Origin of the sequence: Streptomyces sp. NPDC058864 (assembly GCF_042742985.1) — a bacterium.
GTDB lineage: Bacteria > Actinomycetota > Actinomycetes > Streptomycetales > Streptomycetaceae > Actinacidiphila.
On sequence record NZ_JBHYMQ010000007.1, the window covers coordinates 1 to 114,766 of the forward strand.

Sequence of the window (114,766 nt, forward strand, 5' to 3'; positions counted from 1 at the left end):
GGCCGCGGCAGGACGCCGCGGCCCACGACGACGAGGAGCCCCCGCGCATGGCTGCGGACACGCTGTTCCGGAGGATCACCGACTACGCCAGCCGGCCCGATCCGTACCCGCTCTACGCCGAACTCCGCGAGAGCAAGGTGGCGCCGCAGGAGGACGGCAGCTACCTCGTCGGCACGTACCACGAGATCACGGCCCTGCTCCACGACCCGCGGATCAGCTCCGACCGGCGCCACCGCAGCGACCCGGAGGAGGTCCGGCTGGCCGGGGAACTGGCGCCGTCCTTCATCGGCCTGGACGACCCCGAGCACGACCGGCTCCGCCGCACCACGATGCGGCCCTTCGGCCCGCCGCACACCCCCGGACGGGTCGACGCCATGCACGGTGAGATCGTCCGCATCGCCGACGGCCTCGTCGCCGGGCTCCGGGACAAGCAGCGCATCGACGTCGTCGACGACTTCGCCTACCCGCTCCCCGTCACCGTGATCTGCCGGCTGCTGGGCGTGCCCCGGGAGGACGAGCCGAAGTTCCGCGGCTGGTCGGACGCGATCGTCGGCGGACTGGACCTCAACCCCGACGAGGACCCCGCCGAGCGCACCCGGGCCGCCACCGAGGCCCGCCGGGCGATGGGGGTCTACCTGGGCGGGCTCGCCGAGGGGCGGCGCGGCAAGCCCTCCGACGACCTGCTGTCGGCGTTCGTCAACGATCCGGACCCGGCCGGCGGGCTGAACCGGATCGAGCTGATGGTCACCTCGGTGCTGCTGCTCGTCGCCGGCCACGAGACCACCGTCAACCTGATCACCAACGGCATGCTCACCCTGCTGCGCCGGCCCGACCAGCTGGAGCTGCTGCGCAGCGAACCGGGCCTGATGCCGCGGGCGGTGGAGGAACTGCTGCGGTTCGAGCCGCCCGTGCAGATGCTGCCCCAGCGCACCCCGCTGGTGGACGTCGAGGTCGCGGGGGTCACCGTGCCCAAGGGGGCGCCGCTGATCCTGGTGCTCGCCTCCGGCAGCCGCGATCCGCAGCGGTTCCGCGACCCCGACCGGTTCGACCCGCGGCGCACGGACAACCAGCACCTGGGCTTCGGTAGCGGCGTCCACAGCTGCTTCGGGGCGCCGCTCGCCCGGCTGGAGGCGCAGATCGCCCTCACGGCCCTGATGCGCGACCTGGACGGCCTCCGCCTGGTGGACGACCCGCCCCCGTACCGCCGCAGCCCGGTGCTGCGCGGTCCCCGCCATCTGCTCGTGGAGCACGACGGGGTGCGTGCCTGACCCCGGGCCGGGGAGCGGTCACTCCACGAACAGGCCCTGCGCCGCGGCCTTGGTGTCGAACTCCTCCAGCCGCGCCTGCGCGTCCGGCAGCCCGTCGCACATGGCCTCCAGCAGCACCCGCCCGAGCAGCATCGGCGCGCACGCGGTGTCGAAGGCGAGGCCCGTGCCGACGGCCGCCGGGAGGAGGACGTCGGAGTGCGCGGCGACCGGCGCGAAGGCGCTGTCGGCGACGGTGACGACGGTGAGCCCGGCGGAGCGGGCGTACTCCAGCGCCTCGACCACCTCGCGCGGGTGCCGGGGCAGCGCGAAGCACAGCAGGGCGCTCGCCCCGGCCCGCACGGCCGCGTCGACGCGGTCGGCGAGCATGCTGCCGCCCTCGTCGAGGAGGCGGACGTCGGGGTGCACCTTGGCCGCGAAGTAGCCGAAGCCCCGGGCCTGGGCGGCCGCGGCGCGCAGCCCCAGCACGGGCAGCGGCCGGGACGCGGCGAGCAGGGCGCCCGCCCGGGCGACGGGGGCCGGGTCGGCGAGCAGCGCGGCGAGGTGCCGCAGGTTCTCGATCTCGGCCTGCACCGCTTCCTGGTACTCGTTGTACGTGTCCCCGGCCGGCTGCCGCCCGGGGGCCGCGGCGGGGGCGACCTCGCGCAGGTGGCGGCGGAGCGCGGGGTAGCCGTCGAAGCCGAGCGCGACGGCGAAGCGGGTCACGGAGGGCTGGCTGACCCCGGCCAGTTCGGCGACCTCGACGCTGGACAGGAAGGGCGCGTCGGCGGCCCGGCGGACGAGGCAGTGGGCGATGCGGCGCTGGGTGGGGGTGAGCCGGTGCGCTTCGAACAGCTTCACCAGGCGCGCCGACGCGGTGTCGGTCCCGTCGGCTCCGGTGCCGTTCTCGGTGGCCATGGCACCCTCTCCGCTCGGCCATTCATGTGCCGAAGACTCTGCATGATTCTATGCAGGAGGGCAAGGCGCCCCGGCTCACGCGGGCGGCAGCAGCTTCTTCTGCGGTTTGCCCATCGCGTTGCGCGGCAGTTCGGTCAGGAAGCGGACCTTACGGGGGCGCTTGTGCACCGAGAGGTGCCCGGCCACGAAGTCGATCAGCTCGCGTTCGCCGACCCCGTCCGCCACCACGTAGGCCACGATCTCCTGGCCGAGGTCGGCGTGCGGGGCGCCCACCACCGCCGCCTCGCGCACCGCGGGGTGGTCCAGCAGGGCGTTCTCCACCTCGCCCGCGCCGATCCGGTAGCCGCCGGACTTGATCAGGTCGGTGGACGCCCGGCCGACGATCCGGTGCATGCCGTCCGGTTCGATCGCCGCGATGTCACCGGTGCGGAACCAGCCGTCCTCGGTGTACGAGGCCGCGGTCGCCTCCGGCCTTCCGAGGTAGCCGTCGAAGAGGGTGGGCCCGGTGAGCTGGAGCTCGCCGATCTCCGCGCCCGGCTCGGCGGCGATCCGGGTGCGGATCCCCGGCAGCGGCAGCCCCACGGAGCCGGGGCGCCGCTCACCGGCCGCCCTGGTGCTCAGCGTGATCAGGGTCTCCGTCATGCCGTAGCGCTCGACCGGCCGCTGCCCGGTCAGTGCCTCCAGGTCGCGGAAGACCGGCGCCGGCAGCGGCGCGCTGCCGGAGACCAGCAGCCGGGCGCCGCTCAGCGCCCTGGCGGCCTCCGGGTCCGCCGCGACCCGGCCCCAGACGGTCGGCACCCCGAAGTACAGGCTGCCGCCGGCCGCCGCGTACGCCTGCGGCGTCGGGCGGCCGGTGTGGACCAGGCGGCTCCCGGTGCGCAGCGCGCCGAGCACGCCGAGCACCAGACCGTGCACGTGGAACAGCGGCAGCCCGTGGACGAGGGTGTCCTCCGGCGTCCACTCCCAGGCCCCGGCGAGGGCGTCCAGGTCGGCGGCGACCGCGCGGCGCGGGACGAGCACGCCCTTGGGCGCCCCGGTGGTGCCCGAGGTGTACAGGACGAGGGCCGTGGTGTCCGGGTCCGGCTCGGGGCCGTCCCAGGACCGGCGCTCGGTGAGGACGGCCGGGGGCTCCCGCACGGCCCCGGAGTCGCGCAGGATGTGGTCGCGCTCGGCCGGGCCCGCGTCGGGCGGCACCGGGACGACCGGGACGCCCGCCAGCAGGCCGCCGACGACCGCCGCGACCGTCTCCAGGGACGGCGTCGCGTGCACCGCGACCGCCGGGGCACCCGCGACGCGTGCCGCGAAGGCGCCCGCCGCGCCGAGCAGTTCCTCGCGTGAGCAGGTGCGTCCGTCGACGGTGACCGCGTCGGGGCGGTCGGACGGGGCGTGGTGGAGGGCGGTCAGCAGGCGCGGCGCGTGTCCGGTCACGGGACGACCCTACTGGGGCGACCTCCGGGAAGGTTCGGGGGTTTCCCCCAGTGCCACGGGACCGGCCGGTCCGTACGGTGGCGTCATGGACGCCCGTGACCCAGAGCTCAAGAAGGAATTCGCCGCCACCATCCAGGCGCGCAAGGACCTGGGGGAGGAGTACGAGTCGGCCCTCATCGACTCCTTCCTGGAGAAGATGGACCGGCGCATCGACTCCCAGGTCGAACGGCAGGTGCGTCGCGAACTGGCCGAGAGCCAGACGGCGTTCGCCCGCGCCGGGCGCCGGGTCGGCCCGGAGACGCGCGGCCATGGCGGCGGCCGTTTCGGCGCCCGCTACGGCTTCGGGGCGTTCTCCCTGATCATGGCCATCCCGCTGTCGGCCATCGCGGCCGACAAGGCCGACCTGCCCGGGCTGCTCGTGGCCTGGGTCGGCATCGTCGCCGTCAACGCGGCCCATTCGCTGGGGTGGCTCCTCCACGAGCGAAGCGGTGCGCCGCGCCGCGCCAAGGACCAGGACGCCTGGGAGGACTGACGGCCCGACGGCGGGCGGTCCCCGCCGGGGCCGGGACACCCCCGCGGGTGCCCGCCCGCGCGCCCGGTCCCCGCGCCACCCGGGAATCGTGGGAGGACCTTCGCGGAGCGCGGTGGGGGCAGCCGTGGCCGCGCTCGTGGTCGCCGCGGACGCCGCGGCGGCCACGGTGGCGGACGGATGCCTGCGACGGCGAGGAGTTGCGGTGGTCGATCTCATGCCGAAGACGGTAGGCGGAACGCCGCCCACAAGATGATCTTGCTCGGATCCTGTGGACCGCCCGCAGGTTGTGGATAACCCCGTCACCCGAAAGACGTCGCAGCGGGGAGACGACCGCCCCCGGCGGCCCTGGCCCCGTGGCGCTCGGCGGGGCGCACGCGCGCGCTGCGGCGCGGGCCCCGGGTCCGGCGCCGCTACGCGGTGAGCAGGCCCACGACGCGGCGGGCCGTGCCCTCGTCGCGCGCCGCGGCGAAGGGCAGCGGCCCTGCGGCCATCCGGAACGGCAGCCCGTCCGCGCCCAGCACCGTGCCGCCCGCCTCGGCGACCAGCAGAATGCCCGCGGAGTGGTCCCAGGGGTTGTCGTAGGCGTAGGTGGCCGCGTCGAGCCGTCCAAGCGCGACGTCGAGGTAGTCGCAGCCGGCGGAACCGCTCGCCCAGGGTTTGATGCCGTGCGCCGCCCCCAGCTCGTACAGCCGCCGGTGCTGGTCGGCGGTGAGGTGCGCGGGCCGGGCGCCGGCCACCAGGAGCACCTCGTCCGGGTCCTGCGCGCGGCCGGCGGCCAGTCGCAGCGGCAGGCCCCCGGCGTAGGCGCCCTCGCCGCGCCGGGCAGTGGCGAGGACCCCGTCGACGGGCCGGTACGTCCAGGAGGCGAGCAGCTCACCGCGGGCGGCGAGGGCGACCTGGGTGACGAACGAGGAGTCGCCGCGGACGAAGTTGGAGGTGCCGTCGACCGGGTCGACGATCCAGACCGGATCGTCGCCCAGCAGCGCCCCGAGGAGCGCGGGGTCGGCGTGCACGGCCTCCTCGCCGATGACGGCGGAGCCCGGCAGCAGGCGGGTGAGCGTACGGGTGAGGCGTTCCTCGATACGGCGGTCGGCGACCGTGACGAGGTCCAGCGGGCCCTTCTTCTCGTCGACGTCGCCCTCGGCGAGACGGCCGAAGCGGGCGAGCGCCTCCTCGTCGGCCGCGGTGCGTATGGACTCCTCGACGGCTGCGAACGTCTGTGCGCTGATCACGGCGGCCACTCAACCAGAAGAGCGGCCCGCGCGGGGGCGCGGACCGCTCTTCCACAGATTGCGCGGGAACCGCCGCACCCCCGGTCACCCGGGGGGCGGGACGACGGCGGTCCCCGCGAGGGACGCGGGCCGGATCAGGGCCGGGCCACACGTCCTGGGGTCACCATGGAGGTCCGGGAGCCGCTCCGGAGGTCCTTGGCGCCACATCCGTGGTGTCGGCCGGGCGACCGGTGTGCCGTCCGCCGACATCCACCAATGTGCCGTAGCCGTGTTAAGCGCGTGCTGCGGCCACGTGACGCGGGTGTACCACTTCCGCGAACCCTGGCGGCCCGCCCCTACTTGGACTCTTCCGCGAGGAAGGCGAGCAGGTCCTGGCGGCTGACCACGCCCGTCGGCTTGCCCTCGACCAGCACGATCGCCGCGTCGGCCGAGCCCAGCACGGCCATCAGGTCGCCGACCGGCTCGCCGGAGCCCACCTGCGGCAGCGGCGCGCTCATGTGCCGCTCCAGCGGGTCGTCCAGGGTGGCGCGCTTGGTGAACAGCGCGTCGAGCAGCTCCCGCTCCACGACGGAGCCGATGACCTCGGCGGCCATGACGTCGGGGTGGCCGGCGCCCGGCTTCACGATCGGCATCTGCGAGACGCCGTACTCGCGCAGCACCTCGATGGCCTGGCCGACGGTCTCCTCGGGGTGCATGTGCACCAGATGCGGGATGCCGCCGTCCTTGCGGTCCAGCACGTCGGAGACGCGGGCCTGGCCGGTGCCCTCCTCCAGGAAGCCGTAGTCGGCCATCCACTCGTCGTTGAAGATCTTAGAGAGGTAGCCGCGGCCGGAGTCCGGCAGCAGCACGACCACCACGTCGTCCGGGCCGAGCCGCTCGGCCACGCGGAGCGCCGCGACGACCGCCATGCCGCAGGAGCCGCCGACGAGCAGGCCCTCCTCCTTGGCGAGGCGGCGGGTCATCTGGAAGGAGTCCTTGTCGGAGACCGGGACGATCTCGTCCGCGACGGTGCGGTCGTAGGCGGTGGGCCAGAAGTCCTCACCGACGCCCTCGACCAGGTACGGGCGGCCGGAGCCGCCGCTGTAGACGGAGCCCTCGGGGTCGGCGCCGATGACCTTCACCCGGCCGTCAGAGGCGTCCTTCAGGTAGCGGCCGGTGCCGGAGATCGTGCCGCCGGTGCCGACGCCCGCCACGAAGTGCGTGATCTTCCCCTCGGTCTGCTCCCACAGCTCCGGGCCGGTGGAGTGGTAGTGCGAGGCGGGGTTGTTGGGGTTGCTGTACTGGTCCGGCTTCCAGGCGTTCGGGGTCTCGCGCACCAGCCGGTCGGAGACGTTGTAGTACGAGTCCGGGTGCTCGGGGTCCACGGCGGTGGGGCAGACCACGACCTCGGCGCCGTAGGCCCGCATGACGTTGATCTTGTCCGCGGAGACCTTGTCAGGGCAGACGAAGATGCAGTGGTAGCCCTTCTGCTGGGCCACGATCGCCAGGCCCACGCCCGTGTTGCCCGAGGTGGGCTCCACGATCGTGCCGCCGGGCTTGAGCTCGCCGCTCTTCTCCGCGGCCTCGATCATCCGCAGCGCGATGCGGTCCTTGACCGAACCGCCGGGGTTGAAGTACTCGACCTTGGCCAGGACGGTCGCCTGGATTCCTGCCGTCACGCTGTTGAGCCTCACCAGCGGGGTGTTGCCGACGAGGCTGATCATCGAGTCGTGGAACTGCACCATTGTCTCCGGGTTCTCCGTGATTGTGAGGCCAGGGTAAGCGGTTTTCCGGCAGGGGGCGGCCCGCGCGGGGACCGTCCGTCGCACGCTTCACATTGGTGTTACGTACGCCCCGGAAGGTCCGGTTGTAGAGTCACACCGTGGCGCGATCACGACACGTCGCAGTTACGACACCGGGCTTGTACAACCGGGGGGTGAGCAATGCCTGACGAGAAGCACCCGGGCACCGCCGACGCGGGCACGGGCAACGCCGACTACCTGGCCGCCCTCAGCGGTCTGGCGGCCGTGGAGTCCGGCCTCGCCTCCGTGCGGGAACGGCTCACGGCCCTCGCCGCCGTACGCCCGGCGCGACCGGCCGAGCCGGTGATGCCGGGCGGGATCGCCGAGGTGATCCACGGCGAGGCGGAGCAGCAGCACATGATCGAACAGCTGCAGCGCGAGGCCCGTAAGGAGGTACTGACCTTCGTGCGGCCGCCGTACGTCGCCGCGGCGGGCAACGTCGTCCAGAAGGACCGGCTGACCGCCGGGGTGGAGTACCGCTCGCTGTACGAGACGACGGCCCTGGTCTACCCCGGGGCGGCGGACATGCCGGGCTTCGTCGAGCCGGGCGAACTGGCCCGGGCGGCGCCGAGCGTGCCGATGAAGCTGATGATCGTCGACGCCGAGCGGGCGCTGCTGCCGCTGTCCGGGGGCCGCGACCGGTCCGTGGTCTCCTCCGCCGGGCTGCTGCTGCTCCACCCCTCCGTGCTGGTGGACGCGCTGCTGGAGCTCTTCGAGGACCGCTGGCTGCGCGGCACGCCGCTGCGCATGCCCTCGCCCGGCGAGACCGAGGAGGACCCGGAGTTCCCCGGCTCCCCCGAACTGGACGAGCAACTGCTCTCGCTGCTGATGTCCGGGCTGCCCGACAAGGCGATCGCCTCCCAGCTCGGGATATCCCTGCGCACGCTGCAGCGCAGGATCCGGTCCCTGATGGAGTCCACCGGAACCGCCAACCGCACCCAGCTCGCCTGGTTCGTCGCGCAGCAGCGGCTGACCTGAGTCCGGGCCGCCGCGCGGTTGCGGCGGGCATCGGACGGGGCAACAAATCGTTGTACGGGTCGGGCCACGGGGGTCCGCACACCCGGCGCGGGAGGTGGACGTTGTCCAGGGCAAGGGTGGCGCGGCGGATCGCTACGGCCGCCGCGTACGGAGGAGGCGGCATCGGGCTGCTGGGCGGCGCCGCGGTCGGCCTGCTGCTCACCGAGGGCGCGCTCGCCCGCAGGGCCGTGGGCGGCTCCGACGCCGTCCCGCCCCGTGCGGACGGCGTCTACGGCGCCGCCTTCGCGCTGAGCACCGACGAGCGGCCGATCGTGCTGGCCCTCGTGGGCGACTCCACGGCGGCGGGCCAGGGGGTGCACCGGGCGAGCCAGACCCCCGGCGCGCTGCTGGCCTCCGGGGTGGCGGCGGTGGCGGAACGGCCGGTGCGGATGGTCAACGTGGCCAATCCCGGCGCGCAGTCCGACGACCTGGCCCGCCAGGTCGATCTTCTGCTGGGGCCCGGTCCCGGTACCGCGCCCGATCTGTGCGTGATCATGATCGGGGCGAACGACGTGACCCGGCGGATGCCGCTGACCGTGTCGGTGCGGCTGCTGTCCGACGCGGTGCGGCGGCTGCGCGAGGCCGGCTGCGAGGTGATCGTCGGGACCTGCCCCGACCTGGGCACGATCGAGCCGGTCTACCAGCCGCTGCGCTGGATCGCCCGCCGGCTGAGCCGCCAGCTCGCGGCGGCGCAGACCATCGCGGTGGTCGGCCTCGGCGGCCGCACCGTGTCCCTGGGCGATCTGCTCGGGCCCGAGTTCGAGTCCCGCCCCCGCGAGATGTTCGGCCCGGACAACTACCACCCGTCGGCCGAGGGGTACGCGACCGCGGCCATGGCGATGCTGCCGACCCTCTGCTCCGCCGTCGGGTTGTGGCCCGAGGAGGACGAGCGCCCCGACGCCCGGCGCGGCGAGGGCTTCCTCCCGGTGGCCCAGGCCGCCGCGGAAGCCGCGGGCGAGGCCGGCACCGAGGTCACCGCGGCCGCAGGCACGGTCTCCGGCCCCCGCGGCCGCTGGGCCCTGCTCAAGCGCCGCCGCCGGCGCCGCCTCCCCGACGCGACCGAACCGGCCGCCACGGCGGCGGCCGAGGCCGCCCAGAACTAGCGCCTCCCGGCGGGAGCGGGTCCCCGGGCGGCGGCGGTGCCCGTCGCCGTCCGCGGGTCGGCCGCGCCTGCGGCAGGCCGTCTCCCACCCACCCGCAGGGGTACCCATCGCGGAGGCGGTGCGGCGTCGGACGAGCGGCCCGCAGTACCGAGGGCGGGGGCGGGTCCCCGGGCGGCGGCGGTGCCCGTCGCCGTCCGCGGGTCCGCCGCGCCTGCGGCAGGCCGTCTCCCACCCACCCGCCCGGACCCCGGACCAGCGGCCACCGCAGGGGCGGTCCGCCGTCGGACGCGCAGCCCACGCACCGGGGGCGCCGTCGGGGCGGCCGAGACCGCCCAGACCCAGCGCCTCCCGGCGGGAGCGGGTCCCCCGGCCGGCGGCGGTGTCCGTCGCCGTCCGCGGGTCCGCCGCGTCTGCGGCGGGCCGTCTCCCACCCACCCGGCCGGACCCCGGACCAGCGGCCACCGCAGGGGCAGGGCCCGAGCCACCTGCGTGAGCAGGGAGCGGACCGCGCCGCAGGACCGCCCGGAACGCGACCATCGGCGCCACGCCCGGGCCGCGCGTCACCCCGCCTCACGACCGTCGCAGGACGACCGCCGGGGAACCGGCCCCGGACGACCCGCTCCTCCCGGAGGCCGCCGGCGTCAGCCGGCCTTGCGCTGGTTGAAGCGGAGCAGGTTGCCGGAGGGGTCGCGGAAGGCGCAGTCACGGACGCCGTAGGGCTGGTCCATGGGCTCCTGCAGCACCTCGCCACCCGCGTCGCGGATGCGTTCGAAGGTGGCGTCGACGTCGCTGGTGGAGAAGATGACCCCGCGCAGCATGCCCTTGGCCAGGAGCTCGCTCATGGCCCGCTTGTCCGCCTCGGAGGCGCTGGGGTCCGCCAGCGGGGGTTCGAGGACGATCTCCACGCCGGGCTGGTCGGGCGAGCCGACCGTCACCCAGCGCATGCCCTCGAACCCCACGTCGTTGCGGACCTCGAGGCCGAGGACGTCGCGGTAGAAGGGCAGCGCCTTGTCGTGGTCGTCGACGGCGATGAAGCACTGTGACAGCGTGATGTCCATGCGGACCACGCTAGGCCCGCGCGGCGGGCTTCGCTTCCTTGTTCCTGACGGGCCTGGTGTACCGCTTCGCGATGCACGCGGGGATCGGCGCGCCCGGCTCGTGGTCGCGGGCGCGGTAGGCGCTCGGGGTCTCCCCGACGAGCTCGGTGAAGCGCGAGCTGAAGGACCCGAGCGAGGTGCAGCCCACCGCGAAGCAGACCTCGGTGACCGTCAGGTCGCCGCGCCGGAGCAGGGCCTTGGCGCGTTCGATCCGGCGCGTCATGAGGTAGCTGTACGGGGTCTCGCCGAACGCGGCCCGGAAACTGCGCGAGAAGTGGCCGGGGGACATCAGCGCCACGTGGGCCAGCGCCGTGACGTCGAGGGGGTCCGCGTAGTCGCGGTCCATCGCGTCGCGGGCGCGCCGCAGCCGTACCAGGTCGTCCGGATTCACCGGCCCAGCATCGCACGGGGGGCGCGTTCGCCACGAGGATGCGCCATCATGGACTAAGCAAGCGCTCAGAAAGAGGTCCGCGTCACAGCCCCCGAGCCGTGACTCCCTCCGCTACGTACAGGTAACTTCCCAGAGAGTCCCAGCCGTACCCCGCCGCCTCGTCGAGGAGTCGCGATGCCCGAAGCCGTGATCGTCTCTGCCGCCCGTTCGCCCATCGGCCGGGCCGTCAAGGGGTCCCTGAAGGACCTGCGCCCGGACGACCTGACTGCCACGATCATCCAGGCGGCCCTCGCCAAGGTGCCGCAGCTCGACCCGCGCGAGATCGACGACCTGATGCTGGGCTGCGGTCTGCCCGGCGGCGAGCAGGGCCACAACCTGGGCCGCATCGTGGCCGTGCAGATGGGCATGGACCACCTCCCGGGCTGCACGGTCACGCGCTACTGCTCCTCCTCGCTGCAGACGACCCGGATGGCGCTGCACGCCATCAAGGCGGGCGAGGGCGACGTCTTCATCTCGGCCGGCGTCGAGACCGTGTCCCGGTTCGTCAACGGCAGCTCCGACGGCATGCCCGGCACCCACAACCCGGTCTTCGCCGAGGCCGAGGCCCGCACCGCGGCCCGCGCCGCGCAGGGCGGGGGCGAATGGCACGACCCGCGCGCGGACGGGCTGGTCCCGGACGCGTACATCGCGATGGGCCAGACCGCGGAGAACCTGGCGGCCGTCAAGGGGATCACCCGCGCCGACCAGGACGAGTTCGGCGTCCGCTCGCAGAACCTGGCCGAGGAGGCCATCAGGAAGGGCTTCTGGGAGCGCGAGATCACCCCGGTGACGCTGCCCGACGGCACGGTCGTCGCCAAGGACGACGGCCCGCGCGCCGGGGTCACCCTGGAGGCCGTGCAGGGCCTGAAGCCGGTCTTCCGCCCCGACGGCACCGTCACCGCCGGCAACTGCTGCCCGCTGAACGACGGCGCCGCAGCGCTGGTGATCATGAGCGACACCAAGGCGCGCGAGCTCGGCATCACCCCGCTCGCCCGGGTGGTCTCCACCGGCGTCTCGGGGCTGTCCCCCGAGATCATGGGCTACGGCCCGGTCGAGGCGTCCCGCCAGGCCCTGAAGCGGGCCGGGCTGACCATCGACGACATCGACCTGGTCGAGATCAACGAGGCCTTCGCGGCGCAGGTCATCCCGTCCTACCGGGACCTGGGCGTCGACATCGACAAGCTCAACGTCAACGGCGGCGCCATCGCGGTCGGCCACCCCTTCGGCATGACGGGCGCCCGCATCACCACCACGCTGATCAACTCGCTCCAGTGGCACGACAAGCAGTTCGGCCTGGAGACCATGTGCGTCGGCGGCGGCCAGGGCATGGCCATGGTCATCGAGCGCCTGTCGTAACGGGCCCCTAGGGCCGGGCCCCTCCAGCCCCGGCAGCCCCTCGGACACCCGTTCGAGACACAAGTCGCAATCGAACCGCCCCCGGGATGTGACCTAATCCCGGGGGCGCTCGTTTATGCAGGTCAGGGGTGTATCACCCATACGGTCCAAGACTTTGGACCCTCCCATTTCGTGACGTTCCGCACTGCAGAGGCCATGGATTCCGGTGCAGAGTGGTGGTGTACAGGGGGCCAGGCTCGGGAAAGCACAGTCGGGAGTACGCCAGTGAGCGCCATGTTCCTCGTCCTGCTGACGGGTGCGGCTACCGCCGTGGCCGCCGGCTCCGCCGCGCTGCTCGCCACACGCGGCGTACGTCGTGACGTCGCGGCTCTGCGCGCGGACCTGGCCGAGGCCCGCGCCGACCGGGCGGCCGCTGTGCCCGCCGCCCGCACCAACCCGGACGCCGAGGCCATCCGCACCGCCGTCGCCGACGCGCTCGCCGACGAGCGGGAGCGCGAACTGGCCGAGGCCCGAGCCTTCTGGGCCGCGCAGGAGGCCCCGCTCGGCTACGGGACGGGCGAGGCCGGCGAGGCCCTGGCCGACCCGCAGCTCGACGCCCAGCTCTTCGGCGGCCAGGGGGCCGGCCCCGTTCCCGGCGGCGCCGGCACCGACTACGAGGTGCTGCCGTACGGCCCGTTCCTTCCCCGCCAGGCCGACCTCGCGGGTCTGGAGCCCGGCGGCCCGGCGCCCTTCCGGCACCCCTCCGACCCCGACTTCGGCGTCCCCGCGCCGGTCGTGGCCAACCAGGAGCAGACCGCCGATCGCCTGTCCGAACTCGCGGACCTGCGGATGCCGCTGGCCGACGTCCGTCCCGGCCCGCTCGGCACGCTCGACGTGTACGTCTTCGCCGACGGCACCACGCTCTGCATGACCCCGGGCGACCGGGACACCGCCGACCGCCTCTGCGAGGCCCTGGACCGCGGCGAGTCCCCCGTCCTGCTGGGCGGCTCCGCCGTCGCCGGCGGCTACGCGCTGACCTTCACCTACGGCGAGGAGTCGGTGTACGTGCTCGCCGACCGGGTGGTCGCCTCGCTGTAGCCGGCCCGCCCTACAGACCGCAGCGCGCGGCCGTGTCCCCGATCCGGGACACGGCCGCGTCGCGTACGTGCGCCAGTTCCGGGTGCGGTTCGAGGGCGGCGGCCAGGTCGTGGGCGGCCACCGAGATCTGGTCGCCGATCACGAAGACCCCCTCGTCCGGCACCGGCAGCGGTTCCCGGCCGGGGAACTCGATCAGCTGCGCGCGGACGGCCAGTTCACGGGCGAGTTCCAGGCCCTCGCGGGCCACCTCGCCACGGAGCCGGCTCTGCGGCAGGGAGCGGTAGCGCGCCGCCAGGAGTCCTGCGGCGTCACGGAGCGTCGTACAGTCCAGCACCCCGCGAGCCTACCGGTGCGTACACAGAACCGAGTGCGTTGCACTGTTGCCAACGGTCGACGGCTCAGGCACGGTGGGGTGACCGGAACGCATACCGGAGGCGCCGATGTCACAGACCTTCTCGGAAGAGACCCACCGGAACCTGCTCTCCCACATCCCGCACTGCACCGGCCGCGAGATCGGCGAATGGCTTCGCACGGTCGACGACGGGCCCGCATTCCTCCGCTTCGAAGAGAAAGTCAGCTGGCTCCGCAGCGAGCACGACCTGTCCTACGGACACGCCAAGGCCATCGTCCACGAGTACGACCTGAGGCGGGCCGCGCGGAGGTTCGGCTGACGCCCCCCTCCCGCGCACGCGAACGGGCCCCGAAAGGCACTGCCTCCGGGGCCCGTTGAATGTCCGCCGCGGCTCAGCGCACCGGACGGTACGGCTAGTCGTCGCCGCGCAGGATCGCGATCAGCCGCAGCATCTCCAGGTAGATCCAGACCAGGGAGAGCGTCAGGCCGAAGGCCGCCAGCCAGGACTCCTGGCGCGGAGCGCCGTACTGGATGCCGTCCTCGATCTGCTTGAAGTCCAGCGACAGGAAGAACGCGCCCAGCGCGATACCGATGACGCCGACCACGATGCCCAGCGCACCGCTGCGCAGGCCGAGCCCGTCACCGCCGCCGATCATCGCGGCGATCAGGTTGACGAACATCAGGATGACGAACCCGATGGCGATCGCCATGCCGATCCGGGTGTAGCGCGCAGTGACGCGGATGAGGCGCGTGCGGTACGCCACCAGCATGCCGACGAAGACCGCCATGGTCCCCAGCACCGCCTGCAGCGGGATGCCGGGCCACATGAAGTTGAGGATCTTGCTCCAGACGCCGAGGAAGACGCCCTCGAAGACCGCGTAGCCGAGGATCAGCGCGGGCGAGGCCTCACGCTTGAACGACTGGATCAGGCCCAGGACCAGAGCGACGAGCGAGGCGCCGATCGCCAGGCCGTAGCTCTTCTCCGAGACCGGCAGCACGAACCACGCCACGAGCGCGCCGAGCACCACGGTGCCCAGGGTCATGGCGGTCCGCATGACGACGTCGTCCATCGTCATCCGGCCGGTCTGCACGGGGGCGGACGGCGGGGCCTGGTACGTGGTGTCGTAGGCGTTCCCGCCCGCGTACGGGTTGGTGCCCGCGTAGGGGTTCCCGCCCGCCTGGGGCATTCCCTGGGTCTGCGGCTGACCGCCGCCGAAGCCCGCGTAGCCCTCCCCGCGGGAGAACCCACGCCGCGAGAAGACCGGGTTGCTGCTCCTCATCTGTCACTCCTCCATGGCCGCGCGATACGGCTTCGCACCAAGAGTAATGGTATGGCAAAGCAGGTCGCCTACGCCTCAAGGAGGATCTTTTGAGGGCCACCCGCCATGCCTGCCACCACGCCTTTCCCCGTCTTTCCCCGTCCCCGCGGCGCCACACCGCCCGGGACGGACGGCGGGTGCCGGGGAGGGGCCGGGCCCCTCCCCGGCACCCGCCGGAAGTGGATCCTCGATCAGCGACGGGTCGCCAGGATCTCGCTCAGCACGTCGTGCACGTAGGTGTTGGCGTGCTTGCCGGTGAAGCGGTTCGCCAGCGGGCCGGCGGCGGTGACGGGAACGTCCACGGCGGTGTGACCGGAGGTGGTCCAGTCGATGTAGAACGACTTGTCGCTGCCGCGGATGCTGAACGGACCGTCCTCGGCGGAGATGCCGTCGCCGGACTCGTCGGCGGCGTCGGCCTCCTCGACGGCCAGGCCGCCGGTCTCGTGGTCACCGGTGACGACCAGGAGGGTGTCGGGGTGCGTGGCCACGTAGGCGCGGGCCACCGCGACGGCCTTCTCCAGCTCCTGCATGGACTGCAGGACGCGGGCGCCGTTGTTGGAGTGCGCGAACTCGTCGGTGCCCTCCTCCTCGACCATGAGGAAGAAGCCCTTCTTGTTCTTGTCCAGCGTGCTGAGGGCCTTGCTGGTCATGGTGGACAGGCCGACCACCGGGTTGTACACGTCGCCCTGGCCCTCGGGACGCTGCTGGAACATCTCCTCGTTGGCGAAGAGACCGAGGAGCTTGCCGCCCTTGGCGCGGTTCAGCTGGTCTGCGCTGGAGACGTAGGAGTAGCCGGCCTTCTGGGCCTTCTTGATCAGGTCGCCCTTGGTGCCCTTGCTCGCCTCGGAGGTGTCCTCGGCGGGCTTGTCCTGGAAGGCGCCGGGGCTGCCCGCGGGCAGCCACCAGTCCTCGCCACCGCCCAGGATGACGTCGGGCTTGCTGACCTCGATGTACTGACGCGCGATCTCGTCCTGCGCCGACCGGTTGGCGGTGCTGGAGAAGAAGGCGGCCGGGGACGCGTCGGTGACCTGCGCGGTCGTGACCAGGCCGGTGGCCTTGCCCGCGGCCTTGGCCTGCTGGCCCAGGGTGGCCAGCGGGTTGCCGTCCACGTCGACGCTGATCGCGCCGTTGTAGGTCTTCTCACCGGTCGCCCACGCGGTCGCGGCCGCGGCGGAGTCGGTGACGACGGCCTTCGGGTCGTCGGGCTCGGTGGTCAGCTGGCCCGAGTAGGGGAGCTTGTCCATCGCGAGCTGACCGTTCAGGCCGGACAGGTGCAGGCGCGCGGCCTGCCGGGCGGCGGCACCCATGCCGTCGCCGTTGATGAAGATGACGTTCTTCGCAGCCGGGGCCTTGCCCTTGCTTGCGGCCTGCGGGGCGGTGGCCGACGCACCCAGCGTCGGGTTGATCACCATGGTCACCACCGCGGCAGCGGCGGCAGCCGCCACGGGCGCGGCGAACCGCCGGGCCCTGCGAACACCCTCGGACACAACGACCTCCGTTGCTCACTGCTTGCCAATGCTTGGCCGTGAACTTAGGAGCCTTAGGGGGAAGGTTGACTAAGCGCAGATGTCCAGAACGCGACAGAACCTTCAGGTGACGGTAAAAGCCTAGGCCGGGACTTGTCCGTACAGGTAGCCGCGGCACCACCGCGCGCGGACCTCCGCGCACCGCCGCATCCGGCCCGTTCTCGCGGATCACCCCCGTCTCGGGGGCTCACGATGCGCGCAGCGCGCGGGGTCCGGGACGGGCCCCGGCCGCTCACGCCGCGTCCGTGTCCGCGTCCGCGTCCGCGTCCGTCAGAGCGATGGTGAAGTCGTCCTCGACCGGCGGGTCCAGTTCGTGCGCGAGCAGACCCGTGGCGGCGAAGCAGCGCACCCGCACCGCGGACGGGCTGACGTCCAGCCGCAGGAAGTTCTTGAAGAACGGCGGGGTGTACGTCGCCGAGCCCGGCGAGAGCAGACGGGTGAGCACCCGGCGGACGGGCAGGCGCAGCCGCCGCCTGCGGTCCGGTCGGGCCGGGGCGCCGAGGACGCTCGCGACGAAGCGGGTCCGCAGCGTCACCCGGGCGCCGGTGGCCCGGGTGGCCGGGACGCCGAGGCGCCGGGCGAGGACCGCGGAGGCCTCATCGGGTGTGAGGTCGAACAGACGGCGCAGGTGGAGGCGGCGGCCGTAGAGCCGGCTGTAGAAGGCGAGCGAGTCGCCGCGCATCGGGTAGCAGCGGAACCGGTCCTCGGTGACGCCGCCGACGTCCACCCGGGGGATCGTGTGGGTGGCGTGCATGAAGGCGCCGCCGCCGCCGGAGACGACGTACTCGATCCTGCGGCCGTCCACGTCGACCGGGTAACGCTGGTAGTTGTGGATGTCGCCGCCGATCACGGCGACGAAGTGGTGCTCGGGGTCGCGGACGACCTCGTCGACCGTGCCGCCGCCCTCGATGGCGCAGGGGTGGTGCTCGCCGTCCACGTAGACCGGGGAACCGGTGACGAGGATCTTGGGGCGGGGTCCGCGGGAGACCCGGCGCAGCCACTCGCCCTGCTCCCTGTCGATGTCGCCGAGCAGCCCGGTGTCGATGCCTATGATCCGTATCGGCCCCGAGTCGATCGCCCAGTACGGGCCGGGCTGGGACGCCGCCTGGGAGGGCGCGGAACGCATCAGGCGGGCCTCGTCGAGCCGGGCGTCGTCCGGCACGTCGGGCTTCGCCCACAGCAGGGTGCGCCACCAGGCCCGGGACAGCGGACGGGGGCCCGGGGCGGGCGGCAGGGCGGGGGCCCGGCAGAAGACCCGCATGAAGCCGGTGAGCCCGTCGTACCAGTCGTGGTTGCCGGGGATGGCGTAGACGGGGGCGTCGTAGTCCCGGTAGGGCCGGAAGAACTTGGTGTCGTACTCGTTCGCGCTGCCGACCGGGTAGAGGACGTCACTGCAGATCACGGCGTAACGCGTGCCGGCGCCCCCCTTGAGCATCCCGGGGACGACGGCGTACTGGGGGTCGTCGCCCTCGCCGGTGTCGCCGAGCAGGAGGAAGGAGAACGTGTCGGGGTCGTCCCGCTCGATCACCAGGTCCGCGCCGGCCTCCCCCCGCTCCCGCTGGCCCTCCACCCAGCGCCGCCGGTCCCGGCCGGTCGGGTCGCCGAACAGCGAGGCGAGCGGGCCGTTGCGGGCCTTCCACAGGGTCACCGGGTCCAGCCACGAGAGGTTGACCACCCGGGCCGGCATCAACTCCCGGTAGGCGCCGGGCTGCTGGCTCTCCCAGCCGGCACCGGCCAGGGATTCACGCGAGGAGTCGGACACGGGCGCACTGTAGCAACCGGTCCGGGCGCCGCCTCCGGCGCCCGCAACCCCCTCAGCCCTCGGCGTCCTGCGGGTACCAGCGCAGTTCCACCGTGTTGCCGTCCGGGTCCTGGACGTAGGTCGACCGCGCGTCGCCGCGCGCGCCGTACCGCCGCACGTCGGCCTCCAGGACCGTGAACACCCCCGAGGCGACGACCTCTTCCCAGTCGAGCGGTTCCACGGCGAGACAGATGTGGTCCACGTTGGACTCGCCGCGGGGCCCGGCGACCAGGTCGATGATGGTCTCGGGGGTGATCCGCACCGACGGGAACGGGGCCTTGCCGGCGCGCCATTCGTCGACGCGCACCGGTTCCAGACCGAGCGGCCCGGTGTAGAAGGCCAGGGATCGTTCGACATCGGCGACGTTGAGGACCAGGTGGTCGAAGGCCTTCACACGCAGCACGGTCATGTCTCCTCCAGGGTGGTGTGCCGGACGTCCCTCACGGTCCGCCCGGACGTGCCCGCTCGCGGGCCAGGGGCAGGGCGGTTAGAAGGGCGCGAAGCTGACCGCGGCAAGGGTGCCGTGTTCCACGGTGTCGCGCGGCAGGGCGAGGCCGAAGCGGCGTTCGCCCATCGCGAGGATCTCGTCCTCCCCGCCGGCATCGGGTGCGGAGGTCCCGTCGGCGAGGAGCAGGCCCACCTGCTGCATGGCCGGCACCAGCCGGCCCGGGTCCTCACCGCCGAGCTGGGCGGCCTCGACACCGGGCTCGAAGTCGCCCACGATCCGGCCGTCCTCGGCGTACAGGAACCAGCGGGGCGGGACACCCGCATTGAGGTACACGACCGCCTCGGTACCCCGGGAGACCGCGCGGAGGGTCCCGCGGTCCATGCCCTCGACGCTCCAGTGCTCCAGGGCGAAGGCCCATCCGCCGCAGGTGCCGAGCCGCGCCACCTGCCCCTTCTCGTCCGACCACTGCATCGCGTCGTCGGCGGAGAGCCCTTCGCGGATCCCACCGGGGTCGCCGCCCATCCGGCGGACCAGCTCGGCGACCTCCAGCCCGCGGGCGAAGGTCAGGCAGTAGGTGTCGAAGGCCCCGGCGATCCACCGGATCCCGTCGTCCGTCACGAGAACTCCCCCGCACGATGTGTGGCTTCGCGGTACGCCGGGAGGATGACGAGCTCCTCGCCGCGACCGGTCAGCGGACACACTACGCACCGGGACGGCCCGGCGGGCGCCGGCAGGAGAAGTGGTGCCCGGAACCGGATTTGAACCGGTACGCCCGCAAGGGGCAGCGAGGTTTAAGCTCGCCGTGTCTGCATTCCACCATCCGGGCAGAGCGGCGCGAGAGCGCAGTACGAGCCTATCCGGCGGGGCGGGTGGAACAGGGCCCCGCGATCGTCATGTTGTCTGATTTTAAGGCTGCCTGACAGGCCGTCAGATTCGGTTGGCCCGAAGGAAAGCACAGGCCCGGGGCGGTCCCGGCGGCGGACCGCGCCCGCTGCATATGACGCGAAATCGCTTCCACCGGAGGGCGGGATCTCGGGGTTCCCGTCATACCCAAGTAGTACGCGGGGGTCCGCGCGTACCTCTCGGGACTGCCTGCAGAACGGGAATGTGGACGGATCCCGGCTACGCCCCGCGTCGGGACGATGGAGGGGTCCGATCGACTCCCCCCGTCCCGACAGGAGCAGCGTGCCGTGACCACCACCACCGCACATCCCACCGCCACGGCCACGGCCGCCCGTGCCGTCGATCTCGGCAAGGTCTACGGAGAGGGCGAGACCCGGGTCGTCGCGCTCGACGCGGTGTCGGTCGAGTTCCGCGCCGGAGAGTTCACCGCGATCATGGGGCCCTCGGGCTCGGGCAAGTCCACGCTGATGCACTGCATGGCGGGCCTGGACACGGTCTCCTCCGGATCGGCGCGGATCGGTGACACCGAGCTGTCCGCGCTGAAGGACAAGCAGCTCACCAAGCTCCGCCGGGACAAGATCGGCTTCGTCTTCCAGGCGTTCAACCTGCTGCCGACGCTCACCGCCGCGGAGAACATCACGCTCCCGATGGACATCGCCGGCCGCAAGGCCGACAAGCAGTGGCTGGACCGCGTCGTCGAGACCGTCGGGCTGTCCGAGCGGCTGTCGCACCGGCCGTCCCAGCTGTCCGGCGGTCAGCAGCAGCGCGTCGCCGTCGCCCGGGCGCTGGCGAGCCGGCCCGAGATCATCTTCGCCGACGAGCCGACCGGCAACCTCGACTCCCGCTCCGGCGCGGAGATCCTCGGCTTCCTCCGCAACTCCGTGAAGGAGCTGGGCCGGACGGTCGTCATGGTCACCCACGACCCGGTCGCCGCCGCGTACGCGGACCGCGTGGTCTTCCTCGCCGACGGCCGGATCGTCGACGAGCTGCACGGCCCCACCGCGGACACGGTGCTGGAGCGCATGAAGCGCTTCGACGCCAAGGGCCGCACCAGCTGATCCCCGCCGCCGACCACGAGCCACGACCGAGAGACAAGCCCTGACATGTTCCGTACCGCCCTGCGCAACGTCCTCGCGCACAAGGCCAGACTGCTGATGACCGTGCTCGCCGTGATGCTCGGCGTCTCCTTCGTCTCCGGCACCCTGGTGTTCACCGACACCATCGGCAATGCCCTCCGCAAGGCCTCCGCCCGGAGCTACTCCGACGTCTCGGTCGCCGTCACCTACGGCGACGTCGACCATCCGCTCCCCCAGCGGCTGGTGGACGAGATCGGCCGGCTGCCCGGCGCCGAGTCCACCACCGCGACCGTGACGGGCTTCACCGCCATCGCCGACAAGAAGGGCCGGCTGGTCGGCGACGGCTGGTCCACCCGCGGCGGCAACTACGCCGGTGCGGTCCGCTACCCGATGAGCGAGGGACGCGCCCCACGGACCTCCTCCGAGATCGTGCTGGACTCCAGGACCGCCGAGCGGACGGGCTACGGCGTCGGCGACACCGTCCGGATGTCCATCGACGGCCCGGTGATGCGGCAGAAGGTGACCGGCGTCTTCCGCACGGACGACGGCAACGTCGCCGCGGGCGGCAGCCTGGTGCTCTTCGACACGGCCACCGCCCAGAAGCTCTTCGGCAAGCCGGGCGCGTACGAGGAGATCGACGTCAAGGCCGCCCCGGGCACCGCGCAGGCCACGCTGAAGGCGGGCATCGAGAAGCTGCTGCCGCGCTACGCCAAGGACGCCACCGCGACCACCGGGCAGCAACTGGCGGACGAGGAGGCACGGCGGATCGCCTCCGACCTCGGCGACTTCAACACCACCCTGCTCAGCTTCGCGGGCATCGCGCTCTTCGTGGGCATCTTCATCATCGCCAACACCTTCACGATGCTGGTCGCCCAGCGCACCAAGGAGCTGGCGCTGCTGCGGGCGGTCGGCGCCAGCCGCCGGCAGGTGACGCGTTCGGTGCTGGGCGAGGCCTTCGTCGTGGGCACGGTGGCCGGTGTGACCGGCTTCCTGCTGGGCATCGGCATCGCGGCCGTCATGCGGGCGGTGCTCGGCTCGGCGGGCGCGGAACTGCCCGACGGCGCCCTGGCGGTGCAGCCCGGCACGGCGGGGGTGGCGCTCGCGGTCGGTGTGGGCGTCACCGTGCTCGCCGCGTGGCTGCCGGCCCGCCGGGCCGCGAAGATCCCGCCGGTGGCGGCGATGAGCAGTGTGCACGCCCCGGCCACCGTCAAGGGCCTGCTCCTGCGCAACACGCTCGGCGCGCTGCTGTCGGCGGCCGGTGTCGTCCTGGTGGTGGCCGGCTCGGGGATGAAGGACGGCGGCAACATGGTCCTCGGCGGCGGCGCCGGGCTGCTGCTGATCGGCGTCTTCGTCCTGACCCCGCTGCTGTCCCGGCCGGTGGTCGCCGCGGCCGCGCCGCTGCTGCGGCCCTTCGGGGTGACGGGCAAGCTCGCCCGGCAGAACTCGGTGCGCAATCCGCGGCGCACCGCCGCCACCGCCTCCGCCCTGATGATCGGCCTCACCCTGATCACCGCCCTCACGGTGGTGGCCATCTCGGTGAAGACGACGGTGGACGAGCTGGCGGCCGCCCATCTGAAGGCCGACTACCAGATCACCATGGCCACCGGCCAGAACCTCTCGCCCGAGGTGGCCGAGCGGGTCGCCGGCACCGACGGCGTCAGTGACTCCAGCGCCGTGCGCGACGCGCACACCGAGCTGGACGGCGAGGACGAGTGGGTCACCGGCGTCGACGCGCCGCAGATCGAACGGCTGCTGGCCCTGGACTTCACCCACGGCTCCCTGGCCGCGGCGCGCGGCGACTCCGTGGTCGTGGACTCCGACACCGCGAAGCGGCGCGGCTGGCACCCCGGGCAGAGCCTGCCGGTGCGCTACGACGACGGCACCAAGGCGCGGTTGACGATCGGCGGCGTCTTCGAGGGCGGCGACCTCATCAACGGCGTGATCATGGACAACGCCACGGTGACCCCGCACACCCCCAAGGCCGGGGACATGCGCATCCTGGTGAAGACGGCCGGTGGCGCGTCCGAGGCCCACCAGGACGCGCTGGTGAAGGCGCTCGGCGAGAACCCGGTCATCAAGGTGCAGGACAAGGCCGACATCTCCCGCGAGCTCAGCTCCACGATCGACCTGATGCTGAACATCCTCTACGGGCTGCTCGCGATGGCCGTGCTGGTGGCGGTGCTGGGCGTGGTCAACACGCTGGCGATGTCGGTCTTCGAGCGGCAGCACGAGATCGGCATGCTGCGGGCGATCGGCCTGGACCGTGCCTCGGTCAAGCGGATGATCCGGCTGGAGTCCCTGGTGATCTCGCTCTTCGGCGCGCTGCTCGGCCTGGGCCTCGGGGTCTTCCTCGCCTGGGCGGTCGGCGGGCTGATCAGGCCCGAACTGCCGAGCTACGCGATGGTGCTGCCCTGGGACCGGATCGCGGTCTTCGTGGCGATCGCCGCCCTGGTGGGCGTCCTGGCCGCGCTGTGGCCGGCCCGGCGGGCCGCCCGGCTGAACATGCTGGAGGCCATCAAGGCCGAGTAACGCGACGGCGGGGAACGCCCGCGGGGCGGGGGCCGTGTGCGGCCCCCGCCCCGCGGCGCGTTCAGACCCTGCGGCCCGCGCCCAGCCAGTCGGCCCGGGTACGGGGCATCCCCGAACCGCCGTCCTTGGCCGGGCGGACGGCGAGGACCTGGTTGACGCCGATGCGGTTCTGCTCGAAGGAGAGCGCGGAAGCCGCCATGTAGAGCCGCCAGACGCGGGCGCGACCGGCCCCGGCGAGGCGGACGGCCTCGGGCCAGTGCGCCTCCAGGTTGGCGACCCACTGCCGCAGGGTCAGCGCGTAGTGCTCGCGGATCGCCTCCACGTCCCGTACCTCCAGCCCGGCCTCCTCCAGCCGGGAGACGGTGGAGCCGACCGGGGCCAGCTCTCCGTCGGGGAAGACGTACCGGTCGATGAACTCGTCGACGTGGTAGGCATCCTCGTCCGCCCAGGGGCGGCGGCCGATCTGGTGGTTGAGCAGCCGCCCGCCGGGCCTCAGCAGCCCGTACAGCGCTCCGGCGTACTGCCGGTAGCGCTCGCGGCCCACGTGCTCGGCCATGCCGATCGAGGAGATGGCGTCGTACGGCCCGTCGTCGACCGCCCGGTAGTCCTGCACGCGGATCTCGATCCGGTCGGCAAGGCCGGCGTCGGCGACCCGCTTGCGCGCGAAGGAGGCCTGCTCCGTGGAGAGCGTGACGCCGGTGGCGCGGACACCGTAGTGCTCGGCGGCGTGCATCACCATCGAGCCCCAGCCGCAGCCCACGTCCAGCAGCCGCTGCCCGGGCTGCAGTTCCAGCTTGCGGCAGATGAGGTCCAGCTTCGCCCGCTGGGCGTCCTCCAGGGTCGCGTCGGCGGCCTCCCAGTAGGCGCACGAGTAGACCATGGACGGGCCCAGCACCAGCTCGTAGAAGTCGTTGCCGACGTTGTAGTGGTGACTGATCGCCTGCCGGTCGCGGACCGGACTGTGCAGCACTCCGGAGCGCCGGCGGACCTCCTCCGGCGGCGGGGGCGGCGGCAGCCCGGGACCGGCGAGGGCGAGGGCCTCGCGGGCCAGCCGGTAGGTCCCGGGGTCGCTCGCGATGCCGAGCAGACGGCGCGGCGACGCCCCGCCGCCCTCGGTGGGACGCTCCCAGACGAGCCCGGAGAGCCGGTCCAGCGCCTCGTACAGGTCGCCGTCGACGTCGAGTTCACCGGCCACCCAGGCACGTGCCAGGCCGAGTTCGCCGGGCTTGAACAGCAGCCGGCGCAGCGCCCGGCGGTGCCGTACGACCAGGACCGGGGCGTCGGGGGGTCCGGTCTCGCTGCCGTCCCACGCGCGGATGCGCAGCGGGATGGGGACGCCGAGCGCCTGCTCGGCGAGGGCGGTCAGTCGTCCGGCCGCATCGGCCATGGCGCGTACCTCCGTGCCTCCATGAAGACGGGTCCACTGGGCTGGGAAACGGATGCGGGATACACCGACATTCCCGCACTACCGCTTCTTTACCTCTACCCATCTCATGTCCTGTGCCCCGGGGCCAGGGACACGGGCACGACGAAGGGCGCCCGCCCCACGGATGGCGGACGCCCTTCGGCCGTACTGCTACCTGCTCAGGCCTTGGCCTTGGCCTTTCCGGCGTCGGCGGTGACCGCCGCGGCCGGGAGCGGCTTGGCGGCCTCGTAGAACTCCTCGCGCGGGTTCTCGATGGCGCCGAGCGAGACGACCTCGCGCTTGAGGAACATCGCCAGCGTCCAGTCGGCGAGGACCCGGATCTTGCGGTTGAAGGTCGGCACCGCCATACCGTGGTAGCCACGGTGCATGTACCAGGCCAGGCGGCCCTTGAACTTCAGCTTGAGCTTGCCGAAGCGGACCAGGGCGACACCCTTGTGCAGGCCGAGGCCCGCCACGGCGCCCTTGTTGGCGTGCTTGTACTCCTGCTGCGGGAAGCCCCGCATGCCGGACACCACGTTGTCGCCGAGCACCTTGGCCTGGCGCAGCGCGTGCTGGGCGTTCGGCGGGCACCAGGCGCCGGGACCGGAGGCCAGGTCGGGGACCTGGGCGTTGTCGCCGGCGGACCAGATGTAGTCGGTGCCCTGGACCTGGAGCGTCGCGGCGGTGTCCACGTGACCGCGCGGGCCGAGCGGGAGGCCGTACTTGGCGAGCGCCGGGTTGGGCTTGACGCCCGCGGTCCACACGATGGTGGAGGCGTCGACCTCCAGGCCGTTGGCGAGCACCACGTGCTTGTCGACGCAGGAGCTCATGGAGGTGCTGAGGTAGACCTCGATGCCGCGCTCGCGCAGGTGCTCCAGACCCCAGGTGCCCAGCTCGGGGCCGACCTCGGGGAGGATCTTGTCGGCGGCGTCGACCAGGATGAAGCGCATGTCCTCGCGCTTCACGTTGGTGTAGTACTTGGCCGCGTCGCGGGCCATGTCCTCGACCTCGCCGATCGTCTCGGCGCCGGCGAAGCCGCCGCCGACGAAGACGAAGGTGAGCGCCTTGCGGCGGACGTCCTCGTCGGTGGTGGAGTCGGCCTTGTCGAGCTGCTCCAGCACGTGGTTGCGCAGGCCGATGGCCTCCTCGACGCCCTTCATGCCGATGCCGTGCTCGGCGAGGCCGGGGATCGGGAAGGTGCGGGAGACGGCGCCGAGCGCGACCACCAGGTAGTCGAAGGGCAGCTCGTAGGTCTCGCCCACGAGCGGCTCGACGACCGCGACCTTGCGGTCCTGGTCGATGGTGGTGACCCGGCCGGTGAGGACCTCCGCCTTGGGGAGCACGCGGCGCAGCGGCACCACGACGTGGCGGGGGGAGATGCTGCCGGCGGCGGCCTCCGGCAGGAAGGGCTGGTACGTCATGTACGAGCGCGGGTCGACGACGGTGACCGTCGCTTCCGCGTAACGCATCTTCTTGAGGATGCGCCGCGCCGCGTACAGGCCGACGTACCCTCCGCCTACTACGAGGATCCTGGGACGCTCCGTGGTGCTCATGCTTCGAGTATTCACCACGCCCCGGGGGGTACCTCGTGAGCCCCTTCACAAGGTTTCCGGTGCCCTCTGCTACACTGCGCCGCTTCGTGACCAGGGCCACAGCGCCCGGGGGGAACCCGGCGGGCCTCGCGGGCGTTGAGCGCCCGCTCCGACCAGCGGCGATCGGCATCCGGGGGCACCTCGGCACCTTCCCGCAACACAGCCGAAACACTTGTGCACCAAGGGTTTTGGGGGCACCGGGGGTACCTGGCCTTGGAAAGTTGGGCCGTCCGGCGGGAACTTTCATGTGAAGAAATTCACGAACTTTGCGGGGCGGGCGTGTCACACCCTCCCCCGCGACCCGCTCAGATGGAAAAGGCCCTGCTCAGGCGATGCTCCAGGCGATCCCGTCGAGGATGTCGTGTTCCGAGACCACGACCTCCCGGGCGCCCGTCCGCTCCATGATCCGCAGCAGCACCAGGGCCCCGGCGCCGATCACGTCGACCCGTCCCGGGTGCATCACCGGGATCGCGGCGCGCTCGGCGTGCGTGGCCGCCAGCAGACGGGCGCTGATCTCGCGCACCGTCCCGACCGGAATGCGCGAGTGGTGGATGGCGGCCCAGTCGTACTCGGGCAGCTCCAGCGCGATCGCGGCGATCGTGGTGACGGAGCCCGCCAGCCCGACCAGGGTGCGGGCCTCGCGCAGCGGGACGGTCCGCTCGGCGAGGTCGAGGGCGGCGTCGATGTCGCGCGTCATGGCGGCGATCTGCCCGACGGTGGGCGGGTCGGTGACCACGCCGTCGCGGACCAGGTGGCGCTCCGTCATCCGCACGCAGCCGACGTCGACCGACCGCGCGGCCGTGACCCGGTCGTCGCCGACCACGAACTCGGTGGAACCGCCGCCGATGTCCACGACCAGGAAGGGGCGTTCGAGGTCCGTCCGGCCGGTGAGCTCCTTGGTGGCACCGGTGAAGGAGAACTCCGCCTCCTGGTCGCCGGTGATCACCTCGGGTTCGACGCCGAGGATGTCCACCACCCCGCGCACGAAGTCGTCCCGGTTGGCGGCGTCACGTGAGGCGGAGGTGGCCACGAAACAGACCTTCCGCGCCCCCAGTTCCCCGATCACGCCCGCGTACTCGCGGCAGGCCGCGAAGGTGCGCTCCAGCGCCTCGGGGGCGAGTCTGCCGGTACGGTCCACGTCCTGGCCGAGCCGGACGATGGTCATCCGGCGGTCCAGGTCCTTGATCTCGCCGGTCGCGGGATCCGCGTCCGCGACGAGCAGGCGGATGGAGTTGGTGCCGCAGTCGACGGCGGCGACCCGGGTCACCGGTCCTCGCCCTCCTCCTGCGCCGCGCCGCCGCAGGGGCTGACGCACGGGCCCTTGCGCCACCACTCGGGCAGCATCGCGATCGTCTCGTCGCCCAGCGGGTTCACCCCGGGGCCGGCCGCGAGGGAGTGGCCGACCAGGACGTGCAGGCACTTGACCCGGTCCGGCATGCCGCCGGCGCTGGGGAAGCCCTGCAGGACCTCGATGGCGTCCCGGCGGGCGATGTAGTCCTCGTGCGCGGCGCGGTAGGCGGCGGCCAGCTCCTCGTCCTCGGCGAGGCGGGCCGTCATCTCCTTCATGACGCCCTCGGCCTCCAGGGTGCCGATCGCCGAGGCGGCGCGCGGGCAGGTCAGGTAGTACAGCGTCGGGAACGGCGTGCCGTCCTCCAGGCGCGGTGCCGTCTCCACCACGTCGGGGTTGCCGCAGGGGCAGCGGTGCGCGATGGCCCGCAGGCCGCGCGGCGGGCGGCCGAGCTGCTCCTTGAAGGCGGCGATGTCCGCCTCCGTGGGCGGGGCGTGCTCGGTCTGCGGCGGGGGCTTTTCCATGCCTGGGCGTGTCTCTTTCGGGGCGTGCGTCAACGGTGTGCTGCGGTGGCGGCGGCGTCCGCGTGGTCGACGCCGTCCCACAGGTTGGCGTACCAGGGGCGGCGGGCCGCGCTGTCGCTGTGGCGGGCGTCGGAGTCCTCGGGGGCCGCGGCCCCGCTGGACTTCACCACCGTATACGCCGTCTCGCCCGGCAGTACGTAGTGCAGCCGGGCCCGGGCCTGCGCCTTGACGTACTCCGCGTCCTGCCAGCGGGCCTTCTCCTCGCGCAGCTCGTCCACCCGCTTGCGCGCCTGCTCGGCCTGCTTGCGCTGGTCGGCGATCTGCGAGCGCTGCGCGACGTACTGGCGCATGGGGTAGGCCAGGGCGACGACCAGGGCGCAGACCACCAGCGCCAGCAGCGCGGCCCGGCCGGTCAGCCGGCTGCGGCCGCGGGGCAGCGAGGGCCGCGGGCGCCCGGCCGCGCGGTAGACGCGGGCCTGTGCCTGTGCCCCGAGGGCACGGATGCGCGTCGCGGTGGAGAAGCGATCCGGCACGTGCACCTCCGGTGGGGTTCGGGTGGCCCTTGCTGCGCACGGTGCCGCCCGCCGCGGGCGCGGCGGGCGGCACCGGTCGACGTCAGCCCTTGAAGCGGGGGAACGCGGAGCGGCCGGCGTACACCGCGGCGTCGTCGAGGATCTCCTCGATGCGCAGCAGCTGGTTGTACTTGGCGACGCGCTCGCTGCGCGCGGGGGCGCCGGTCTTGATCTGGCCGCAGTTGGTGGCGACGGCGAGGTCGGCGATCGTGACGTCCTCGGTCTCGCCGGAGCGGTGCGACATCATGCACTTGTAGCCGCTGCGCTGGGCCAGCTCGACCGCGTCGAGGGTCTCGGTCAGGGAGCCGATCTGGTTGACCTTGACCAGGAGCGCGTTGGCGGTGCCGCTGTCGATGCCGCGCTGCAGCCGCTCCGGGTTGGTGACGAACAGGTCGTCGCCGACCAGCTGGACCTTGTCACCGAGCTGCTCGGTGATCGTCTTCCAGCCGTCCCAGTCCTCCTCGTTCAGCGGGTCCTCGATGGAGACCAGCGGGTACGCCTCGACCAGCTCGGCGTAGTACGCGGTCATCTCCGCCGCCGACAGGGACTTGCCCTCGAAGGAGTAGCCGCCGTCCTTGTAGAACTCGGAGGCCGCCACGTCGAGCGCGAGCGCGATGTCCTGGCCGGGCTGGTAGCCGGCCTTCTTGATGGCCTCGACGATCAGGTCGAGGGCGTCGCGGTTGCTCGGCAGGTTCGGGGCGAAGCCGCCCTCGTCGCCGAGGCCGGTGGACAGGCCGCGCTCCTTCAGGACCGCCTTGAGGGTGTGGTAGACCTCGGCGCCCCAGCGCAGGGCCTCGGAGAAGGACTCCGCGCCTACGGGCGCGATCATGAACTCCTGGATGTCCACGTTGGAGTCGGCGTGCGAGCCGCCGTTCAGGATGTTCATCATCGGGACCGGCAGCACGTGGGCGTTCGGGCCGCCCAGGTAGCGGAAGAGCGGCAGGTCGGAGGCCTCGGAGGCGGCGTGGGCCACCGCCAGCGAGACACCGAGGATGGCGTTGGCGCCGAGCGAGGACTTGTCCGGGGTGGCGTCCAGGTCGAACATCGCCTGGTCGATCAGGCGCTGCTCGGTCGCGTCGTAGCCGACCAGCTCGGGGCCGATCTGCTCGATGACGGCCAGCACGGCCTTCTCCACGCCCTTGCCCAGGTAACGGCTCTTGTCGCCGTCGCGGAGCTCGAGGGCCTCGAACGCACCGGTGGAAGCACCGGAGGGGACGGCTGCACGGCCCGTGCTGCCGTCGTCGAGGCCGACCTCGACCTCGACGGTGGGGTTGCCTCGCGAGTCGAGGATTTCCCGGGCTACGACGACGTCGATGGACGGCACGTGAGTCTCCTTCTGGATGTCTCTTCGTTTCGGCATGAGCCTAACCGACCCGAAAAGCCCCGGCCGGGCACGCTCGGGGGATGGACATGCCCGTGCTCGGAACGGAGGAGAAAGTTCAGCCCGATGTCAGCCGGCGTCCGCCGGGCGGGGGTGGACACCCGGCCCGGCGGCGCGCGGGCGGCTCAGCGGCCGAGGTCCAGGAACGAGCCGGGGCTGATCGTGTTCGGGTCGTCGCCGATGACGTCGCGGTTCGCGTCGTACAGACCGCGCCAGCCGCCCGGCACGTGCTGCTCCATCGCGATCTCGCAGAGCGAGTCGCCCTCCTGCACCAGGTAGCGGCCGCCGGTCGTGCTCTTGGCGCTCGCGTCGCTGTCCCGGCCGGTGTCGGCCTTCTTGGTCTCCGCCCGCGTGTCGGTGGTGAGCGGGATGACGCCCCAGGCGGCCTCCCCCTCGACGAAGTGGGCCGGCAGGCCGGTGGGGCCGTGCTGCCGGGACCCGGCGGAACCCGTGGTGTTCCCGGTGGCGGTGCCGTCGGTGGCGGTGCCCGCGTCCGGCTTGCGGTGCTTGCCGCCGTTGCCCTTGCCCTTGTCGCCGGCGGAAGGGGTCGCGGAGGCGTCGGGGCTCTCGGTCGGGTCGTCGTCCGGGGTGGCGGTGGTGTCGTCGCCGGTGCCCGGGGTGGTGGTACCCGTGGTGTCGTCGCCGGTGCCCGGCGTGGTGGTACCCGTGGTGTCGTCACCAGTGCCCGGGGTGGTGGTGCCCGATCCCTGGCCGTCCTGGCCCTGACCGCCGTTCAGCAGGCTGTCGAGGGCGTCGGTGAGCCCAGAGGAATCGGCGCAGCCGGACCAGGCGTCCGGGCCGAGCTCCGCGAGGATCTTCTCGGCCACGGATATCTGCTCATTGCGGCTGGCGAGGTCCGGGCGCTCGGCGAACTGGTCGCCGCCGTACTGCTGCCAGGTCTCCTCGGTGATCTGCAGCCCGCCGAAGAACCCGTTGCCGGTGTTGGAGCTCCACAGACCGCCGCTCTCGCACATGGCCACTGCGTTCCAGGTGCTGTTGGCGTCGGCGGCGCTGGCACCGCTCGCTGCGAAGAGGGGGAGCGTGAGGCCCGCCCCGGTCGCCGCGACCGCGACCACTGCGGTCGGGGCCTGACGCGGCTTGCGGTGTCGGCCGTTCCCGGACTTCAGCATGCGCCATCGCCTTTCACATTCGAATACTGCGATGGCGCCAGACCGTAGCCGCCTTGGCCCATGCATCACAAGTCGATGTCTCACGGATCACGCCAAGATCACGTTCTGACGCCACGTCAGTCACGTTCCGGCGTGAACGAGACCGGCAAGGTGCGCAGACCACGCATGATCAAGCCGCCCCGCCACCTCAAATCAGCCGGATCCGCGGCCAGTCGGAGGTCCGGCAACCGGGTCAGCAGGGTCGCCAGAGCGGCCTGCGCCTCGAGCCGGGCGAGCGGCGCGCCGAGGCAGTAGTGGATGCCGTGACCGTACCCGAGATGCTGGTTGTCACGGCGCGACAGGTCCAGGGCGTCCGGGTCGTCGAAGCGGGCCGGGTCGCGGTCGGCGGCCGCCAGCACGACGAGCACGGGATCGCCGGTGGCGACGGACTGCCCGCCCACGGTGAGCGGTTCGGTGGCGAAGCGCCAGGTCGCCAGCTCCACCGGGCCGTCGTAGCGCAGCAGTTCCTCCACGGCGGTGCCGAGCGGTTCGCGTTCGCCGCGGGCGAGGGAGTCCTGCAGCCACCGCCGCTGCTCGGGGTGGCGCAGCAGCGTGTAGGTGCCGTTGCCGATGAGATTGACGGTCGTCTCGAAGCCCGCGAAGAGCAGGATGAAGGCCATCGCGGCGGCCTCGTTCTCGGTGAGGTGCTCACCGTGGTCACTGGCCCGGATCAGCCCGGAGATCAGGTCGTCGCCGAGCTCCGAGCGCTTGCGGTGGATCAGTTCCAGCAGGTAGGCGCGCATCTTCTTGACCGAGCGCGCCACTCCCCCGCGCGGCCCGCCGCCGTGCCGGATCATCATTCCCGCCCAGTCGCGGAAGTCGTCCTGGTCCTCGGCGGGAACGCCCAGCAGGTCGCAGATGGCGTAGATCGGCAGCGGGAACGCGAACTCATGGATGAGATCCGCCTCGCCCTTGGCGGCGAAACCGTCGATCAGGCGGTCGGTGAGCTCCTGCACCCGCGGCGCGAACCCGGCCACCCGGCGCGGTGTGAAGGCCTTGGAGACCAGCCTCCGCAGCCGGGTGTGGTCGGGCGGGTCGATGTTGAGCAGGTGCGTCATGAGGTCGGCGCTGCGCTCGCCCGGGATGCCCACCTTGCCCTTGGCGTGGGCGCGTTCGGAGTGGTGCACGGGGTTCTTGCTGAGCCGCCCGTCGGCGAGCGCCTGCTTGGCGTCCGCGTACCGGGTGACCAGCCAGGCCTCCACCCCGCTGGGCAGGGTCGTGCGGTGCACCGGGGAGTGCTCGCGCAGCCAGGCGTACGCGGGGTACGGATCGGTCGCGAACTGCCAGGTGAACAGCTCGGGGGCGGCCGGGATGCCGGGGTCTGGGGTCACACTGTCATGCACCCCATGACGTTAGCCGGTCGCGGCTGAGCCGGTCGGCGAGCCTGGTCGTCTCCGGGAGGCGGTAGGAGGGGGCGAGGGCCAGCACATGACGGCAGGCGGTGTCCAGGTCGACGCCGTGGCCGGTCGAGACGTAGACCGGCTTCACGCCCGTCTGCGTCCGCAGCACCCGGCCCACCGTCTCCCCCGCGTCCAGCAGCGGAGCGGTCGATCCCCGGGCCGCACCGAGCGCGGCCGGGTCCCAGGTGCCGACGAACGGCGTCTTCGCCACCCCCGCGGCCGGCAGGCCGGTGACCACCCCCAGGTGGCAGGCGAGCCCGAAGCGGCGCGGGTGCGCCAGCCCCTGGCCGTCGCAGAGCAGCAGGTCGGGGGTGACGGAGAGCTTCTCCAGGGCGTCGATCAGCACGGGCAGCTCGCGGAAGGCGAAGAGTCCGGGGACGTACGGGAAGGCGGCCCGGGCGGTCGCCGTGACCTGCTCGACCGGGGTCAGCGTCGCGGTGTCGAGAACGACGACGGCGGCGGCCACGGTGTCACCCTCGGCACCGTGGCCGCCGCCGTAGGCGACGTCCAGTCCGGCCACGTACCGCGGCCGCTGCGGGCCGGGGCCCCGGTGGTCCGCCAGCGGGCGGAGCCGGTCCTGCAGGGCCAGGGCCTCCGCCTCGTCGCGCGGCCACGCGTGCGGTACGTCGATGCGCATGGCCGCCAGCCTAGGCCCGGTCGCCGGAGCGGCTCCGGCCGCCCGGAGGACGGGCCCCGCAGGTCCCCCGGGCGGAGAGGCGTACCGGGCTGCCCGGATACCCGGGCGGGACTCAGTGCTCTTCCTTGCCGGTCTCCTCCTGGCCCGGCCCGGAACGGGTCGGCGCGCTTCTGGAGGCGCCGCCGCCCGGGGCCCCGCCCGCGGTGCCCGCGGGAGTGCGGTTGCCCTCGGGGCTGCGGGTGCCGCCCTGGGGGGCGCGGGTGCCGCCCTCCGGACTGCTCACGCCGTGGGAGCCCCAGTTGCCGAAGCCCTTGAGGGAGTGCGGCAGGCGCCGGACGCCGTCCTGCGGCCATTCGTCCGGCTCCCGCCATTCGGTGAGCGTGTGCCGCTCGCCGTCCTGGTGGCCGGGACCGTGGTCGGCCGGGGTCTCCCGCCCGTACTCCTGGCGCGTGTGCCACGCCCCGCCGCGGGGCTGCGGCTTCTGTTCCGGCGGTGGCTCCTTGCTCCGCGCCCACATGCCGATCGAGACGGCGCCGACGAGGATACCGACGAGGAAGATGCCCACTACCAGCGGCGCGATGCCGACGATGTAATCGTGCGGCACGGCCAGCTGGATCTGCTCCAGTGCTCGCATACGTCCCATTTACCCGCTGTGTCCCGGACTGACGCACATCAGCGGAAGAAGATCCTCCGCGGCGGGTCAGTCCGCCTTCTCGGCCTCCAGGATCGCGTCCCGGTAGCGGCGCGCGGCGGCACGCAGGGCGGACTCCGGATCGATGCCGGCCGCCTGGGCGGCGAGCGCGAGCGCCAGCAGGCGGTCACCGGTGTCGGCGGCGTCCCGGTCCGGGACGGCCACGGACAGACCCGCTTGGCGGGCCCGGGAACCGAGCTTGGCGGCGAGGGCGAGCGCCGGCTGGCCGAGGGGGATGCCCTCGGTGACCGAACCGCGCCGCTTCTCCTCCGCCTTGGTGCGCAGCCAGTGCTCGCGGACGTCCTCCGGCGTCTCGGCGACGGCGTCGCCGAAGACGTGCGGATGCCGGTGGATCAGCTTATCCACGATGGTGGCCGCCACGTCGTCGATCGAGAACGGCTCTTCCGGGTCGTCCTGCGCGATCCGCGCGTGGAAGACGACCTGCAGCAGCACGTCGCCGAGTTCCTCGCGCAGCGCCTCCCGGTCGCCCTCCTCGGCGGCCTCGGCGAGCTCGTAGACCTCCTCGATGCCGTACTTCACCAGTTCCTCGGTGGTACGGACGCTGCTCCAGGGGCACTCGCGGCGGATCCGGTCCATCACCTGCACCAGGTCCAGCAGCCGCGCGCCCGGCAGGTCGTAGGAGCCGGGCAGCAGCTCCAGGTCCGGCATGTGGACCCGGCCGGAGCCGCCGAGCCGGGCGAGTTCGTCGGTGACGGCGCGGTCGCCCTCGCCGCCGGCCAGGTAGACCACGGTGCGACCGTCCCCGGTGAGGTCGACCAGCTCCCGCCCGGTGGGCGCGGACGGCTCGACGGCGACCCCGGCCTCGCGCAGGTACGGCAGCTGCGGGTTCCCCGGGTCGGGGCAGACGACCAGGTCGGCGGCGCGCAGCAGCTCCCAGGCGGGCCAGGACAGCAGGCCGGGGGCGATCCGGTGGGTGGTGGTCAGCAGTACCAGGCGGCCCGGGCGGGCGGAGTCATCGGAGTGGTCCACCCGACGAAACTACCTCGCCGCGGAACGGCACCGGGGCCGGGCCCGGTCTCGTACCCGGCCCGGCCCCGGCCCCGCCCGCACGGCTTCCCGCTAGGCCTGGGCGGCGCGGCGGCTGACCTCGCTCAGCCAGGGGTCCTTGGTGGCGTCCAGGTCGAGCTTGTCGGAGTTCCACTTGCCGAAGCGCGGGTTGACGTCGATCTTCAGCTTCTTCGACGTGTCGCGCAGCACCTTGATCAGCGCCGTCTGGCCCTCGGGGGTCTGCACGTCGGCGCCGTAGTGGGCGGCGACCTTCTGCATCAGCAGGTCGGTGCGGATGCTCTCGTCGATGTCGGCGGGCACCATCGCGTAGGTCTGCAGCAGCTGGGCCTCCAGCGCCTCCTTGCCGCCGGCCTGCTGCTCGCTGTCCGCACGGGCCTTCTGGAGCTCGCGCCGGCTGACGGAGGCGCCGATGTCGTCGGCCGCCCGCTCGATCACCTCGTTCTGCACCAGCCGGTGCACGACGTTGCGCTGCAGGTCGCTGCTGGCCTCGATGAGCTGGGCGGCCTGCGGGGTCTTCTCCTGCGCGGCGCGCACGGCGGCGACCTTCGCCTGGACCGACTCCACGGTGATCTGCTCGCCGCCCACGACGGCCGCGGCACCCGCGTGCGGTGTGCCACAGGAGGTCAGCAGTGGCGCCGCGAGCAGCACGGCTGCGGCGGCGGTGGCGGAGAGAGCAGTCCTGCGGCGGAGCATTTTTGCCTCCCGGCAAGGGATCGAGCGACGGTGCACGACCTGGCAGTGATGCAGTGATCGAGGATATTGACCGAGGCGCCGGGATATCCAGCACTCTGCACAACACACTGCACAAACGATCCGCGGGACCTCAGGTGTCGCAGGCGACGCCGTCGCCGTCCCGGTCCAGCGAGCGCGAGTAGCCGGGATCCCCGCGGTGCAGTGGGGCGGCGCCCGCCTCGCGGGCCGCGGCGCAGTTCGCGTACGAGGCACCCGGCGAGGGGGTGGTGCCCTGCTTGCCGTCGCCGTCCCCGCCGGAGCCCGGGTCGCCGCCGGACGCCACGGGCCGGCCCGCGTCCGGCAGAGGCTCGTCGGGGCAGCCGTCCAGCACCTTCACCATGGCGGCCTTCTCGGCCTCGGTGACCCACAGCCCGTACTTCTTCTTCACCGCGACCTGGCGGGCCACGTACGGGCAGCGGAAGGCCTTGTCCGGCGGCAGCCAGGTCGCCGCGTCGCCGTCGCCCTTGCCGCGGTTGGTCGGGCCGTCGACGGCGAGGAGGTTCAGCGGGTCGTTGGCGATCTGCGTGCGCTTGTCGCGGGACCAGTACTTGGCGCCCTTCTGCCAGGCGTCGCTGAGCGCCACGACGTGGTCGATGTCGACCGTGCTGCGGCCGCGCGTGAAGTCGATCCGCCTGCCGGTGTACGGGTCGGCGAGGGTGCCCGAGGCGACGACGCAGTCCCCGCCCCGGTCGGCGCGGAAGGAGGTGCCGGTGAGGTCGCGGCGGAGTATGTCGTCCCGGGTGTCACAGCCGTTGTGGTCGGTGTCGACCCAGGCCGCGCCGAACTCCTCCCGCGCGTAACCGGTCTTGGGCGCCCGGCCCTTCACCGCCAGGTCGCCCACCGCCTTGAGCGCGCTGCCCGTCGGCGCCCCGTCGCTCCCGGCTCCGCTGCCCGTGCCGCTGCCGAGGCCCTCGCCGGTGCATCCGGCCAGCCCTGCGCCGAGCAGCACGGCGACGGCCGCCGCTGCCGTTCCCGCCCTGGTTGTAAGCACCTTGGCACTCTAGGGGGTGGGGTGTGCGACCCGGCAGGGGGCGTACGGCGGCCGAACGCTCAGCGCACGGCGGCGGTTCGGCGCAGTTCGTCCACGAGCAGAATGAAGAGGAGGAAGTTCGGGATGTCCTTGACCTTCCTGGACGACCAGGACAGGGACTTGCCGGCCTTCTTCAGCACGAGCACGCCGTCGGTCACCCGGACGTCCTGGATCTCCTGCCAGGTGACGGACCCGCGTTTGGGCGTCGCGACGCCGGTGCGGTTGACCGCGATCTCCCCGAAGGTCAGCGTCCGCCCCTCCTCCAGCATCCGCAGCATCCCCGGCAGCTGGAACGCGGCGACCTCCTGCTGGATGAACGGCCCCCACCGCTCGGGCTCGGCGTAGAAGTTGAGGATCTTGCGGACCGTGCCGTCGGCCTTGTGCAGCGTGTAGCGGTAACCGGTGGCGACGTGGATGCCGTTGACGTAGGACTCGGTGATCTCCTGCAGCACCGTCAAGGAGTCCCAGCGGAAGGCCGCGGGGACTCCGCCGTGGTCGATCTCGACCAGCCCGAACTCGTAGAAGTGGAGCCGGCGGGCGGCGGCCTTGCGGGAGAAGTTGGGGGTCCGCAGCGCATGGTGGAGGAACCACAGACCGGGCAGGACGAAGCAGGCCAGCCCCACGAGGATCATGAACACGAAGTTGCACGTCATCAGGAAGCCGTGCCGCTTCGGCAGGATCGTGAGGCGGTGCCGGCCGAGGCCCTCGGCCGCGGCGACGGCCGCGACGTCGTCGGGTATCCGCTCTTCCATGGTGCGTTCCGCCGTTCTCGGGGAGGGGTCGGCCCTGGCGCGGCGTGCACCAGGGCCCGGGGATCGTAGCCGGTGGTCTCAGCCGGCGAGCTTGTCGATGTCGACGGTGTCCTTGGCCGCGGGGGCGGCGACCTGCACCTGCTCGCCGAAGTCGGAGAAGAGCATGGTGCCGGGCTCCTTGCCGCCCTTGACGACCACCTTCAGCACGTACGGCTTGCCCTCGGTGGCCACGTAGGCGGTGGTGGTCTCGGCGCCGTCCTTGCTGACGATCGGCAGGGCGGGCGTGCCGGCGAGGGTGGCGGGCTCGCCCTTCTTCCCGCCCAGGTCGCCGTCCGAGTCCTTCTCCAGTTCGGCGAGGAACGAGTCGAGGTCGCAGGCTTCGACGAGGTCCTTGTTGTCCGGGGTGTCGGCCTTGGTCTTCATCCACCGGTCGCCGAGGAGGTCCTTCATGGTGGCGCCGTCGGATCCCTGGGCCTTCCAGAAGGCGTCGTCGCCCTTCATGTAGAGCGAGGGGCCCGCCTTGATGAGCTGGACGGTGCCGCCCCCGGTGGTGACCTGGCCCTTGCAGTCGCCGGTCTTGCTCATCGTCATGCGGAACTTCATCCGCTCGCCGTCGGAGATGCCGTCGAGGTCGACGGTCATCGCCGGGACGGACTTCATGGCGGCCACGGCCTTCTTCTCGATGGTGGCGGACGGCTGGTCGGCCAGGGCGGTGGAGGCCGGTTCCGCCTTGTCGCCGAGCGGGCCGCAGGCGGCCATGGTGAGGGCGGCGGTGACGCAGCCGAGGACCGCGAGCGCGCCGCGAGTGGTGGTCATGAGGGTCGTCCCCCTTGGTGGACAGCGTGTGGATGACGGTTGCGGGCCGGCGGAACGTCCAGGAACTCCGTGAACCGATGGGTCAATGACAGCATGAGCTGTGAACCGAGTCAACATGGAATCTCGATTCGTTGGTATTCACGCCGCAAAGCCTCGGATCGCGCGTTCACCGCTATGCTCATGACCACAGCCGCACCCCACGGGGAAGGGAGCCAGCCAGGTGCCGGAGAACGCAAGCGAGGTGACCGCCGCCGGGATCGCGCGGCTGGCCGGGGTGGGACGGGCGGCCGTCAGCAACTGGCGCCGCAGGCACGCCGACTTCCCCAAACCGGTGGGGGGCACCGACACCAGCCCGGCCTTCGCGCTGTCCGAGGTCGAGAGCTGGCTCCGCACCCAGGGCAAACTCGCCGAGGTCCCGCTGCGCGAACGGGTCTGGCAGCGTGCCGAGTCCCATCCGGCGGGCACCGCGACCGCGCTCCGGCAGGCCGGTGCCGTCTGCCTGCTGGTCCGTGAACGCCCCGGCGACGGACCCCGGGTGACCGGCGTCGAGGACGCGGAGGCCGGGGACGCCGTACGGGAGGTCCTCGAGCGGCACTTCGGGGGGCGGTTCGCCCCGGGCGCCCCCGTCGACGCCGAACTGCTGCGCGGGGCGGCCGAACTCGCCGCCGGGATGGGGCCCCGCCAGGCATACGAGTTCCTGCTCGGGCGCTACCTGGACGCCAACCCGCGTCAGCACACCCTGACCCCGCCCGCGCCCGCCGAGCTGATGGCCGCGCTGGCCGGCCCCGCCCGTACCGTGCTGGACCCCGCCTGCGGCACCGGCACCCTGCTGCGTGCCGCCGAGGCCCCGCACGAGGTGTACGGCCAGGAGGCCGACCCGGACCTGGCCGTGCTCGCGGCGCTGCGGCTGGCGCTGCACGCCGACCCGGCCTCGGTGGTGCGGGTGGCCGGCGGCGACAGCCTGCGCGCCGACGCCTTTCCCGGGCTCGCCGCGGACGCGGTGCTGTGCCACCCGCCGTTCAACGAGCGCAACTGGGGCCACGAGGACCTCGCCTACGACCCTCGCTGGGAGTACGGCTTCCCCGCCCGCACCGAGTCCGAACTCGCCTGGGTGCAGCACTGCCTGGCCCGGGTCCGGGAGGGCGGGACGGTCGTGGTGCTGATGCCGCCCGCCGCGGCCTCGCGGCGCTCCGGCCGCCGGATCCGCGCCGACCTGCTGCGCCGCGGCGCCCTGCGCGCGGTGGTCGCGCTCCCCGCCGGCGCCGCGCCCCCGTACGGCATCCCGCTCCACCTGTGGGTGCTGCGCAGGCCGGGCGCCGGCACACCGGCCTCCCCGCACCTGCTGCTGGTCGACACCGCCGGGTCGCAGGACGCCGTCCCCGGGGGCGAGAAGGTGCCCTGGCAGACGGTACGCACCACGGTGCTGGACGCCTGGGAGTCCTTCGACCGGCACGGCACCACCGAGGAGCGGCCCGGCGTGAGCCGCGCCCTGAAGGTCATCGACCTGCTCGACGACGACGTGGACCTGGCCCCCGCCCGGCATCTGCCGCCGCCCGCCGCGGGTGGCGGGGCGGCCGAACTCGCCGGGGTGCGCGAGCGGCTGGCCGCCACCCTGCTGCGCACCGCCGAACTCGCCCCCGCCCCCGCCGGAGCGGCCGAGCCCGCCCGCTGGCCGCTCACCACGGTCGGCGAACTGGCCCGCGCCGGGGCGCTGGTACTGCGCGCGGGCGGCCCCGGGAGCGCCCGCCCCGACGGCGGTCCCGCGGTGCTCACCGAGCACGACGTGCTCGGCGGCGGCGCCCCCAGCGGCAGCCTGCCCGAGGGGCCGCCCGAGGAGGAGCCCGTCCTGACGCGGGAGGGCGACGTGGTCGTCCCGGTGCTCGGCCGGGGTTCGGCCGCCCGCGTCGTCGACGCCGCGACCGCCGGGGCGGCCCTGGGCCGCAACCTCCACCTGCTGCGCCCCGACCCGGCCGCCCTGGACCCCTGGTACCTCGCCGGCTTCCTGCGCGGCACCGCCAACAACCGCCAGGCCAGCAGCTACGCCTCCACCGCGACCCGGCTGGACGTCCGCCGGCTCCAGGTGCCACGGCTGCCGCTGTCCGACCAACGCCGGTACGGGGAGCGCTTCCGCACCCTGGCCGCCTTCGAGGAGGCCCTGCGGCTGGCGGGGCAGCTGGGCGAGCAGTTGGTGCAGGGGCTCTACGACGGACTGACCGACGGCACGGTGCGTCCCGAATAGTTACGGGATCGGGTGACAGCCTGTCGGCGACGGCGGATACTCTCGCGATACCACCCGCCGCTGTCCCCGCACTGATGTCCAGGGAGTCCGAGAGCAGTGATGAACGGCCCCGGCCCGGTCCCGCCGTACCCACCCGCTCCGTCCAAGGCCGCGGCCACCACGCTCCGTGCCGTCTTCCTCACGCTGACCGCTGTCAGCTGCGGCTTCCTGTCCTGCCTCCCGCTGCTGCACCTGGCAGTCCGGCGGCGCCGGACCCTGGACTGGGTGTTCTTCTGGACCGGCACCGCGGTGAGCATCGCCGCCTTCGCGACGATCGGCAGCGTGCCCGAGGACAGCGCCTGGACCGACGCCTCGATGATCACCGTGATCACCCTGATCCCCCTGGTCGGCGTCCACTACCTGGTGGCCGACCTGGCGCTGCAACGCGCGGGCGGCATGCCCGGCTACCCGTCGTACGCCACGACCGTGCCGTACCCGCCGCAGCCGCCGGTGGACTACAACCCCTACCGCACGACCCCGCCTCCGCCCCCCGCGCCGAACGCCTCCGCACCGCCGCAGGTCCCGGTGCCGCCGCAGGTCCCGGTGCCGCCGCAGGTCCCGGTGCCGCCGCAGGTCCCGGTGCCGCCGCAGTCGACCGTGCCCCCGCACCAGCCCCGGATCAACCGGGTGCGGGCCGAACTCGACGAGCTGAGCGACCTGCTGCGCAAGCAGGAGGACGGTCAGTGAACGGACGGATCGTCGCCGGCCGATACGAGCTGGCCACGGTCCTCGGCCAGGGCGGCATGGGCCAGGTGTGGACCGCCTACGACCGCCGGCTGGACCGGCGGGTGGCCGTGAAGCTGCTGCGCCCGGACAAGGTGGCCGGCGGCGCCGACGCCGAGGAGCTGCGCCGGCGCTTCGTGCGGGAGTGCCGGGTCACCGCCCAGGTCGACCATCCGGGACTGGTCACCGTCCACGACGCGGGCAGCGACGCCGACGAGCTGTACTTCGTCATGCAGTACGTGGAGGGCGCCGACCTCGCCGACCACCTCGCCGAGCACGACCCCTACCCCTGGCCGTGGGCGGTCGCCGTCGCGGCGCAGCTGTGCGCCGTGCTCTCGGCGGTGCACGCGGTTCCGATCGTGCACCGCGACCTCAAGCCCCGCAACGTGATGGTGCGTCCGGACGGCACCGTGGTCGTCCTGGACCTCGGCGTCGCCTCCGTGCTCGACACCGACACGACCCGGCTCACCCACACCGGCACCCCCATCGGGACGCCCGCGTACATGGCGCCGGAGCAGGCGATGAGCGGCGCCGTCGGGCCCCGCACGGACCTGTACGCACTCGGGGTGCTGCTGCACGAACTGGTCAGCGGCGCCGTCCCGTTCGCGGGCGCCACGGCGCTCGGCGTGCTCCACCGGCACCTGTACGAACAGCCCGTGCCGCTGCGGCAGGTGCGCCCGGAGGTGCCGGAGCCGCTGGAGGCGCTGGTGCTGCAGCTGCTGGCGAAGGACCCGCAGCACCGGCCGGCCGACGCCCAGGAGGCCTACCGGCGGCTGGCGCCGCTGCTGCCGGTGCCCGGCGCCGTCCCCCGCCCCCTCGGGCCGATGGACCCCACCCGTCCCTTCCTGCGCCCGCTCGCCCCGTGGCCGGACCGGCCGGCCGCCCCGTCGCAGCCCACCCCCGCCCCGGTCGCGACCGGGGCCCCCGCGGGCCACGGCATCGCGGAGGCCGTCGACGAGGTGAAGCGGCTGCTCGACGCGGGCCGCATCACGCAGGCGGTCGACATCCTGGGCGGCGTGCTGCCGGCCGCCGCGGAGAAGCACGGCGAGCAGTCACCGGTCGTGCGGATGCTGCGCAAGCAGTACGCGGCCACGCTGATGGAGGACGGCCAGTACCGCCGCGCCCTTCCGGAGCTGCGCCGGCTCGCGGACGAGATGGCCGCCGAGTCGGGGCCGTCGGGGCGGCAGTCGCTGCAGTACCGCTACGAGGCCGCGCAGTGCCTGGAGCAGCTGGGCGAGGCCCCGGCGGCACTCGCCGAGTACCGGGCGCTGCTGCCCTTCTTCGAGCAGTACCGCGCCACCGACCCGGACCTGCCGCTGGAGCTGCGGCGCCGCATCGGCCACCTGCTGCTGTCGGTGGGCGACCGCATGGCCGCCCACGACGTGCTGTCCCGTCTGCTCTACGACTCCGACCGGGTGCACGGCCCGCACCACCCCTTCTCGCTGGAGGTGCGGCGGACGCTGGCCTGGCTCGGGCAGGTGGGCCGCTGAGGGCCGGCACCCGCCCGGCCGGCCGGGACCCCGCGGACCGGTCCCCGGGGAAGGGGACGGTGAGTCAGCCCCGGCCCTGCATGGCCAGGCGCAGGCGCGCCGCCTGCCCGCTCATCGCGCGCTTCAGCCGGGGCCCGAAGGGCTTCTCCACGAGACGGTGGATCGTGTAGGCCAGCACCAGCATGCCGGCGATCGCGGCGACCAGGGTCTCCCGCGGGGTCAGCCCGAGATGGCGGTGCAGCGCGGTGATGGCGAACCAGCCGAGATGCTCGTGGACCAGGTAGAAGGGGTACGTCAGGGCCCCGGCGAAGGTCAGCCAGCGCCAGTTGGCCCAGCGGAGCCAGCCCAGCGCCACGGCGGCGACCGCCACGAAGGCCAGGGTGACGACGAGCAGGATCACATGGGGGGAGCGCGGCTCCCCGCCCGTCGCGTCCGGGGACCACAGGGCGGTGGTGGAGTAGCGCTGTCCCAGCAGCCAGCTGACGCCGACGATGCCCCAGAGCAGCAGGTCGCTGCCGTAGCGGTGGATCAGGTACAGGGCGAGGCCGCCGATGAAGAAGGGGGCGTGGTCGCGCATCACGATCTCATCGGTCAGCGGGGTGTCGGCGACCCGGGCCAGCACACCGGCCACCGTCCACAGGCAGCAGAAGATCACAACCCGGCGGTAGGTCACCCCCTTCCAGACGACGAACAGCGCGAACAGGAGGTAGAACCGGGCCTCGACCCACAGCGTCCAGCACACTCCGAGGACTCGGGGCACACCCATCGGCTGCTGCAGCATCGTGAAGTTGACCAGCACCTCGTTCAGCCGCAGGGGGTGGATCACCGCCGGCGCCGCCACGCAGGCCACGGTCGTCAGCACGATCGCCGCCCAGTAGGCCGGGTAGAGCCGCGCGACACGGGAGCGGAAGAAGTCGCCGACCGACTTCCCCCAGGTGCTCATGCAAATCACGAAACCGCTGATGATGAAGAACAACTGCACGCCCAGGCAGCCGTATACGGCGACATCGGAAAGGTGCGGGAAAAGCTCCCGCGGATTGCGTCCCCAGGCGTGTCCGGTCTGCGCCTTGCCGACGTAGTGGAAAAGGCAGACCATCAGCGCGGCGACAAGGCGCAGCCCGTCCAGGGCTCGCAGCCGATCACCACCCCGTCGGCCGCCGGCGGCCTTCCCGGGCCTTTTCTCTTCGCCCGATATGACGGGCGCGGCCTCGGCCGCACCCCGTTCCGTCAACGTCGAGGACATCGTGCTCCCACCAACTGTCCGCAGGATCCAGCATCCCCGCGGCACGGGGCGCTAGACGAGCGTAAGGAATGACAGCACGTCGCGATTCGGGCCAAATCGACATCGGCGGACATCCGGAGCGCGCGGTGGAAACCCTCCAGCCCGAGTTCATCTTCCGATCACCTTGTGTACAGCGGGCAGCCACGCACCCAAAGCTAGCCTTTCACCGGCTTCGACTGTACGAGAACCAAGGTGAACATGTGACCAATAGGCCCACGCTCTCCGTCATCGTCCCGTGCTACAACATCCGGCATTACCTCGCCGACACGATGACCAGTCTCGTCAGCAATCATCGGGACGATTTCGAGTTCATCTTCGTCGAGGACCGGTCCACCAAGGACGACACGTACGAAGCGCTCCTGGACATGTCCAAGTGGTTGCCCAACAGCCGTGTCGTCCGTCACGAGACGAACCAGGGACTGGCCACGGCACGCAACACCGGGCTCGACGTGGCGGAAGGTCGCTTCATCACCTTCCTCGACGGGGACGACTGGCTCGCCCCCGGGTACCTGCCGCGACTCGTCGACACCATCCAGCGTCACGACGTCGACTTTGTGCGCACCGACCACGTCCAGGTCACCGGCGTCGAACGCCGGGTGCACCGCGCGCCCGAGGGCCGCCGTGACACACCGCTGGATCCGCGCGGGTCGATCCTGCCGACGGACGACAGCACGATGGTCGACTACCCGTACGCCTGGGCGGGCATCTATCACCGCCGGCTGCTCGACCGGGGCCTGCTGCGCTTCCACGACGGGCTGCGCACCGCCGAGGACCGCCCGTGGATCTGGGCGCTGCACCGCAAGGCGGACTCCTATGCGGTGGCGAGCCTGCACGGAGTCTTCTACCGGCGCGGCATCACGACCTCGCTCACCCAGATCGGCGATGTGCGGCAGCTGGACTTCATCCGGTCCTTCGAGCTGGTCCTGCAGGAGCTGGCGAGCGATCCGGACGTCGCGGAACTGCGCCCCAAGGCCATCCGGAACTACTGCGTCGTGATCGCCCATCACCTGCGCGAACGGGACCGCTTCGAACGGCGGGTCGCCGCCCGGCTGAAGGAGCTCAGCGGCGAGGCACTGCGCCGCATCCCCGAGCACGAACTGCAGGCGGCCCTGGCCGGCATGGACGAGCAGCGCAAGCGGACCCTGCGCCGGATACGCGGCGGTATGAAGGAAGCCCTCGTATGACCCAGATCTTCTTCGCGGCCACCCAGTACGCCGCGGCCACCATCACCAGCGCCATCAGGGCGGGCCTGTTCGGACCCCGCGAGGGCCGGCGGCTGCTCGTGGTGAGCAACACCTCCGCGATCCCCGAGCTGAGCACCCCGCTGGACAAGATGGCCGGCTTCGAGCGGCTGCGTCCGGAGTTCGACGCGGTGTACTCGTGGAACGAGACCATCGCTCCGCATCACCCGGTCGGCTGGTCGCCGCGCCCCGAGGACACCCTGCTCTGGGAGCGGGCCCTGCGCCTGGCCTGGGACCTGGGGTCCGAGCCGGTCGAGATCGCGTGCGAGTCCATCCAGGCGAATCCGTCCCGGGCCATCGTGGAGATCTTCGCCGACAGCCCCGTGCACGTGTACGCCGACGGCCTGATGAGCTACGGCCCCACCCGCAACCGGATCCCGGTCGGCATCAACAGCCGCATCAAGCGGCTGCTCCACCTCGACCTCGTGCCGGGGCTGCGTCCGATGCTGCTGTCCGAGTACGGCGTCGAGCCGGTCGTCATCCCCAACGAGTCGTTCCTCCAGGTCCTGGAGGAGATCGGCGGGCACGGCCTCGCCGCTCTCGAGGAGCGCGTACCCGCCGACGACCGGCCCACGGCCGTACTGCTCGGCCAGTACCTCGCCGCCCTGGAACTGATCACCGGGGACGAGGAGGACGCCCTGCACGTGCGGATGCTCCGCGGCGCCGTCGCGGCCGGCCACCGGCACGTCCTGTTCAAGCCGCACCCCAGCGCGCCCGCCCAGTACTCGCAGTCACTGGAACAGGCGGCGGAGGAACTCGGGGTACGGCTCACCGTCCTCGACGTCCCCGTACTGGCGGAGACGGTGTACCAGCACCTCAAGCCCGGCCTCGTCGTCGGATGCTTCTCGACCGCGCTGATGACGGCGGCCGCGTTCTACGCGATCCCCGTCGCGCGGGTGGGCACGGAACTGCTGCTGGAGCGCATCGCCCCCTACGAGAACAGCAACCGGGTGCCGCTCACCGTCGTCGACGCCGTCCTGCCGGACATCGAGCGGGACACCGCCGAGGTCGGCAAGCCGCTCGACCTGTCGCCGGAGCGGGTCAACGGCGAACTGGCGCCCCTGGTCAGGACCGTGAGCTACTGCATGCAGTCGGTCAAGTACGCCCCCCTCCGGGGCGAGGCCGAGGCGTGGCTCACGGCCCATCTCGCCGCGAACGCGAAGTACTTCAAGCGGCGCCGGCTGACCAGTCTCCGGCTGCCGGGCGGCAGCGGGGTCAGGGCCGAGAGCCTGCGCCGCAACCCGGCGGTGCGGCGTCTGGTGAGGACCATCCGGACCGCTCAGGGCTGAAGCGGGGCCGAGCCGGGCCGGCCCACGGGTGCGTGGGCCGGCCCGGCCGGCGGTTCAGCCCAGCCAGCGGGTGAGCCCCAGCCGCGTCCAGAGCATGCTGGCCGCGAAGGACAGGGCGGCGGTGCCCGCCACGAGCAGGGCGAGCAGACCGGCCGCGCCGAGCCAGCCCGCGTCCGCCGTGACCAGGTGCGGGGCGAGGGCGCGCAGGAACATCAGGTGCACCAGGTACGCGCCGAAGGCCGCGCCGCCGAGCCGCGACAGCAGCGGCCGGAAGCGCACGGGCACCGTGATCCGGTTCAGGGCCATCAGCAGCGCACCGGCCAGGAACGGCACGAACACCCCGGCGTACGGGGACGGGTAGTGCACGAAGTGCTCGTAGCCGGCCACCGCGGCCCATCCGCAGACACCACCCGCCAGCCACAGCAGGCGACGACGGCGCCCTGTGGTGGCCGAGGGCGGCAGCGCCAGCAGGAAGGCCCCGGCGGCGGCGTAGGCGATCTGGTAGGGGGCCGGGTTCCACGCGAAGCCGGGCAGCTTCACGTGCAGCAATCCGGCGGCGTCGTCCAGGAGGGTCGGCGCGAGGGCGAGGGCGACGAACACGGCCGCCAGGCCGTAGGGCCGCTTCCCTCCCCTGACCAGGGCGACGAGCGACAGCAGCAGGATCACCGGCACGTAGGCGTACAGGTACCAGAGGTGGAAGGCGGGCTGGACCGAACCGAACAACGACTCGTAGGCCACCCGGAGCGTGGGGCGGGGGTTGGCGTCCCGCACCTGGTCCCACAGCAGGTATCCGGCCGTCCACACGGCCATCGGCACGACGATGCGCGTCAGCCGGCCGCGTACCTGCGCCCCGTCGCGGGGCGGCGCGCCCGACAGCACGACCCAGCCCGCCATCGCGAAGAACAACGGCACGGCGCAGCGGCTGAGGCCGTCGCCGGCCAGCGCCGTCCAGTAGACGGGCCGCCCTCCATCCGGCTGCCGGCCGACCGCGTTGAGGAACTGGCCCGCGCAGTGGCAGACGATGACGCCGATGGAGCACAGGACGCGCAACAGGTCGATGTCGTATCTGTGTTCGCGCGGCCGGGCGGCGGGCGGTGCGGAGTGCGCCTCGCTCGTCCCGGTCGCGCGGCCGGCCGTCGGGGCGGCGGGGGCGGTGGTCATCGGCTGGACGGAGATCGGCGGTCACTCCCGGTGGCACTCGCGGGGCCCGGCCGGTGTCCGGCAGGGCCGCGGGATCGGATGGTTGCGCGGCGCGCCCCCGCCGCGGGCGGGTGCGTCCCCCCGCGGTGCGGAAGGCGGCGGCCGCGGCCCGCCATCGGTGGGCCGGCGGGCAGGGGATCCGTGGGCCGACCGGACCGGCCGTCGGTGTCGAACGGTTCCTGCGACCGCGTGTACCCCGGTTCGCCTGCTTCATGGCCGGGCACCTCACCCGGCACCTCACCGGGCCCCGGGAGGACCGGTCCGGGCCGGTGTCCGGAGAGGTCGGCGGCGCGCGGTGCGGTCGCTGATCCGGCGGCCGCCGGGGGCTCGGCGAGGACGGCGATGTACATGGATCCACGTTCCGGTCGATGTCCGATGTCACCTGCTCCGGCAGACTATGGGACGTCCCCCGGAGTGCGAGGCGGGATCGGGTGGAACGCCGGCCGCCGCGGGGTGGCGTCCAGGTGAACCTGGCCCGGACGCGTGCTCCCTTGCCAGGTCAGCGGGGGTGCCGTCGGTCATGCACGACTTTTCCCCGCGCCGTCCGCCGCCCGGATGTAATCGCCGACCAGCGAGCCGAGCAGCACACCGGCGAGCAGGTCGCCCGCCAGGTGGTCGGCGGTGTACAGACGGGCGTGCACCACCTGGACCTGCATCCAGCGGTACTCGGCGGCGCGCCGCGGGGCCAGGCCGGTGAGAACGGCGACGGCGGCGGAGGAGAGGACGGCGGGGGCCGCCGGGTAGGCGCAGGCGCAGTCGGCGTCCCGGGTGGCCGCCGGGTCGGGGCGCAGGGCCGGGTCGAGGACGGAGGGGTACGGCTGCCGGTAGTGGCCGGCCAGCCGTACGCCGATCGTCCCGGCCAGTTCCAGCGCGGCGTCGAGGCGGAGCCGTGCGGCCTCGCCCGCGGCGCGTGGCAGCAGTTCGCGCTGGTCGTCCAGGTAGAGGCGCCAGATGTCCTGCTCCCCGTGGGCGGCGAGCCAGGCGGCTGCCGCCCGGCCTGCGGCGGTGCGGGTGCGGGCGAGGCGGCGCGCCTGCCCGAGTCCGGCGGCGCGTTCGGCCGCGCCGGGCGGGTCCGGGACGCGGTTCGCGGCCCAGCGGACGAAGGCCGGGTCGTCCCGGACGGTGCCGTGCCCCGCCCGCCACCGGGCGTACAGCGCGTCGGCGGCCCGCCGCTGCTTGTCGAGCCGGGCGGTCCAGACGCGCACCTCGGCGTCCGGGAAGAGCGGGGGCGGGGGGCTCTGCTCGATCCGCCGTACGGCGGCGGCGGCCTTCCCGGGTTCCGCGGGGCCCGGGTCGTGGATGCCGATCAGGCCGAGGACGGCGGCCGCCGCGGCGACGAGGGCGACGACCGGGTACCGCCGCCCCGCGCTGCGGGGAGCCCTGGGGTGGACCGGGACCCCGGGGCGGACCGGAGCCCTGCGGCGGGCCGTGCTCACCGCGCGGTTCCGGCGGTCTCGTTCGGGTGCGGCCCGGACGGTGCGGGGACCCGGGCGGCCGGTGCGGTGCGCGGGAGGGCGTGGAAGCAGTGCCGCACCAGGCGGAACACGTCGTTGCCGGGAAGCCCGGGTACGAGCAGGACCTGCCCCACGACGTACTTGCTGAGCGGCAGCGGCCGGACCCCCAGGCCCATCAGCAGCCGGTCGGCGGAGCCCGGCCGGGGGCCACCCTTGGTCTCGACGAGGACGAAGCCGTGGTCCAGCGCGGCGGTCGTCCGGCCGTTGTGGCAGGTGAGCCGGCCGTCGAGGGTGACGCGGCTGCCCGCCTCCAGGTCGGCCAGGGCCGCGCGGACGTAGCGGATCTCCCCCGCCGGGAAGAGCGTCCCCGCGCGGACCGCGACCCCCGCGCCGCCGAGCACGTCGTCGACGAAGGCGGCCGCCCCGGGCCCCATGCGGCCGTACTCCCGGGCGGCGAGGGTGCGGGCGTGCTTGACCGTGGCGCCTCGCCCGTCCTTGGTCTTGACCTCGACGCGGCACAGCCCGTCCTCGACGTAGAGCCGGGTGCGGACCTTCCAGCGGCGCCTGCGCCCCTGCACATGGGCGTGCCAGGCGCTCAGCCCGGCGGTGTCGAAGTAGGTGCTGCGGTACCCGGTGGTGCGGCGACCGCCGAGGTCCAGCACGCGGTGCGTCGGCGCCAGGGCGGCGACCAGGCATCGCGCCGACAGGACCGGCAGCAGGTACTTGCGGTCGACCCGGTGCTGCAGCGCGGCGGCGGCGTCCACCTCGGCGAGGGTCGCCCCGCGCAGTCCGGAGAGGCCGAGCACGTCGGCGAACGGCTCCGCCGCGGTCACACGAGCCTGCTCTCGAGCGGGCTGTCGTGACCGCTCCGCCCGGCGGGCGGCCCCGCCCCGTCCTCGGGCAGACCCCAGCCCACGGGCGAGTCGCCGCGGTAGCGGACCGAGACCCGCGTCGTCTCCCGTACGAAGTCGACCTCGTCCACCAGGACCGCGAGCGGTTCCTGGCCGAACCGCAGGGCGACCTCGCGGTGGATCGCCGCGGGGTCGGCGTACAGCCGGTCGAGGGTGAGGCGCACCACGCGGGCCGGCTGGTGGGCGTGCGGGTCGTCGACGACCAGGACCGCCACGAGGACCAGCGTGTGCAGAGCCACGACGAGCCAGATCTCCCGCTGCGGCAGCCCCCCGCACAGGGCGATGACCAGGGCCGTGAAGGTGTACGCGACGTCCCGGGCGGTGAAGGCGGTGCTGCGCAGCCTGACCAGGGAGAGCATGCCGAACAGCCCGAAGCCGACCCCGGCCGGGAACTTGCCCGCGCCCATCGCGCTCATCGCCGCGAACAGGCCGATGTTCAGCGCGGTCAGCACCAGCGGCATCTGCGGTGCCGGGCTGCCGCGCCGGTACAGCAGGCCCACCAGCACCATGAGGGCCAGTACGTCCAGGCCGCCGCGCGCGAGCAGTTCCCAGGGTCCGTGCGTCATGAACGGCACCTGGCGGGCGGATGTGGTCCGGGCACTTCTTCCTCCGGGGGCTGGGTCGTCAGGCCCGGGTCCCGGGGATCCGTCCTTGGAAAGGGGGATGGGGCGGCGGATCCCCGGGCCCGGAGTGCGCGGGACGCACCGTCGGGATGTGGGCGGGGCGCCGGCGGGACGCGAGTCCGTCCATAAACACCGGACGATTCGTCCAGCGATGCCGGACGCTAGCCCCGTGCCTCGCGCCGGGCAAGCCGCCCGGAGGCGCGCTCTCCGCCCCCGCACTGCGGGAAAACGCCAGGCAGGAGAGGCGTGCCCGGCGCCACGCGCATCCTCCGGCCACCTGGCAATGTCACTCGAAGGGGTGAGGGTGGTGCCGTCCGGCAAACGCCTTGCCGAACCGCCAACGGGCCCCGCCCGCGCGTCTCTTCCCGCGCGGGCGGGGCCCGTTGGCGTCCCCGGGCGGGGGCGCCTCAGCTGTCCAGCACGGTGGTCAGCAACTCCGCCGTCCACGCCAGGAGTTCCCGGCCGACCACCGGCTTGCCGCCGATCCGCGCCGTGGCGGGGCGCGGCACCAGGATCTGCCTGGCCGCCTGCTTCACGACCGTACGGGGGTAGAGGCGGTTCAGCCGCAGCTCCTGCGACTCGCGCAACTCCACCGGCGAGAAGCGCACGTTGTTGCCCTGCAGGGTGATGTCGGAGACCCCGAGGCGGCGGGCCAGCAGCCGCAGTCCGGCGACCAGCAGCAGGTTCTCCACCGGCTCCGGGAGCTTGCCGTAGCGGTCGGTGAGCTCCTCTCGGACGGACGCGATGTCCTCCTCGGAGTTCACCGAGGCGATCGCCCGGTAGGCCTGCAGGCGCAGCCGCTCGCCGGGCGCGTAGTCGTGCGGCACGTGCGCGTCGACCGGCAGCTCGATCTTCACCTCCAGCGGGGCCTCCTCGGCCTCGCCGCCGCCCTCCTCCAGGGCGGCCCGGTAGTCGGCGACGGCCTCGCCGACCATGCGGATGTACAGGTCGAAACCGACGCCCGCGATGTGGCCGGACTGCTCGCCGCCGAGCAGGTTGCCCGCGCCGCGGATCTCCAGGTCCTTCATCGCGACGTACATGCCGGCGCCCATCTCGGTGTGCTGGGCGATCGTCGCCAGCCGCTCGTGCGCGGTCTCGGTGAGCGGCTTCTCCGGCGGGTACAGGAAGTAGGCGTAACCGCGCTCCCGGCCGCGGCCCACGCGGCCGCGCAGCTGGTGCAGCTGGGAGAGGCCGAAGTTGTCGCCGCGCTCGACGATGAGGGTGTTGGCGTTGGAGATGTCGATGCCGGACTCGACGATCGTCGTGGAGACCAGCACGTCGAACTTCTTCTCCCAGAAGTCCACCACCACCTGCTCCAGCGCGGACTCGCCCATCTGCCCGTGCGCGGTGGCGATCCGCGCCTCGGGCACCAGGTCGCGCAGCCGCGCGGCGGCCTTGTCGATGCTCTCCACCCGGTTGTGGATGTAGAAGGCCTGGCCCTCGCGCAGCAGTTCGCGGCGGACCGCGGCGGCGATCTGCTTCTCCTCGTACGGGCCGACGAAGGTCAATACCGGGTGCCGTTCCTCCGGCGGGGTGGTGATCGTCGACATCTCGCGGATGCCGGTGACCGCCATCTCCAGGGTGCGCGGGATCGGCGTGGCGGACATGGTCAGCACGTCGACGTTGGCACGGAGCTTCTTCAGCTGCTCCTTGTGCTCCACGCCGAAACGCTGCTCCTCGTCGACGATGACCAGGCCGAGGTCCTTGAACCTGGTCTCCGAGGAGAACAGCCGGTGGGTGCCGATGACGACGTCCACCGAACCCTCGCGCAGACCCTCCAGGACGGCCTTGGCCTCACTGTCGGTCTGGAACCGGGAGAGCGCCTTCACCACGACCGGGAACTGCGAGTAGCGCTCCGAGAAGGTGCCGAAGTGCTGCTGCACCAGCAGCGTGGTGGGCACCAGGACGGCGACCTGCTTGCCGTCCTGCACGGCCTTGAAGGCCGCCCGCACCGCGATCTCGGTCTTGCCGTAGCCGACGTCGCCGCAGATCAGCCGGTCCATCGGGACCGACTTCTCCATGTCCTCCTTGACCTCGGCGATCGTCGTGAGCTGGTCCGGGGTCTCCGCGTACGGGAACGCGTCCTCCAGCTCCCGCTGCCAGGGGGTGTCCGGCGCGAAGGTGTGGCCGGGGGCCGCCATACGCGCGGAGTACAGCCGGATCAGGTCCGCGGCGATCTCCTTGACCGCCTTCTTGGCGCGCGCCTTGGTCTTCGTCCAGTCCGCGCCGCCGAGGCGGTGCAGGGAGGGTGCCTCGCCTCCGACGTACTTGGTGATCTGCTCCAGCTGGTCGGTGGGCACGAAGAGCCGGTCGCCGGGCTGGCCCTTCTTCGCCGGTGCGTACTCGACCACCAGGTACTCGCGGGTCGCGCCCTGGACGGTGCGCTGCACCATCTCCACGTATCGGCCGACGCCGTGCTGCTCGTGCACGATGAAGTCGCCCGCCTGCAGTGTCAGCGGGTCGATGGTCTTGCGGCGCCGGGACGGCATGCGTCCCATGTCCTTGGTGGAGGACTTCTGGCCGGACAGGTCGGTCTCGGTGAGCACCGCGATCCTCAGGGCCGGGTCGACGAAGCCGCTCTCCAGCGAGCCGCAGGCCACATGGACCACGGAGGGCTCGACCGGCCCCTCCAGCCCCGTGTCCAGACGGGCCGCGATGCCCTCGTTGCCCAGCACCTCCACGATGCGGGCGGCGGGGCCGTGGCCCTCGGTGACGAAGACCGCGCGCCAGCCGTCGGCCAGCCAGCCCTTGGTGTCGGCGAGTGCCCGCGCGGTGTCGCCCCGGTAGACCTCGGGGGCGTGCATGCCGAGCTTGAGGGTGTCGGCGTCCAGCTCGTCATCCGCAGCGAACGGGCTCACCGACCACCAGGGGACGCCCAGCTCACGGGCCCGGTCGCGCACGTCCGCGATGCTCCACAGCGAGGCCGCGCCCAGGTCGATCGGCGCCTCGCCGCCCCCGGCGGAGGCCGCCCAGGAGGCCTCCAGGAACTCCCGGCTGGTCGCCACGAGGTCGGCGGCCCGGGTACGGACCCGCTCCGGGTCGCAGACCACGGTCATCGACCCGGCCGGCAGCACGTCCAGCAGCAGCTCCATGTCGTCCACCAGCACCGGCGCCAGGGACTCCATGCCCTCCACGGCGATGCCCTGGGCGATCTTGTCCAGCAGTTCGCGCAGCTGCGGGTGCTCCTCGGCCAGCTCGGCGGCGCGGGCCCGCACCTCGTCGGTGAGCAGCAGCTCCCGGCAGGGCGGCGCCCACAGGCCGTGCTCGGCGACCTCGAGCGAGCGCTGGTCGGCCACCTTGAAGTAGCGGATCTCCTCGACGTCGTCGCCCCAGAACTCCACCCGCAGCGGATGCTCCTCGGTGGGCGGGAAGACGTCCAGGATCCCGCCGCGCACGGCGAACTCGCCGCGCTTCTCCACCAGCTCCACGCGGGCGTAGGCGGCGGCCGCGAGGGCGTCCACCACGCCGTTCAGATCCGCGGTCTGCCCGGTGCGCAGGGCCACCGGCACCAGATCGCCCAGGCCCTTGACCTGCGGCTGCAGCACGGAGCGGATCGGTGCGACGACGACACGCACGGGGCCGGCCGTCGGGTCGTCCGCACTGGGGTGCGCCAACCGGCGCAGCACGGCCAGGCGGCGGCCCACCGTGTCCGAACGGGGGGAGAGCCGCTCGTGCGGCAGCGTCTCCCACGCCTGGTACTCCACGACGGAGTCCGCGGGCAGCAGCGACTGCAGGGCCGCGGCCAGGTCCTCGGCCTCCCGGCCGGTCGCCGTCACCGCCAGCACGGTGCGGCCGGCGCGGGCCGCGAGCGCGGCCAGCGCCAGCGGGCGGGCGGCGGGCGGACCCACCAGGTCGACGTGCGGGCGGTTGCCGTCCGCGGCACCGCGGATCGCCTCCGCGAGCGCAGGGTCGTCCACGACGACGTCGAGCAGACCGTTGAGGCTCATGTGGCTTTCCGTCCCAAGGGCAGACAGGCGGGGGGCAACGCGAACAGCCCGACGCGTCGAACGGGCCGGGGGTCCCAGCGTACGACGCTCCGCGGACACCCGGTGCCCTGTCCTGTGGCCGTCGCCCCCATGTGCGCGTCCGTTGCGCCTGCGGTTGGGCCTTTTTCCCCGCCCGCCCGCCCGTGGCCCCGGTCGGTCAGTGCGGGTCTCGCCCGGTCCGTTGGGCACCCCGGGGGCGGGGCCTCCGGGGTGGGCATTCTGTACCGCATATTTATGTGCATGGCGGGCAATCCGGATCGGCGCCGCTCTGCCGCACAACAAATACACGTCAGCGTCCAGAACGCCCACCCCTACGACCCCACCCCCTCCCTATCGCGAGCGACCAACGCCCGGTGGGGGGTGATGAAGCAGTCCGGGGTTGCCGCGAGTGCCTCATCACCCCCACTGGCCGATCCGGCCCAAGGACCGGAGACGGCCGGAGGGTGGGCGATGAAGCAGTCCGGGGTTGCCGCAGGTGCCTTACTCACCCCCCACCGGCGTCAGTCGCCCATACGACACGAGGGGGTGTGCAGGGGTGCGCCCATGGGGGTCCCCCCGGCCGAAGGCTGGGGGAGACGAGCGGTGATGCCGGTGACGGAACGGCCCGGCAAATCCGCGAGCGCTGTGGGGGTCCCCCCGGCCGAAGGCTGGGGGAGTGCGCCGGCGCGCCACCGACCCACAGACGAACAGAGCGCAGACCCGCACTGACCAACCGGGGCAACGGGAGGGCGGGCGGAAAAACCCCCAACCGCAACCACAACGCACCCGCACACGGACAACGGCCCCGGGGACGCGGCACACGTACCCCGGGGCCGCAGCGCGCTCCGCGCGCTATTCCGTCGCGATCGCGCCCAGCACGTTCATCCGCCCCGCCCGGAACGCCGGCACCAGCGCCGCGACGAGTCCGACGAGGGCCGAGCCGATGAAGACCGTGATGATCGTCGGCCAGGGGATCTCCAGGATCCCGAGCCCCTGGAGGGCCAGCAGCTGCTGGGCGGAGGCGCCCCAGCCCATGCCGAGGCCGAGACCGAGCACCGCGCCGAAGAGGGCGATGACGATCGACTCCAGGCGGATCATGCGCCGCAGCTGCCGCCGCGACATGCCGATCGCCCGCATGAGGCCGATCTCCCGGGTGCGCTCCACCACGGACAGGGCGAGGGTGTTCACGACGCCCAGGATGGCGACGATGATCGCCAGGGCCAGCAGGCCGTAGATCAGGTTGAGCAGCTGGCCGATCTGGTCCTTGAGCAGCTGCTTGTAGTCGGCCTGGTTGCGGACCTGGACCTGCGGGAAGTCGTGCAGCGCCTTCTTCAGCCCCGCGTAGGCCGCCTCCTGCTGCCCGTCCTTGGCGGCGGCGAACATGATGTCGTTGATCGGCATCCGGTCGGCCGGCACGTAGCGCGCCGCGGTCGTGATGTTGGTGTACATCGCGCCCTGGTCGAAGACGGTGTCCGAGGAGGTGATGGCGGCGACGGTCAGCGCGGCGGTGTCGCCGTGCTCGAAGCGGACGGAGAGCTTGTCGCCGAGCTTGACCTTGTGCTTGTCGGCGAATCCCTCGCCGACCGACATCGCGTTCGCGCCGTACGCGGCCGACAGCTCGCCGGCGACGGTCTTGACCTGGAGGTCCTGTGCGTACGTCGGGTCCGCGGCGGACAGGGAGGTGTCGGACACCGACCCGTCGGGGGCGGTGAGCTTGACGTCGAGGGACTTGTAGTCGGTGACGTGGGCCAGGCCCGGCGCGGCCTTGATCGCCCGCTCGATCTGCGGGGTGATCGGCTGGCCGCTGTCGGAGGCGATGATGAAGTCCGCGCCGACCGACTTGTCGAGCTGGTCGGTCGCCGAGGCCACCATCGAGGAGCCGACCACGGACAGGCCCGCCACGAGGGCGAGGCCGATCATGAGGGCGGCGGCGGTGGCACCGGTGCGGCGCGGGTTGCGCAGCGCGTTGCGCTCGGCGAGGCGCCCGACCGGGCCGAAGATCCGCAGGACGCCCGCGCTGATCACCCGGACGACGACGCCGGCGAGCAGCGGCCCGACGACCACGAAGCCGACCAGGGTGAGCAGGATGCCGAGGCCGAGGAACATCGAGCCGTCCGCGGCCTTGGTGGACTGCACGGCGGCGAGGAGCGCGGCGGCGCCCGCGAGGGTGAGGACGACGCCGATCGCGGCGCGCACCTTGCCGGCCCGGCCGTCGGCGGGGGTGCCGGCGTCGCGCAGCGCGGCCATCGGGGAGACCTTGCCGGCCCGCCGGGCAGGCAGGTAGGCGGCGAGGACGGTCACCACGACACCGAGGACGAGCCCGATGACCGGGGTCGAGGCCTTGACCGTCAGGGAGGAGGTGTCGAGGTTCATGCCCGCGCTGCCCATGAGGTTCATGAGCAGGACGGCGAGCCCGACGCCGCCGCCGATGCCGAGCACGGAGCCCACCACGCCGAGCAGCAGCGCCTCGACCAGCACCGAGCGGTTGACCTGGCGGCGGCTGGCGCCGATGGCCCGCATGAGGCCGATCTCCCGGGTGCGCTGGGCGACCAGCATGGAGAAGGTGTTGACGATCAGGAAGATGCCGACGAGGACGGCGATCCCCGCGAAGCCGAGCATCGCGTACTTGATGACGTCCAGGAAGCCGGCGATGTCGTTCTGGTTCTCGGCGGTCCACTCGGCCTGGGTCTGCACCTTGTAGCCCGCGGTGGAGCCGAGGGCGGCGGTGACGTTCTTCTTCAGCTGGTCGTCGCTGATCCCGGGCTGCGCGGTCAGGCCGATGCTGCTGAAGACGTCCTTGGCGCCGAGCACCTTGGTCTGGGTGGTGGCGGTGTCGAAGTAGAAGATCGCCGCACCGGGGTTGGTGACCTTGAAGGTGGCGATGCCGCTGATCCGGGCGTGGAACTCGCCGGGGATGGCGATGACGCGCAGTTCGTCGCCGAGCTTCAGGTGCTTCTTGTCGGCGGTGTCGGCGTCGACCATCACCTCGGTGGGGCCGCGCGGGGCGTGGCCGGAGGTGACGTCGACCGAACGCAGCTCCGTGGAGTCCCAGTTGGTGGCGATGGTGGGGGCGCCGGAGGTCGGGCCGAGGTTGTCGCCGGCGGCGTCGGTGACGGTGAGGGTCTGGCTGTTGGCCTCGCCCGTCGCGGACTTGACGCCGTCGACCTCCTTCAGCCGCGCGACCGTGGCGGCCGGCACGGTCGCCGCCTTGGTGGTCATCTGCATCTCGTCGTCGCTGGGCGCGCCCTTGGGCGTGACCGTGACGTCCGACGCCGTGGCGGCGAAGAGCTTGTCGAAGGTGGAGGTCATGGTGTCGGTGAAGACGAGCGTGCCGCAGACGAAGCCCACCGACAGCAGGACGGCGATGGCGGACAGCGCCATGCGTCCCTTGTGCGCGACGAAGTTGCGCATCGAGGTCTTGACGACGGTCACGACGTCCTCCCGCGCGCGTCGAAGTCCTTCATGCGCTCGAGGACGGAGTCGGCGGTCGGGTCCCGCATCTCGTCGACGATCCGGCCGTCGGCGAGGTACAGGACGCGGTCGGCGTAGGAGGCGGCGACCGGGTCGTGGGTCACCATGACGATGGTCTGGCCGAGTTCGTCGACCGAGCGGCGCAGGAAGCCGAGGATCTCGGCACCGGCGCGCGAGTCGAGGTTCCCGGTCGGCTCGTCACCGAAGATGATCTCGGGGCGGGCGGCGAGGGCGCGGGCCACGGCGACGCGCTGCTGCTGGCCGCCGGAGAGCTGGCCGGGCCGGTGCTTGAGGCGGCCGGCCAGACCGACGGTCTCCACGACGCGCTGCAGCCACTGGGGGTCGGCCCTGCGGCCGGCGATGTCCATGGGCAGCGTGATGTTCTCGGCTGCGTTGAGGGTCGGCAGCAGGTTGAAGGCCTGGAAGATGAATCCGATCTTGTCCCGCCGCAGCTGGGTGAGCTTCTTGTCCTTCAGCGTGGTGATCTCGGTCTCACCGACCCAGATCCGGCCCTCGCTCACCGTGTCGAGACCGGCGAGGCAGTGCATCAGGGTCGACTTGCCGGAGCCGGAGGGCCCCATGATCGCGGTGAAGCGGCCGCGGTCGATGTCGACGTCGACCGCGTCGAGGGCCACGACCCGGGTCTCGCCCGAGCCGTACGCCTTGGTGACCTGACGGGCCCGGGCGGCCACGGCCGTACGTTCTCCGCTGCCCCCGGACTTGGGAATCGATACTGCCGTTGTCACGTGGATGCTCCTGTTCGGGTGGTGGCCGCCGCCGTTGCGGGGCGTGCTTCGTCGCGTACCAAGACTGGCTTCGGGGAGGGGGCCGGAACGATGGTGCGGGTCTCCGTATCGGCCCGGGGGTTAGCCCCACCAGAAGGCTAGGGAGCCCAGGAGGGCCCCCTCGTCCTCCGCCGGTACGAACCGGGGGTAGGAGAAAGTCGGGTGGGACCCCTAGGGGGTCTGCGCCTTTCGGCGTACCCGGCTCGGGGTCGAGACTGCACCCTCCGGTCACGGGAGGTTCAAGCGTCGCCGTCCGGCCTGCGGGAACCCCCTGTGCGCGCGGGGTCCCGGCATGAAATCGTGTGTCGTACACACAACCAGGGGGGACCAGTGGAGCGCACCGAGCAGACCGCGACCGCAGCCGCCGAGGCGTCCGCCGCGGGGCCGCAGCGGCGCGGACCGGTCGTCGCCGCGCTGATGCTGGCCATGGCGCTGGCGGCGATGGACTCCACGATCATCTCCACCGCGGTGCCGCAGATCGTCGGCGAGCTGGGCGGCTTCTCCGTCTTCTCCTGGCTCTTCTCCGGCTACCTGCTCGCGGTCACGGTGACCCTCCCGGTCTACGGCAAGCTCGCCGACACCTTCGGCCGCAAACCCGTACTGCTCACCGGCATCGGGATCTTCCTGCTGGGCTCCGTACTGTGCGCCGGGGCGTGGAACATGGCCGGGCTGATCGCCTTCCGCATCGTGCAGGGTCTCGGCGGCGGCGCCATCCAGGGGACCGTGCAGACGATCGCCGGCGACCTGTACCCGCTGAAGGAGCGCGGCCGCATCCAGGCGGCGATCTCCACCGTCTGGGCGGTCTCCGCCGTCCTCGGGCCGTTGTGCGGCGGGCTCTTCGCGGGCTACGCCAGCTGGCGCTGGATCTTCCTGATCAACCTGCCCGTCGGCGCGGTCGCGCTGCTGCTCATCTCCCGCCATCTGCGCGAGCGGGTCGGCGAGCGGACCCGGCACCGGGTCGACTGGCCCGGCGCGCTGCTGCTCTTCCTGTCCGGCGGGCTACTGATCACCGGCCTCGTCCAGGGCGGGGCCACCCGGTGGTGGCTGCTCGGCGGCAGCCTCGTCATGTTCGGCCTGACCGTGTGGGCCGAGCGCCGGGCCGCCGAGCCGATCATCCCCGGCTGGGTCTGGCGGCGCCGGGTGATCGTCGCCGTCAATCTGGCCCTGGGCATGCTCGGCGTGCTGATGGTGGCCCCGACGGTCTTCCTCCCGACGTACGCCCAGACCGTGCTCGGCCTCGGGCCGATCGCCGCGGGCTTCGTGCTGTCGGTGATGACGCTCAGCTGGCCCCTCTCCGCGGCCCTCAGCAACCGCGTCTACCTGCGCATCGGCTTCCGCAACACCGCGGCGCTGGGCATGGCGGCCGCCACCGTCGTCCTCGTCGTGCTGGTATCGCTCCCCTACGCCGGTCCCGCCTGGCAGCCCACCCTGGTGATGCTGGCCCTCGGCGCCGCCCTCGGCCTCTTCCAGCTCCCGCTGATCGTCGGTGTCCAGTCCACCGTCCCGTGGAGCGAACGGGCCACCGCCACTTCGTCGATCCTCTTCTGCCGCCAGGTCGGCCAGAGCGTGGGCGCGGCCGTCTTCGGCGCCGTCGCCAACGCGACCCTCGCCTCGCGCCTGCACGGCTCCGGCACCGACCTCGACTCGATCACCGGCGCCGCCCATCTCGACGACCAGGTGCGCCGCGCCGTCGCGGCGGCGGTCGACCACGTCTACGTCGGCGCGACCATCGCGGCCGTCCTCTCCCTGGCCGCGGTCCTCTTCGTCGCCCCCCGCCGCTTCCCGGTCCTGGAGGACGACCCGGCGGTACGGTGAGCCCGTGGACGCGAAGACCTACGCGCGCATGCGGGCCATCGCCGGCGAGTTGATGGAGCGCGAGGACACCTGGGCCGTGGAGATCGGTGAGGGCGTCATCACGATGATGATGCCGCCGGTGAACCGGCACGAGCTGATCGCGCTGCGGCTGCGGCGACAGATCGAGGGGCAGATGGCCGACGATCCGGAGTGGGCCGGTCACGTGGCCCACAGCGGTCCCGAGATCGAGGCGCCCGCCATAGGGCGGATGCGCCGTCCGGACCTCGTCGTCGTGGCCGAACAGGCCCTCGACACGCCCGGTTTCCTCGACCCCGCCGACGTCGCCCTGGTGGCCGAGGTCGTCTCCACGTCCAACCCGGAGAACGACTACCGCGAGAAGACCCGGGACTACCCCGCCATGGGCATCCCGCTCTACCTGATCATCGACCCGCGCGACAAGACACTGGCCGTGCTCTCCGATCCGGGACCGTCACCCGGCGACGACGGCCCCCGTTACCGGGCACGCCACGACTACGCCTTCGGGGACGCCGTCGCCGTGGGGCCGTGGGTCGTGGACAGCGGCGAGTTCCCCGCCTACGACGGTTCCTGATCGTCCCCGTGTGAGGGGGAGGGAACGTCGGGGGCGGCGGGGTCCGGTTCGTCCTCGGCGTCGGGGACCTCGCGGCCGGTGAGGGCGGCGAGGCTGCTGCGGACGTGGGCGAGGTGCTCGCGGATCTCCTCCCGGCGGACCTCGTGCTCACGCAGTTCGCGTTCCGCGGCGAGACGGATGCGCTCCTCCCGCACCCGCGCCTGGGCGAGGAGTTCCGCCGCGGTGGCGTCGGCCTCCTCCTGACGGCGCCGGGCGGCCTCCTCGGTCTCCGCCAGGGCCCGGCGGGCGTCGTCCACCATGGCCTCGGCGTAGGAGGTGAGTTCGGCCGTACGGGAGTCGGCACCGGCCTCGCCCTCGGCGAGTTCGTGCTCCTGGGTGTCGAAGCGCTCGCGGTGGTCCTTCTCCAGTTCGGCGAGCGTGCGTTCGCCGTCCTGCCGGGCGGCTTCCAGTTCCCGGGCTGCCTCGTCCCGCAGCCGTCCGGCCTCCTCGCGGGCGTCGCCGAGGACGCGCCCGGCGTCGGCGCGGGAGCGTTCCAGCCGCTGTTCGGCCAGCTCGTCCGCGGTGCCGCGGCGGGCGTGGGCGGCCGCGCGGGCCTCGTCCATGAGGGTGCGGCGGGCGGCATCGGCCGCGTCGTGCGCGTGCCGGGCCTCCTCCTCGGCCTGTTCGCGGACGGAGGCGGCCTCCTCCTCGACCAGCCGCAGCAGGTCGAGTGCGCCCTTCCCGAGGGATTCGTACGTCGGCGGGGAGAGCGTGGAGACCACGTCGCGCAGCGCCGCGCACTCCGCGGTCATCTCGCTGGCCAGGACGGTGAGCCGCGCGGCACGCTCCCAGGCGGCGTCGCGGTCCTCGGACAGCTCCTCCAGGAAGCGGTCGACCTGTTCGGTGCGGTACCCGCGACCACGGACGGTGGCGAAGCCGTGGCCGCCGCGGGGGTGTGCCGTACTCATACCCCCATTCTCCGGGATTTGCCCGATTTACCCATATCGCGACACTCCGACCGGCCCGCCGGCCGGCCGGAGCGACGTCGCGACCGGGCCTAGAGCATCCCGTCCCACATCTGCTCGATGAGCACCGGCCACCAGTGCTCGGGCGAGGCGACCGCCGCCGGGTCGAGCGCGGCCAGCTGGTTCTGGAAGTCGACCGTCCAGCGGCCCGCCTGCTCGGGTGTCAGGCCCAGCCGCCAGCGCCACATCTTCCCCAGCAGCGCCAGGCAGCGGACGAACTCCGGCAGGCTGGTGTTGGCGAACTGCGGCACCGCCGCCGTCCCGCCCGGCCCGGCCTCCAGCGGCACCGCGACGATGTGCGCCGTGCCGTACTGCACGCACAGCTGACGGCCGAAGTCATTGCCCATCACCAGGTACGAACCCGCGTCCGGGGCAGGCTGCACGCCCCGCTCGGCCGCCAGCTCCGCCAGGGTCGGCACCGGCCGTCCGGGCTGGGCCTGGGCCCAGAAGAACGGGCCGAAGTCCACCGGCAGCCCGGACCAGGTGAGCGTCTGCGCGACCAGGTCCGGCACGCCCTGGCGGGCGACCGCCCGCTGGTCGAAGCGGAACACGCCCTGCGGCCCGAAGGACTGCGCCAGTTCGTGCCCGATCGCGTCCAGCGGGACCGGGGGGACCCGCTGGATCCGGTGCGGTTCGGGCATCGGCACCCGGTGCGGGTGGGCGTGCGCCGGGGCGCTCGCCACCTGGTGCAGCTCGCCGAGGTGGGTCAGCAGGTGCTGGACGCCCGCGCGACGGCTCGCGTGGTCCTTGCCGTACGGGGCGGTGCTGCTGATCCGCACCTGGGGCCAGGTCTCGCGGATCATCCGGGCGCAGTAACCGCCCGGCAGGTCGCACGACTCCAGCTCCGTGTGCAGCTCCAGCACCGCCTGCGGAGGCACGCCGAGGGCGCGCAGCTCGTGCAGGATCTGCCACTCCGGGTGCGGCGTGCCGGGCGCCGAGCGGCGGATCAGCTGCTGCTCCGAGCCGTCCTGCGCGCGGTAGCGGAGCACGGCCATGTAGCCGGGGCCGACCGTGGGCACCCCGGTGGGCGGCTGGGCCTGGGCCTGGGGCTGCGGCGGCTGGGGGTAGCCGTACGCCGCGGGCTGCTGCGCCGCCGCGACGGGGCCGGGCGGGGGCGGGGGCGGTGCCGAGGCCCCGGCACCGCCGTCCGGGCGGGACAGCACCGTGGCGGCCTGGTGCACGTCGCCGGCCGCCGGCCCCGGCGGGGCAGGAGGTGCGGGCGGGCCGGGCCGGTCGTTCGCGGGGAGCGCCTGCACGAGCTGCGTCGGCACGTACCCGGCGGCGGGGGTGCCCGGCACTCCCGGACCGGGCGGCGGCGCGGGCGGCCCGGGCGGGGCCGCCTTCGAGGTCTCGGCGGCGGCCACGTCGGCGGCGCCGCGTCCCGGGCCCGGCGGCGGGGGCGGCGGAGGCGGGCCGTCCGGACGCGACAGCATCGTCGCGGCCTGGTGCACGTCCCCGGTGGCCGGCCGGGCAGGGGTGGACGGCGCGGGGGGCGGTGGGGGCGGAGCGGCCGCCGTCGGACCGCCGAACGGCGAGGGCGGGGGCGGGGGCGCGCCCGAGCCGCCCGGGTAGCCGTAGGCGCCGGGCCCGGGGGCCGGCGGAGGCGGGGGCGGTGCGCCCGCACCGGCGCCGGGGTGGCCGTAACCGCCCTGCGCCCGGGGCTGCGGCAGCGGCGTCCCGGTCTCGGGCACGCCGGGCAGCCGCTCGGTGCTGGCGTCGGCACTCGTCATCGGCGGCGGGGTGTGGGCGTCGTCCGAGTCGCTGATCGGCGGCGCGTACACGGTCGCCGGCGGCGGCACGGACGCGCCCGCGCCGTTGCTGTCGTTGGCGTCCCGCCACGCCGTGGGCGGCGGGGTCGGCGGGCCGCCGTACGGGGTCGGCATCGGCGGGGTCGGGGTCGGGACGTACGGCTGGGTGGGCGTCGCCGGCCCGGGCGCGGTGACGGGAGCCGGAGTGGGGAGGGTGTCGCCGGGGACACCGTCCGGGACCTCGCGGCGGTCGGGGATGCCGAGCCGGTCGGCGGCGTCCTGCAGCCACTGCGGCGGGCTCAGCAGGAAGGACGTCGCCTCCAGGTCGATCCGCCGGGGCGGCTCCGGACTCGCGTCCGGGACCGCGTCGGCCGCGGCACCGTAGGTCTCCTCCCAGCGGCGGATGACCTCGCCCACCGGCAGTGCGGGCCAGAGCGTGGCCTCGCCGCTGTCCCGGGCGATGACGATGCGGGTCTCCCCGTCGTCCGAGGTCGGACCGCCGTCCCTGGGCTCGGACCACACCACGAATCCCCGGTCGAACTCCCGCACCTGCACCTCGCGGGTGAGGTAGGCGGGGACGTCGGCGTTGATCCACCGCTCGGCGCGCTCCTGCGCCTGCGCGAACGTGACCATGTGCTGCCTCACCCCTCCACCGGGACGGCGCGGGCGAAGCCGCCGTCCACCATCAGGTTCGCCACCGTCTCCAGCTCCGGCGGTTCGCCGGCGAGCGCGGCCAGGAAGGCGTCGAAGTCCTCGCCGCAGGGCAGCAGCAGCCCGGCGACCCGCTCCTCGGTGGAGCCGAAGGCGCCGTCGGCGTCACGCACGTCGTCGTACGGGCACAGCCACATCGAACCCAGGTCGGCGCCGCGCGCCTTGACGGCGAGCACGCCGCCCTGGACGTAGGAGATCGCCAGGTAGTCCTTGCTGAGGTGGTCCCGCAGGCACTTGTTGACGTAGCCGAGGTCGTTGGCGGCCGCCTCGTCCCGCACGGTGAAGAAGGGCTGGTCGACGAGAAGTCCGAGCATGGGGAGCAGGGCGACGCCGCGCGGGGCGCTGCCGCCCGCCGCCTTGAGGAAGGTGCGGTACGCGCCGGGCAGCCGGTAGCCGAGCTCCTCCTCGACGTCCCGCACCTGCTGTTCGGTGACGGCGACCCCGTCCTTGCGCAGGCCGAAGTGGACGGGCCGGGTCTCCTGGAGCGGCCGGGTGCCGCGCTTGTCGTGGTCGGCGGAGGCGGTGGTGGCCAGGCCGCCGTGGTGCCGCAGCAACGACTTGACCTCGGCGGGGACCAGTTCCAGACGGCGGCTGCCGGCGACGTGGTGCCAGGTCCACCCGTGCGGCGTGGCGACAGAGGACAGGCTGCCCCACAGCTCGTGACCGGCGGCGTGCAGCGCGGCGTTGGCCGACACGTAGTCGGTCAGCCGGAGCTCGTCGATGCCGAAGCCGTCCGGAGGTTCGGCGATCTCGGCCGCCGCCCGGGCGTACGGCGAGAAGTCGGGGTAGCCGCGCTCGTCCACGCGTACGCCCTGCGGGTGGCGGGCGCGCCGCACCGGGTCCGGGAAGTGCACGATCTGACCGGCGTAGGCCGCGTTCGGTGGCGCGGCCCGGTGCACGGGCCGACCTGTCGTCATTGCGGATGCCCCCATGCTGGATCTGGTGTTGGGCACAGCCTATGGGGTGTGGCAATAGGCGCTCCGGCTGGTTCCGGTCACCGGTGCGGGGCGGCCCAACCCGGCTCCGGTGAGGGTGCGTTGTGCCCACGTCCGTGGGGGCGGTGGCCGAATCCCGGCCGTTCTCCCGGGGCTTGGCACCCTTTTCGTCCGGGCCGGCGCTACTATCCGTACAACCACTGGCCAACGCAAGGGGCACCACTGCGGCAGCACATCGGACGTCGTCACGCATCCCCCCACCGTGCCGTGACATCCGGCACAAAATAAACCTCTCACCTCACAACCGACTTCCGTAACGCCTTGTCCGTTTGGCAGTCTTACGCACATAGGGGGACGTCCTCCCCGTGAGGACGGATCGGAGGGCCGTACGAAGATGCTGACGAGAGACGCCGCGGACCCGCGGCTCAACTGGGGAGCCGACGAAGCGCCCGCGCCACCGGTGCTGCGCCACCGGCGCGACGGGATCCTGCCCGCGGTCGCCGCCGCGCTGTCCGTCAAGGACGAGGTCCTCACCTGCACCGGCGTCAAGGCCGACCAGCCGCCGCCGCTGCACCCGCTCGTCCAGGACGTCCTCGACGCCCTCCCCGTCGCCCAGCGTGAGCGCTTCACCGGTCGCTGCCCCGAGCCGGTGCTGCTCTCCCGCCACCTCACCACCGTCGACGGCGCCCGCAGCAAGCGCGCCGCGCGCAAGCCGCTCACGGCCGGTGAGGCCCGCAAGGCCCTCAAGGGCGCCAAGCTCACCGCCCGCCGCATACGCGAGGACGGCGACCCCGCCCACGGCACCTACGCCCCGCCCTGCCGCTCCTGCCAGGCACTGCTCGCACACTTCGGCGTCCGCGCCTTCGACCCGGGAGCCGGCTCCGAATGAACTCGACCCGCTTCCCCGTCGGCGTCGACACGGCCCTGCGCTCCGCCGGCTGGCAGCCCGGCCGCTGGGACATCCGGCAGGCCGAGGTCTGGGCCGACACGCTCCGCGCCCACATCTCCCCCGGCGGCCATCAGCACAGCGTCTTCCCCGCCGCGGTCGAGGCCTGGGCCGAGTTCGGCGGCCTGACCGTGCCCGCCGTCTCCTCCCCCGGCCGCCACGTCGCGCCCAGCACGGTCCACGTGGACCCGCTCCACGGGCTGCACCTCGCGCGCACGCTCGGCGACCTGGGCACGGCGCTCGACACGGAGGTCGCTCCGCTCGGGGAGGAGTCCGCGGGGCAGGGGCAGCTCGCGATCGACGCGGAGGGACGCGTCTACTGCGTCGACCACACCGGCGACTACTACCTGGGGGCCACCATCGACGCGGCCCTGGGCGCCCTCATGACGGGCTCGCGCCCCCACCGCCTCACGACGTGACCGCCGGGCGGGACGGCTGGTGACGTCGGCGGTTCGGCCGTCCCGCCGTCCCGCGCCCGAAGGACGCGAGACGAACCCGCGCATAGACAACCCGCCGCAAGGGGCACCGCACCCCGGGCCGGACCGCTACGCGGGAAGCATCGCGGAGACGCGGAACCCGCCCTCATGGGTCGTGCCGGCGGCGAACCCCCCGCCGAGCGCCGTGACACGCTCCTTCATGCCGACCAGCCCGTTGCCCCCGCTGGGAAGCACCAGCGCGGGCGCGCCGTCGGAGGGCCCGTTCTGCACGAGGACCGCGACCTCAGCCTCGCGGTAGGCGAGGCGGATGCGGGCCCGCGCACCGGGTGCGTGCTTGTGCACATTGGTGAGCGCTTCCTGCACGACGCGGTAGACCGTGGCCTCGACCCGTGCCGCCAGTGGACGCTCCTCCCCCTCCACCGTGAGATCGACGTCCATCCCGGCGGCCCGCGACTCGTCGAGCAGCCCCCTGAGCTCGGCCAGGCACGGCCCCTGCTCGCCATCCTCCGCCTCGACGGATGCCGCGGCCGCCGCACCCGCCGCGCCCGGCGACGAGGGCGCAATCGTTTCCGCAACGGCCGCCACGCGTACCACCGACGCCGGGGAGACGGACGCCGCCGCGGACGCCGTCCGCGCCGCCGCCGGCTCCGTCCGCAGGACACCCAGCATCTCGCGCAGTTCGTTGAGCGCCTGGCGCCCCATGTCCCCGAGGAGCTGTGCGCTGGCCGAGGCCTTCTCGGGGTCCTTGACGGCGATCGCCTGGAGCGCGGCCGCGTGCACGACCATGAGGCTCACCCGGTGCGCGACGACGTCGTGCATCTCGCGCGCGATGCGGGTGCGCTCCTCCATGCGGGCGCGCTCCGCGGAGCTCGTGGCCGTCTCGGCGAGCAGCGACAGCTCGCGCTCCAGGCCGTCCGCCCGTTCCCGCAGGCTCTCCACGAGGCGGCGCCGGGCGCCGACGTACAGGCCGAGCAGCACCGGCGGGGCGGTGACGCCGACCGCCGCGAGGACCGAGGTGAGGGCGACCACGGCCAGCGGCGCGTGGTAGGCGGCGCCGCCGAGGTCACCGTGCATCTCCAGGAAGGTGACGATCAGCATGCCGAGCATGGTCATCCCCGACAGCACCGCGATGATCCGCCGCGGTACGTCGGAGGCGGCCAGGGTGTAGAGGCCGACGATGCTGAGCAGGATGCCCATCTGGGCGGGCGTGACGGCGATGGAGACCAGGACGACCAGCACCGGCCAGCGCCTGCGCAGCACCAGTACCGAGCCGACCAGCAGACCGAACAGACCCGTGACGACCGGCGAGATCCCGGTCTTCTCCGCGAAGGCCGCGCCTTCCAGGAGGCATTCCACGGCCGAGACGAAGGCCAGGGAGACGTCGAGCACCATGCTGCGCCGTCTGGGCCACCACCACGGCCCGGCGGCCCCCCGGCTTCGTCCGCCGGCCCCGTCCGGTACGTACTCCCCCGTCGTACTCATACGGACCAGCCTAGACGCGACGGTGTCCGCCTGGCGGTCAGCCCCGTTCCGGGGAGCGGCCCGGATCTATCCTTGTGCCGTCGGACAGCGCGGTCCGGACAATGCCGCCGACCATTCCACTGCACTAGGAGCCGCACCTGTGAGCAGCGCCGACAACACGACCGGCAGCGCCCCCCTCCGCGCGGACATCCGCCGCCTGGGAGATCTCCTCGGCGGGACGCTCGTCCGGCAGGAGGGCCCGGAGCTCCTCGACCTGGTCGAGAGGGTGCGGGCCCTGACCCGCAGCGACGGCGAGGCCGCCGCCGCCCTGCTCGGCGAGACCGATCTGGAGACCGCGGCCAAGCTGGTACGGGCGTTCTCCACCTACTTCCACCTCGCGAACGTCACCGAGCAGGTGCACCGCGGCCGTGAGCTGCGGTCCCGCCGGGCGACCGACGGCGGGCTGCTGGCCCGTACGGCCGACCTGCTCAAGGACGCCGACCCGGAGCACCTGCGCCAGACGGTGCGCAACCTGAACGTGCGTCCGGTCTTCACCGCCCACCCGACCGAGGCGGCCCGCCGCAGCGTGCTGAACAAGCTGCGGGTGATCGCCGTCCTGCTGGACGAGTCCGGTGCGGCGGGCGGCGACCGCCGCCGCAGCGACCTGCGGCTGGCGGAGAACATCGACCTCCTCTGGCAGACCGACGAACTGCGCGTCGTGCGCCCCGAGCCCGCGGACGAGGCGCGCAACGCCATCTACTACCTGGACGAGCTGCACGCCGGCGCGGTCGGCGACGTGCTGGAGGACCTGGCGGTCGAGCTGGAGCGGGTCGGCGTGCCGCTGCCCGCGGAGACCCGCCCGCTGACCTTCGGCACCTGGATCGGCGGCGACCGGGACGGCAACCCCAACGTGACCCCGCAGGTCACCTGGGACGTGCTGATCCTGCAGCACGAGCACGGCATCACCGACGCCCTCGAACTGGTCGACGACCTGCGCGCGGCGCTGTCCAACTCGATCCGCAACTCCGGCGCCTCGCCCGAGCTGCTGGCCGACCTGGAGCAGGACCTGCAGCGCCTCCCGGAGATCAGCCCCCGCTACAAGCGGCTGAACGCGGAGGAGCCGTACCGCCTCAAGGCGACCTGCATCCGGCAGAAGCTGCTCAACACCCGGGACCGGCTGGCCGGGGGCACGCCGCACGCGCCCGGCCGGGACTACCTGGGCACTGGTGACCTCCTGGCCGACCTGCGTCTGCTGCAGGACTCGCTGCGCGCCAACCGCGGCGAGCTGATCGCCGACGGCCGGCTGGACCGCACCATCCGCACGCTCGCCGCGTTCGGTCTGCAGCTGGCCACGATGGACGTCCGCGAGCACGCCGACGCCCACCACCACGCACTCGGCCAGCTCTTCGACCGGCTGGGCGAGGAGTCCTGGCGGTACGCGGACATGCCGCGGGACTACCGGCGCAGGCTGCTGGCCAAGGAGCTGCGCTCGCGGCGTCCGCTGGCGCCGTCCCCGGCGCCGCTGGACGCGGCGGGGGCCAAGACCCTGGGCGTCTTCCACACCGTGCGGGAGGCCTTCGAGCGGTTCGGGCCGGAGGTCGTCGAGTCGTACATCATCTCGATGTGCCTGGGCTCCGACGACGTCTTCGCGGCGGCGGTGCTGGCCCGCGAGGCCGGGCTGGTCGACCTGCACGCGGGGGTCGCCAAGATCGGCATCGTGCCGCTGCTGGAGACCACCGACGAGCTGAAGGTCGCGGACCGGCTGCTCGACGAGATGCTCTCCGACCCCTCCTACCGCAAGCTCGTCTCGCTCCGCGGCGACGTGCAGGAGGTCATGCTCGGCTACAGCGACTCGTCCAAGTTCGGCGGCATCACCACCTCGCAGTGGGAGATCCACCGGGCCCAGCGGCGGCTGCGCGACGTGGCGCACCGCCACGGGGTGCGGCTGCGGCTCTTCCACGGCCGCGGCGGCACCGTCGGCCGGGGCGGCGGCCCGACGCACGACGCGATCCTGGCGCAGCCGTGGGGCACGCTGGAGGGCGAGATCAAGGTGACCGAGCAGGGCGAGGTCATCTCCGACAAGTACCTGATCCCGTCCCTGGCGAGGGAGAACCTGGAGCTCACGGTCGCGGCCACGCTGCAGGCCTCGGCGCTGCACACCGCGCCCCGCCAGTCCGAGGAGGCGCTGTCGCGCTGGGACGCGGCCATGGACGTGGTCTCCGACGCCGCGCACGCCGTGTACCGGCGGCTGGTGGAGGACCCGGACCTGCCGGCGTACTTCTTCGCCTCCACGCCGGTGGACCAGCTGGCCGAGCTGCACCTGGGCTCACGCCCCTCGCGCCGCCCGGACAGCGGGGCGGGGCTCGACGGGCTGCGGGCCATCCCGTGGGTGTTCGGCTGGACGCAGTCGCGGCAGATCGTGCCGGGCTGGTTCGGTGTCGGCTCGGGCCTGAAGGCCGCTCGCGAGGCGGGCCGGGAGGCGGACATCGCCGAGGCGTACGAGCAGTGGCACTTCTTCCGGAACTTCCTGTCCAACGTCGAGATGACGCTGGCGAAGACGGACCTGCGGATCGCCGAACACTACGTCGGCACCCTGGTGCCCGAAGACCTCAAGCACGTCTTCGACGTCATCAAGGCCGAGCACGAGCTGACGGTCGCCGAGGTGCTGCGGATCACCGGTGAGGCGGAGCTGCTGGACGCGCAGCCGGTGCTCCAGCAGACCTTCCGGATCCGGGACGCCTACCTGGACCCGATCTCCTACCTGCAGGTGGCACTGCTGCACCGGCAGCGCGAGGCCGCCGCCCGCGGGGAGGAGCCCGACCCGCTGCTCGCCCGCGCGCTGCTGCTGACGGTCAACGGCGTGGCGGCGGGCCTGCGCAACACCGGCTGACCCCGGCCGCCGGACATGACGAGGGCGGTGCCTCCCCGCGGGGAGGCACCGCCCTCGTCATGTGTGCGCGGAGCGGAGGCGCGGGCGTCAGTTCTTGCGGTGGCCGATCAGCCGGGGCCTGGGCTCCAGCCCGGAGAGCCCGTTCCAGGAGAGGTTGACCAGGTGGGCGGCGACCTCCGCCTTCTTGGGCTTCTGGGCGTCCAGCCACCACTGCCCGGTGAGCGCGACCATCCCGACCAGCGCCTGGGCGTAGAGCGGGGCGAGCTTGGCGTCGAAGCCGCGCTGCTTGAACTCCATGCCCAGGATGTCCTCCACCTGGGTGGCGATGTCGCTGATCAGCGAGGCGAAGGTGCCGGTCGACTGGGCGACCGGGGAGTCCCGTACGAGGATCCGGAAGCCGTCGGTGTACTGCTCGATGTAGTCCAGCAGGGCGAAGGCCGCCTGCTCCAGCAGTTCGCGGGGGTGGCCACCGGTGAGGGCACCGGTGACCATGTCCAGCAGGCACCGCATCTCGCGGTCCACGACGACGGCGTAGAGGCCTTCCTTGCCGCCGAAGTGCTCGTACACGACGGGCTTGGACACACCCGCCTTGTGGGCGATCTCCTCGACGGAGGTCCCCTCGAAACCGCGTTCGGCGAAGAGCGTGCGCCCCACGTCGAGGAGTTGCTCGCGGCGCTCCTTGCCCGTCATGCGCACCCGCCGGGTGCGCCGCGACGGCGCGCCCTCGCTGCCCCTGCTGCTGCTTCTGCCGTCGCTCACCCGTCAATCATGCCGCTTCGCTGACGCTCTCCTTACGGCGGGCCGCGATCCGGTCAGCGGTCGGCCACCGTACGTCACTGGCCCAGCCGAGCATTTCGAACCAGCGGATGACGCGGGCGCTGGAGTCGATCTGACCGCGGAGCACTCCGTGCCGGGCGGAGGTGGGGTCGGCGTGGTGCAGGTTGTGCCAGGACTCGCCGCAGGAGAGCACGGCCAGCCACCAGACGTTGCCGGACTTGTCGCGGGAGCGGAAGGGCCGCTTGCCGACCGCGTGGCAGATCGAGTTGATCGACCAGGTGACGTGGTGCAGCAGGGCCACGCGGACCAGGGAGCCCCAGAAGAAGGCGGTGGCGGCACCGGTCCAGGACATCGTCGCCAGGCCGCCGATCAGCGGCGGGAGCAGCAGGGAGACGGCCGTCCACAGCCAGAAGTCACGGCTGATCCGGCGGATCGCCGGGTCCTTGATCAGATCGGGGGCGTACTTGTGCTGGGGGGTCTGCTCCTCGTCGAACAGCCAGCCCATGTGGGCCCACCACAGGCCCTTCATCAGGGCGGGGACGGTCTCGCCGTAGCGCCAGGGGCTGTGCGGGTCGCCGTCGGCGTCGGAGAACTTGTGGTGCTTGCGGTGGTCGGCGACCCACCGCACGACCGGCCCCTCGACGGCCATCGACCCGGCGATCGCCAGGGCGATCTTCAGCGGGCGCTTGGCCTTGAACGAGCCGTGGGTGAAGTGGCGGTGGAAGCCGATGGTGATGCCGTGACAGCCGAGGAAGTACATCCCCACCATCAGGCCGAGGTCGAGCCAGCTCAGGCCCCATCCCCACGCCAGCGGGATCGCCGCGACGAGGGCGAGGAAGGGGATGCCGATGAAGAGTCCGAGGGTGATCTGCTCGAGTGACTGCTTCTTGTCAGCACCGAGGGTGGCGCGGGGAAGCGGGGCCCCGTCGCCGGCCCCGGGTTCCGGGGACTCGGTGATCACGTCGGTCTGTGTGGTCATGGTGGTCCCTCAATGAAGGTCGGGGGCTACGCCACCGTAACTTACGGCTTCGTAAGTATGGCAGGGCTAAGTGAAGGCCGAACAGAGCACGCGTGTCGGCGGGAATACGGCTCTTGGCACATGTACCCATGTTCGGGAAAGGGAAGTGCCGATCTTTCTCGTCGCATTGGAGGCGGTCGGTGCGGCATAGTGGTGGGGGCCGGACGGCACCCTGACGGGATGTCCTGTTCGGCCGGGGTTTCCATCCGCTGTGGTGTAACGGCAGCACTGAGGGTTTTGGTCCCTTAAGTCCGGGTTCGAATCCTGGCAGCGGAGCACGGAACGGAGGGTCGCGGCAACCGCCGCGACCCTTCCGCGTTCACCGCCCGAAACGCCCCGGTATCCTTCGGGTGACCGTCACCCCATGCCGAGGAGCCCGTTCCGTGAGCGCCCACCGCCCGGCTGCCGTCATCGTCCTTGCCGCGGGCGAGGGCACCCGCATGAAGTCGGCAACCCCCAAAGTCCTGCACGCGATCAGCGGCCGGTCCCTGGTCGGACACGTCGTCGCCGCGGCCCGCGCCCTGGAACCCGAGCACCTGCTGGTCGTCGTCGGCCACGCCCGTGAGCAGGTGACCGCCCACCTGGCCGAGACCGACGCCGCGGTCCGCACCGCCGTGCAGCACGAGCAGAACGGCACCGGGCACGCGGTCCGGGCCGGCCTCGCGGAACTCCCGGAGCTGACCGGCACGGTGGTGATCACCGCCGGGGACACCCCGCTGCTCACCCCGGACACCCTGCGCGCCCTGGTCGAGGCCCACGCCGCCGACGGCAACGCCGTCACCGTGCTGACCGCCGAGGTGCCCGACCCGACCGGCTACGGCCGGATCGTGCGCGGCGAGGACGGCTCGGTGCTGGCGATCGTCGAGCAGAAGGACGCCACCGACGAGCAGCGGGCGCTGCGCGAGATCAACTCCGGGGTGTTCGCCTTCGACGCGCAGTTGCTGGTGGAGGCGCTGGCCAAGGTGACCACCGACAACGCCCAGGGCGAGGAGTACCTCACCGACACCCTCGGCATCCTGCGCGAGGCGGGCCACCGCGTCGGCGCCTCGGTCGCCGAGGACCACCACGAGATCGCCGGCATCAACAACCGCGTGCAGCTCGCCGAGGCCCGCCGCACCCTCAACGACCGCCTGCTGCGCCGGGCGATGCTGGAGGGCGCGACGATCATGGACCCGGCGTCGACCTGGGTGGACGTCACGGTGGAGTTCGAGCCCGACACCCTCGTGCTGCCCAACACCCAGCTGTACGGCGCGACCCGGCTCGCCTCGGGCGCCGAGGTCGGCCCCAACTGCACGCTTACCGACACCCTGGTCGGCCCCGGCGCCACGGTGAGCAACACCGTGGCCGTGGACGCGGAGATCGGCGAGGCCGCCACGGTCGGCCCGTACGCGTACCTGCGCCCGGGCACCCGGCTCGGCCCGAAGTCGAAGGCCGGCACCTACGTCGAGATGAAGAACGCCACCGTCGGCGAGGGCACCAAGGTGCCGCACCTGTCGTACGTCGGGGACGCGACGATCGGCGACCACACGAACATCGGTGCCGCCAGCGTCTTCGTCAACTACGACGGGCAGGCCAAGCACCACACCACGATCGGCTCCCACTGCCGCACCGGCTCCGACAACATGTTCGTGGCGCCCGTCACAGTCGGGGACGGCTCCTACACCGCCGCGGGCTCCGTGATCACCAAGGACGTGCCGGCCGGTTCGCTCGCCGTCGCACGCGGCCAGCAGCGCAACATCGAAGGCTGGGTGGCCAGGAAGCGGCCCGGCAGCGCCGCGGCCCACGCCGCCGAACAGGCCCGCCAGGCCGACCCGGAGGCCTGACCGGCGACGCGTCGGCAGGGGGCGGCGGTCGCAGTGGCCTTCCCCACGTGCGCGGTCGCGCCACGCAACGCGTACCGTGTGAGGTGCACACAATTCCGCCAGCTCCCCTGACCGAAGGCGAAGCTGCGTTGAACACCAAGGAGACGGTGCAGTGACCGGGATCAAGACGACCGGTGAGAAGAAGCTGATGCTCTTCTCCGGCCGCGCACACCCCGAGCTCGCGGAGGAGGTGGCACGTGAGCTGGGCGTCAACCTTGTGCCGACGAAGGCCTTCGACTTCGCGAACGGTGAGATCTACGTCCGTTTCGAGGAGTCGGCGCGCGGCTCGGACGCCTTCGTGATCCAGAGCCACACCGCTCCCATCAACAAGTGGATCATGGAGCAGCTGATCATGATCGATGCGCTGAAGCGGGCCTCCGCCAAGCGCATCACCGTGGTCGTGCCGTTCTACGGGTACGCCCGCCAGGACAAGAAGCACCGCGGCCGCGAGCCGATCTCGGCCCGTCTCGTCGCCGACCTGCTGAAGACCGCGGGCGCCGACCGGATCCTCACGGTCGACCTGCACACCGACCAGATCCAGGGCTTCTTCGACGGCCCGGTGGACCACCTGTTCGCGCTGCCGATCCTGGCGGACTACGTGGGCGCGAAGGTCGACCGCTCGAAGCTGACCGTCGTCTCCCCCGACGCCGGCCGGGTGCGCGTGGCCGACCGCTGGTGCGACCGCCTGGGCGCGCCGCTGGCCATCGTCCACAAGCGGCGCGACCCGGACGTCGCCAACCAGGTCACCGTGCACGAGGTGGTCGGTGACGTGCGCGGCCGCATCTGCGTCCTGGTGGACGACATGATCGACACCGGTGGCACCATCTGCGCCGCGGCGGACGCCCTGTTCGCCAACGGTGCCGAGGACGTCATCGTGACCGCCACCCACGGCGTCCTGTCCGGCCCGGCCGCGGACCGGCTGAAGAACTCCAAGGTGAGCGAGTTCGTCTTCACCGACACCCTGCCGACGCCGGGTGAGCTGGACCTCGACAAGATCACGGTGCTGTCCATCGCGCCGACGATCGCCAACGCGGTCCGCGAGGTCTTCGAGGACGGCTCCGTGACGAGCCTGTTCGAGGACTCGCACTGATCACGCGCATCGCGCTCTGATCGATTTCCGGGGCGGCCTCCCCGCCGGGTAGACTCTGCGAGTTGCTCGGCGAGGGAGGCCGTTTCCGTTTCGGCGGCGGACTCCGTTATCGACGCGCTCCTCGCAAGTGGAACGGCCCGTCGTGGGCTGGGCGACCGACAGAAGTCCCGTCGTCTCCACGAGGAGTGTGATCCACATGTCCGAGGTCAAGATCACCGCGCAGCTGCGCACCGAGTTCGGCAAGGGCGCCGCCCGCCGCGTCCGCCGCGACCACCTGGTCCCCGGCGTCATCTACGGCCACGGCCAGGACCCCAAGCACGTGACCCTGCCGGGTCACGACCTGCTGCTCGCGCTGCGCACCCCCAACGTGCTGATCAGCCTGGCCATCGAGGGTGACGGCACCGAGCTGGTCATCCCCAAGGCCGTGCAGCGCGACCCGCTGAAGGGCTTCCTGGAGCACGTCGACCTGCTCGCGGTCAAGCGCGGCGAGAAGATCACCGTCGAGGTCCCGGTCGTCACCGAGGGCGAGCTGGCCCCGGGCGGCAACCTGCTGGAGCACGTGCTCAACGCGCTGCCGGTCGAGGCCGAGGCGACCCACATCCCCGAGGGCGTCACCGTCTCCATCGAGGGCCTGGAGGCCGGCACCTCCGTGCTCGCCAAGGACATCGTCCTGCCCAAGGGCACCACGCTGGCCGTCGACGAGGACGCCGTCGTGCTCCAGGTCGTCGCCGCCCAGGCCGAGGCTCCCGCCGAGGGCGAGGGCGAGGAGGCCGCGGGCGAGGGCACCGAGGCCGCTGCCGAGTAAGTACCGCGCAGTACGCGGTTCCCGGCCGCCGCCCCGCTCCGTCAGGAGCGGGGCGGCGGTCCTGTTGAATGGACGTCATGAGCATGAGCGCAGCGGAAAGCGCCCCCGAGGGGCCCTGGCTGGTGGCCGGTCTGGGCAACCCCGGCCCGGAGTACGCCGGCAACCGGCACAACATCGGCTTCATGGTCGCGGATCTGCTCGCCGAACGGATCGGCGGGCGCTTCAAGACCCACAAGAGCCGGTCCCAGGTCGTCGAGGGACGCATCGGCGGCCGCCGCGTCGTGCTGGCCAAGCCGATGACGTACATGAACCTCTCCGGCGGCCCGGTGACGGCGCTGCGCGACTTCTACAAGGTGCCGCTCGGCAACCTCGTCGCGGTGCACGACGAGTTGGACATCGACTACGCCACCCTGCGCCTGAAGAAGGGCGGCGGCGACAACGGCCACAACGGCCTGAAGTCGATCACCAAGTCCCTCGGCCCGGACTACCTCCGGGTCCGCTGCGGCATCGGCCGCCCGCCGGGGCGGATGCAGGTCGCGGACTTCGTCCTCAAGGACTTCTCCTCGGCCGAGCGCAAGGAGCTCGAGTGGTTCGTGGACCGGGCGGCCGACGCGGTCGAGGCGCTCATCTGTGACGGGCTGGAGAGGGCGCAGGGCACCTACAACGGTTGACCATCGAAAGGTTGACCGAGTGCCATGCGATGGCCAAGGATCGCCCGCATGGTCAAACGGAGTCTCACCCGCCGCACCGCCGAGAGCGCCTGGGGGCTGCTGCTGGTCGGCCGCATCGTCCTGCTGAGCGCACTGGTCCTGTTCATGCTCGCGGCCGGGGTGTGGACCTCGTGGAAGACCGCCCAGCACGTCATGCTCACCAAGGGCCGCGAGCAGGGCACGATGACGGTCTCCACCTGCGGCGCCGACACCTGCACCGGGCCCTTCGTGCCCGAGGGCCTCGGCTCCGTCCGCGGGAAGGTGACGATCGACAAGGCGGTCACCCACCGCACGGGCGAGCGGATAGCGGTCGCGGTGAAGCCCGGCACCGACGACGTGGTGCGCAGCGGGCTCGCCGGCGTGCTGCACGCCTGGATCCCGCTGGGCGGCTCCCTCCTCCTCGCCGCCCTGGTCCTGGCCGGGGGCCTGCGCTGGCCGCGCACCGCCTGGACCGCCGCCGCGGCCGGCGCCGCGCTCCTGGGGGCGGCCTTCCTCACCCTGTGAAGGCGTGTGGCTCGATCGTTACCCCGGATCCATGGGGCAATCATGACGTCACGGGACCAATGGGGTCGGATTTTTCTTGACGCCGAGTGAATACCGGTGGAATCTGGCCACCTCCCCCCGCATTCCGTCTTTCACGCCCTCAGGTGGTATGCCCATGCGCGCCCTCACTCCGGCATGCGCGGCGACGGTGGCCCTCGCAGCGTCCGTGCTGCTCGCCCCCGCCGCCCTCGCGCACGACGCCCCCGGCGACAACGGCAATGTGAAGATCCACGACGCGAAGACCGGCGAGGAGCTCCCCAGGAACGAGCCGCACGTCTGCACCTTCTACCTCGACGGCTTCCGCTTCGACGGTGCCCAGAAGGCCGACTGGCACATCGAACGGTGGTCGCCGACCGACGGCGACAAGGGCGAGACGGTGGAGTCCGGCTCGCTGACGCTCGACGGTTCCGGCCACGAGCGCACGGAGGACCTCGCGCTCCCGGACGGCCACTACAAGCTCTTCTGGAACTTCGACGGGGAGCACGGCCGGGCCAAGCACAAGGTCTTCTGGGTCGACTGCACGGACACCGGCGGCGGGAACGGCGGCACCGGGACGCAGCCGCCCGGCTCCGGGTCACCGTCCGCCCCGCAGTCCCCCTCAGGTTCCGCGTCGCCGTCCGCCTCCACCCCGGGGACCGGTGAGCAGCCCGGCGGTTCGGCCTCCGCGACGGCGGCCCCGTCCGCCACGGACTCCTCTGCCACAGGCTCCTCCGGTTCCTCCGGCTCGGAGGGCGGCGGGCTCGCCGAGACCGGCGCCCAGGTCGGCGGCATCGCCCTCGGTGCGCTGCTGCTGGTGGGCGCGGGTGCCGTGCTGGTGACGCGCCGCCGCAAGGGTGCCGGACAGCACTGACCGGACAACCGCACCGACCGGCGGCCCGGTCCCCCGCGGGGACCGGGCCGCCGGGGTGTCACGCGGCGTCGTCGGGTTCCAGGAACTCCAGACGGTTGCCGAACGGGTCGTCGGTGTAGAAGCGGCGGTGGCCCGGCAGGTCACCGTCCCAGACGACCGAGGTGCCGCGGGACTCCAGCCGGTCCGCGTAGGCCTCGATGCCGCTCACGCGCAGGCCCGGATGGGCCTTGCGGGCGGGGCGGAAGTCGTCTTCCACACCGATGTGGAGCTGCACCGGGCCCGCGGCGAACCAGCAGCCGCCCCGGGCGGCGAGCACCGGCGGCTTGGGGACCTCGCTCATCCCCAGGACCCCCGTGTAGAAGGCGCGCAGGATCTCCTCGGAGCCGGGCGGGGCGGCGAGCTGGACGTGGTCGAGGGCGGTGATCATCGGGATCAACCCGCTTTCCGTGCGACGGCGAAGATCCGCCGGAAGGGGAAGACGGTGCCGTGCGGCCCCGCCGGGTACGCCTTGCGCAGCAGGTCGCGGTACTGGCCGAGGAACTCCCCGGTGGCCTCCGGATCGTCCTCCAGGGCGGTCAGCACGGGGCGCAGCGCGGTTCCCTTCGTCCATTCGAGCACCGCGTCCTCGCCCTGCAGGAGCTGTACGTAGGTGGTCTCCCAGACGTCGACGTCCACCTCGACCTCGGGGATCTCGATGAGGCGCTCCAGGTAGCCGGAGGGCTCGAGGATGTGGACGTAGCGCCGGCCGTGGCCGTCGCCGAGGCGGTCCCGCCAGACCGGGGAGTCGCAGAGGTCGCCGAGCAGGGCGTGACTGGGCGAGGTGAAGTTGCCGGGGACCTGGAAGGCGAGGACGCCGCCGGGAGCGAGGTGCTCGACCCAGAGGGGGAAGCGCTCGGCATGGCCCTCGACCCACTGCAGGGCGGCGTTGGAGACGATCAGGTCGTAGGTACCGTCGGGGATCCAGTCGGCGGCGTCGGCGGCGCGGAAGCCGAGGCTGCCGCCCCCGGGGGTGGGGCCCTCGTAGGCCCGGGCGGCCTCCAGCATCTCGGCGGAGCTGTCGAGGCCGGTGATCCGGGCGTCGGGCCAGCGCTGCGCGAGCAGGGCGGTCACGTTGCCGGGGCCGCAGCCGACGTCGGCGATCCGCGGGCTCGCGGCGGGCAGCTCCGGTATCCGGGCCAGCAGGTCGTGGAAGGGGCGGGTGCGATGGGTGGAGTGGCGGAGGTACTGCTGGGGATCCCAGGCTGCTGCGGGCATGTTTCGAACTCCCTGGCGAGAGATGGATCTCTTCCTGCCGCCGACCTTGCCCACAAGGTTCCAGAGCTAATCTCTTGATGTCAAGAGACTTCATGTCGACACAACCACTACACTGATCTCCATGGAGGACGAGGTCGATCGGCTGGTCGCTGCGTGGCGCAGGGAGCGCCCTGACCTCGACGTCGAGCCACTCGAGGTGCTCAGCCGGGTGAGCAGGCTGGCGAGGCATCTGGACCGGGCCCGCCGGCTGGCGTTCTCCGAGCACGGTCTGGAACCCTGGGAGTTCGACGTGCTCACCTCCCTGCGCCGAGCGGGCGCGCCCTACCAGCTCTCCCCCGGGCAACTGCTGACCCAGACGCTGGTCACCTCCGGGACGATGACCAACCGGATCGACCGGCTCACCAAGAAGGGGCTCGTGGAGCGGCTGCCCGACCCCTCGGACAGGCGAGGCGTCCTCGTACGGCTCACTCCGGAGGGACGGGACCGGGCGGACCAGGCCCTGGCCGGCCTGCTGGCCCAGGAGCGGGCCATCCTCGGAGAGCTCTCCGGCCGCCAGCGCGGGGAACTCGCGAATCTGCTCCGACAGTTGACCGCGCCCTTCGACAACATCCCCGGCTGACGTCGATTACCCGGCACAACCGCCAGGGAATGATCACAAACGGCCACGCTCCGCCACCGGTTGCGCACAGATAGTGGCGCACTTAGCGTGATGTCCGTGAACGCCGCTTAAAGGCTCAAATGGCCACTTTTGCGGCTGCCGGCGCACCACATTCCGACAACGTCAAGTGGAAGGCGGTCGGGGCGCGTCCGGCTTCCATTTCCCTGGACCCCGCCGGGTCCCGCTCCACCTTGGAGATGCAGATGACTCTGCACACCCGCGCAAGCAAGATAGCCGCAACCGCGGTGACCGGCGCCTTGGCCGGCACCCTCGCCATCGGCACCATGGGCACCGCCTTCGCCACCGACGGCCGGCCTGCCGCCGGGGTGCCTGCCGCTCCTGGACCGGACGGCCAAAGCGAACTCGTTTCCCCTTCGGAGCGTCTCCGGGACCTGTCCCGTGATGTGGCGGTGAAGTCCGCACGCTCCCCCAACGCGGCCCTGTTCCAGGGCCGCGTCGTCGCCCGTACGGGTCTGCGCGTCCGCAGCGGACCAGGCGTCCAGTTCTCCAGCGTCGGCGTCATCCCCTTCAACGCCCTGGTGGCCATCGTCTGCAAGTCCGTGGGCAGCCCCATCGCCGGCAACTCGCGCTGGTACCAGCTCAGCGGCAACTACTGGGCCTGGTCCTCGGCCCGCTTCGTCGCCAACGTCGGCCCGGCGCCGGGCTGGTGCCCGGGCGGGGTCGGTGGCGTCGGCGGGGTCGGCGGCATCGGTGGCGTCGGCGGGGTCGGTGGCGTCGGCGGCATCGGCGGGGTCGGTGGCGTCGGTGGCGTCGGTGGCGTCGGCGGCGTCGGCGGCGTCGGCGGCATCGCCGTCCCGGGCGTCATTGGTGGGATCGGCGGCGCCATCTGCCGCAACAACGGGCGCGGCGGCCGCGAGCACGGCCGCGGCGACCAGCGCTTCAACGGCGTCGAGGACCCGTTCCGCGAGGACAACCGTGCCGAGGAGCCCCTGGACAGCGTCGCCCTCGCCCAGCGCAGCGACGGCCCCGGCGGCGGCCGCGGCGGGATCGGCGGCCCCGGCATCGTGGGTGGTGTCGGTGGCGTCGGCGGGGTCGGCGGTGTCGGCGGGGTCGGCGGCATCGGTGGCGTCGGCGGGATCGGCGGTGTCGGTGGTCCCGGCTTCGTCGGCGGCGTCGGTGGCGTCGGCGGTGTCGGCGGTGTCGGTGGTCCCGGCTTCGTCGGCGGCCCGGGCGGCGTCGGCGGGATCGGCGGTGTCGGTGGTCCCGGCTTCGTCGGCGGCGTCGGTGGGATCGGCGGCATCGGCAGCCCCGGCTTCGTGGGCGTCCCCGGCTTCAACGGCGGCTTCAACGGCGGCTTCAACTGCCGTGACAACGGCCGCGGCGGCAACCGGGGCGACAACGGCCACGGCGGCAACGGCCGGGGCGACAACCGCGGGGACAACGGCCACGGCGGCAACGGCCGCGGTGACAACCGCGGGGACAACGGCCGCGGCGACGACAACCGTGACCCCTTCGACGAGGCCGGTGACAACCACCGGAACGACAACGGCCGCGACCCGTTCGACGGCCTCAATGACCGCGGTCAGGAGAACGGTCAGCACCGCGACCGTTCCAACGACCGTGACACCAGCCGCTCGGCGCCGACCACCGGCGTCGGCGGTGGCCGCCCGGCGCCGGTCACCGGCGTCGGCGGTGAATGACCGCGGGTATCCGCGGGACCCGGCGGGTCGCTCTCCCCGGTTGCGGGGAGGGCGATCCGCCGTGCGCCGTGCCGTCAGACGTGCTGGACAGGGGCCGCCGAACCCACCCGGCCGGCCTCGCCGTCGGCCGGGGGCACCCCGGCCCGGCGGGCCAGCGCCACGGCGGCCAGCGTCGAGTGCACACCCAGCTTGCCGAGCACGTTCTGCATGTGGGTGCGAACGGTGTGCGGCGACAGGTACAGCCGTTCGGCGACCGCCTTGCGGCCCAGACCGGCCACCATGCAGCGCAGCACCTCCTGCTCCCGCGGGGTGAGCGACTCCACCAGCCGCTCGCTCTCCGTCCGGTGCCGGCGGGCGGCCGTCAGCTCCCGCAGCACACCGGTGAGCAGCGCGGGCGGCAGATGCGTCTCGTCCCGCAGGACCCCGCGCATCACGGCCAGCAACCGGGACAGCGAGCAGTCCTTGGCGACCCAGCCGGAGGCACCGGCCTGCAGGGCCCGGGCGGCGCGGCGCGCGTCGTCCCGCTCGGCCAGCACGACCGTCCGGGTGGCGGGGTGCTCGGAGCGTACGCGTTCGACCAGGGCGATGCCGTCGAGTCCGGCCTGCGTGCCGCCGTCGGCCGTGCCCATCGGGACGGCCTTGGGCGCGCTCGTCACCCGGACCCCCGCGGCGGACGTCGCCCCCAGGTCGGCGTCGACCAGCAGCACGTCGTAGCGACGGCCGTCGGAGGCCGCGCGTTCCAGGCAGCGCTGGGCGGCCGCCCCGCTTCCGGCGGCCGAGACGTCGACATCGGGTTCGGCCGCGAGGGCGGCCGCGAGCGATTCGGCGAAGATGCGGTGGTCGTCGACGACGAGAACGCGGATTCGTCCCACGGGCCCCACTCCCGGCATTCGGCACTTCCCCCCACGGACGAGGTCGATGTGCACGGAGGGCCGGCACCTGGAGCGGACGCCGCACGCCGCCGGGCTAGCAGCCGTCCCCAACCAGGTGCCGAACCCTTGTGTCTCGCCCCCTGATGCCGCCGGCCCCCACCGGCGCTGCCAAAAAGCGTAGGGGCAGGAGCAGACAAAGGCGCCCGAATGGAAAAACTTGCTGGACGGAGTTCCCCCGCGGGGTGCGGAGCTGTGGCTCGTGGTGCGGTTTTCCACAGCGGTGGACGAAGAATCACGCACCGGACCGCGGCAACGGCCACGGGTGTCCGAAAGGGCCGGATCACCGGGGCCGCGCCCGGCGCACGAGGTGCCGGGCGCGGCCCCGGAAGCAGCGTCCCGCGCTCCGGCTAGTCGATTTCCTTCCAGTCCAGCACCGGGTCGGCGAGCTCGGTGACCCCGGCGAGCAGCCCGAGCCGGTTCGCCCGCACGGCCGGGTCCTCGGCCATGACCAGGACGTCCTCGAAGAAGCGGTCGACCGCGGGGACGAGCTCGGCGGTCTCCTGCGCGAACCGGTCCAGCCGGGTGTCACCGTCGAGCGCGGCCCGTACCTTCTCCACGGCCGTACGGAGCCCCGCCTCGGCGTCCTGCTCGAACAGCGCGGGGTCGCAGACCGGCGCGGTGCCCGGGGGCACGATGCGGCGGACCCGCTGCACCGCCGCGACGAGGGCTTCGAACGCGGGACTCCCGAGCCTCGACTCCAGCTCCACGAGCGTGCTCTCCGCCCGGACCGGGTTCGCGCCCAGGGGCAGGACCGCCCGGACGGGGTCGACGCCGTGGCCGGCTTCGAGCAACTGCTGCTCGAAGCGGCGCAGCACGAACTGCAGCGCGTCCTCGAGGGCCTGGGCGGTGGGCGTCACCTTCTGGTACTCCGCGGCGACCGCCAGACCCGCGTCGACGGTGATGCCGGTCAGGCCGGGCCGGGCGCGCAGGATGTTGACCACGCCGAGCGCCGAGCGGCGCAGGCCGAAGGGGTCGGAGCTGCCGGTCGGCGCGGAACCGATGGCGAACAGCCCCGCCAGCAGGTCGAAGCGGTCGGCGAGTGCCAGCAGCGCGCCGGGAGTGGTGCCGGGCAGCGCGTCGCCGGCGAACCTGGGGAGCTCTGCCTCGTACAGGGCGTCGGCCACCGCGCTGCCCTCTCCGGCCCGCTCGGCGTACTCCCTGGCCATGACCCCGGCCAGGGAGGACAGTTCGGTGACCATCTGGGAGCCCAGGTCGAACTTGGCCAGCCGCGCGGCGCGCTCCACCGTGCCGCGGTCCGTCTCCCCGAGCCCGGCGGCCCCGGCGAGACGACCGGCGATGGCGGCGATGCGCTCGGCCCGGTCGGCCATCGAGCCGAGCCGCTCCTCGAAGGTCAGCAGCGCCAGCTTCTGCTTCATGTCGGCCGGCGCGGTCCGCAGGTCCGCGTTCCAGAAGAACGCCGCGTCCTCGTAACGGGCGCGCAGCACGGCCTCGTTGCCGGCCCGGACCACGTCGTGGTCGCAGGAGCCGTTGGCGACCGCGACGAAGAAGGGCAGCAGCCCGCCGTGCTCGTCCTGGACCGGCAGATAGCGCTGGTGCTTGCGCATGACGGTGACGAGGATCTGGTCGGGCAGGTCGAGGTACTTCGCGTCGAAGCGACCCAGGATCGGGGTGGGCTGCTCGACCAGGTCCGTGATCTCGGAGACCAGCCCGGCGTACGCCTCCAGGTCGACGGTGCCGCCGGCCTCGGCGGCGAGCCGCAGCGCCCCCTCCTCGACGAGGACGCGCCGGCGCGCGGACTCGACGAGGACCCCGTGCCCCGCCAGGAACTCCCGGTAGCCGTCGGCCGACGGCACGTCCACGCAGGGCCGGGACGCGGTGCGGTGGACCTGGGTGGTGCGGCCCGCGACGAGGGTGGAGACACGGAACGGCAGGACCCGCTCGCCGAGGAGCGCGGTGATCCACCGGATCGGCCGGGTGAAGGCCAGCCCGGGCGCGTTCCACCGCATGTTCTTCTCGGACCTCAGTCCGGTCACCACCCCGGGCAGCAGAGCGGTGAGCACCTCGGTGGCGGGCCGGCCCCGTACCTGCCGGACGACGGCGACGTGTTCCTGACCGCCGTGCTCGATCCGCACCAGGTCGCCGGCCTCGACGCCCTGGGCCCGGGCGAAACCGAGGAGGGCCTTCGTCGGCTGTCCCGCGGCGTCGAAGGCCGCGGAGACGCGCGGCCCGCGTACCGTCTGCTCGTGGTCGCCCTCCCGTGCCTCCACCCGCTCCACCACGGCGAGCACACGCCGGGGGGAGGCGGAGACGGTCACCGGACCGTGGCCCAGCCGGGTGGCGTCCAGGGCCTGTTCCAGCGCGATCCGCACCGCCTCGGCGGTGCGGTTCACCTCGGCAGGCGGCATCTCCTCGACGCCGATCTCCAGTGCCAAGGTGGCGGGCCCTGCCCCGTCCTGCTCCGCGCCCGCCGGGGACGACTCGGGGTCGGCCGGCACGGCGGGGGGCTGCCCGAGGCCGAGGGGATGGCCCAGCTCCTCGCGCCGGGCGGCCCACAGCTCGGCCACCTCGTGCGCGAGGGAGCGCATCCGGCCGAAGGCGCGGGCCCGCTCCGTCGTGGAGATGGACCCGCGGGCGTCGAGCACGTTGAAGGTGTGCGAGCACTTCAGCACGTACGAGTACGCGGGCACCGGCAGCCGCTCGTCGAGCATCCGGCGGGCCTCGCGCGCGTAGGCCTCGAAGAGTTCGCGCTGGGTGTCCACGTCCGCTTCGTCGAGGTAGTAGCGGCTCATCTCGTACTCCGCCTGGCCGAACGCCTCGCCGTAGGAGACGCCGGGCGCGTACGCGATGTCCTTGAAGTGGCTGACGCCCTGGAGCGCCATGAGGATGCGCTCCATCCCGTAGGTGATCTCGACGGAGACCGGGTCCAGGGTGATGCCGCCCGCCTGCTGGAAGTACGTGAACTGGGTGATCTCCAGCCCGTCGAGCCAGACCTCCCAGCCCAGTCCCCATGCGCCGAGCGCGGGCGAGGCCCAGTTGTCCTCCACGAAGCGGACGTCGTGGGCGGCCGTGTCGATGCCCAGCGCCCGCAGGCTGCCCAGGTAGAGCTCCTGGGCGTTGCCCGGCTCCGGCTTGAGGATCACCTGGTACTGGGTGTGGGTCTGCAGGCGGTTGGGGTTCTCGCCGTAGCGGGAGTCGTCGGGGCGGACGCTGGGTTCGACGTACGCGACCCGCCAGGGCTCGGGCCCCTGGACCCGCAGGAACGTGGCGGGGTTGAGGGTGCCCGCGCCGACCTCGGTGTTCATCGGCTGGGCCGCCAGGCAACCCTGCTCGGTCCAGTAGCGGTTCAGGGCGAGCAGAGCGTCTTGCATCGTGAGCATGAGTGGCGCCCCCAGGGCTGAGCGGTCGGCCGGAGGAGCCCGATTCTATGCAGCCGCCACGTACGTCCGCCCGATCCGGCCCGGGCCGCGTTGCGCCCCGTCGGGGCGGGGCGGCACCGTACGACCGGTACCGCCGCCCCTTGCCGGCTCAGGCCAGCCGACGGGCCCCCGCGGACGGCACCGCGGTGAAGATCCGCGGCTCGCGGTGGCCGGCGGTGGCGAAGGCGGCGGCGATCGCCTCGGCGGTCTTCTCCGCCGCGGACTCCTCCACCAGCACGATCGCCGAACCGCCGAAACCGCCGCCGGTCATGCGCGCGCCGAGGGCGCCCGCCTCCACACCGGCCGACACCACCAGGTCGAGCTCCGGGCAGGAGACCTTGAAGTCGTCGCGCAGCGAGGCGTGGCCCTCGGTCAGCACCGCCCCGATGGCACGGGCGTCGCCCGTCTCCAGCAGTGCCACGACCCGCTCGACCCGGTGGTCCTCGGTGACCACGTGCCGCACCAGGGGCCGCAGTTCGGGGTCCTCGACGCGGGCGAGGGCGTCGTCCAGCCCCTCGTACGGGATGTCCCGCAGCGCGTCCACGCCGAGCAGCGCCGCCGCCTCCTCGCAGCCGGCGCGCCGCTTGCCGTACTCGCCCTCGCTGTGGGCGTGGGTGACGCGGGTGTCGACGACCAGCAGCCGCAGGCCCTGGGAGGCCAGGTCGAAGGGGATCTGGCGCTGCGACAGGTCACGGGTGTCGAGCCACAGGGCGTGCCCGTCGGTGCAGCAGGCCGAGGCGGTCTGGTCCATGATCCCGGTGGGGGCGCCCACGTAGACGTTCTCGGCGCGCTGGCAGAGCCGGGCGATCCGCCAGCCCTCCAGGCCGAGGCCGTAGAGGTCGTTCAGGGCGACGGCGGTGACGACCTCCAGGGCCGCGGAGGAGGACAGCCCCGCACCGGTGGGGACGGTGCTCTCGAAGTGGATGTCGGCGCCGGTGATCTCGTGCCCGGCGTCGCGCAGCGCCCAGATGACGCCCGCGGGGTAGTCGGCCCAGCCCGCACCCCCGCCGGGTTCGAGTTCGTCGACGTGCAGTTCGACGACGCCGGCGGGGACGTCGGGGGAGCCGCTGTGCAGCCGCAGCCGGCCGTCGGCGCGGCGGGCGACCGCGGCGACGGTGGTGTGCGGCAGCGCGAACGGCATCACGAAGCCGTCGTTGTAGTCGGTGTGCTCGCCGATCAGGTTCACCCGGCCGGGGGCGGCCCAGACGCCCTCGGGGCCGGTGCCGTACGTGGCGCGGAAGCCGTCCTCGCTCACTTGGTGCCCTCCCGGTTCTGCAGCTCCTGCGCGAAGGTCCAGGCGTCGCGGACGATCCCGTCGAGGTCGGTGCGCGAGGGACGCCAGCCGAGGCGCTCCTTGGCCCGCTCGGCGGAGGCGACCAGGACGGCCGGGTCGCCGCCGCGGCGCGGGGCGACGACCTCGGGGACGGGGTGACCGGTGACCCGGCGGACGGTCTCGATGACCTCGCGCACGGAGAAGCCGTTGCCGTTGCCGAGGTTGCAGATCAGGTGCTCGCCGGGGGCCGGCGCGTCGACGGCCAGCAGATGCGCCTCGGCCAGGTCGGCCACGTGGATGTAGTCGCGGACGCAGGTGCCGTCGGGGGTGGGGTAGTCGTCGCCGAAGACCGAGATCGCCTCCCGGCGGCCCTGCGCGACCTGCAGCACGAGCGGGATGAGGTGCGACTCGGGGTCGTGGCGCTCGCCGAACGCCCCGTAGGCGCCTGCGACGTTGAAGTAGCGCAGGGAGACCGCGGCCAGGCCGTGGGCGACCGCCTCGCTGGTGATCATGTGGTCGACGGCGAGCTTGGAGGCGCCGTACGGGTTGGTCGGCAGCGTCGGGTCGTCCTCGGTGATCGGGACGGACTTCGGCTCGCCGTAGGTGGCGGCGGTGGAGGAGAAGACCAGCCGCCGCACCCCGGCGTCACGCATCGCCGTGAGCAGGTCCAGCGTGCCCGTGACGTTGTTGCGCCAGTACTTCTCGGGGTGCACGACGGACTCGCCGACCTGGGAGCTGGCGGCGAAGTGCAGTACGGCGTCGTAGCCCGCGTCGAGCACCTTCGCCGCGTCCTGGACCCGCCCCTCGACGAAGTCGGCGCCCTCGGGGACGCCGTCCCGGAAGCCGGTGGACAGGTCGTCCAGGACGGTGACCCGGTGCCCCGCCTCCAGCAGATGGGCCGCCACGACGCTGCCGACGTAACCGGCGCCTCCGGTGACCAGAACCTTCTTCGTGCGGGGGTCGCTCACGGGGTCACAGCCTTTCTCGGGTTCGACTCGGGGCCACGGTAGCGGCGCCGGGTGAACACTCGCTCGGAGTGGTGCACGGTGGCGATCACGAGGGCGGCGCTCACGGGGAGGCGACCTCCCTCAGGCGGCTCGCGGCGGTCTCCGGCGGCACGTCGTTGATGAAGACGCTCATGCCGGACTCCGAGCCCGCCAGGTACTTGAGCTTGCCCTTGGTGCGGCGGATCGTGAACAGCTCCAGGTGGAGCGCGAACTCCTCGCGCTGCGCGCTGCTGAACGGCGCCTGGTGCCACCCGGAGATGTACGGGGTCGGCGGCTCCGCCGGGGCGTCCGGCCGGTAGCCGCCCTCGGGGCCGAAGAGCCGGTCGAAGCGGCGCAGCAGTTCCAGGTAGATCCCGGGGAACTCGGCGCGGGCCGCCTCGTCCAGGCCGGTCAGGTCCGGCACCCTGCGGCGGGGGTAGAGGTGCACCTCGTACGGCCAGTGCGCGGAGTACGGCACGAACGCCGTCCAGTGCTCGCCCTCCAGGACGACCCGGCTGCCGTCCTCGCGCTCGCGCGCCACGAGGTCGTCGAAGAGGTTGCGGCCTCCGGTGGCCTCGCGGTGCCGCTCCAGCGAACGCAGCATCAGCTCGGTGCGCGGGGTGGCGTGCGGGTAACCGTAGATCTGGCCGTGCGGATGGCCGAGGGTGACGCCGATCTCCTCGCCGCGGTTCTCGAAGCAGTAGACCTGCTCGACGCCGGGCAGCCGGGAGAGTTCGGCCGTGCGGTCGGTCCAGGCGTCGAGGACCAGCCGCGCCTGCTCTGGGGTGAGGTCGGCGAACGACCTGTCGTGCCGGTCGGTGAAACAGACGACCTCGCAACGGCCGTGTTCACCGGTGAGCGAGGGAAAGCGGTTCTCGAACACGGCCACGTCGTAGTGGTCGTCCGGGATTTCGCTCAACCGCCCGTCCCGGGACGGGCAGAGCGGGCACTCGTCCGCGGGCGGGTGGTAGGTGCGGGTCTGGCGGTGGGAGGCGATGGCGACGAAGTCACCGAGCAGCGGGTCGTGGCGGATCTCCGATGCGCTGGTCACCGGGTCCAGGGGACGGCGGTCGACGGCGTCGCGGGTCCCGTCGTCGCGCAGGTCGTAGTAGATCAGCTCGCGCCCGTCGGCGAGCCGGGTCGACGTCTTCTTCACCCTGCGGGCTCCTCACACCACGCCAACAAACAGAACTAAACACAATGAACCACAACGCAACAGCAACGTCAACGGAGACCTCGCAGCGGGGAGTGATCGAACCATGCAAAACCTGGCAGAAGGGCTACGGCTCCCCACCAACGCGCTCGACTACTCGATCCTCGCGATCTACTTCGTCGTCGTCCTCGGCATCGGCTTCGCCGCCCGCCGCGCCGTGCGGACCAGCCTGGACTTCTTCCTGTCCGGCCGGTCGCTGCCCGCCTGGGTGACGGGTCTGGCGTTCATCGCCGCCAACCTGGGTGCCACCGAGATCCTGGGGATGGCCGCCAACGGCGCACAGTACGGCGCCTACACGGTGCACTGGTACTGGATCGGCGCCATTCCGGCCATGGTCTTCCTCGGCCTGGTGATGATGCCGTTCTACTACGGCTCCAAGGTCCGCTCCGTGCCGGAGTTCCTGCTGCACCGCTTCGGACCGGCCTCGCACCTGCTCAGCTCGATCATCTTCGCGGTGTCCGCACTGCTGATCGCGGGCGTCAACCTCTACGCCATGGCGATCGTGCTGGAGGCGCTGATCGGCTGGCCGCAGTGGGTGGCGATCGTCGTCTCCGGCTTCTTCGTGCTCTTCTACATCACCCTCGGCGGCCTCTCCTCGGCCATCTACAACGAGGTGCTGCAGTTCTTCGTGATCCTCGCGGCGCTGATCCCGCTCACCGTCGTCGGCCTGAAGCGGGTGGGCGGCTGGTCCGGGCTGACGGACTCGCTCACCGGCTCCCACGGCGCCTCGTTCCTCTCCGCCTGGGACGGCACGGGCATCGGTTCGCCCAACCCGCTGGGGGCGAACTGGCTGACCATCGTGCTGGGGCTCGGCTTCGTCCTCAGCTTCGGCTACTGGACGACCAACTTCGCCGAGGTGCAGCGCGCCCTGTCCGCGAAGAACCTCTCGGCCGCGCAGCGCACCCCGCTCATCGCCGCGTACCCCAAGATCTTCATCCCGCTGGTCGTCGTCCTGCCCGGGCTGATCGCGCTCGTCATGGAGCCGGACATCGGCAAGCCCGGCAGCGGGCTGCAGTACAACGACGCGATCCCGGTGCTCATGCGCGACCTGCTGCCCAACGGCGTCCTCGGCATCGGGATCACCGGGCTGCTCGCCGCCTTCATGGCCGGCATGGCGGCCAACGTCTCGTCCTTCAACACCGTCTTCACGTACGACATCTGGGGCGCCTACGTACGGCGCGGCCGGCCCGACCGGTACTACGTCACCGCCGGCCGCGCGGTGACCGCGATCGGCGTGCTGATCGGCATGGGCACGGCCTTCATCGCCTCGTCCTTCAGCAACATCATGAACTACCTGCAGACGCTCTTCTCGTTCTTCAACGTGCCGCTGTTCTGCGTCTTCATCCTCGGCATGTTCTGGAAGCGCTCCACCGCCGCGGCCGGCTTCTGGGGGCTGCTGAGCGGCACGGTCGCCGCGATGGTCAACTACTTCGGGTTCTACAAGGGCGGTCTCATCACGATCCCCAGCGACCAGGGGGCCAACTTCGTCTCCGCCATCGCCGCCTTCGTCGTCGGCGGCGCGGTGATGGTCCTCGTCTCCTGGTTCACCAGGCCCAAGCCCCTCGAATCACTGGCCGGACTCGTCTACGGGACCACCTCCCCCGGCATGGCCGAACCGCCCGCCAGGGGCGACGACGCCTGGTACCGCAGGCCCGCGCTGCTCGGCTGGGGCGCCGTGCTCCTCGCCGCGCTGTGCTACATCCCCTTCTCCCTGTGAGGTGACCCGTCGTGAGCGAGTACGGCAACGAGCCGGACTTCCAGCACCGCATCGAGGACCTGGAGCACAGGTCGGCCTCGGCGGCACGCCTCTTCGACGTGCGCCGTGTCATCGGCGGCCTCTTCGTGGTCTACGGGGTGATCGTGACCATCGCCGGGATCACCGCGTCCGACGCGGACATCGCCAAGGCCCAGGGCATCAACATCAACCTCTGGACCGGCATCGGCATGCTCGTGCTGGGACTGCTCTTCCTCCTGTGGATGAAGCTCAGTCCCCCTCCTCCCCCGCCCGCCGCGGAGGAGACGCCTGAGCCGGGATCGCACCACCCGGGAGATGGTGGCTGACCCGGTCCAGCAGACCCGTGCGCGCCGCCAGCGCGGCGGCCTCCAGCCGGGAGCCCACCCCCAGCTTCATCAGCACCCGCTGCACGTGCGTACGGGCCGTGCTCGGCGCGATCCGCATGCCGGCCGCGATCAGCCGGGTGTCCTCGCCCTCCGCGACCCGCAGCAGCACCTCGACCTCGCGCGGAGTGAGCATCTGCAGCAGCCGGGTGCCCTCGTCGTCCGGCTCGGCGACCGGGTTGAGCAGTTCGGCGAACGCGCCCTGCAGCAGTCCGGGCGCCACCGCCACCTCGCCGGCGCGCGCCTTGGCCATCGCCCGCTCGACGCCCTCGATCCGCTCGTCGTGCCGTACGTAACCGGACGCGCCGGCGGCGAACGCGGCGGCAATCCCCCGCGGGCTGGGCACCGGCCCGAGGACCAGCACCGCGACCCCCGGCCGCTCCCGCTTGATGCGGACGACCGCGTCGAAGGCACCCGGCTCGGCCGGTGCCGCCGTCCCGATCAGGCACACCTCGGGCGACCGGCTCAGCACGAGATCCGCCGCGCCCGACGCGGGCGCGGCCGCCGCGAGCACCCGGTGCCCGCGCAGCTTCAGCGCCGAGGCGAGTGCCTCGGCCAGCAGACGATGGTCGTCGACGACGACGAGCCGTACGCCCATGGGCGTCCCCCTCATCCCCCCATGGACTGGTGCGGACCTGCCCACCGAGTCCAAGCCGGTCCCCCTTCACATGCCGTGGCGAAGCCCGTCCGGCATACCGCCTGTGCCCCCGTGGCGGGCCCGGGCCATGCCCGGGAAGGTACACGCTTGTTCGACGCTTTGCGCCCCCTACTCGGCAGAAGCCTCCCTAAATCCGCATTATCTCCAAACATGGCCGACTTGCGACCGGCTGTGCGTGTTTGAGTCGGGGGCGCGCGCTCGGTCAGCCGAAGGCGGCGATCGAGCGGTCCGTCAGGTTGGCCGATGCCGAGATGTGGTCGGAGGTCACGAAGAAGTGGTCCTTGTACAGCCACAGGCCGGAGTCGCTGTCGAGGAAGTCGTTCTCCATGTCCTTGCCGCTCTCCGGCAGTTCCATGTACGGCGTGAACCCGCGGGTCGCGGGGTCGAGCCGCACCAGCCGGCCCGGCTTGTCGTAGGTGTTCTTCTGGTACGTCACGACCTTGCCGCCGCTGATGCCGACGATCCTGAGCTCACGCTCCTGGTCGGGCTTGGCGAGCCACTTCGGCTTGCCGGTGACGAGGTCGAGCGCGGCGATCTCGTTGGTCTGCGAGGAGGAGGAGCCGCTGCCCGAATGGGTCTTGGTGGGCAGGTAGATGGTCGTGCCGTCGACGGCGACGTTGGTGCACCGGTTGTCCTCGCAGCGGATCCGGTACGTGGCGTCGGCGCCGCCCGCGCCCAGCGAGATGCGGCTCTTCATCTTGCCGCCGTCCAGGTACACGATGTCGGTCATCGACGGGCTGCCCGCCGACAGCCCCACGACGACCGGGTCCGAGGAGATGACGCTGTACACCTCGCTGCCGTTCGGCACCTGCCAGGACCACTTCTTGGCGCCGCCCCCGCCCAGGCCCTGCACGTACTCGTCACCGCCGAAGCCGCCGCACTCGACGACCGCGATCAGCGCGGTGCCGCCGTGGTAGCCCTTGTCGGTGCACTCCGAACCGGCCTTGGGCGCCCACAGCACCGCACCGGTGCTGATCCGGTACGCGACCGAGCCGCCGATCCAGGAGACGGCCGCCGTGTCGCCGGTGAGCGCGATCTGCGAGTAGCTGTGCGAGGTCCGGCCGTTCGGGCTGGGCAGCTTCTTCGCCCACAGCTTCCTGCCCCGGGCGATGTCGACGGCGACCACGCTGTCGCAGTCCGTGCCGTACTGCAGCACCAGGCGGTCGCCGGCCGCGGACTCCGGGCCCGGGCAGGAGTCGCCGGACAGGGGGATCGACCAGTTCTCCTTGCCGCTGTCGATGTCGAAGGACCGCAGCGCGTCCGGCATCGTCTTCACGACCGCGTCGCCGGTGAACCAGGCCTCCGCCACCGGGGCGGTGATCTCGGCCTTGGACGGCCGCACCGCCCTCTTGTCCCACAGCGCGCGGGCCTTGAGCGGGCCGTCACCCGCCGGGCGGCTGCTGCCGCCCTTCGACGGGGTGTCCGAGGGCTCGTCGTCCCCGCCCGTGGTGACCAGGAAGACCCCCGCGCCGACGACCAGTACCGCCGCTATCGCCGCCGCGACGATCCCGGCCACCTTGCCGTTGCCGCGCTTCGGCGGCGGCGGGTACTGCGGGTACGGCTGGTAGCCGTACCCGGGCAGGGGCTGCGCCTGGGTCGGCGCCTGGGCGTACGGATTGGGGCCGTACGGGCCGGGGGGCGGCGGCTGCTGCCGGCCCTGCGGCTGGGCGTAGGGGTTCGGCGCTTGCGGCGGGTAACCGTACTGAGGCGGCTGCGGCCCGAATCCGGGCTGGTTGCCGGGGGGCGGCGGCTGCGACATCAGCGGGCACCTTTCGGGCACAAGTGTGCGGGGCGGACGGTGACCCTCTTTGTACCACCGGTGACGCACCGTTCCGCCCCCGCGCCGAAGGACCGTTACGGCACTGCTACACCTCGTCCGCCAGCTCCAGCCAGCGCATCTCCAGTTCCTCGCGCTCGGCCGCCAGCGACCGCAGCTCCAGGTCGAGTTCGGCCACCTTCTCGAAGTCCGTGGCGTTGTCGGCGATGGCGGCGTGCAGCTTCGACTCCTTCTCGCCGATCTTGTCCAGCTGCCGCTCGATGCGCTGCAGTTCCTTCTTGGCCGCGCGGCTGTCGCCGCCGCCCTTGGGCTTGGCCGGGGCGGGCGCGGGGGTGGCGGCCTCCACGACCGCGCGGCGCCGGTCCAGGTACTCGTCGATGCCGCGCGGCAGCATGCGCAGCGTCGCGTCGCCGAGCAGGGCGAAGGTGCGGTCGGTCGTCCGCTCCAGGAAGTACCGGTCGTGGGAGATGACCACCATCGAGCCCGGCCAGCCGTCGAGCAGGTCCTCCAGCTGGGTCAGGGTCTCGATGTCCAGGTCGTTGGTGGGCTCGTCGAGGAAGAGCACGTTGGGCTCGTCCATCAGCAGCCGCAGCAGCTGCAGCCGGCGCCGCTCACCGCCGGACAGGTCGCCGACCGGGGTCCACTGCTTCTCCTTGGTGAACCCGAACTTCTCACAGAGCTGACCCGCCGTCAGTTCCCGGCCCTTGCCGAGGTCGACGCGGCCGCGCACCGACTCCACCGCCTGCAGCACCCGCAGAGCCGGGTCGAGTTCGACGACCTCCTGCGACAGGTAGGCCAGCCGCACGGTCTTGCCGACCACCACCCTGCCCGCCGTGGGCTGCTTCTCGCCCTCGCTGACGGCGGCGTCCGCGAGCGCCCGCAGCAGGGAGGTCTTGCCGGCGCCGTTGACGCCGACCAGGCCGACCCGGTCGCCCGGGCCCAGCTGCCAGGTCAGGTGCTTCAGCAGCACCTTGGGCCCGGCCTGCACGGTCACGTCCTCCAGGTCGAAGACGGTCTTGCCGAGCCGGGTCGTCGCGAACTTCATCAGCTCGGCGTTGTCGCGCGGCGGCGGCACGTCGGCGATCAGCTCGTTGGCCGCCTCGATGCGGAAGCGCGGCTTGCTGGTGCGGGCGGGGGCGCCGCGGCGCAGCCAGGCCAGTTCCTTGCGCATCAGGTTCTGCCGCTTGACCTCCTCGGTCGCGGCGATCCGCTCGCGCTCGGCGCGGGCGAAGACGTAGTCGCTGTAGCCGCCCTCGTACTCGTGGACGTCACCGCGCTGCACGTCCCACATGCGGGTGCAGACCTGGTCCAGGAACCAGCGGTCGTGGGTCACGCACACCAGGGCCGAGCGGCGCGCCCGCAGGTGGCCGGCCAGCCAGGAGATGCCCTCGACGTCGAGGTGGTTGGTGGGCTCGTCGAGCACGATCAGGTCCTGCTCGGCGATGAGCAGCTTCGCCAGCGCGATCCGCCGGCGCTCGCCTCCGGACAGCGGCCCGATCACCGTGTCCAGTCCCTGCGGGAAGCCGGGCAGGTCCAGCCCGCCGAAGAGCCCGGTGAGCACGTCCCGGATCTTCGCGTCGCCGGCCCACTCGTGGTCCGCGCGGTCGCCGACCACCTCGTGCCGGACGTTGGCCTCCGGGTCCAGGCTGTCGTGCTGCGTCAGCACGCCCAGCCGCAGGTCCGAGGTGTGCGTCACCCGCCCGGTGTCCGGGCCCTCCAGTTTCGCGAGCATCCGGATCAGGGTGGTCTTCCCGTCGCCGTTGCGGCCGACGACGCCGATGCGGTCGCCCTCCGATACGCCGAGCGAGATCCCGTCCAGCAGGGTGCGCGTTCCGTACACCTTGCTGACGGACTCGACGTTGACCAGGTTGACGGCCATGGGACTCCTGTCACTACGAACGAACGACCTCCCAGGGTAGTGCGACCCCCTCACCCCCCGGATACGGCGGCCGCCCGCGGGCACCCGTGCGGGTGCGCCCGCCCGTCCCCGGCGCATCGCCGACCGTACACACCCGCAGGTCTGTACATTTCCCTCATGGATACGTATCCGCTCGTGGAAGCGCGCAACCTGCTCGGGCAGCTCGTCGGCCGGGTCCGGCACGGGCATGAACACATCCTGATCAGCGAGTACGGCAAACCCGCCGCCGCGCTCATCCCGATAAGCGAACTCGAGGAACTGCAGCGTCTGCGCGATGCGGCGGACACGGCCGAGGCGGCGGCCCGCGAATCGGCGCCCGTCGGCACCGCGATGACGCATGACGAGTTCATGGCCCGGCTGGAGGACGAAGATCGTCAGGCCGGAGCCTCGTGACACACACCGTCGTCTGACAGCACCAGGCCATGGACGAGTTCCGCCGCCTGCGCCTCCTCGATCCGGTGGGTGCGAAGGCGTGTGCGGCTGCCGTCCGGGACCTGGCCGGGGAACCGTGTCCCTCGACAGCTCGCGCCCTGGGGGGTTCGGGGTACTGGCGGCTGTCCGTGGGCGACTGGCGTGTTCTGTACCGGCCTGACGCCGAGACGGTCACCGTCCTCGTCCTCAAGGTCGGCCGGGTGGGCTGAAGCCCGGCTCAACCCCTGACGCGGCCCGCCCGTTCGACCAGGGCCCAGCCCGCGGCGGCCATGAGGACGGCGGCCGGGGCCGTGACGCGGAAGGCGATCAGGGTGGCCGAGTGGCCGTCGAGGAGGCCGCCGAAGCCCACGGCGGACAGGCCGAGGACGCCGAGGAGCGCCAGGGCGACGCCGAGCGCGGCACCGGGGCCGGAGAGCCGGCCCGGCGCCTGGGCGGGGCGCGGGGCCGGGGGGCGTTCGGCGCGGCGGAAGACGGCCACGAGGGCGGCGGTGAGGGCCGCCGCGGCGGCCACGCGCAGCGGCACCTGGGCCCACCAGGCGGCGGTGGCCGGGGCGGGCAGCGTGCCGCCCCGGGAGATCAGCGCGCCGTACACGGCGAGCATGGCCGTGAGGTGCCAGAGGAAGGCCGTCATCGCGATGCCGTTCGCGGCGACCACTGCGCGCCACACGCGCGGGCGCTCCAGCAGGCGTGCGGCGGGGCGGCGCAGCAGTTCGACCGCGCCGACCAGCCACACCCCGTGGCAGAGCAGGGCGAGCGTGGGCGGCGCCATGTTCGAGATCTTCTCGCCGGGCATCCCCACCATGGACAGCGGGTACGGGCCGAGCGCGACCAGTGCGACCGCCCCGGCCAGTCCGCAGCCGGCCATCGCCGCGGGGAGGCGAATGCGGCCGTCGGCGCGCAGGAAGCCCAGTTGGTGCACCGCGAGCCAGACGAAGGCGAAGTTCAGGAACGGCAGGTAGGGCACGTCGAGGGTGAAGCGCAGCACGTCCACCACGACCGCGCCGGCCGACAGCGCGGCGAAGGCGCCCCAGCCGTACCGCTCGTGCAGCCGCAGCAGCGGCGGGGTGAAGGCCACCATGCCGAGGTAGATCCCGATGAACCACAGCGGCTGCGCCACCAGCCGCGCCGCCACGTCCGGCACCGGGAGCAGCAGGGCGCCCGCGCCCCACACCGCGACGAACAGCATCGTCGGCCGCAGCAGCCGGCGCAGCCGGGCCCGCAGGAAGGCCGCGTAGCCGCCCCCGGAGCGCGCGACGGAGCGGTAGGAGAGGGCGTGCGAGAAGCCGCCGACGAAGAAGAACACCGGCATGATCTGCAGCACCCAGGTCAGCGGTTGCAGCGCCGGGCGCACCGCCAGCAGGTTGCCGATCTCGATGCCCCCGTCGTCCCCGGTGGTCACCGCCGCCATCAGCCAGTGCCCCAGCACGACCGTGGCCAGTGACGCCACCCGCAGGAAGTCGACGTAACGGTCCCGTGCCGCGGGTGTGGCCGCGGCGATCTCTCCGGCTGTCATCCCCATGCCGGAACGATGCCGCGCCGGGGCACCGGCCCGTCAGGCGCGCCCTACTCAACTCGCCCCGGAGGCCGGTGAGTAGGGGTACTCAGACCAGGGTCGCGCCCTGCGTGGGGCCGGTGGTGACCCGGACCTCGCGGCAGGTGCCGGAGGCGGCGAGGGCACCGGCGACGGCGTGCGCGGCCTCGGCGTCCTTGGCGAGGAAGGCGGTGGTGGGCCCGGAGCCGGAGACCAGGGTGGCCAGGGCGCCGGCCTCGGCGCCCGCGGCGAGGGTCGCGGCCAGCGAGGGGCGCAGGGACAGCGCGGCCGGCTGGAGGTCGTTCGCCAGGGAGGCGGCGAGGGCCACGGCGTCACCGGTGCGCAGCGCGTCGAGCAGGGCCGGGGACGCCTCCGGCTCCGGCACGGCCGCGTCGCCGCGCAGCCGGTCGCACTCGCGGTAGACCTCGGGGGTGGACAGGCCGCCGTCGGCGACGGCGAAGACCCAGTGGAAGCTGCCGCCGGTCTCCAGCGGCTCCAGCAGCTCGCCGCGGCCCCAGCCGAGGGCGGCGCCGCCCACCAGGCTGAAGGGGACGTCGCTGCCGAGCTCGGCGCAGATCTCGAGCAGTTCCTCGCGGCTCGCGCCGGTGCCCCACAGCGCGTCGCAGGCGACGAGGGCGCCCGCCGCGTCGGCGCTGCCGCCGGCCATGCCGCCCGCGACGGGGATGTCCTTGGCGATGTGGATGTGGACGTGCGGCTCCAGGCCGTACCGCGCGGCGAGCGCGAGGGCGGCGCGGGCGGCGAGGTTGCTCGCGTCCGCCGGGACCTGGCCGGCGTCCGGTCCGGCGACGGTGATCCGCAGTTCCTGGGCGGGAGTGACGGTGACCTCGTCGTACAGGCCGACGGCCAGGAAGACGTTCGCCAGGTCGTGGAAGCCGTCGGGGCGGGGCCCGCCCACCGCGAGCTGGACGTTGACCTTGGCGGGGACGCGGACGGTCACGGACGCGGGGCGGGTCACTGGCGCGGTTCTCCTCGGTGCGTGGGTCGTGCGGTGTGCGGCGCGCGATGCGTACGGGGGCGGGTCGCGCGCCGGGCACGGCGGCGCACCCATTGTGCCCTCTGCTACCGCCCGGGGGTGCCGGCCCCGCCGTGCTCGGCGATCGCCGCGAACTGCTCCACGGTCAGCGACTCGCCGCGTGCCTGCGGCGAGACCCCCGCGGCCACCAGCGCCTCCTCGGCCGCGGCGGCCGAGCCCGCCCAGCCGGCCAGCGCGGCCCGCAGCGTCTTGCGGCGCTGCGCGAAGGCGGCGTCCACGACCGCGAAGACCTGCTCGCGGGAGGCGGTGGTGGCCAGCGGCTCCTTGCGGCGGACCAGCGAGACCAGCCCGGAGTCCACGTTCGGGGCGGGCCAGAAGACGTTGCGGCCGATGGCACCGGCCCGCTTCACCTCCGCGTACCAGGCGGCCTTCACCGAGGGCACCCCGTACACCTTGGAGCCGGGCCCCGCGGCCAGCCGGTCGGCCACCTCGGACTGCACCATGACCAGGGTGCGCTCGATGCTCGGGAAGGTCGCGAGCATGTGCAGCAGCACCGGGACGGCCACGTTGTACGGCAGGTTGGCCACCAGCGCCGTGGGCGGCGGGCCGGGCAGCTCCTCGACCCGCAGCGCGTCGCTGTGCACGAGCGCGAAGTGGTCCGCCCGGCGCGGCAGCCGGGCGGCGACGGTCGAGGGGAGGGCCGCGGCCAGCACGTCGTCGATCTCGACGGCCGTGACGTGCTCGGCCGCCTCCAGCAGCGCCAGCGTGAGCGAGCCGAGCCCCGGACCGACCTCGACGACCACGTCGTCCGGCCGGACGTCCGCGGTGCGCACGATGCGGCGCACCGTGTTCGCGTCGATGACGAAGTTCTGGCCGCGCTGCTTGGTGGGGCGGACGCCCAGCGCGGCGGCCAGCTCACGGATGTCGGCGGGGCCGAGCAGGGCGTCGTCGGCGGGACCGGAGTGGTCGGTGGTGCTCACCGCTCAAGGGTATCCGGGCCCGGCGGGGCTTCCCGCGGGCTACGAGTAGAGCTTGCGGCCGCACACCGGCCAGGGGCCGGCACCGCGCTGGATGTACAGGCGCTTGGCGCGGTAGGTCTGCTCCTTGGCCGAGGCGTCCTGGGGGCGGCCGCGGCCGCCCAGGTTGCGCCAGGTGCGCCTGTCGAACTGGTAGAGGCCGCCGTAGGTGCCGGAGGCGTCCACCGCGTTCGGCCGGCCGCCCGCCTCGCACTGGCCGAGGGCCTTCCAGTTGAGGTGGTCGGCGCCCTCGACGCTGTCGGGGAGCGGCTTGGTGCCCACGCGCACGACCTGCCGCACGGGTTCGCGCAGCACCTCCTCGGCGATCCGGCGCGGCTTCTGCCGGACCCCGTCGACCGTGCGGTACGCGTACGTGACGCGGCGCAGCCCGTTCCTGCCCCGGGTGTCGACGGCGGTGGTGCCCTCGAACAGCGAGGGGTCCTCCGTCCGCTCGACGCGGAAGGGCACCGGCTCCTCGTGGACCTCGTCGTGGCCGCGGATGCGTTTGACGGAGATCGTCTGGCCCTCGCGGGGGAAGCTGTCGGGGTCGACGGAGGTGGCGTCGAGGCCGTGCAGCGCGATGCGGGCGTCGCGCAGCGCCTCGCCGACGGTGGCGGCGTTGGTGCGGACCGGCCGTTCACGGCCGTCGACGAGGAAGGTCACCTGCCGTTCGGTGCGGACGTCCAGTTCCAGCCCGTGGCGGCCGATGGCCTCGCCGCGGGAGGCGGACAGGTACGCGCCGTCGGCGCGCACGCCCAGCTGGCGCAGGGCGTCGTCGACGGTGCCGGCCGTGGTCCAGATCCGCCGCGGCCTGCCGTCCAGGGTGAGCGCGATCGGGCGCCCGTAGCGAACCGCGACGGTGTCGCCGTCCTGCAGCGCCGCGTCGGGTCGGGGGGCGACGATGTCGTGGTCGCCGACCCGGATGCCCTGGCGCTGCAGCAGTTCCTCGACGCTGCCGGCGAAGGTGTTCAGGGTGCGCGGCCGGCCGTCCACGCTGAGCTGCACGGCCTTGCCGCCGGCCAGGTAGGCGGTGCTGCCGCCCGCCAGGCAGGCGACGACCAGGGCCCGCGGCAGCAGCTTCCCCAGCGCGTCGGGGCGCCGGGCGGCGCGCCTGCGCCGGGCGGCCGCGCGCCCCGGACGCGGTTCGGCGTCCTCGGCGGCGGGGGCCGTGCCCGGTGTCCCGCGGTTGGGGCCGTCCGCGGAGGACCGTGTTCCGGCCCGCGTCGTGCCCGCCTTGCTCCTGTTGCTCACGGCGTACCTCCGGCCCGGTCCGATTCGGACCGAACCGGGACCATAGCGGAGGATTCATCACTCTCCCAAGCTGCTCGGTCACGCCGTGTCGCCGAACCGCGGGCCCGCTGCGCCGCTCGCGGCCGTGGTCAGCGGGCCCTGCCCCGCCCTCGGCGGCGGCCGTCCCGTCCGCCGGGCGTCCGGAATCGGACACCCGGCGTTACGCCGACCGCGGGACGCGCGGGACGTGACGGAGGAGCGACGCGGCGTCAGTAGCCGAAGGCGCGAGCGGTGTTGGCCCCGATGGCCGCGGCCAGCTCGTCCTCCGCGGCGCCCCGGGCGGCCGCCATGGCCCGCACGGTGACCGGGATCAGGTACGGGGCGTTGGGGCGGCCGCGGTGCGGGACGGGGGTGAGGAAGGGCGCGTCGGTCTCGACCAGGAGCAGCTCGGCGGGGGCGACGGCGACCGCGTCGCGCAGGTCCTGGGCGGACTTGTACGTGACGTTGCCGGCGAAGGACATGTAGTAGCCCTTGTCGGCGCAGAGCTTGGCCATCTCCGCGTCGCCGGAGTAGCAGTGGAAGACCACGGTGGCGGGCGCGCCCTCCTCGTCGAGGATGCGCAGCACGTCGGCGTGGGCCTCGCGGTCGTGGATGACCAGGGCCTTGCCGTGCCGTTTGGCGATGTCGATGTGGCGGCGGAAGGAGTACTGCTGGGCCTCGACGCCCTCGGGCCCGGTGCGGAAGTAGTCCAGCCCGGTCTCGCCGACGCCGCGCACCTGGGGCAGCGCGGCGAGGGCGTCGATCTCCGCGAGGGCGGCGTCCAGGGCGGGCAGCCCGCCCGCCTCGCGGGCGCCCTGGCGCGACCACCCGTCCGGATCCCCGTGGACGATCCTCGGGGCCTCGTTGGGGTGCAGGGCGACGGCCGCCCAGACGCCTTCGTACGCCCCGGCGGTGCGTGCCGCCCAGTGGGAGCCGTCGACGTCGCAGCCGACCTGGACCACGGTCGTCACGCCGACGGACGCCGCCTTCGCCAGCGCCTCCTCGACGCTGCCCTCCTGCATGTCGAGGTGGGTGTGCGAGTCCGCCACCGGGACCGCGAGCGGTTCGGGGAGGGGAGGGGCGGCGGACGCGTCCTTCTTGGGGCGCTGGCTCTGGTTCTGCTCGGGCATGCCCCAGATCCTAGGCGGGCGGCACAGTGCCTAGCTGTCGTCCCTCCTGCGGTGCAGCAGGTTGCGGGGCGACCAGTGCCGCGCCCGGCGCTCGGCGCCCTCCACAGCGGCCGAGGCCGGGACCCGGCGCATGTCGGAGGCCGCGGGCAGGGGGCCGGCGGTCGCGGTGGCCGACCAGGACCCGGCGACATCGGAGACCTGTCCGGCCCGCATGATGCGGACCTTGTGGCTCTCGCACTCCACGCACGTCGGCCGGGTCAGCGGGGACGGCACGCGCTTGCCGTCCGCCATGTACCAGACGACCTCCCGGCCCTGTGCGTCGACGTGGTGCTCGATCTCGTACGCCTGTTCCCACCCGCGCCCGCAGCTGATGCAGACGAAGGCGTACGCCTCACGAACCGTGCCATCGGTTCCGATGGTCTCGCTCATGGCAGCTCCTGATGCCCTCCGGACGAGGCGTCCGGTGCGGGACTTCCCTCTACCAGCGAACGCCCGGGAGGGCGTCGGCGACAGCAGCGGTGCCCTTTCTTGAGCCAGTTTTGGGCTGTGTGTGACACGGGGCCGAGCAGGCGGCCCAGGTTTTTCCCTCTCCTACGATAGGACTTTGCACCGTGCCGCGTTTAGCCGGTTGTGGGACGGTTCGCGGTGTGCTTGGCGGCGTGCTTGGCGGACACCACGGCGTCGAAGACCTCCCGCTTGGGCAGCCCCGCCTCGGCCGCCACGGCCGCGATCGCCTCCTTGCGGCCCTCGCCCGCCTCCTCGCGGACCCGGACCCGGCGGACCAGTTCGGTGGCGTCCAGCTCCTCCGGCCCGGTCTCGGGGGCGCCCTCCACCACGACCGTGATCTCCCCGCGCACCCCTTCGGCGGCCCAGGCCGCCAGCTCCTCCAGGGTGCCGCGCCTGACCTCCTCGTAGGTCTTGGTCAGCTCACGGCAGACGGCGGCCCGGCGCCCGGCGCCGAAGGCCTCCGCCATCGCCGCGAGGGTCTCGGCGAGGCGGTGCGGGGCCTCGAAGTACACCAGGGTGCGGCGCTCCCCCGCGGCCTCGCCGAGCCGGGCCCGCCGCTCACCGGCCTTGCGGGGCGGGAAGCCCTCGAAGCAGAAGCGGTCCACGGGCAGCCCGCTGAGGGCGAGCGCGGTGAGCACGGCGGACGGGCCGGGGACGGCCGTCACCCGGATGTCGCGCTCGACGGCCGCCGCGACCAGCCGGTAGCCGGGGTCGGAGACCGAGGGCATCCCGGCGTCGGTGACGAGCAGCACCCGGGCGCCCTCCTCCAGCGCCGTGACCAGCTCCGGGGTGCGGGCCGACTCGTTGCCCTCGAAGTACGACACGACCCGGGCGGTGGTGGTCACGCCCAGGGACTGGGTGAGCCGGCGCAGCCGCCGGGTGTCCTCGGCCGCGATCACATCGGCGCCGGCCAGCTCCGCGGAGAGCCGGGGCGGGGCGTCGGCGACGTCGCCGATGGGGGTCCCTGCGAGTACGAGTACGCCTGCGGCCGGTCCTGCGGAGCTAGTCACCGCCCCAGTCTCCCACCCGCGGCGCACCCGACCGGGGCCGGTGCGACGCCGCCGCGGCACGGCGGAGTACCCCCGGTTGGCCCGGTCCTCAGCACATACACATGCGGCTTCCCTACGATGGCCCGGTGACGAGTGACACCGCGACGCACGCGCACCGGGTCGAGGACGCACCGATGGCCGCGGAGGAGCAGAGCCCCTGGCAGCAGCGGCTGCGCCGCTTCGGCTACGCGGACCGCCCGCGCCCCGACGTGCGCGAGCGCCTGGTCGCGCCGTTCCCCGAGCCGGGGACACGGGCGTGGGCCGCGCTCGGCGTGGGCCCGGCGGCGGCGTCCCGGCTGGCCCGCTGGACGGGCTGGGGCGGCCCGCTGCTGGTGGCGCTCCTCGCGGGCCTGCTGCGGTTCTGGAACCTGGGCAGCCCGCACGCGGTGATATTCGACGAGACGTACTACGCGAAGGACGCCTGGTCGCTCCTGCAGTACGGCTACGAGGGCAGCTGGCCGGACAAGGCCAACGACCTGATCCTCGCCACCCCGCCCTCCGTGCCGCTCTCCGAGGCCCCCTCGTACGTGGTGCACCCGCCGGTCGGCAAGTGGGTGATCGCCTCCGGTGAGTGGATCTTCGGGCTGAACCCGTTCGGCTGGCGGTTCGCGATGGCGGTGCTCGGCACGCTGTCGGTGCTGATGCTCTGCCGGATCGGCCGCCGGCTGTTCCGCTCCACGGCGCTGGGCTGCCTCGCGGGCGGTCTGATGGCGGTCGACGGCCTGCACTTCGTGATGAGCCGCGTCGCACTGCTCGACCTCGTCGTCATGTTCTTCGTGCTGGCCGCCTTCGGCTGCCTGCTGATCGACCGCGACCGCGCGCGGGCCCGGCTCGCCGCCGCCCTGCCCGGAAACCGCCCGGACGACCGTGTCGCCTCCTTCACGTGGCTGGGCGTGCGACCGTGGCGGATCGCGGCCGGGATCTGCCTGGGCCTGGCGATCGGCACCAAGTGGAACGGCCTGTACGTGCTGGCGTTCTTCGGCGTCCTCACCGTGCTGTGGGACGCCGGCGCCCGCCGGGTGGCGGGCGCCCGCCACCCCCGGCTCACCGCGTTCTGGCTGGACGGGCTGTGGGCGGCGCTCAGCATGGTCGGCGTCGCCGTCGTCACGTACCTGCTGTCCTGGCTCGGCTGGTTCACCACCGGCAAGGGCTACGACCGCGACTGGGCCAAGGGCGACGGCGGCTTCCTCTCCGACTCCTGGGCGGCGCTGCGCAGCCTGTGGCACTACGAGTCGCAGGTGTACGACTTCCACGTCAACCTGCACTCCCCGCACACCTACCAGTCCAACCCCTGGAGCTGGCCGGTCCTGGGCCGTCCGGTGTCGTACTTCTACGAGTCCCCCAAGCTCGGCGAGGACGGCTGCACCGCGGCCGGCGGCTGCGCCCGCGAGGTGCTCGCCATCGGCACCCCGCTGCTGTGGTGGGCCGGGTGCTTCGCCCTGCTGTACGTCCTGTACCGCTGGATCTTCCGCCGCGACTGGCGCGCCGGCGCGATCGCCTGCGGCGTCGCCGCCGGTTACCTGCCGTGGTTCCTCTACCAGGAGCGGACGATCTTCCTCTTCTACGCGGTCGTCTTCGTGCCGTTCCTCTGCCTCGCGGTCGCGATGATGCTCGGCGCGATCCTCGGTCCCCCCGGTTCCAGTGAGCGCCGGCGCATGTGGGGCGCGGTCGGCGCGGGCACCCTGGTGCTGCTGATCGTCTGGAACTTCATCTACTTCTTCCCGCTCTACACCGGGCAGACCATCCCCATGGACGCCTGGCGCGACCGCATGTGGCTCGACACCTGGATCTGACCCCGCCCGGCGCAGAGGCCGCTGACCTGGTCGGTGACCGTTTGCAGGGGGCCGACCACGGACCTAGCGTGAACCCGAGGGAATGTCACGTATGTCCGCCCCCGATCGCACCGTGCCCGGTCAGGCGTCGGCGCTCGACAGCGCCGGCGCGGCTCTTGCGGTGGTCGACGCGGACGGGGTCCTCGTCCGCTGGACCGAGGTCGCCCGGAGGCTGCTGGGGTACGCGGCGGCGGACGTGCTCGGCAGGCCGGCCGCGATGCTGCTGGACGGACCGGACGGCAGGGGGCCGCAGGGGTTCACCGGGGAGTGGGCCGGGCCGGCCGCGCTGCGGCACCGCACCGGCGGGCGGCTGGACGTGGACCTGCGGGTGACCGGGCTGCCGGGGGCGGGCGGCACGGTGGACTGGCTGGTCTCCACCGCCGGGGTGCCCGCGTCCGTACTGGAGTCCGCCGCCGAGCTGAGCCCCTTCCCGATGGCGATCTGGGACAGCGACCTGCGCACCGCGTGGCTGAACGACGCGCTCGCCGAGCAGTTCGGCCTCTCCCGGGAGGAGCGCCTGGGCCGGCACCTGGACGAGTCGCCGCTCTACGCGAACACCGAGCAGGTCGAGGCCCTGCTGCGCGAGGTCCTGGAGAGCGGCGTCCCGGTGATCGACCGGGAGCTGAGCCAGCTGGACCGGCTGCGGCACCGGGCGTACGCGCTCTCCGTCTTCCGGATCGAGGACGTCCGCCACGGCCGGGCGGGCGTCTGCTCGGTCAATGTGGACGTCACCGAGAGCCGGCGGGCCAGGGACCGCATGACCGTACTGGGCCGCGCGGCGACCAGCATCGGGACCAACCTGGACGTCCTGCAGACCGCGCAGGACCTCGCCGACCTGCTGGTGCCGCTGCTCGCCGACTACGCGACGATCGACCTCGCGGAGTCGGTGCGGCTCGGCAACGCCCCCCTCACCCGGCTCGGCACGATGGAGGGCGGCAACGTCCCCGTCTTCCACCGGGCGGGCATCGCCTCGGTCCACGACGACTTCCGCGAGTCGCTGTACGCGCGCGGCAGCCCCGTCTTCGTCCCCCCGCACTCGCCGTTCGTCGAGGTGCTGAGCTCCGGCCGGACGTACATGGAGGCGGAGCTGGACACCGAGCCCGGCACGTGGCTGGAGGAGGACCCGCAGCGCCTGCACCGGGTCCTCGACCTCGGGATGCACAGCCTGCTGATCCTGCCGGTGTACGCGCGGGACGAGATCCTCGGTGTCGCCGTGCTCGTCCGCAGCGAGAACCCCACCCCGTTCGACGAGAACGACCGGACGCTCGCGGAGGAGCTGGTCAGCCGGGCCGCGCTCAGCCTGGACAACGCCCGTCGCTACACGCGCGAGCACACCATGGCGCTGACGCTGCAGCGCAGCCTGCTGCCCCGCAACCCGAGCGCCGGGTTCTCCCTGGAGACGATCTGGCGCTACCTCCCCGCGGACACCCAGGACGGGGTGGGCGGCGACTGGTTCGACGTGATCCGGCTGTCCGGCGCCCGGGTGGCCCTGGTCGTCGGGGACGTCGTGGGGCACGGGCTCAACGCGGCCGCCGCCATGGGACGCATCCGCACGGCGGTGAGCACCCTCGCGGGCCTGGAGCTGCCCCCGGACCGGCTGCTGTCCGCGCTGGACGACCTCGTCGTGCGGCTGGGCTTCGAGGACTTCGACGAGGGCTCGCCCGCCGCCGGCATCCTCGGCGCCACCTGCGTGTACGCGGTCTACGACCCCATCGACGAGCGCCTGACCATCGCCCGGGCCGGGCATCCGCCGCCGGTGATCGTGACCCCGGACGGCACGGCCGCCTTCCCGGAGATCCCCTCCGGGGCGCCGCTCGGCGTGGGGCTGCGGTCCTTCCCCTCGGTCGACCTGGAGCTGCCCGGGGGGAGCGTGATCGCCATGTACACCGACGGACTGGTCGAGACCCGGGACGGCGACATCGACGACGGGCTGGAGCGCCTGCGGGCCGCGCTCACCCGGCCGCCGGGCACCTCGCTGGAGGACCTGAGCGCCTCGGTGCTCGACCTGCTGCCCAAGCGCGGGCAGGACGACGACGTCGCGCTGCTGCTCGCCAGGACCTGCCGGCTCAGCGCCGACCGGGTGTTCAGCGTGGAACTGCCCGCCGATCCGGCGGCGGTCGGACGCGTGCGGGCCGAGGCCGTCCGGCAGTTGCGGGCCTGGGGGCTGGACCGGGTGCGGGCGGCCGCCGAGCAGATCGTCGGGGAGCTGCTGGCCAACGCCGTACGGCACGGGGAGGGACCCGTGCGGCTGCGGCTGGTCCGGCACATGAAGCTGTCCTGCGAGGTCTTCGACGCCGGTCCCGGCCCGCCGCTGCCGCGCCGTCCCGACCCCACCGACGAGGGCGGCCGGGGCCTGGTGATCGTCGCGGAGCTGTGCACACGGTGGGGTGTCCGCAGGACCGGGGAGGGCAAGATCGTCTGGGCGGAGCTGGCCCTCACGGACGAGGAGCGGCTCCCGCCCGGGCCGGAACGGTGACCGGCCGTGAAGCGGTCCCCACCGGCGGACTTTTCCGGTCCGTGGGAAGCGCGTGCCGAAGCTGTGACCCGGTGGACCACCCCAGGGTTCCCTCCGTCCCGTAGAGTGCGCTTGCATTGCCTCTTTTTTGAACACGTTCAGGGGGACCACGGGGAGGGTCGGTGCCATGCGCCGAGGAGTGAAGCTGGGGATCGTCGCCACGCTGACCGCGGGACTGGTGGGTACCGCGGCGTACGGGGCGTACAACATCTACGACGGGCTGACCGGGGGCGGCGGCTTCTCCGCCGAGCCCGCCCCGGTCGAGACCGGGCCGCCGACCGCGGCGGAGGTGAAGAAGACCGCCGCGGACTTCCTGGCCGCGTGGGCCAAGGGGGACGCCACCGCGGCGGGGGCGCTCACCAACGAGCCGGCGACCGCCTCCGAGGCCCTGTCCGCGTACCGCAAGGACGCGCACGTCGCCCGCGTACGGCTGACGCCGGGCACGGCCCGGGGGGACGTGGTGCCCTTCGATGTCGTCGCCTCGCTCTCCTACCAGGGCAAGACCTCCACATGGACGTACTCCTCGGCCCTCACCGTCTTCCGCGGCGAGACCACCCACCGCCCCCTGGTGGACTGGCAACCGGCGGTGCTGCACCCCAAGCTGACGGACGGTCAGTCCCTGGAGACCGGTGAGGCCGCCTCGCCGCCGGTGGTCGTCGTGGACCGCAACGGCAAGGTCCTGGACGCCGACGACTACCCCTCCCTCGCCTCCGTGCTGCCGCAGCTGCGCGAGCGCTACGGCGCCAAGCTGTCCGGCGGCAAGCCGGGCATCGAGACCTGGGTGAACGGTGCCGACGGCCCCGGGCAGACGCTGCACGTGATCACCAAGGGCACGGCCGCCAAGCTCCCCACCACCCTGGACGCACGCGTCCAGAAGGCCGCCGAACAGGCCGTCAAGCGCCGCAGCCAGTCGTCGGTCGCGGCGGTCAAGGCGAGCACGGGCGAGATCCTCGCCTTCGCCAACAACCCGTCGACCGACAACAACAACGCCTTCAACGCGCAGGTCGCCCCCGGCTCCACCTTCAAGGTCGTCACCGCCACGGCCCTGCTCGAGAGGGGCGTGACCCCGGGCACCCCGGCGCCGTGCCCGGCCACCGCGAACTACGACAACGGCAAGATGTTCCACAACGTGGAGAGTTCCTCCGACCCGTCGGCCACCTTCCGGCGGGACTTCGCGATCTCCTGCAACACCGGCTTCATCAAGCTCGCCGGCCGGCTCGACGAGTCCTCGGTCCCCTCGGTCGCCCAGCGCTACTACGGCTTCGGCCAGACCTGGAACGTGGGCGTCCCCGCCTGGGACGGCCGCGTACCCGGCGGCCCGGGCGACGAGATGACGGAGGAGATGATCGGCCAGGGCCAGATACAGATGAGCCCGCTCAACATGGCCTCCATCGCCGCCACCGTGCAGAACGGCGTCTTCCGCCAGCCCCGGCTGGTGGCCGCCGGCCTGATCGAGGGGCCCCTCGCGAAGGCCCGCAGCGGCCTGCCCTCCGGCGTCCGCGGCAACCTCAAGTCGATGATGCAGCTGACCGCGTCGAGCGGCACCGCCGCCGGCGCGATGCGCGGGGTCTACGGCGACGTCGGCGCCAAGACCGGCTCCGCGGAGGTCGGCGGCCAGGAACAGCCCAACGGGTGGTTCGTCGCGTTCCGCGGTGACGTCGCGGCCGGCGGAATGGTGCTGGAGGGCGGGCACGGCGGCGACTCCGCCGGGCCGATCGTCGCCTCGGTGCTGAAGGCCTCCTCGTGACCCGCTCCGTGACGCGTCCGCAAATGGCTTGGCACCGCCGCCCCGCCGGGGACTAGCGTGCCGGCCATGTCGACTTCAGCTGCAGCTCACCCCCGGTTCGCGGAGGCACTCACCGCGCTGGGCCTCCAGGTACCCGTGCGCGCCTTCCCGGACGCGACCCGCACCGCGGCGCAGGCCGCCTCGGCGGTCGGCTGCGAGCTCGGCCAGATCGTCAAGTCCCTGATCTTCACGGCGGACGGGGTCCCGGTGCTCGTGCTGATGGACGGCGCGTCCCGGGTCGACGTGGAGCGGGTCCGCGCCGAACTCGGCGCGACGGAGGTGCGGCGGGCCGACGCGGACCTGGTGCGCGAGACCACGGGGTACGCCATCGGCGGCGTACCCCCCTTCGGGCACCGCACGCGGACCACCGTCCTCGCCGACCGGGGACTGCTGGCGCACCCGACCGTGTGGGCGGCCGCCGGCACCCCGCACACCGTCTTCCCCATGGCACCCGCCGAACTGGTCGAGCACGCCGGGGCGACCCTCGCCGACGTCCGCGAACGCACCGCGTGACGCCCCTGATAGCGGCGGCCGTCCTGCTCGCGGCGGTCACCCACGCGGCGTGGAACGCCATCGCCCACGGCATCAAGGACCAGCTCGTCGCGTTCACCCTCGTCGGCGGCGGCGGCGCGATCTGCGGCGCGGCCGTCGCCGGGTTCGCGCCGCTCCCCGCCGCGGCGGCCTGGCCCTACCTGGCCGCGTCGGTGGGGATCCACATGGCCTACATGTACCTGCTCATGAAGTCCTTCACGCTGGGCGACTTCGGGCAGGTCTACCCCATCGCGCGGGGTGTCGCCCCGATGGTCGTGACGCTGCTGGCGGCGGTGTTCGTGGGCGAGGTGCCGGACGCCCTGCAGACCGCGGGCGTCGTCGTCGCCTCCGCCGGGCTCGGCGGGGCCGCCCTGTGGGGCATGCGCGGCCGCCGCAAGGACTGGCCGGCGGTCGGCGCGGCCGTGGGCACCGGCCTGACCATCGCCGCGTACACCGTCGTCGACGGCGTCGGGGTCCGCGCATCCGGCACCGCCCTGGGGTACGTCGCCTGGCTCCTGCTCATCCAGGGCACCCTGCTCGTGTGCTGCGCCCTCGCGGCGCGCGGCGCGGCGCTCCCCGGGCAACTGCGCCCGGTCGCCGGCCGCGGGCTCCTCGGCGGGGCGCTGTCCATGTCCGCGTACGGCCTCGTCCTGTGGGCCCAGACCCGGGGCGACCTCGCGCCCATCGCGGCCCTCCGGGAGACCTCCATCATCGCGGGGGCGGTCATCGGGGCGGTCTTCTTCAAGGAGCGGCTGGGGCGGTCCCGGGTCGTCGCAGCGCTTGTGGTTGTCGCGGGGATCGGGCTCATGCTCCACGTCTGACCGGGGCTTCGTCCGCGGGTGCGTTTGTGGTTGCGGGTGAGGTTTTTTCCCCGCCCGCCCTCCCGTGGCCCCGGGACGGTTGGTGCGGGTCGGCGCCCGGTTTCCTTAGTGGGCCGGGGGCGGGGCCTCCGGGGTGGGCATTCTGTACCGCATATTTATGTGCATGGCGGGCAATCCGAATAGGTGCCGCTCTGCCGCACAACAAATACACGTCAGCGTCCAGAACGCCCACCCCTACGACCCCACCCCCTCCCTATCGCGAGCGACCAACGCCCGGTGGGGGGTGATGAAGCAGTCCGGGGTGACCCCGGATTGCCTCCTCACCCCCTCCGGCCGTCATGCGCCCCAACGACGGGAGGGGGTGTGGCGGGGTGCGCCCGGAAGCGACGAGCGGTGATGCCGGTGACGCAACGGCCCGGCAAATCCGCGAGCGCTGAGGACGTGCGCCGGCGCGGCCCCGACCCACCGACGAACAGAGCGAGGCGGTCACTGACCGACCGGGGCAACGGGCGGGCGGCGGGAAAAAACCCCAACCGCAACCACAACGCACCCGCACACAAACAACCGGCCCGGGAAATCAGTCGAGCGCTGCGCGGAACGCGGAGCCGTTGATGAGGATGCCCCCGTCGACGGGGAGCGTGAGGCCCGTGATCCAGGACGCGTCGCGGGAGGCGAGGAACGCGACGGCCGCCGCGATGTCGTCCGGCTCGCCGACCCGCCCGAGGGGGTACACCCCGGCGAGCCGGTCGAGCGCGTCGTCACGCCCGGCCCACGCAGGCGTCCGCACCGTGCCGGGGGCGACGAGGTTGACCCGGACACCGCGCGGCGCGGCGTGCACGGCCAGCGTGCGGGTCAGCGAGGCGAGGCCCGCCTTGGCGGCGCTGTAGGCGTGGTTGCCGAAGTTCATGTGGCCGTTGACGGAGCCGATGCTGACGATCGCCCCGCGCCCGCCCGCCGCCGCGAGCAGCGGCAGCGCCGCGCGGGCGCAGCGCATGGCCCCGGTGAGGGTGACCTCGAGGTCCTCGTACCACTCCGCGTCGGGGACGTCCTCGAACCGCGGCGGGTCCACGTGGCAGGCGTAGGCGTTGTTGACCAGTACGTCGAGCCGCCCGAAGCGCTCGGCGGCGCAGCCGATCGCGGCGTCCACCGCGGCCTGGTCGACGACGTCGCACCGCACCGCCGCGGCCCGGCCGCCGGTCTCCGCGGCGAGGGCCTCCGCCGTCGCGGTGGCGCGCTCCGCGTCCAGGTCGGCCAGGACGACGTCCGCGCCCTCGGACATCAGGCGCCGGGCGGTCGCCGCGCCGATGCCCTGCGCACCTCCGGTGACGACGGCGACGTGTCCCTCGAACCTGCGCATCGGGTCATCCCCCGCCGGCGAGCGATTTGCGAGGCGCTGACCTCTCGCCTCCTTACTCGCGCGTAGCGTAACGTGCCTGCACACCAAAGGGGAGCGGAAAGGCACACCATGGCGCTGGACGCGGACGTCATCGTCGTCGGAGCTGGACTGGCGGGTCTGGTCGCGACGGCCGAACTGGCCGACGCGGGCCGCAAGGTCCTCCTGCTCGACCAGGAGCCGGAGAGCAACCTCGGCGGCCAGGCGTTCTGGTCCTTCGGCGGGCTGTTCCTCGTCGACTCCCCCGAGCAGCGCCGGATGCGGATCAAGGACAGCCGCGCACTCGCCCTGCAGGACTGGATGGGCACCGCGGGCTTCGACCGCGCCGAGGACCGGTGGCCGCGCAAGTGGGCCGAGGCGTACGTGGACTTCGCCGCGGGCGAGAAGCGGTCCTGGCTGCACGCGCAGGGGATGCGGTTCTTCCCGGTGGTCGGCTGGGCGGAGCGCGGGGGCTACCTCGCCACCGGGCACGGCAATTCGGTGCCGCGCTTCCACATCACGTGGGGCACGGGCCCGGGCGTGGTGGCGCCGTTCGAGCGCCGGGTGCGGGAGGCGGTCGCCAAGGGCCTGGTGGAGCTGCGCTTCCGGCACCGCGTGACGGCGCTGACGACGACGGGCGACGCGGTGGACGGCGTCGCGGGCGAGGTCCTGGTGGACAGCGACGCGGAACGCGGCCACGCGAGTTCGCGGGAGATCCGCGCCGAGTTCCAGCTCAAGGCGCAGGCGGTGATCGTCACTTCGGGCGGCATCGGCGGCAACCACGACCTGGTGCGCAAGGCCTGGCCCAAGCGGCTGGGCACGCCGCCGCGCAAGCTGCTGTCGGGCGTTCCGGCGCATGTGGACGGGCTGATGCTGGGGATCGCCGAGACGGCCGGGGCACACCTGATCAACGGCGACCGGATGTGGCACTACACCGAGGGCATCGAGAACTGGGACCCGATCTGGGCCAGGCACGGCATCCGCATCCTGCCGGGCCCGTCGTCCCTGTGGCTGGACGCGACCGGCAAGCGGCTGCCGGTGCCGCTCTTCCCCGGCTTCGACACGC

Annotated in this window: 96 protein-coding genes and 2 tRNA genes (1 of these 98 cut by a window edge); 38 read left to right on the forward strand and 60 right to left on the reverse strand. The window is 72.9% G+C overall.

Going from position 1 to position 114,766, the window contains the following annotated elements:
* Positions 1-47 precede the first annotated feature (47 nt).
* Positions 48-1,268: a cytochrome P450 gene (locus ACFW3D_RS07760; protein WP_500502894.1), complete on the forward strand. Its 1,221-nt coding sequence runs from the start codon at positions 48-50 to the stop codon at positions 1,266-1,268.
* An 18-nt stretch (positions 1,269-1,286) separates the two neighbouring features.
* On the opposite strand, the gene ACFW3D_RS07765 is transcribed toward ACFW3D_RS07760, so the two are convergent.
* Both ACFW3D_RS07765 and ACFW3D_RS07770 read right to left on the reverse strand, forming a co-directional pair.
* Complete coding sequence (locus ACFW3D_RS07765) at positions 1,287-2,162, reverse strand: MurR/RpiR family transcriptional regulator (RefSeq protein ID WP_500502561.1); 876 nt, start codon at positions 2,160-2,162, stop codon at positions 1,287-1,289.
* Between the two features lie 75 nt (positions 2,163-2,237).
* Positions 2,238-3,590, reverse strand: coding sequence for an acyl-CoA synthetase (locus ACFW3D_RS07770; RefSeq protein ID WP_500502563.1), 1,353 nt, complete (start codon positions 3,588-3,590; stop codon positions 2,238-2,240).
* Between the two features lie 85 nt (positions 3,591-3,675).
* Here ACFW3D_RS07770 and ACFW3D_RS07775 point away from each other — a divergent pair, with 85 nt between their 5' ends.
* The gene (locus tag ACFW3D_RS07775; protein WP_500502565.1) at positions 3,676-4,122 is read left to right on the forward strand and encodes a hypothetical protein; all 447 of its coding nucleotides are present in this window, start codon (positions 3,676-3,678) and stop codon (positions 4,120-4,122) included.
* Between the two features lie 410 nt (positions 4,123-4,532).
* On the opposite strand, the gene ACFW3D_RS07780 is transcribed toward ACFW3D_RS07775, so the two are convergent.
* Positions 4,533-5,354, reverse strand: coding sequence for an inositol monophosphatase family protein (locus ACFW3D_RS07780; RefSeq protein WP_500502567.1), 822 nt, complete (start codon positions 5,352-5,354; stop codon positions 4,533-4,535).
* 335 nt (positions 5,355-5,689) lie between these two features.
* Positions 5,690-7,075 carry a cystathionine beta-synthase gene (locus ACFW3D_RS07785; protein WP_500502896.1) on the reverse strand — a complete coding sequence of 462 codons (1,386 nt, stop codon included), beginning with the start codon at positions 7,073-7,075 and terminating at the stop codon, positions 5,690-5,692.
* Between the two features lie 201 nt (positions 7,076-7,276).
* Between ACFW3D_RS07785 and ACFW3D_RS07790 the strand changes: the two genes are divergently transcribed.
* Positions 7,277-8,113, forward strand: a complete 837-nt coding sequence (locus ACFW3D_RS07790; RefSeq protein ID WP_500502569.1) for a helix-turn-helix transcriptional regulator — start codon at positions 7,277-7,279, stop codon at positions 8,111-8,113.
* A gap of 101 nt (positions 8,114-8,214) precedes the next feature.
* The gene (locus ACFW3D_RS07795; protein ID WP_500502571.1) at positions 8,215-9,255 is read left to right on the forward strand and encodes an SGNH/GDSL hydrolase family protein; all 1,041 of its coding nucleotides are present in this window, start codon (positions 8,215-8,217) and stop codon (positions 9,253-9,255) included.
* Between the two features lie 641 nt (positions 9,256-9,896).
* On the opposite strand, the gene ACFW3D_RS07800 is transcribed toward ACFW3D_RS07795, so the two are convergent.
* A complete protein-coding gene (locus ACFW3D_RS07800) occupies positions 9,897-10,313 on the reverse strand; it encodes a VOC family protein (RefSeq protein WP_500502572.1) in 417 nt (138 codons plus the stop codon).
* A 10-nt stretch (positions 10,314-10,323) separates the two neighbouring features.
* The gene (locus ACFW3D_RS07805; RefSeq protein WP_500502574.1) at positions 10,324-10,743 is read right to left on the reverse strand and encodes a helix-turn-helix transcriptional regulator; all 420 of its coding nucleotides are present in this window, start codon (positions 10,741-10,743) and stop codon (positions 10,324-10,326) included.
* Positions 10,744-10,917: 174 nt separating this feature from the next.
* Between ACFW3D_RS07805 and ACFW3D_RS07810 the strand changes: the two genes are divergently transcribed.
* Together ACFW3D_RS07810 and ACFW3D_RS07815 are read left to right on the forward strand one after the other, a co-directional pair.
* Positions 10,918-12,138, forward strand: coding sequence for an acetyl-CoA C-acetyltransferase (locus ACFW3D_RS07810; RefSeq protein WP_500502576.1), 1,221 nt, complete (start codon positions 10,918-10,920; stop codon positions 12,136-12,138).
* 264 nt (positions 12,139-12,402) lie between these two features.
* A complete protein-coding gene (locus tag ACFW3D_RS07815) occupies positions 12,403-13,215 on the forward strand; it encodes a hypothetical protein (RefSeq protein WP_500502578.1) in 813 nt (270 codons plus the stop codon).
* A 10-nt stretch (positions 13,216-13,225) separates the two neighbouring features.
* Here ACFW3D_RS07815 and ACFW3D_RS07820 read toward each other — a convergent pair whose 3' ends face one another.
* A complete protein-coding gene (locus ACFW3D_RS07820) occupies positions 13,226-13,549 on the reverse strand; it encodes a hypothetical protein (protein ID WP_500502580.1) in 324 nt (107 codons plus the stop codon).
* A 106-nt stretch (positions 13,550-13,655) separates the two neighbouring features.
* Between ACFW3D_RS07820 and ACFW3D_RS07825 the strand changes: the two genes are divergently transcribed.
* Positions 13,656-13,886, forward strand: coding sequence for a DUF4287 domain-containing protein (locus ACFW3D_RS07825; protein WP_319161564.1), 231 nt, complete (start codon positions 13,656-13,658; stop codon positions 13,884-13,886).
* A 94-nt stretch (positions 13,887-13,980) separates the two neighbouring features.
* On the opposite strand, the gene ACFW3D_RS07830 is transcribed toward ACFW3D_RS07825, so the two are convergent.
* The 6 genes from ACFW3D_RS07830 to ACFW3D_RS07855 form a co-directional block, all read right to left on the reverse strand.
* Positions 13,981-14,847 carry a Bax inhibitor-1/YccA family protein gene (locus tag ACFW3D_RS07830; protein ID WP_500502582.1) on the reverse strand — a complete coding sequence of 289 codons (867 nt, stop codon included), beginning with the start codon at positions 14,845-14,847 and terminating at the stop codon, positions 13,981-13,983.
* A 230-nt stretch (positions 14,848-15,077) separates the two neighbouring features.
* Positions 15,078-16,373 carry an alkaline phosphatase gene (locus ACFW3D_RS07835; RefSeq protein ID WP_500502584.1) on the reverse strand — a complete coding sequence of 432 codons (1,296 nt, stop codon included), beginning with the start codon at positions 16,371-16,373 and terminating at the stop codon, positions 15,078-15,080.
* A 271-nt stretch (positions 16,374-16,644) separates the two neighbouring features.
* A complete protein-coding gene (locus tag ACFW3D_RS07840) occupies positions 16,645-18,174 on the reverse strand; it encodes a metallophosphoesterase family protein (RefSeq protein ID WP_500502586.1) in 1,530 nt (509 codons plus the stop codon).
* Positions 18,175-18,226: 52 nt separating this feature from the next.
* Complete coding sequence (locus ACFW3D_RS07845) at positions 18,227-18,622, reverse strand: VOC family protein (RefSeq protein WP_500502588.1); 396 nt, start codon at positions 18,620-18,622, stop codon at positions 18,227-18,229.
* Positions 18,623-18,700: 78 nt separating this feature from the next.
* A complete protein-coding gene (locus tag ACFW3D_RS07850) occupies positions 18,701-19,279 on the reverse strand; it encodes a DUF6461 domain-containing protein (RefSeq protein WP_500502590.1) in 579 nt (192 codons plus the stop codon).
* Between the two features lie 122 nt (positions 19,280-19,401).
* A tRNA-Leu gene (locus ACFW3D_RS07855) sits at positions 19,402-19,487 on the reverse strand.
* Positions 19,488-19,803: 316 nt separating this feature from the next.
* On the opposite strand from ACFW3D_RS07855, the gene ACFW3D_RS07860 reads away from it, so the two are divergent.
* Positions 19,804-20,622 (forward strand): ABC transporter ATP-binding protein, encoded by an 819-nt coding sequence (locus ACFW3D_RS07860; protein ID WP_500502592.1) that lies wholly within the window; start codon positions 19,804-19,806, stop codon positions 20,620-20,622.
* 45 nt (positions 20,623-20,667) lie between these two features.
* Positions 20,668-23,169: an ABC transporter permease gene (locus ACFW3D_RS07865; RefSeq protein ID WP_500502594.1), complete on the forward strand. Its 2,502-nt coding sequence runs from the start codon at positions 20,668-20,670 to the stop codon at positions 23,167-23,169.
* 61 nt (positions 23,170-23,230) lie between these two features.
* Here the strand turns inward: ACFW3D_RS07865 and ACFW3D_RS07870 are convergent, their stop codons facing one another.
* From ACFW3D_RS07870 to ACFW3D_RS07940, 15 genes are all read right to left on the reverse strand, one after another.
* Positions 23,231-24,556, reverse strand: coding sequence for a class I SAM-dependent methyltransferase (locus tag ACFW3D_RS07870; RefSeq protein ID WP_500502597.1), 1,326 nt, complete (start codon positions 24,554-24,556; stop codon positions 23,231-23,233).
* 197 nt (positions 24,557-24,753) lie between these two features.
* Complete coding sequence (locus ACFW3D_RS07875) at positions 24,754-26,127, reverse strand: NAD(P)/FAD-dependent oxidoreductase (protein ID WP_500502599.1); 1,374 nt, start codon at positions 26,125-26,127, stop codon at positions 24,754-24,756.
* A gap of 364 nt (positions 26,128-26,491) precedes the next feature.
* Positions 26,492-27,433: a Ppx/GppA phosphatase family protein gene (locus ACFW3D_RS07880; protein WP_500502601.1), complete on the reverse strand. Its 942-nt coding sequence runs from the start codon at positions 27,431-27,433 to the stop codon at positions 26,492-26,494.
* Positions 27,430-27,978, reverse strand: a complete 549-nt coding sequence (locus ACFW3D_RS07885; RefSeq protein ID WP_500502603.1) for a DUF501 domain-containing protein — start codon at positions 27,976-27,978, stop codon at positions 27,430-27,432. Before ACFW3D_RS07885 ends, ACFW3D_RS07880 begins: the two co-directional genes overlap by 4 nt.
* Positions 27,979-28,007: 29 nt before the next feature.
* A complete protein-coding gene (locus ACFW3D_RS07890) occupies positions 28,008-28,511 on the reverse strand; it encodes an FtsB family cell division protein (RefSeq protein ID WP_500502605.1) in 504 nt (167 codons plus the stop codon).
* Between the two features lie 82 nt (positions 28,512-28,593).
* A complete protein-coding gene (eno, locus tag ACFW3D_RS07895) occupies positions 28,594-29,874 on the reverse strand; it encodes a phosphopyruvate hydratase (RefSeq protein ID WP_500502607.1) in 1,281 nt (426 codons plus the stop codon).
* Positions 29,875-30,056: 182 nt separating this feature from the next.
* A complete protein-coding gene (locus tag ACFW3D_RS07900) occupies positions 30,057-31,061 on the reverse strand; it encodes a transglycosylase family protein (RefSeq protein ID WP_500502609.1) in 1,005 nt (334 codons plus the stop codon).
* 116 nt (positions 31,062-31,177) lie between these two features.
* Complete coding sequence (locus ACFW3D_RS07905) at positions 31,178-32,443, reverse strand: cytochrome P450 family protein (RefSeq protein ID WP_500502611.1); 1,266 nt, start codon at positions 32,441-32,443, stop codon at positions 31,178-31,180.
* Positions 32,436-33,137, reverse strand: coding sequence for an endonuclease V (locus tag ACFW3D_RS07910; protein WP_500502613.1), 702 nt, complete (start codon positions 33,135-33,137; stop codon positions 32,436-32,438). The genes ACFW3D_RS07905 and ACFW3D_RS07910 overlap by 8 nt, the downstream gene beginning before the upstream one ends.
* A 112-nt stretch (positions 33,138-33,249) precedes the next feature.
* Entirely contained in the window at positions 33,250-33,771 is a 522-nt protein-coding gene (locus ACFW3D_RS07915; RefSeq protein WP_500502615.1) for a DUF6479 family protein, read from the reverse strand.
* A 66-nt stretch (positions 33,772-33,837) separates the two neighbouring features.
* The gene (locus ACFW3D_RS07920) at positions 33,838-34,818 is read right to left on the reverse strand and encodes a nucleoside triphosphate pyrophosphohydrolase (protein ID WP_500502617.1); all 981 of its coding nucleotides are present in this window, start codon (positions 34,816-34,818) and stop codon (positions 33,838-33,840) included.
* Positions 34,819-34,908: 90 nt separating this feature from the next.
* Positions 34,909-35,550 (reverse strand): SurA N-terminal domain-containing protein, encoded by a 642-nt coding sequence (locus ACFW3D_RS07925; RefSeq protein ID WP_500502619.1) that lies wholly within the window; start codon positions 35,548-35,550, stop codon positions 34,909-34,911.
* Positions 35,551-35,680: 130 nt separating this feature from the next.
* Entirely contained in the window at positions 35,681-36,580 is a 900-nt protein-coding gene (locus tag ACFW3D_RS07930; RefSeq protein ID WP_500502620.1) for a GmrSD restriction endonuclease domain-containing protein, read from the reverse strand.
* Between the two features lie 59 nt (positions 36,581-36,639).
* Entirely contained in the window at positions 36,640-37,371 is a 732-nt protein-coding gene (locus ACFW3D_RS07935; protein ID WP_500502622.1) for a DUF6585 family protein, read from the reverse strand.
* Positions 37,372-37,449: 78 nt separating this feature from the next.
* On the reverse strand, positions 37,450-38,187 hold the full coding sequence (locus ACFW3D_RS07940) for a hypothetical protein (protein ID WP_500502624.1): 738 nt from the start codon (positions 38,185-38,187) through the stop codon (positions 37,450-37,452).
* A gap of 220 nt (positions 38,188-38,407) precedes the next feature.
* Here ACFW3D_RS07940 and ACFW3D_RS07945 point away from each other — a divergent pair, with 220 nt between their 5' ends.
* From ACFW3D_RS07945 to ACFW3D_RS07955, 3 genes are all read left to right on the forward strand, one after another.
* On the forward strand, positions 38,408-40,426 hold the full coding sequence (locus ACFW3D_RS07945) for an N-6 DNA methylase (RefSeq protein WP_500502626.1): 2,019 nt from the start codon (positions 38,408-38,410) through the stop codon (positions 40,424-40,426).
* A gap of 99 nt (positions 40,427-40,525) precedes the next feature.
* Positions 40,526-41,152 carry a hypothetical protein gene (locus ACFW3D_RS07950; protein ID WP_500502628.1) on the forward strand — a complete coding sequence of 209 codons (627 nt, stop codon included), beginning with the start codon at positions 40,526-40,528 and terminating at the stop codon, positions 41,150-41,152.
* Positions 41,149-42,678, forward strand: a complete 1,530-nt coding sequence (locus tag ACFW3D_RS07955) for a protein kinase domain-containing protein (RefSeq protein ID WP_500502630.1) — start codon at positions 41,149-41,151, stop codon at positions 42,676-42,678. Before ACFW3D_RS07950 ends, ACFW3D_RS07955 begins: the two co-directional genes overlap by 4 nt.
* A 64-nt stretch (positions 42,679-42,742) precedes the next feature.
* On the opposite strand, the gene ACFW3D_RS07960 is transcribed toward ACFW3D_RS07955, so the two are convergent.
* Positions 42,743-43,921, reverse strand: coding sequence for an acyltransferase family protein (locus ACFW3D_RS07960; protein ID WP_500502632.1), 1,179 nt, complete (start codon positions 43,919-43,921; stop codon positions 42,743-42,745).
* A 239-nt stretch (positions 43,922-44,160) separates the two neighbouring features.
* Here ACFW3D_RS07960 and ACFW3D_RS07965 point away from each other — a divergent pair, with 239 nt between their 5' ends.
* Positions 44,161-45,144, forward strand: a complete 984-nt coding sequence (locus ACFW3D_RS07965; protein ID WP_500502633.1) for a glycosyltransferase family 2 protein — start codon at positions 44,161-44,163, stop codon at positions 45,142-45,144.
* The gene (locus tag ACFW3D_RS07970) at positions 45,141-46,490 is read left to right on the forward strand and encodes a polysialyltransferase family glycosyltransferase (protein ID WP_500502635.1); all 1,350 of its coding nucleotides are present in this window, start codon (positions 45,141-45,143) and stop codon (positions 46,488-46,490) included. Before ACFW3D_RS07965 ends, ACFW3D_RS07970 begins: the two co-directional genes overlap by 4 nt.
* A 54-nt stretch (positions 46,491-46,544) precedes the next feature.
* Here the strand turns inward: ACFW3D_RS07970 and ACFW3D_RS07975 are convergent, their stop codons facing one another.
* From ACFW3D_RS07975 to ACFW3D_RS08005, 7 genes are all read right to left on the reverse strand, one after another.
* Complete coding sequence (locus tag ACFW3D_RS07975; protein WP_500502637.1) at positions 46,545-47,651, reverse strand: acyltransferase; 1,107 nt, start codon at positions 47,649-47,651, stop codon at positions 46,545-46,547.
* A gap of 557 nt (positions 47,652-48,208) precedes the next feature.
* Positions 48,209-49,126, reverse strand: a complete 918-nt coding sequence (locus tag ACFW3D_RS07980; RefSeq protein WP_500502639.1) for a hypothetical protein — start codon at positions 49,124-49,126, stop codon at positions 48,209-48,211.
* Positions 49,123-49,977: a VTC domain-containing protein gene (locus ACFW3D_RS07985; RefSeq protein WP_500502641.1), complete on the reverse strand. Its 855-nt coding sequence runs from the start codon at positions 49,975-49,977 to the stop codon at positions 49,123-49,125. Before ACFW3D_RS07985 ends, ACFW3D_RS07980 begins: the two co-directional genes overlap by 4 nt.
* On the reverse strand, positions 49,974-50,621 hold the full coding sequence (locus ACFW3D_RS07990; RefSeq protein ID WP_500502644.1) for a DUF4956 domain-containing protein: 648 nt from the start codon (positions 50,619-50,621) through the stop codon (positions 49,974-49,976). The genes ACFW3D_RS07985 and ACFW3D_RS07990 overlap by 4 nt, the downstream gene beginning before the upstream one ends.
* 464 nt (positions 50,622-51,085) lie before the next feature.
* The gene (gene mfd / locus ACFW3D_RS07995; protein ID WP_500502646.1) at positions 51,086-54,625 is read right to left on the reverse strand and encodes a transcription-repair coupling factor; all 3,540 of its coding nucleotides are present in this window, start codon (positions 54,623-54,625) and stop codon (positions 51,086-51,088) included.
* 870 nt (positions 54,626-55,495) lie between these two features.
* Positions 55,496-58,075 (reverse strand): ABC transporter permease, encoded by a 2,580-nt coding sequence (locus tag ACFW3D_RS08000; protein ID WP_500502648.1) that lies wholly within the window; start codon positions 58,073-58,075, stop codon positions 55,496-55,498.
* Positions 58,072-58,860: an ABC transporter ATP-binding protein gene (locus ACFW3D_RS08005; RefSeq protein ID WP_500502650.1), complete on the reverse strand. Its 789-nt coding sequence runs from the start codon at positions 58,858-58,860 to the stop codon at positions 58,072-58,074. The genes ACFW3D_RS08000 and ACFW3D_RS08005 overlap by 4 nt, the downstream gene beginning before the upstream one ends.
* A 369-nt stretch (positions 58,861-59,229) precedes the next feature.
* Between ACFW3D_RS08005 and ACFW3D_RS08010 the strand changes: the two genes are divergently transcribed.
* Both ACFW3D_RS08010 and ACFW3D_RS08015 read left to right on the forward strand, forming a co-directional pair.
* Positions 59,230-60,714, forward strand: coding sequence for an MDR family MFS transporter (locus ACFW3D_RS08010; protein ID WP_500502652.1), 1,485 nt, complete (start codon positions 59,230-59,232; stop codon positions 60,712-60,714).
* 4 nt (positions 60,715-60,718) lie between these two features.
* A complete protein-coding gene (locus ACFW3D_RS08015) occupies positions 60,719-61,303 on the forward strand; it encodes a Uma2 family endonuclease (RefSeq protein ID WP_500502654.1) in 585 nt (194 codons plus the stop codon).
* Here ACFW3D_RS08015 and ACFW3D_RS08020 read toward each other — a convergent pair.
* From ACFW3D_RS08020 to ACFW3D_RS08030, 3 genes are all read right to left on the reverse strand, one after another.
* Positions 61,288-62,250, reverse strand: a complete 963-nt coding sequence (locus tag ACFW3D_RS08020) for a DivIVA domain-containing protein (protein ID WP_500502656.1) — start codon at positions 62,248-62,250, stop codon at positions 61,288-61,290. The two genes, ACFW3D_RS08015 and ACFW3D_RS08020, sit on opposite strands and share 16 nt — an antisense overlap.
* 89 nt (positions 62,251-62,339) lie before the next feature.
* Positions 62,340-64,688, reverse strand: coding sequence for an SUKH-4 family immunity protein (locus ACFW3D_RS08025; RefSeq protein WP_500502658.1), 2,349 nt, complete (start codon positions 64,686-64,688; stop codon positions 62,340-62,342).
* A gap of 8 nt (positions 64,689-64,696) precedes the next feature.
* Entirely contained in the window at positions 64,697-65,683 is a 987-nt protein-coding gene (locus tag ACFW3D_RS08030; RefSeq protein ID WP_500502660.1) for an HNH endonuclease, read from the reverse strand.
* A gap of 412 nt (positions 65,684-66,095) precedes the next feature.
* On the opposite strand from ACFW3D_RS08030, the gene ACFW3D_RS08035 reads away from it, so the two are divergent.
* Together ACFW3D_RS08035 and ACFW3D_RS08040 are read left to right on the forward strand one after the other, a co-directional pair.
* Complete coding sequence (locus ACFW3D_RS08035; protein WP_500502662.1) at positions 66,096-66,590, forward strand: YwqJ-related putative deaminase; 495 nt, start codon at positions 66,096-66,098, stop codon at positions 66,588-66,590.
* Entirely contained in the window at positions 66,587-67,066 is a 480-nt protein-coding gene (locus ACFW3D_RS08040; protein WP_500502664.1) for an SUKH-3 domain-containing protein, read from the forward strand. The genes ACFW3D_RS08035 and ACFW3D_RS08040 overlap by 4 nt, the downstream gene beginning before the upstream one ends.
* A 126-nt stretch (positions 67,067-67,192) precedes the next feature.
* Here the strand turns inward: ACFW3D_RS08040 and ACFW3D_RS08045 are convergent, their stop codons facing one another.
* The gene (locus ACFW3D_RS08045; protein WP_500502666.1) at positions 67,193-68,566 is read right to left on the reverse strand and encodes a sensor histidine kinase; all 1,374 of its coding nucleotides are present in this window, start codon (positions 68,564-68,566) and stop codon (positions 67,193-67,195) included.
* A 139-nt stretch (positions 68,567-68,705) separates the two neighbouring features.
* Between ACFW3D_RS08045 and ppc the strand changes: the two genes are divergently transcribed.
* Positions 68,706-71,435, forward strand: coding sequence for a phosphoenolpyruvate carboxylase (ppc, locus tag ACFW3D_RS08050; RefSeq protein ID WP_500502668.1), 2,730 nt, complete (start codon positions 68,706-68,708; stop codon positions 71,433-71,435).
* An 87-nt stretch (positions 71,436-71,522) separates the two neighbouring features.
* Here the strand turns inward: ppc and ACFW3D_RS08055 are convergent, their stop codons facing one another.
* Together ACFW3D_RS08055 and ACFW3D_RS08060 are read right to left on the reverse strand one after the other, a co-directional pair.
* Positions 71,523-72,125, reverse strand: coding sequence for a TetR/AcrR family transcriptional regulator (locus tag ACFW3D_RS08055; RefSeq protein ID WP_018559808.1), 603 nt, complete (start codon positions 72,123-72,125; stop codon positions 71,523-71,525).
* 76 nt (positions 72,126-72,201) lie between these two features.
* Entirely contained in the window at positions 72,202-73,191 is a 990-nt protein-coding gene (locus tag ACFW3D_RS08060; protein ID WP_500502671.1) for an acyl-CoA desaturase, read from the reverse strand.
* Positions 73,192-73,435: 244 nt separating this feature from the next.
* Between ACFW3D_RS08060 and ACFW3D_RS08065 the strand changes: the two genes are divergently transcribed.
* From ACFW3D_RS08065 to ACFW3D_RS08095, 7 genes are all read left to right on the forward strand, one after another.
* Positions 73,436-73,506, forward strand: a tRNA-Gln gene (locus ACFW3D_RS08065).
* Between the two features lie 107 nt (positions 73,507-73,613).
* The gene (glmU, locus tag ACFW3D_RS08070; RefSeq protein ID WP_500502673.1) at positions 73,614-75,053 is read left to right on the forward strand and encodes a bifunctional UDP-N-acetylglucosamine diphosphorylase/glucosamine-1-phosphate N-acetyltransferase GlmU; all 1,440 of its coding nucleotides are present in this window, start codon (positions 73,614-73,616) and stop codon (positions 75,051-75,053) included.
* Between the two features lie 151 nt (positions 75,054-75,204).
* Entirely contained in the window at positions 75,205-76,182 is a 978-nt protein-coding gene (locus ACFW3D_RS08075) for a ribose-phosphate diphosphokinase (RefSeq protein ID WP_500502675.1), read from the forward strand.
* 196 nt (positions 76,183-76,378) lie between these two features.
* Complete coding sequence (locus ACFW3D_RS08080) at positions 76,379-76,987, forward strand: 50S ribosomal protein L25/general stress protein Ctc (RefSeq protein ID WP_500502677.1); 609 nt, start codon at positions 76,379-76,381, stop codon at positions 76,985-76,987.
* Between the two features lie 68 nt (positions 76,988-77,055).
* Positions 77,056-77,658 (forward strand): aminoacyl-tRNA hydrolase, encoded by a 603-nt coding sequence (gene pth / locus ACFW3D_RS08085; protein WP_500502679.1) that lies wholly within the window; start codon positions 77,056-77,058, stop codon positions 77,656-77,658.
* A gap of 48 nt (positions 77,659-77,706) precedes the next feature.
* Positions 77,707-78,201, forward strand: a complete 495-nt coding sequence (locus tag ACFW3D_RS08090) for a hypothetical protein (RefSeq protein ID WP_500502681.1) — start codon at positions 77,707-77,709, stop codon at positions 78,199-78,201.
* Between the two features lie 154 nt (positions 78,202-78,355).
* Positions 78,356-79,090: a hypothetical protein gene (locus ACFW3D_RS08095; protein ID WP_500502683.1), complete on the forward strand. Its 735-nt coding sequence runs from the start codon at positions 78,356-78,358 to the stop codon at positions 79,088-79,090.
* Positions 79,091-79,148: 58 nt separating this feature from the next.
* Here ACFW3D_RS08095 and ACFW3D_RS08100 read toward each other — a convergent pair whose 3' ends face one another.
* Entirely contained in the window at positions 79,149-79,517 is a 369-nt protein-coding gene (locus ACFW3D_RS08100; protein ID WP_500502898.1) for a VOC family protein, read from the reverse strand.
* A 5-nt stretch (positions 79,518-79,522) separates the two neighbouring features.
* Entirely contained in the window at positions 79,523-80,344 is an 822-nt protein-coding gene (locus ACFW3D_RS08105; RefSeq protein ID WP_500502685.1) for a trans-aconitate 2-methyltransferase, read from the reverse strand.
* A 121-nt stretch (positions 80,345-80,465) separates the two neighbouring features.
* Between ACFW3D_RS08105 and ACFW3D_RS08110 the strand changes: the two genes are divergently transcribed.
* Positions 80,466-80,963, forward strand: a complete 498-nt coding sequence (locus tag ACFW3D_RS08110; protein ID WP_089222314.1) for a MarR family winged helix-turn-helix transcriptional regulator — start codon at positions 80,466-80,468, stop codon at positions 80,961-80,963.
* Between the two features lie 242 nt (positions 80,964-81,205).
* The gene (locus tag ACFW3D_RS08115) at positions 81,206-82,663 is read left to right on the forward strand and encodes an SH3 domain-containing protein (protein ID WP_500502687.1); all 1,458 of its coding nucleotides are present in this window, start codon (positions 81,206-81,208) and stop codon (positions 82,661-82,663) included.
* Positions 82,664-82,737: 74 nt separating this feature from the next.
* Here the strand turns inward: ACFW3D_RS08115 and ACFW3D_RS08120 are convergent, their stop codons facing one another.
* The 5 genes from ACFW3D_RS08120 to galT all read right to left on the reverse strand — a co-directional run bounded on the left by ACFW3D_RS08120 (position 82,738) and on the right by galT (position 90,387).
* Positions 82,738-83,535, reverse strand: a complete 798-nt coding sequence (locus ACFW3D_RS08120) for a LuxR C-terminal-related transcriptional regulator (protein WP_500502689.1) — start codon at positions 83,533-83,535, stop codon at positions 82,738-82,740.
* A 407-nt stretch (positions 83,536-83,942) separates the two neighbouring features.
* Complete coding sequence (locus ACFW3D_RS08125) at positions 83,943-86,933, reverse strand: glycine--tRNA ligase (protein WP_500502691.1); 2,991 nt, start codon at positions 86,931-86,933, stop codon at positions 83,943-83,945.
* A 148-nt stretch (positions 86,934-87,081) separates the two neighbouring features.
* Positions 87,082-88,227 carry a galactokinase gene (gene galK, locus ACFW3D_RS08130; protein WP_500502693.1) on the reverse strand — a complete coding sequence of 382 codons (1,146 nt, stop codon included), beginning with the start codon at positions 88,225-88,227 and terminating at the stop codon, positions 87,082-87,084.
* Positions 88,224-89,213 carry a UDP-glucose 4-epimerase GalE gene (galE, locus tag ACFW3D_RS08135; RefSeq protein ID WP_500502695.1) on the reverse strand — a complete coding sequence of 330 codons (990 nt, stop codon included), beginning with the start codon at positions 89,211-89,213 and terminating at the stop codon, positions 88,224-88,226. Before galE ends, galK begins: the two co-directional genes overlap by 4 nt.
* Before the next feature lie 100 nt (positions 89,214-89,313).
* The gene (gene galT / locus ACFW3D_RS08140) at positions 89,314-90,387 is read right to left on the reverse strand and encodes a galactose-1-phosphate uridylyltransferase (RefSeq protein ID WP_500502697.1); all 1,074 of its coding nucleotides are present in this window, start codon (positions 90,385-90,387) and stop codon (positions 89,314-89,316) included.
* A gap of 103 nt (positions 90,388-90,490) precedes the next feature.
* Between galT and ACFW3D_RS08145 the strand changes: the two genes are divergently transcribed.
* Both ACFW3D_RS08145 and ACFW3D_RS08150 read left to right on the forward strand, forming a co-directional pair.
* Positions 90,491-92,161, forward strand: coding sequence for a sodium:solute symporter family protein (locus tag ACFW3D_RS08145; RefSeq protein WP_500502699.1), 1,671 nt, complete (start codon positions 90,491-90,493; stop codon positions 92,159-92,161).
* A gap of 11 nt (positions 92,162-92,172) precedes the next feature.
* Entirely contained in the window at positions 92,173-92,505 is a 333-nt protein-coding gene (locus tag ACFW3D_RS08150) for a hypothetical protein (RefSeq protein WP_500502701.1), read from the forward strand.
* On the opposite strand, the gene ACFW3D_RS08155 is transcribed toward ACFW3D_RS08150, so the two are convergent.
* The 3 genes from ACFW3D_RS08155 to ACFW3D_RS08165 all read right to left on the reverse strand — a co-directional run bounded on the left by ACFW3D_RS08155 (position 92,429) and on the right by ACFW3D_RS08165 (position 96,876).
* On the reverse strand, positions 92,429-93,160 hold the full coding sequence (locus ACFW3D_RS08155) for a helix-turn-helix transcriptional regulator (protein WP_500502900.1): 732 nt from the start codon (positions 93,158-93,160) through the stop codon (positions 92,429-92,431). The two genes, ACFW3D_RS08150 and ACFW3D_RS08155, sit on opposite strands and share 77 nt — an antisense overlap.
* Positions 93,161-93,422: 262 nt before the next feature.
* Positions 93,423-94,979 carry an outer membrane protein assembly factor BamB family protein gene (locus ACFW3D_RS08160; protein ID WP_500502703.1) on the reverse strand — a complete coding sequence of 519 codons (1,557 nt, stop codon included), beginning with the start codon at positions 94,977-94,979 and terminating at the stop codon, positions 93,423-93,425.
* Between the two features lie 106 nt (positions 94,980-95,085).
* Complete coding sequence (locus ACFW3D_RS08165; RefSeq protein WP_500502705.1) at positions 95,086-96,876, reverse strand: ABC-F family ATP-binding cassette domain-containing protein; 1,791 nt, start codon at positions 96,874-96,876, stop codon at positions 95,086-95,088.
* Between the two features lie 156 nt (positions 96,877-97,032).
* Between ACFW3D_RS08165 and ACFW3D_RS08170 the strand changes: the two genes are divergently transcribed.
* On the forward strand, positions 97,033-97,308 hold the full coding sequence (locus tag ACFW3D_RS08170; protein WP_500502706.1) for a type II toxin-antitoxin system Phd/YefM family antitoxin: 276 nt from the start codon (positions 97,033-97,035) through the stop codon (positions 97,306-97,308).
* Positions 97,309-97,337: 29 nt separating this feature from the next.
* Positions 97,338-97,556, forward strand: coding sequence for a type II toxin-antitoxin system RelE family toxin (locus tag ACFW3D_RS08175; protein ID WP_500502708.1), 219 nt, complete (start codon positions 97,338-97,340; stop codon positions 97,554-97,556).
* Positions 97,557-97,564: 8 nt separating this feature from the next.
* On the opposite strand, the gene ACFW3D_RS08180 is transcribed toward ACFW3D_RS08175, so the two are convergent.
* From ACFW3D_RS08180 to rsmI, 7 genes are all read right to left on the reverse strand, one after another.
* Complete coding sequence (locus tag ACFW3D_RS08180) at positions 97,565-98,866, reverse strand: acyltransferase family protein (RefSeq protein ID WP_500502710.1); 1,302 nt, start codon at positions 98,864-98,866, stop codon at positions 97,565-97,567.
* A gap of 82 nt (positions 98,867-98,948) precedes the next feature.
* Entirely contained in the window at positions 98,949-99,854 is a 906-nt protein-coding gene (locus ACFW3D_RS08185) for a 4-(cytidine 5'-diphospho)-2-C-methyl-D-erythritol kinase (RefSeq protein ID WP_500502712.1), read from the reverse strand.
* Positions 99,855-99,958: 104 nt separating this feature from the next.
* Positions 99,959-100,852, reverse strand: a complete 894-nt coding sequence (gene rsmA, locus ACFW3D_RS08190) for a 16S rRNA (adenine(1518)-N(6)/adenine(1519)-N(6))-dimethyltransferase RsmA (protein WP_500502714.1) — start codon at positions 100,850-100,852, stop codon at positions 99,959-99,961.
* A 39-nt stretch (positions 100,853-100,891) separates the two neighbouring features.
* Positions 100,892-102,139, reverse strand: coding sequence for a resuscitation-promoting factor (locus tag ACFW3D_RS08195; RefSeq protein WP_500502716.1), 1,248 nt, complete (start codon positions 102,137-102,139; stop codon positions 100,892-100,894).
* Positions 102,140-102,387: 248 nt separating this feature from the next.
* Complete coding sequence (locus ACFW3D_RS08200) at positions 102,388-103,287, reverse strand: TatD family hydrolase (RefSeq protein ID WP_500502718.1); 900 nt, start codon at positions 103,285-103,287, stop codon at positions 102,388-102,390.
* 30 nt (positions 103,288-103,317) lie between these two features.
* Positions 103,318-103,716 carry a hypothetical protein gene (locus ACFW3D_RS08205; RefSeq protein WP_500502719.1) on the reverse strand — a complete coding sequence of 133 codons (399 nt, stop codon included), beginning with the start codon at positions 103,714-103,716 and terminating at the stop codon, positions 103,318-103,320.
* 191 nt (positions 103,717-103,907) lie between these two features.
* A complete protein-coding gene (gene rsmI, locus ACFW3D_RS08210; protein ID WP_500502721.1) occupies positions 103,908-104,804 on the reverse strand; it encodes a 16S rRNA (cytidine(1402)-2'-O)-methyltransferase in 897 nt (298 codons plus the stop codon).
* A gap of 125 nt (positions 104,805-104,929) precedes the next feature.
* On the opposite strand from rsmI, the gene ACFW3D_RS08215 reads away from it, so the two are divergent.
* The 5 genes from ACFW3D_RS08215 to ACFW3D_RS08235 all read left to right on the forward strand — a co-directional run bounded on the left by ACFW3D_RS08215 (position 104,930) and on the right by ACFW3D_RS08235 (position 112,328).
* Positions 104,930-106,636 (forward strand): dolichyl-phosphate-mannose--protein mannosyltransferase, encoded by a 1,707-nt coding sequence (locus ACFW3D_RS08215; protein ID WP_500502723.1) that lies wholly within the window; start codon positions 104,930-104,932, stop codon positions 106,634-106,636.
* Between the two features lie 91 nt (positions 106,637-106,727).
* Positions 106,728-109,151, forward strand: coding sequence for a SpoIIE family protein phosphatase (locus ACFW3D_RS08220; protein ID WP_500502725.1), 2,424 nt, complete (start codon positions 106,728-106,730; stop codon positions 109,149-109,151).
* A 166-nt stretch (positions 109,152-109,317) separates the two neighbouring features.
* Complete coding sequence (locus ACFW3D_RS08225; RefSeq protein ID WP_500502727.1) at positions 109,318-110,937, forward strand: penicillin-binding transpeptidase domain-containing protein; 1,620 nt, start codon at positions 109,318-109,320, stop codon at positions 110,935-110,937.
* 66 nt (positions 110,938-111,003) lie between these two features.
* Positions 111,004-111,489 (forward strand): YbaK/EbsC family protein, encoded by a 486-nt coding sequence (locus ACFW3D_RS08230; protein WP_500502729.1) that lies wholly within the window; start codon positions 111,004-111,006, stop codon positions 111,487-111,489.
* On the forward strand, positions 111,486-112,328 hold the full coding sequence (locus ACFW3D_RS08235) for an EamA family transporter (RefSeq protein ID WP_500502731.1): 843 nt from the start codon (positions 111,486-111,488) through the stop codon (positions 112,326-112,328). Before ACFW3D_RS08230 ends, ACFW3D_RS08235 begins: the two co-directional genes overlap by 4 nt.
* A 577-nt stretch (positions 112,329-112,905) precedes the next feature.
* On the opposite strand, the gene ACFW3D_RS08240 is transcribed toward ACFW3D_RS08235, so the two are convergent.
* Positions 112,906-113,685: an SDR family NAD(P)-dependent oxidoreductase gene (locus ACFW3D_RS08240; RefSeq protein ID WP_500502733.1), complete on the reverse strand. Its 780-nt coding sequence runs from the start codon at positions 113,683-113,685 to the stop codon at positions 112,906-112,908.
* Positions 113,686-113,793: 108 nt separating this feature from the next.
* Here ACFW3D_RS08240 and ACFW3D_RS08245 point away from each other — a divergent pair, with 108 nt between their 5' ends.
* Positions 113,794-114,766, forward strand: partial view of an FAD-binding dehydrogenase gene (locus tag ACFW3D_RS08245; RefSeq protein WP_500502735.1) — the 5' portion only. 683 nt of this gene lie beyond the right edge of the window; only the first 973 of its 1,656 coding nucleotides appear in the window; it begins with the start codon at positions 113,794-113,796; the stop codon falls past the right edge of the window.

Bases quoted from the DNA above. Each gene is read 5' to 3' on its own strand.
- ACFW3D_RS07760 (WP_500502894.1), top strand. From the start codon at position 48: ATGGCTGCGGACACGCTGTTCCGGAGGATCACCGACTACGCCAGCCGG.
- ACFW3D_RS07765 (WP_500502561.1), bottom strand. From the start codon at position 2,162: ATGGCCACCGAGAACGGCACCGGAGCCGACGGGACCGACACCGCGTCG.
- ACFW3D_RS07775 (WP_500502565.1), top strand. From the start codon at position 3,676: ATGGACGCCCGTGACCCAGAGCTCAAGAAGGAATTCGCCGCCACCATC.
- ACFW3D_RS07790 (WP_500502569.1), top strand. From the start codon at position 7,277: ATGCCTGACGAGAAGCACCCGGGCACCGCCGACGCGGGCACGGGCAAC.
- ACFW3D_RS07800 (WP_500502572.1), bottom strand. From the start codon at position 10,313: ATGGACATCACGCTGTCACAGTGCTTCATCGCCGTCGACGACCACGAC.
- ACFW3D_RS07810 (WP_500502576.1), top strand. From the start codon at position 10,918: ATGCCCGAAGCCGTGATCGTCTCTGCCGCCCGTTCGCCCATCGGCCGG.
- ACFW3D_RS07825 (WP_319161564.1), top strand. From the start codon at position 13,656: ATGTCACAGACCTTCTCGGAAGAGACCCACCGGAACCTGCTCTCCCAC.
- ACFW3D_RS07830 (WP_500502582.1), bottom strand. From the start codon at position 14,847: ATGAGGAGCAGCAACCCGGTCTTCTCGCGGCGTGGGTTCTCCCGCGGG.
- ACFW3D_RS07845 (WP_500502588.1), bottom strand. From the start codon at position 18,622: ATGACCGTGCTGCGTGTGAAGGCCTTCGACCACCTGGTCCTCAACGTC.
- ACFW3D_RS07860 (WP_500502592.1), top strand. From the start codon at position 19,804: ATGGAGGGGTCCGATCGACTCCCCCCGTCCCGACAGGAGCAGCGTGCC.
- ACFW3D_RS07865 (WP_500502594.1), top strand. From the start codon at position 20,668: ATGTTCCGTACCGCCCTGCGCAACGTCCTCGCGCACAAGGCCAGACTG.
- ACFW3D_RS07870 (WP_500502597.1), bottom strand. From the start codon at position 24,556: ATGGCCGATGCGGCCGGACGACTGACCGCCCTCGCCGAGCAGGCGCTC.
- ACFW3D_RS07875 (WP_500502599.1), bottom strand. From the start codon at position 26,127: ATGAGCACCACGGAGCGTCCCAGGATCCTCGTAGTAGGCGGAGGGTAC.
- ACFW3D_RS07885 (WP_500502603.1), bottom strand. From the start codon at position 27,978: ATGGAAAAGCCCCCGCCGCAGACCGAGCACGCCCCGCCCACGGAGGCG.
- ACFW3D_RS07900 (WP_500502609.1), bottom strand. From the start codon at position 31,061: ATGCTGAAGTCCGGGAACGGCCGACACCGCAAGCCGCGTCAGGCCCCG.
- ACFW3D_RS07910 (WP_500502613.1), bottom strand. From the start codon at position 33,137: ATGCGCATCGACGTACCGCACGCGTGGCCGCGCGACGAGGCGGAGGCC.
- ACFW3D_RS07915 (WP_500502615.1), bottom strand. From the start codon at position 33,771: ATGCGAGCACTGGAGCAGATCCAGCTGGCCGTGCCGCACGATTACATC.
- ACFW3D_RS07925 (WP_500502619.1), bottom strand. From the start codon at position 35,550: ATGCTCCGCCGCAGGACTGCTCTCTCCGCCACCGCCGCCGCAGCCGTG.
- ACFW3D_RS07935 (WP_500502622.1), bottom strand. From the start codon at position 37,371: ATGGAAGAGCGGATACCCGACGACGTCGCGGCCGTCGCCGCGGCCGAG.
- ACFW3D_RS07940 (WP_500502624.1), bottom strand. From the start codon at position 38,187: ATGACCACCACTCGCGGCGCGCTCGCGGTCCTCGGCTGCGTCACCGCC.
- ACFW3D_RS07950 (WP_500502628.1), top strand. From the start codon at position 40,526: ATGAACGGCCCCGGCCCGGTCCCGCCGTACCCACCCGCTCCGTCCAAG.
- ACFW3D_RS07960 (WP_500502632.1), bottom strand. From the start codon at position 43,921: ATGTCCTCGACGTTGACGGAACGGGGTGCGGCCGAGGCCGCGCCCGTC.
- ACFW3D_RS07970 (WP_500502635.1), top strand. From the start codon at position 45,141: ATGACCCAGATCTTCTTCGCGGCCACCCAGTACGCCGCGGCCACCATC.
- ACFW3D_RS07975 (WP_500502637.1), bottom strand. From the start codon at position 47,651: ATGACCACCGCCCCCGCCGCCCCGACGGCCGGCCGCGCGACCGGGACG.
- ACFW3D_RS07990 (WP_500502644.1), bottom strand. From the start codon at position 50,621: ATGACGCACGGACCCTGGGAACTGCTCGCGCGCGGCGGCCTGGACGTA.
- mfd (WP_500502646.1), bottom strand. From the start codon at position 54,625: ATGAGCCTCAACGGTCTGCTCGACGTCGTCGTGGACGACCCTGCGCTC.
- ACFW3D_RS08020 (WP_500502656.1), bottom strand. From the start codon at position 62,250: ATGAGTACGGCACACCCCCGCGGCGGCCACGGCTTCGCCACCGTCCGT.
- ACFW3D_RS08025 (WP_500502658.1), bottom strand. From the start codon at position 64,688: ATGGTCACGTTCGCGCAGGCGCAGGAGCGCGCCGAGCGGTGGATCAAC.
- ACFW3D_RS08030 (WP_500502660.1), bottom strand. From the start codon at position 65,683: ATGACGACAGGTCGGCCCGTGCACCGGGCCGCGCCACCGAACGCGGCC.
- ACFW3D_RS08035 (WP_500502662.1), top strand. From the start codon at position 66,096: ATGCTGACGAGAGACGCCGCGGACCCGCGGCTCAACTGGGGAGCCGAC.
- ACFW3D_RS08040 (WP_500502664.1), top strand. From the start codon at position 66,587: ATGAACTCGACCCGCTTCCCCGTCGGCGTCGACACGGCCCTGCGCTCC.
- ACFW3D_RS08045 (WP_500502666.1), bottom strand. From the start codon at position 68,566: ATGAGTACGACGGGGGAGTACGTACCGGACGGGGCCGGCGGACGAAGC.
- ACFW3D_RS08055 (WP_018559808.1), bottom strand. From the start codon at position 72,125: ATGACGGGCAAGGAGCGCCGCGAGCAACTCCTCGACGTGGGGCGCACG.
- ACFW3D_RS08060 (WP_500502671.1), bottom strand. From the start codon at position 73,191: ATGACCACACAGACCGACGTGATCACCGAGTCCCCGGAACCCGGGGCC.
- ACFW3D_RS08080 (WP_500502677.1), top strand. From the start codon at position 76,379: ATGTCCGAGGTCAAGATCACCGCGCAGCTGCGCACCGAGTTCGGCAAG.
- pth (WP_500502679.1), top strand. From the start codon at position 77,056: ATGGACGTCATGAGCATGAGCGCAGCGGAAAGCGCCCCCGAGGGGCCC.
- ACFW3D_RS08090 (WP_500502681.1), top strand. From the start codon at position 77,707: ATGGTCAAACGGAGTCTCACCCGCCGCACCGCCGAGAGCGCCTGGGGG.
- ACFW3D_RS08095 (WP_500502683.1), top strand. From the start codon at position 78,356: ATGCGCGCCCTCACTCCGGCATGCGCGGCGACGGTGGCCCTCGCAGCG.
- ACFW3D_RS08100 (WP_500502898.1), bottom strand. From the start codon at position 79,517: ATGATCACCGCCCTCGACCACGTCCAGCTCGCCGCCCCGCCCGGCTCC.
- ACFW3D_RS08105 (WP_500502685.1), bottom strand. From the start codon at position 80,344: ATGCCCGCAGCAGCCTGGGATCCCCAGCAGTACCTCCGCCACTCCACC.
- ACFW3D_RS08110 (WP_089222314.1), top strand. From the start codon at position 80,466: ATGGAGGACGAGGTCGATCGGCTGGTCGCTGCGTGGCGCAGGGAGCGC.
- ACFW3D_RS08115 (WP_500502687.1), top strand. From the start codon at position 81,206: ATGACTCTGCACACCCGCGCAAGCAAGATAGCCGCAACCGCGGTGACC.
- ACFW3D_RS08125 (WP_500502691.1), bottom strand. From the start codon at position 86,933: ATGCTCACGATGCAAGACGCTCTGCTCGCCCTGAACCGCTACTGGACC.
- ACFW3D_RS08145 (WP_500502699.1), top strand. From the start codon at position 90,491: ATGCAAAACCTGGCAGAAGGGCTACGGCTCCCCACCAACGCGCTCGAC.
- ACFW3D_RS08155 (WP_500502900.1), bottom strand. From the start codon at position 93,160: ATGGGCGTACGGCTCGTCGTCGTCGACGACCATCGTCTGCTGGCCGAG.
- ACFW3D_RS08160 (WP_500502703.1), bottom strand. From the start codon at position 94,979: ATGTCGCAGCCGCCGCCCCCCGGCAACCAGCCCGGATTCGGGCCGCAG.
- ACFW3D_RS08165 (WP_500502705.1), bottom strand. From the start codon at position 96,876: ATGGCCGTCAACCTGGTCAACGTCGAGTCCGTCAGCAAGGTGTACGGA.
- ACFW3D_RS08170 (WP_500502706.1), top strand. From the start codon at position 97,033: ATGGATACGTATCCGCTCGTGGAAGCGCGCAACCTGCTCGGGCAGCTC.
- ACFW3D_RS08175 (WP_500502708.1), top strand. From the start codon at position 97,338: ATGGACGAGTTCCGCCGCCTGCGCCTCCTCGATCCGGTGGGTGCGAAG.
- ACFW3D_RS08180 (WP_500502710.1), bottom strand. From the start codon at position 98,866: ATGGGGATGACAGCCGGAGAGATCGCCGCGGCCACACCCGCGGCACGG.
- ACFW3D_RS08200 (WP_500502718.1), bottom strand. From the start codon at position 103,287: ATGCCCGAGCAGAACCAGAGCCAGCGCCCCAAGAAGGACGCGTCCGCC.
- ACFW3D_RS08205 (WP_500502719.1), bottom strand. From the start codon at position 103,716: ATGAGCGAGACCATCGGAACCGATGGCACGGTTCGTGAGGCGTACGCC.
- ACFW3D_RS08220 (WP_500502725.1), top strand. From the start codon at position 106,728: ATGTCCGCCCCCGATCGCACCGTGCCCGGTCAGGCGTCGGCGCTCGAC.
- ACFW3D_RS08225 (WP_500502727.1), top strand. From the start codon at position 109,318: ATGCGCCGAGGAGTGAAGCTGGGGATCGTCGCCACGCTGACCGCGGGA.
- ACFW3D_RS08230 (WP_500502729.1), top strand. From the start codon at position 111,004: ATGTCGACTTCAGCTGCAGCTCACCCCCGGTTCGCGGAGGCACTCACC.
- ACFW3D_RS08240 (WP_500502733.1), bottom strand. From the start codon at position 113,685: ATGCGCAGGTTCGAGGGACACGTCGCCGTCGTCACCGGAGGTGCGCAG.